The organism is Ruegeria sp. D6, assembly GCF_056534365.1.
In genome coordinates this window covers 793,251-892,490 of record NZ_JBQFPH010000002.1, presented here as the reverse complement: position 1 = coordinate 892,490, position 99,240 = coordinate 793,251, and the positions used below count along the sequence as shown (strand labels likewise).

General features: G+C 56.0%; 111 protein-coding genes, 1 tRNA gene and 1 pseudogene (1 of these 113 cut by a window edge). 67 read left to right on the top strand and 46 right to left on the bottom strand.

What is annotated here, in order from left to right; translation table 11 throughout:
- The 38 genes and pseudogenes from ACR0A1_RS11985 to rplQ all read left to right on the top strand — a co-directional run.
- Positions 1-164, top strand: a 164-nt coding sequence (locus ACR0A1_RS11985) for an EF-Tu C-terminal domain-related protein (protein ID WP_480867648.1), incomplete at its 5' end; no start/stop codon positions are given.
- Between the two features lie 238 nt (positions 165-402).
- Positions 403-2,115, top strand: coding sequence for an amidohydrolase (locus ACR0A1_RS11980; RefSeq protein WP_480503737.1), 1,713 nt, complete (start codon positions 403-405; stop codon positions 2,113-2,115).
- 27 nt (positions 2,116-2,142) lie between these two features.
- Positions 2,143-2,286 (top strand): annotated as a pseudogene (locus tag ACR0A1_RS11975) (EF-Tu C-terminal domain-related protein); the annotation flags it as partial.
- Positions 2,287-2,529: 243 nt separating this feature from the next.
- Positions 2,530-3,147: a hypothetical protein gene (locus tag ACR0A1_RS11970; RefSeq protein WP_170424533.1), complete on the top strand. Its 618-nt coding sequence runs from the start codon at positions 2,530-2,532 to the stop codon at positions 3,145-3,147.
- A 201-nt stretch (positions 3,148-3,348) separates the two neighbouring features.
- Positions 3,349-3,663, top strand: a complete 315-nt coding sequence (rpsJ, locus tag ACR0A1_RS11965) for a 30S ribosomal protein S10 (RefSeq protein WP_008756422.1) — start codon at positions 3,349-3,351, stop codon at positions 3,661-3,663.
- 18 nt (positions 3,664-3,681) lie between these two features.
- Positions 3,682-4,407: a 50S ribosomal protein L3 gene (gene rplC, locus ACR0A1_RS11960; protein WP_039538255.1), complete on the top strand. Its 726-nt coding sequence runs from the start codon at positions 3,682-3,684 to the stop codon at positions 4,405-4,407.
- Positions 4,404-5,021, top strand: coding sequence for a 50S ribosomal protein L4 (gene rplD / locus ACR0A1_RS11955; protein ID WP_010437039.1), 618 nt, complete (start codon positions 4,404-4,406; stop codon positions 5,019-5,021). Before rplC ends, rplD begins: the two co-directional genes overlap by 4 nt.
- On the top strand, positions 5,018-5,314 hold the full coding sequence (locus ACR0A1_RS11950; protein ID WP_008757532.1) for a 50S ribosomal protein L23: 297 nt from the start codon (positions 5,018-5,020) through the stop codon (positions 5,312-5,314). Before rplD ends, ACR0A1_RS11950 begins: the two co-directional genes overlap by 4 nt.
- Positions 5,311-5,943 (top strand): hypothetical protein, encoded by a 633-nt coding sequence (locus ACR0A1_RS11945; protein WP_480751952.1) that lies wholly within the window; start codon positions 5,311-5,313, stop codon positions 5,941-5,943. Before ACR0A1_RS11950 ends, ACR0A1_RS11945 begins: the two co-directional genes overlap by 4 nt.
- Before the next feature lie 251 nt (positions 5,944-6,194).
- The gene (locus tag ACR0A1_RS11940) at positions 6,195-7,229 is read left to right on the top strand and encodes a fatty acid desaturase (RefSeq protein ID WP_170567438.1); all 1,035 of its coding nucleotides are present in this window, start codon (positions 6,195-6,197) and stop codon (positions 7,227-7,229) included.
- A gap of 307 nt (positions 7,230-7,536) precedes the next feature.
- Positions 7,537-8,379 (top strand): 50S ribosomal protein L2, encoded by an 843-nt coding sequence (gene rplB, locus ACR0A1_RS11935; protein WP_008757664.1) that lies wholly within the window; start codon positions 7,537-7,539, stop codon positions 8,377-8,379.
- A 3-nt stretch (positions 8,380-8,382) separates the two neighbouring features.
- Entirely contained in the window at positions 8,383-8,661 is a 279-nt protein-coding gene (rpsS, locus tag ACR0A1_RS11930; protein ID WP_058260876.1) for a 30S ribosomal protein S19, read from the top strand.
- A 3-nt stretch (positions 8,662-8,664) separates the two neighbouring features.
- Positions 8,665-9,045 (top strand): 50S ribosomal protein L22, encoded by a 381-nt coding sequence (rplV, locus tag ACR0A1_RS11925; protein WP_039538267.1) that lies wholly within the window; start codon positions 8,665-8,667, stop codon positions 9,043-9,045.
- Positions 9,045-9,755 carry a 30S ribosomal protein S3 gene (gene rpsC, locus ACR0A1_RS11920; RefSeq protein WP_008758042.1) on the top strand — a complete coding sequence of 237 codons (711 nt, stop codon included), beginning with the start codon at positions 9,045-9,047 and terminating at the stop codon, positions 9,753-9,755. The genes rplV and rpsC overlap by 1 nt, the downstream gene beginning before the upstream one ends.
- Before the next feature lie 12 nt (positions 9,756-9,767).
- The gene (gene rplP, locus ACR0A1_RS11915; RefSeq protein WP_039538270.1) at positions 9,768-10,181 is read left to right on the top strand and encodes a 50S ribosomal protein L16; all 414 of its coding nucleotides are present in this window, start codon (positions 9,768-9,770) and stop codon (positions 10,179-10,181) included.
- A 161-nt stretch (positions 10,182-10,342) separates the two neighbouring features.
- Positions 10,343-10,891, top strand: coding sequence for an amino acid synthesis family protein (locus ACR0A1_RS11910; protein ID WP_170424539.1), 549 nt, complete (start codon positions 10,343-10,345; stop codon positions 10,889-10,891).
- A 40-nt stretch (positions 10,892-10,931) separates the two neighbouring features.
- Positions 10,932-11,552 carry a 2OG-Fe(II) oxygenase family protein gene (locus tag ACR0A1_RS11905; protein ID WP_480867623.1) on the top strand — a complete coding sequence of 207 codons (621 nt, stop codon included), beginning with the start codon at positions 10,932-10,934 and terminating at the stop codon, positions 11,550-11,552.
- A gap of 54 nt (positions 11,553-11,606) precedes the next feature.
- Positions 11,607-12,389, top strand: a complete 783-nt coding sequence (locus ACR0A1_RS11900) for an SDR family NAD(P)-dependent oxidoreductase (RefSeq protein ID WP_480867622.1) — start codon at positions 11,607-11,609, stop codon at positions 12,387-12,389.
- A gap of 272 nt (positions 12,390-12,661) precedes the next feature.
- A complete protein-coding gene (gene rpmC, locus ACR0A1_RS11895) occupies positions 12,662-12,868 on the top strand; it encodes a 50S ribosomal protein L29 (protein WP_010437082.1) in 207 nt (68 codons plus the stop codon).
- A gap of 4 nt (positions 12,869-12,872) precedes the next feature.
- Positions 12,873-13,103: a 30S ribosomal protein S17 gene (gene rpsQ, locus ACR0A1_RS11890; RefSeq protein ID WP_068340771.1), complete on the top strand. Its 231-nt coding sequence runs from the start codon at positions 12,873-12,875 to the stop codon at positions 13,101-13,103.
- A gap of 75 nt (positions 13,104-13,178) precedes the next feature.
- Entirely contained in the window at positions 13,179-13,547 is a 369-nt protein-coding gene (rplN, locus tag ACR0A1_RS11885; RefSeq protein WP_008757934.1) for a 50S ribosomal protein L14, read from the top strand.
- 2 nt (positions 13,548-13,549) lie between these two features.
- Entirely contained in the window at positions 13,550-13,861 is a 312-nt protein-coding gene (gene rplX / locus ACR0A1_RS11880; RefSeq protein ID WP_010437096.1) for a 50S ribosomal protein L24, read from the top strand.
- Complete coding sequence (gene rplE / locus ACR0A1_RS11875) at positions 13,854-14,414, top strand: 50S ribosomal protein L5 (RefSeq protein WP_010437097.1); 561 nt, start codon at positions 13,854-13,856, stop codon at positions 14,412-14,414. Before rplX ends, rplE begins: the two co-directional genes overlap by 8 nt.
- A gap of 19 nt (positions 14,415-14,433) precedes the next feature.
- Positions 14,434-14,739 carry a 30S ribosomal protein S14 gene (gene rpsN, locus ACR0A1_RS11870; protein ID WP_010437098.1) on the top strand — a complete coding sequence of 102 codons (306 nt, stop codon included), beginning with the start codon at positions 14,434-14,436 and terminating at the stop codon, positions 14,737-14,739.
- A gap of 13 nt (positions 14,740-14,752) precedes the next feature.
- Positions 14,753-15,145, top strand: a complete 393-nt coding sequence (gene rpsH, locus ACR0A1_RS11865; protein WP_010437099.1) for a 30S ribosomal protein S8 — start codon at positions 14,753-14,755, stop codon at positions 15,143-15,145.
- Between the two features lie 11 nt (positions 15,146-15,156).
- A complete protein-coding gene (gene rplF, locus ACR0A1_RS11860) occupies positions 15,157-15,690 on the top strand; it encodes a 50S ribosomal protein L6 (RefSeq protein WP_170392896.1) in 534 nt (177 codons plus the stop codon).
- Between the two features lie 11 nt (positions 15,691-15,701).
- Entirely contained in the window at positions 15,702-16,061 is a 360-nt protein-coding gene (rplR, locus tag ACR0A1_RS11855; RefSeq protein ID WP_170392895.1) for a 50S ribosomal protein L18, read from the top strand.
- A 116-nt stretch (positions 16,062-16,177) separates the two neighbouring features.
- Positions 16,178-16,747 (top strand): 30S ribosomal protein S5, encoded by a 570-nt coding sequence (gene rpsE, locus ACR0A1_RS11850; RefSeq protein ID WP_039538294.1) that lies wholly within the window; start codon positions 16,178-16,180, stop codon positions 16,745-16,747.
- Between the two features lie 12 nt (positions 16,748-16,759).
- Positions 16,760-16,948: a 50S ribosomal protein L30 gene (rpmD, locus tag ACR0A1_RS11845; protein WP_039538297.1), complete on the top strand. Its 189-nt coding sequence runs from the start codon at positions 16,760-16,762 to the stop codon at positions 16,946-16,948.
- A gap of 192 nt (positions 16,949-17,140) precedes the next feature.
- Positions 17,141-18,010: a hypothetical protein gene (locus tag ACR0A1_RS11840; RefSeq protein WP_480867618.1), complete on the top strand. Its 870-nt coding sequence runs from the start codon at positions 17,141-17,143 to the stop codon at positions 18,008-18,010.
- 216 nt (positions 18,011-18,226) lie between these two features.
- On the top strand, positions 18,227-18,442 hold the full coding sequence (locus ACR0A1_RS11835; protein WP_480615779.1) for a DUF1127 domain-containing protein: 216 nt from the start codon (positions 18,227-18,229) through the stop codon (positions 18,440-18,442).
- 201 nt (positions 18,443-18,643) lie between these two features.
- Positions 18,644-19,117: a 50S ribosomal protein L15 gene (rplO, locus tag ACR0A1_RS11830; protein ID WP_170567425.1), complete on the top strand. Its 474-nt coding sequence runs from the start codon at positions 18,644-18,646 to the stop codon at positions 19,115-19,117.
- Between the two features lie 109 nt (positions 19,118-19,226).
- Positions 19,227-20,591: a preprotein translocase subunit SecY gene (gene secY, locus ACR0A1_RS11825; RefSeq protein ID WP_170392890.1), complete on the top strand. Its 1,365-nt coding sequence runs from the start codon at positions 19,227-19,229 to the stop codon at positions 20,589-20,591.
- Positions 20,588-21,232, top strand: coding sequence for an adenylate kinase (locus tag ACR0A1_RS11820; protein WP_170424551.1), 645 nt, complete (start codon positions 20,588-20,590; stop codon positions 21,230-21,232). Before secY ends, ACR0A1_RS11820 begins: the two co-directional genes overlap by 4 nt.
- Positions 21,233-21,781: 549 nt before the next feature.
- Positions 21,782-22,150 (top strand): 30S ribosomal protein S13, encoded by a 369-nt coding sequence (rpsM, locus tag ACR0A1_RS11815; RefSeq protein ID WP_008757392.1) that lies wholly within the window; start codon positions 21,782-21,784, stop codon positions 22,148-22,150.
- Between the two features lie 15 nt (positions 22,151-22,165).
- Entirely contained in the window at positions 22,166-22,555 is a 390-nt protein-coding gene (gene rpsK, locus ACR0A1_RS11810) for a 30S ribosomal protein S11 (RefSeq protein WP_008757289.1), read from the top strand.
- Between the two features lie 114 nt (positions 22,556-22,669).
- Positions 22,670-23,686 (top strand): DNA-directed RNA polymerase subunit alpha, encoded by a 1,017-nt coding sequence (locus tag ACR0A1_RS11805; RefSeq protein ID WP_010437127.1) that lies wholly within the window; start codon positions 22,670-22,672, stop codon positions 23,684-23,686.
- 118 nt (positions 23,687-23,804) lie between these two features.
- Positions 23,805-24,227, top strand: a complete 423-nt coding sequence (rplQ, locus tag ACR0A1_RS11800; RefSeq protein WP_170392888.1) for a 50S ribosomal protein L17 — start codon at positions 23,805-23,807, stop codon at positions 24,225-24,227.
- 87 nt (positions 24,228-24,314) lie between these two features.
- Here rplQ and budA read toward each other — a convergent pair whose 3' ends face one another.
- Positions 24,315-25,103: an acetolactate decarboxylase gene (gene budA / locus ACR0A1_RS11795; RefSeq protein WP_170663165.1), complete on the bottom strand. Its 789-nt coding sequence runs from the start codon at positions 25,101-25,103 to the stop codon at positions 24,315-24,317.
- A 228-nt stretch (positions 25,104-25,331) separates the two neighbouring features.
- Here budA and ACR0A1_RS11790 point away from each other — a divergent pair, with 228 nt between their 5' ends.
- From ACR0A1_RS11790 to ACR0A1_RS11750, 9 genes are all read left to right on the top strand, one after another.
- The gene (locus ACR0A1_RS11790; RefSeq protein WP_223117089.1) at positions 25,332-26,717 is read left to right on the top strand and encodes a trypsin-like peptidase domain-containing protein; all 1,386 of its coding nucleotides are present in this window, start codon (positions 25,332-25,334) and stop codon (positions 26,715-26,717) included.
- A gap of 3 nt (positions 26,718-26,720) precedes the next feature.
- Positions 26,721-28,034 (top strand): replication-associated recombination protein A, encoded by a 1,314-nt coding sequence (locus tag ACR0A1_RS11785; protein ID WP_480867615.1) that lies wholly within the window; start codon positions 26,721-26,723, stop codon positions 28,032-28,034.
- A gap of 104 nt (positions 28,035-28,138) precedes the next feature.
- Positions 28,139-29,182 carry an RluA family pseudouridine synthase gene (locus ACR0A1_RS11780; protein ID WP_170465255.1) on the top strand — a complete coding sequence of 348 codons (1,044 nt, stop codon included), beginning with the start codon at positions 28,139-28,141 and terminating at the stop codon, positions 29,180-29,182.
- The gene (locus tag ACR0A1_RS11775; protein WP_170392884.1) at positions 29,179-29,850 is read left to right on the top strand and encodes an HAD-IA family hydrolase; all 672 of its coding nucleotides are present in this window, start codon (positions 29,179-29,181) and stop codon (positions 29,848-29,850) included. Before ACR0A1_RS11780 ends, ACR0A1_RS11775 begins: the two co-directional genes overlap by 4 nt.
- 4 nt (positions 29,851-29,854) lie before the next feature.
- Positions 29,855-30,562 (top strand): ATP12 family chaperone protein, encoded by a 708-nt coding sequence (locus ACR0A1_RS11770; protein ID WP_480867612.1) that lies wholly within the window; start codon positions 29,855-29,857, stop codon positions 30,560-30,562.
- 206 nt (positions 30,563-30,768) lie between these two features.
- Complete coding sequence (locus ACR0A1_RS11765; RefSeq protein ID WP_170392882.1) at positions 30,769-31,788, top strand: amino acid ABC transporter substrate-binding protein; 1,020 nt, start codon at positions 30,769-30,771, stop codon at positions 31,786-31,788.
- Between the two features lie 124 nt (positions 31,789-31,912).
- A complete protein-coding gene (locus ACR0A1_RS11760; protein ID WP_170392881.1) occupies positions 31,913-33,181 on the top strand; it encodes an ABC transporter permease subunit in 1,269 nt (422 codons plus the stop codon).
- Between the two features lies 1 nt (position 33,182).
- A complete protein-coding gene (locus ACR0A1_RS11755; protein WP_170392880.1) occupies positions 33,183-34,538 on the top strand; it encodes an amino acid ABC transporter permease in 1,356 nt (451 codons plus the stop codon).
- A gap of 12 nt (positions 34,539-34,550) precedes the next feature.
- Positions 34,551-35,342 carry an amino acid ABC transporter ATP-binding protein gene (locus ACR0A1_RS11750; protein ID WP_304621965.1) on the top strand — a complete coding sequence of 264 codons (792 nt, stop codon included), beginning with the start codon at positions 34,551-34,553 and terminating at the stop codon, positions 35,340-35,342.
- A 47-nt stretch (positions 35,343-35,389) separates the two neighbouring features.
- On the opposite strand, the gene ACR0A1_RS11745 is transcribed toward ACR0A1_RS11750, so the two are convergent.
- From ACR0A1_RS11745 to rpmH, 12 genes are all read right to left on the bottom strand, one after another.
- A complete protein-coding gene (locus tag ACR0A1_RS11745; RefSeq protein ID WP_480867609.1) occupies positions 35,390-35,887 on the bottom strand; it encodes a SixA phosphatase family protein in 498 nt (165 codons plus the stop codon).
- The gene (locus tag ACR0A1_RS11740; RefSeq protein WP_170597772.1) at positions 35,884-36,537 is read right to left on the bottom strand and encodes a ferredoxin; all 654 of its coding nucleotides are present in this window, start codon (positions 36,535-36,537) and stop codon (positions 35,884-35,886) included. Before ACR0A1_RS11740 ends, ACR0A1_RS11745 begins: the two co-directional genes overlap by 4 nt.
- The gene (locus ACR0A1_RS11735; RefSeq protein WP_170508739.1) at positions 36,537-37,328 is read right to left on the bottom strand and encodes a sterol desaturase family protein; all 792 of its coding nucleotides are present in this window, start codon (positions 37,326-37,328) and stop codon (positions 36,537-36,539) included. Before ACR0A1_RS11735 ends, ACR0A1_RS11740 begins: the two co-directional genes overlap by 1 nt.
- A 57-nt stretch (positions 37,329-37,385) precedes the next feature.
- Complete coding sequence (argB, locus tag ACR0A1_RS11730; RefSeq protein ID WP_170392876.1) at positions 37,386-38,249, bottom strand: acetylglutamate kinase; 864 nt, start codon at positions 38,247-38,249, stop codon at positions 37,386-37,388.
- A gap of 147 nt (positions 38,250-38,396) precedes the next feature.
- Positions 38,397-39,050 (bottom strand): ribosome biogenesis GTP-binding protein YihA/YsxC, encoded by a 654-nt coding sequence (gene yihA / locus ACR0A1_RS11725; protein ID WP_480867607.1) that lies wholly within the window; start codon positions 39,048-39,050, stop codon positions 38,397-38,399.
- A complete protein-coding gene (locus ACR0A1_RS11720) occupies positions 39,047-39,784 on the bottom strand; it encodes an MOSC domain-containing protein (protein WP_480867605.1) in 738 nt (245 codons plus the stop codon). The genes yihA and ACR0A1_RS11720 overlap by 4 nt, the downstream gene beginning before the upstream one ends.
- Positions 39,781-41,604 (bottom strand): membrane protein insertase YidC, encoded by a 1,824-nt coding sequence (gene yidC, locus ACR0A1_RS11715; RefSeq protein ID WP_480867603.1) that lies wholly within the window; start codon positions 41,602-41,604, stop codon positions 39,781-39,783. The genes ACR0A1_RS11720 and yidC overlap by 4 nt, the downstream gene beginning before the upstream one ends.
- A gap of 126 nt (positions 41,605-41,730) precedes the next feature.
- Positions 41,731-43,272, bottom strand: a complete 1,542-nt coding sequence (locus tag ACR0A1_RS11710) for a putative bifunctional diguanylate cyclase/phosphodiesterase (RefSeq protein WP_480867601.1) — start codon at positions 43,270-43,272, stop codon at positions 41,731-41,733.
- 70 nt (positions 43,273-43,342) lie between these two features.
- The gene (gene ttcA / locus ACR0A1_RS11705) at positions 43,343-44,227 is read right to left on the bottom strand and encodes a tRNA 2-thiocytidine(32) synthetase TtcA (RefSeq protein ID WP_480867599.1); all 885 of its coding nucleotides are present in this window, start codon (positions 44,225-44,227) and stop codon (positions 43,343-43,345) included.
- A 38-nt stretch (positions 44,228-44,265) separates the two neighbouring features.
- Positions 44,266-44,499 (bottom strand): membrane protein insertion efficiency factor YidD, encoded by a 234-nt coding sequence (gene yidD, locus ACR0A1_RS11700; protein ID WP_170508727.1) that lies wholly within the window; start codon positions 44,497-44,499, stop codon positions 44,266-44,268.
- A complete protein-coding gene (rnpA, locus tag ACR0A1_RS11695) occupies positions 44,496-44,921 on the bottom strand; it encodes a ribonuclease P protein component (RefSeq protein WP_480867596.1) in 426 nt (141 codons plus the stop codon). Before rnpA ends, yidD begins: the two co-directional genes overlap by 4 nt.
- 26 nt (positions 44,922-44,947) lie before the next feature.
- Positions 44,948-45,082: a 50S ribosomal protein L34 gene (gene rpmH / locus ACR0A1_RS11690; protein ID WP_005980833.1), complete on the bottom strand. Its 135-nt coding sequence runs from the start codon at positions 45,080-45,082 to the stop codon at positions 44,948-44,950.
- A gap of 268 nt (positions 45,083-45,350) precedes the next feature.
- On the opposite strand from rpmH, the gene ACR0A1_RS11685 reads away from it, so the two are divergent.
- The 4 genes from ACR0A1_RS11685 (at position 45,351) to ACR0A1_RS11670 (ending at position 49,073) form a co-directional block, all read left to right on the top strand.
- Entirely contained in the window at positions 45,351-46,109 is a 759-nt protein-coding gene (locus ACR0A1_RS11685) for a TVP38/TMEM64 family protein (RefSeq protein ID WP_480459796.1), read from the top strand.
- 3 nt (positions 46,110-46,112) lie between these two features.
- Positions 46,113-47,531 (top strand): dihydrolipoyl dehydrogenase family protein, encoded by a 1,419-nt coding sequence (locus tag ACR0A1_RS11680; RefSeq protein WP_480867594.1) that lies wholly within the window; start codon positions 46,113-46,115, stop codon positions 47,529-47,531.
- Positions 47,532-47,549: 18 nt separating this feature from the next.
- Positions 47,550-48,932 carry a sensor histidine kinase gene (locus ACR0A1_RS11675; RefSeq protein ID WP_480562667.1) on the top strand — a complete coding sequence of 461 codons (1,383 nt, stop codon included), beginning with the start codon at positions 47,550-47,552 and terminating at the stop codon, positions 48,930-48,932.
- A 64-nt stretch (positions 48,933-48,996) separates the two neighbouring features.
- Positions 48,997-49,073, top strand: a tRNA-Arg gene (locus ACR0A1_RS11670).
- 1,152 nt (positions 49,074-50,225) lie between these two features.
- Here the strand turns inward: ACR0A1_RS11670 and ACR0A1_RS11665 are convergent.
- The 10 genes from ACR0A1_RS11665 to ACR0A1_RS11620 form a co-directional block, all read right to left on the bottom strand.
- On the bottom strand, positions 50,226-50,411 hold the full coding sequence (locus tag ACR0A1_RS11665; protein ID WP_480537081.1) for a transposase: 186 nt from the start codon (positions 50,409-50,411) through the stop codon (positions 50,226-50,228).
- Between the two features lie 342 nt (positions 50,412-50,753).
- Positions 50,754-51,851, bottom strand: coding sequence for a M56 family metallopeptidase (locus ACR0A1_RS11660; protein WP_170567383.1), 1,098 nt, complete (start codon positions 51,849-51,851; stop codon positions 50,754-50,756).
- Complete coding sequence (locus ACR0A1_RS11655) at positions 51,838-52,233, bottom strand: BlaI/MecI/CopY family transcriptional regulator (protein WP_480867591.1); 396 nt, start codon at positions 52,231-52,233, stop codon at positions 51,838-51,840. The genes ACR0A1_RS11660 and ACR0A1_RS11655 overlap by 14 nt, the downstream gene beginning before the upstream one ends.
- Before the next feature lie 66 nt (positions 52,234-52,299).
- Positions 52,300-52,701, bottom strand: coding sequence for a DUF2160 domain-containing protein (locus ACR0A1_RS11650; protein WP_170401966.1), 402 nt, complete (start codon positions 52,699-52,701; stop codon positions 52,300-52,302).
- A gap of 8 nt (positions 52,702-52,709) precedes the next feature.
- Entirely contained in the window at positions 52,710-53,507 is a 798-nt protein-coding gene (locus tag ACR0A1_RS11645; protein WP_480867589.1) for a carbohydrate ABC transporter permease, read from the bottom strand.
- A complete protein-coding gene (locus tag ACR0A1_RS11640; protein WP_170392846.1) occupies positions 53,504-54,367 on the bottom strand; it encodes a carbohydrate ABC transporter permease in 864 nt (287 codons plus the stop codon). Before ACR0A1_RS11640 ends, ACR0A1_RS11645 begins: the two co-directional genes overlap by 4 nt.
- On the bottom strand, positions 54,364-55,440 hold the full coding sequence (locus ACR0A1_RS11635; protein WP_170401961.1) for an ABC transporter ATP-binding protein: 1,077 nt from the start codon (positions 55,438-55,440) through the stop codon (positions 54,364-54,366). The genes ACR0A1_RS11640 and ACR0A1_RS11635 overlap by 4 nt, the downstream gene beginning before the upstream one ends.
- A gap of 1 nt (position 55,441) precedes the next feature.
- Entirely contained in the window at positions 55,442-56,491 is a 1,050-nt protein-coding gene (locus ACR0A1_RS11630) for an ABC transporter ATP-binding protein (protein ID WP_480562598.1), read from the bottom strand.
- Between the two features lie 81 nt (positions 56,492-56,572).
- Positions 56,573-58,312, bottom strand: a complete 1,740-nt coding sequence (locus ACR0A1_RS11625) for an ABC transporter substrate-binding protein (protein ID WP_480562597.1) — start codon at positions 58,310-58,312, stop codon at positions 56,573-56,575.
- A gap of 482 nt (positions 58,313-58,794) precedes the next feature.
- Complete coding sequence (locus ACR0A1_RS11620) at positions 58,795-59,712, bottom strand: LysR family transcriptional regulator (protein ID WP_480867587.1); 918 nt, start codon at positions 59,710-59,712, stop codon at positions 58,795-58,797.
- A 336-nt stretch (positions 59,713-60,048) separates the two neighbouring features.
- On the opposite strand from ACR0A1_RS11620, the gene ACR0A1_RS11615 reads away from it, so the two are divergent.
- Together ACR0A1_RS11615 and ACR0A1_RS11610 are read left to right on the top strand one after the other, a co-directional pair.
- Positions 60,049-60,906 carry an alpha/beta hydrolase gene (locus ACR0A1_RS11615; protein ID WP_480867585.1) on the top strand — a complete coding sequence of 286 codons (858 nt, stop codon included), beginning with the start codon at positions 60,049-60,051 and terminating at the stop codon, positions 60,904-60,906.
- A 98-nt stretch (positions 60,907-61,004) separates the two neighbouring features.
- Positions 61,005-61,883, top strand: coding sequence for a hypothetical protein (locus tag ACR0A1_RS11610; RefSeq protein WP_480867584.1), 879 nt, complete (start codon positions 61,005-61,007; stop codon positions 61,881-61,883).
- A gap of 259 nt (positions 61,884-62,142) precedes the next feature.
- Here the strand turns inward: ACR0A1_RS11610 and ACR0A1_RS11605 are convergent, their stop codons facing one another.
- Positions 62,143-62,736 (bottom strand): TetR family transcriptional regulator C-terminal domain-containing protein, encoded by a 594-nt coding sequence (locus tag ACR0A1_RS11605; RefSeq protein WP_170392839.1) that lies wholly within the window; start codon positions 62,734-62,736, stop codon positions 62,143-62,145.
- 118 nt (positions 62,737-62,854) lie between these two features.
- Between ACR0A1_RS11605 and ACR0A1_RS11600 the strand changes: the two genes are divergently transcribed.
- The 6 genes from ACR0A1_RS11600 to ACR0A1_RS11575 all read left to right on the top strand — a co-directional run bounded on the left by ACR0A1_RS11600 (position 62,855) and on the right by ACR0A1_RS11575 (position 67,692).
- Entirely contained in the window at positions 62,855-63,232 is a 378-nt protein-coding gene (locus ACR0A1_RS11600) for a hypothetical protein (RefSeq protein WP_480763661.1), read from the top strand.
- 9 nt (positions 63,233-63,241) lie between these two features.
- The gene (locus ACR0A1_RS11595) at positions 63,242-63,667 is read left to right on the top strand and encodes a GFA family protein (RefSeq protein WP_480763662.1); all 426 of its coding nucleotides are present in this window, start codon (positions 63,242-63,244) and stop codon (positions 63,665-63,667) included.
- Positions 63,664-64,554, top strand: coding sequence for a haloalkane dehalogenase (locus ACR0A1_RS11590; RefSeq protein ID WP_480867582.1), 891 nt, complete (start codon positions 63,664-63,666; stop codon positions 64,552-64,554). Before ACR0A1_RS11595 ends, ACR0A1_RS11590 begins: the two co-directional genes overlap by 4 nt.
- A 113-nt stretch (positions 64,555-64,667) precedes the next feature.
- On the top strand, positions 64,668-65,627 hold the full coding sequence (locus tag ACR0A1_RS11585; protein WP_480867580.1) for an HlyD family secretion protein: 960 nt from the start codon (positions 64,668-64,670) through the stop codon (positions 65,625-65,627).
- The gene (locus ACR0A1_RS11580) at positions 65,624-66,550 is read left to right on the top strand and encodes an ABC transporter ATP-binding protein (RefSeq protein WP_480867578.1); all 927 of its coding nucleotides are present in this window, start codon (positions 65,624-65,626) and stop codon (positions 66,548-66,550) included. The genes ACR0A1_RS11585 and ACR0A1_RS11580 overlap by 4 nt, the downstream gene beginning before the upstream one ends.
- Entirely contained in the window at positions 66,547-67,692 is a 1,146-nt protein-coding gene (locus tag ACR0A1_RS11575; protein ID WP_480867576.1) for an ABC transporter permease, read from the top strand. The genes ACR0A1_RS11580 and ACR0A1_RS11575 overlap by 4 nt, the downstream gene beginning before the upstream one ends.
- Before the next feature lie 115 nt (positions 67,693-67,807).
- On the opposite strand, the gene ACR0A1_RS11570 is transcribed toward ACR0A1_RS11575, so the two are convergent.
- The 4 genes from ACR0A1_RS11570 to ACR0A1_RS11555 all read right to left on the bottom strand — a co-directional run bounded on the left by ACR0A1_RS11570 (position 67,808) and on the right by ACR0A1_RS11555 (position 70,318).
- Positions 67,808-68,488, bottom strand: coding sequence for an NAD-dependent epimerase/dehydratase family protein (locus ACR0A1_RS11570; RefSeq protein ID WP_480734877.1), 681 nt, complete (start codon positions 68,486-68,488; stop codon positions 67,808-67,810).
- On the bottom strand, positions 68,472-68,951 hold the full coding sequence (locus tag ACR0A1_RS11565; protein WP_480734876.1) for an SRPBCC domain-containing protein: 480 nt from the start codon (positions 68,949-68,951) through the stop codon (positions 68,472-68,474). Before ACR0A1_RS11565 ends, ACR0A1_RS11570 begins: the two co-directional genes overlap by 17 nt.
- Before the next feature lie 21 nt (positions 68,952-68,972).
- Entirely contained in the window at positions 68,973-69,305 is a 333-nt protein-coding gene (locus tag ACR0A1_RS11560) for a hypothetical protein (protein WP_480867574.1), read from the bottom strand.
- 131 nt (positions 69,306-69,436) lie between these two features.
- Positions 69,437-70,318: an oxidoreductase gene (locus ACR0A1_RS11555; protein WP_480867572.1), complete on the bottom strand. Its 882-nt coding sequence runs from the start codon at positions 70,316-70,318 to the stop codon at positions 69,437-69,439.
- A 78-nt stretch (positions 70,319-70,396) separates the two neighbouring features.
- On the opposite strand from ACR0A1_RS11555, the gene ACR0A1_RS11550 reads away from it, so the two are divergent.
- A complete protein-coding gene (locus ACR0A1_RS11550; RefSeq protein WP_480734870.1) occupies positions 70,397-70,969 on the top strand; it encodes a TetR/AcrR family transcriptional regulator in 573 nt (190 codons plus the stop codon).
- Between the two features lie 99 nt (positions 70,970-71,068).
- Here the strand turns inward: ACR0A1_RS11550 and ACR0A1_RS11545 are convergent, their stop codons facing one another.
- Positions 71,069-72,055, bottom strand: coding sequence for an aldo/keto reductase (locus tag ACR0A1_RS11545; RefSeq protein WP_480867570.1), 987 nt, complete (start codon positions 72,053-72,055; stop codon positions 71,069-71,071).
- A gap of 81 nt (positions 72,056-72,136) precedes the next feature.
- Here ACR0A1_RS11545 and ACR0A1_RS11540 point away from each other — a divergent pair, with 81 nt between their 5' ends.
- Positions 72,137-72,964 (top strand): LysR family transcriptional regulator, encoded by an 828-nt coding sequence (locus ACR0A1_RS11540; RefSeq protein WP_480734866.1) that lies wholly within the window; start codon positions 72,137-72,139, stop codon positions 72,962-72,964.
- Between the two features lie 20 nt (positions 72,965-72,984).
- On the opposite strand, the gene ACR0A1_RS11535 is transcribed toward ACR0A1_RS11540, so the two are convergent.
- From ACR0A1_RS11535 to ACR0A1_RS11480, 12 genes are all read right to left on the bottom strand, one after another.
- Positions 72,985-74,352 carry a dipeptidase gene (locus ACR0A1_RS11535; protein ID WP_480867568.1) on the bottom strand — a complete coding sequence of 456 codons (1,368 nt, stop codon included), beginning with the start codon at positions 74,350-74,352 and terminating at the stop codon, positions 72,985-72,987.
- Between the two features lie 108 nt (positions 74,353-74,460).
- Positions 74,461-75,483: a glutathione S-transferase C-terminal domain-containing protein gene (locus ACR0A1_RS11530; protein ID WP_223117037.1), complete on the bottom strand. Its 1,023-nt coding sequence runs from the start codon at positions 75,481-75,483 to the stop codon at positions 74,461-74,463.
- 10 nt (positions 75,484-75,493) lie between these two features.
- Positions 75,494-76,060, bottom strand: coding sequence for a hemerythrin domain-containing protein (locus ACR0A1_RS11525; protein ID WP_170567349.1), 567 nt, complete (start codon positions 76,058-76,060; stop codon positions 75,494-75,496).
- Between the two features lie 912 nt (positions 76,061-76,972).
- The gene (locus ACR0A1_RS11520) at positions 76,973-79,633 is read right to left on the bottom strand and encodes a molybdopterin-dependent oxidoreductase (protein ID WP_480867566.1); all 2,661 of its coding nucleotides are present in this window, start codon (positions 79,631-79,633) and stop codon (positions 76,973-76,975) included.
- Complete coding sequence (nirD, locus tag ACR0A1_RS11515) at positions 79,633-79,965, bottom strand: nitrite reductase small subunit NirD (RefSeq protein WP_170392822.1); 333 nt, start codon at positions 79,963-79,965, stop codon at positions 79,633-79,635. Before nirD ends, ACR0A1_RS11520 begins: the two co-directional genes overlap by 1 nt.
- The gene (gene nirB / locus ACR0A1_RS11510; RefSeq protein WP_480867563.1) at positions 79,962-82,397 is read right to left on the bottom strand and encodes a nitrite reductase large subunit NirB; all 2,436 of its coding nucleotides are present in this window, start codon (positions 82,395-82,397) and stop codon (positions 79,962-79,964) included. Before nirB ends, nirD begins: the two co-directional genes overlap by 4 nt.
- A 4-nt stretch (positions 82,398-82,401) precedes the next feature.
- Positions 82,402-84,081 carry an ABC transporter ATP-binding protein gene (locus tag ACR0A1_RS11505; protein ID WP_170407184.1) on the bottom strand — a complete coding sequence of 560 codons (1,680 nt, stop codon included), beginning with the start codon at positions 84,079-84,081 and terminating at the stop codon, positions 82,402-82,404.
- 5 nt (positions 84,082-84,086) lie between these two features.
- The gene (locus ACR0A1_RS11500) at positions 84,087-85,169 is read right to left on the bottom strand and encodes an ABC transporter permease (protein ID WP_170407182.1); all 1,083 of its coding nucleotides are present in this window, start codon (positions 85,167-85,169) and stop codon (positions 84,087-84,089) included.
- 73 nt (positions 85,170-85,242) lie between these two features.
- Positions 85,243-86,607, bottom strand: a complete 1,365-nt coding sequence (locus ACR0A1_RS11495) for a CmpA/NrtA family ABC transporter substrate-binding protein (protein ID WP_170407179.1) — start codon at positions 86,605-86,607, stop codon at positions 85,243-85,245.
- 271 nt (positions 86,608-86,878) lie between these two features.
- The gene (locus tag ACR0A1_RS11490; protein WP_480867561.1) at positions 86,879-88,048 is read right to left on the bottom strand and encodes an ABC transporter substrate-binding protein; all 1,170 of its coding nucleotides are present in this window, start codon (positions 88,046-88,048) and stop codon (positions 86,879-86,881) included.
- Positions 88,045-88,629: an ANTAR domain-containing protein gene (locus tag ACR0A1_RS11485; RefSeq protein WP_170513598.1), complete on the bottom strand. Its 585-nt coding sequence runs from the start codon at positions 88,627-88,629 to the stop codon at positions 88,045-88,047. Before ACR0A1_RS11485 ends, ACR0A1_RS11490 begins: the two co-directional genes overlap by 4 nt.
- 906 nt (positions 88,630-89,535) lie before the next feature.
- Positions 89,536-90,456, bottom strand: a complete 921-nt coding sequence (locus tag ACR0A1_RS11480) for a LysR family transcriptional regulator (protein ID WP_480615715.1) — start codon at positions 90,454-90,456, stop codon at positions 89,536-89,538.
- 111 nt (positions 90,457-90,567) lie between these two features.
- Between ACR0A1_RS11480 and ACR0A1_RS11475 the strand changes: the two genes are divergently transcribed.
- From ACR0A1_RS11475 to ACR0A1_RS11460, 4 genes are all read left to right on the top strand, one after another.
- Positions 90,568-91,491, top strand: coding sequence for an SDR family NAD(P)-dependent oxidoreductase (locus tag ACR0A1_RS11475; protein WP_170392814.1), 924 nt, complete (start codon positions 90,568-90,570; stop codon positions 91,489-91,491).
- Between the two features lie 17 nt (positions 91,492-91,508).
- Positions 91,509-91,883 (top strand): DUF4345 family protein, encoded by a 375-nt coding sequence (locus ACR0A1_RS11470; protein ID WP_480867559.1) that lies wholly within the window; start codon positions 91,509-91,511, stop codon positions 91,881-91,883.
- A gap of 272 nt (positions 91,884-92,155) precedes the next feature.
- Entirely contained in the window at positions 92,156-92,470 is a 315-nt protein-coding gene (locus tag ACR0A1_RS11465; protein WP_170567335.1) for a winged helix-turn-helix domain-containing protein, read from the top strand.
- On the top strand, positions 92,467-92,856 hold the full coding sequence (locus tag ACR0A1_RS11460) for a VOC family protein (RefSeq protein ID WP_480867557.1): 390 nt from the start codon (positions 92,467-92,469) through the stop codon (positions 92,854-92,856). The genes ACR0A1_RS11465 and ACR0A1_RS11460 overlap by 4 nt, the downstream gene beginning before the upstream one ends.
- A gap of 103 nt (positions 92,857-92,959) precedes the next feature.
- Here ACR0A1_RS11460 and ACR0A1_RS11455 read toward each other — a convergent pair whose 3' ends face one another.
- Complete coding sequence (locus ACR0A1_RS11455) at positions 92,960-93,913, bottom strand: SDR family oxidoreductase (protein ID WP_170625003.1); 954 nt, start codon at positions 93,911-93,913, stop codon at positions 92,960-92,962.
- A 168-nt stretch (positions 93,914-94,081) separates the two neighbouring features.
- Between ACR0A1_RS11455 and ACR0A1_RS11450 the strand changes: the two genes are divergently transcribed.
- Positions 94,082-94,981: an AraC family transcriptional regulator gene (locus ACR0A1_RS11450; protein WP_480615709.1), complete on the top strand. Its 900-nt coding sequence runs from the start codon at positions 94,082-94,084 to the stop codon at positions 94,979-94,981.
- Positions 94,982-95,222: 241 nt separating this feature from the next.
- Here ACR0A1_RS11450 and ACR0A1_RS11445 read toward each other — a convergent pair whose 3' ends face one another.
- From ACR0A1_RS11445 to ACR0A1_RS11430, 4 genes are all read right to left on the bottom strand, one after another.
- On the bottom strand, positions 95,223-96,233 hold the full coding sequence (locus ACR0A1_RS11445; RefSeq protein WP_480867555.1) for a DUF2955 domain-containing protein: 1,011 nt from the start codon (positions 96,231-96,233) through the stop codon (positions 95,223-95,225).
- On the bottom strand, positions 96,223-97,287 hold the full coding sequence (locus ACR0A1_RS11440) for an HlyD family secretion protein (RefSeq protein WP_480867553.1): 1,065 nt from the start codon (positions 97,285-97,287) through the stop codon (positions 96,223-96,225). The genes ACR0A1_RS11445 and ACR0A1_RS11440 overlap by 11 nt, the downstream gene beginning before the upstream one ends.
- On the bottom strand, positions 97,284-98,363 hold the full coding sequence (locus tag ACR0A1_RS11435; RefSeq protein WP_480587853.1) for an AI-2E family transporter: 1,080 nt from the start codon (positions 98,361-98,363) through the stop codon (positions 97,284-97,286). Before ACR0A1_RS11435 ends, ACR0A1_RS11440 begins: the two co-directional genes overlap by 4 nt.
- A gap of 180 nt (positions 98,364-98,543) precedes the next feature.
- Positions 98,544-98,813, bottom strand: coding sequence for a potassium channel family protein (locus tag ACR0A1_RS11430; protein ID WP_480439390.1), 270 nt, complete (start codon positions 98,811-98,813; stop codon positions 98,544-98,546).
- A 423-nt stretch (positions 98,814-99,236) separates the two neighbouring features.
- On the opposite strand from ACR0A1_RS11430, the gene ACR0A1_RS11425 reads away from it, so the two are divergent.
- A protein-coding gene (locus ACR0A1_RS11425) for an AsmA family protein (RefSeq protein WP_480867550.1) crosses the window boundary here: on the top strand, positions 99,237-99,240 show its start. 2,645 nt of this gene lie beyond the right edge of the window; only the first 4 of its 2,649 coding nucleotides appear in the window; it begins with the start codon at positions 99,237-99,239; its stop codon lies off the right edge, out of view.

Below are 99,240 nucleotides of genomic sequence, written 5' to 3'. Positions count from 1 at the left end.
CCGTGACCCTGGCGGCTGGCACCGAGATGGTTATGCCCGGCGACAACGTCGGCTTCACCGTCGAGCTGATCGCCCCGATCGCGATGGAAGACGGCCTGCGTTTCGCCATCCGCGAAGGCGGCCGCACCGTCGGCGCCGGCGTCGTGTCGAAAATCATCGAGTAATTCGCGTAAGCGAATATACAAAGAAAGGGCGTCCCTCGGGGCGCCCTTTTTCGTTTTTGCCTAAGCCAACAGTAATGCTAACTTCTTTCGTATTGAGACATTGCAATTAGAAAGAGGTCATAAGATGCACTTTTGGGCGCGTTCAGTTTGTCTTGTCGCAGCGGTTGCTTTCTCATCTACCTCTGCGTCCTCACAAAAGATTGCGGATCGGATCTATTTGGGCGGACCAATTGTAACGATGAACGATACGGCTCCGTCCGCCGAAGCTGTCGCAGTCAAAGACGGGCGCATTCTTGCGGTCGGGTCGCTATCTGACTTGTCGGTGCATCAGGGTGAGGAAACCGAAACCTATGATCTGGAAGGGCGCGCGATGCTTCCGGGTTTCGTTGATAGCCACGGACATGTCGTCATGGGCGGCCTGCAAGCTCTGTCCGCTAACCTTCTTGCGCCACCGGACGGGGATGTCATTGATATCGCCAGTCTGCAATCCACGCTGACTGACTGGGCCGAGGAGAATGCGCAAGCCGTTGAGCAGGTCAAAATGATCATCGGCTTTGGTTACGATAATGCTCAATTAAAGGAACTCCGTCACCCAACACGACAAGAGTTGGACATTGTGTCTGAGGACTTGCCGGTCGTCATTATTCATCAGTCTGGGCATATAGGTGTCGCAAACTCGAAAGCTTTGGAATTGGCTGGTATAACGGCGGCTTCCGAAGCACCTCCGGGCGGGGTGATCCAACGCGATGAGGCCGGAGAGCCAAACGGTGTTCTGGAGGAGTACGCGTTCTTTTCTGTTCTCGTTCCCTTGCTGGGAAATCTGGGTGAAGAGGGTCTGGCAGCATTTGCCCGAGCTGGAACCGACCTTTGGGCAAAGTTTGGATATACGACCGGGCAGGAAGGCCGATCATCAGGTCAGATTGTCGAGGTTCTCAGGAAAGTTGCTGCGGAAGAAGCTCTTCCAATCGATGTAGTAGCCTTCCCGGATGTTCTTGAGTCGAAAGAGTTTATTGGTGCGAACACTTCGAAAAGCTACGAAAACAGGGTTCGGGTCGGGGGCTGTAAACTTACAATTGATGGCTCGCCGCAAGGTTTCACCGCTTTAAGGGATCGACCCTATTATGATCCGGTTGGGAACTATGCTGCCGGCTACGCAGGATACGCAGCCATCACGATGGAGCAACTCCAGGACGCGGTGAATTGGTGTTACGACAACGATTTCCAAATCCTCGTGCATTCCAACGGTGAAGGGGCATCTGACATGCTGATTGCTGCACTCGAAGAGGCACAGATCAAGTATGGCGATCCCGGCAACCGCCCAGTTCTGATTCACGGTCAGTTTCTTCGCGAGGATCAAGTCGCAAGCCTTAAGCGCCTTGGTGTGTTTCCGTCGCTCTTTCCGATGCATACGTTCTATTGGGGCGATTGGCACCGGGATCATACGGTCGGGCCGATAAACGCAGAAAATATTTCGCCTACAGGATGGCTGCACGAGCGTGGCATGAAGTTCGGCACGCATCACGATGCGCCGGTCGCCTTTCCGAACAGCATGCGTGTTCTCGCCGCGACGGTAACCCGCCGCACACGGTCTGGTGACATTTTGGGTCCCCATCAAAGAGTCGACGTTATGACCGCCTTGAAAGCCATGACAATCTGGCCCGCCTGGCAGCATTTTGAAGAAGACGAGAAGGGGTCTATCGAAGTTGGAAAAGTCGCGGACTTTGTGATTTTGTCGGACGATCCTACTGCCGTCGATCCGGAAACACTGGCGGAGCTTGAAGTGCGTGTAACGATTAAAGGCGACGAGGTGGTCTATGAAGCGGAAGGCGATGTCAGAGAGGGAAATCTGCAATTCTCGCCATTTTCAAATGACCCTGTGATTGCACACCTTTTCATGCACGCGGTCTATCAAGGCATGAAGGTTGAAGCCCCGTGGCTTGTTAGGAACTAGCCTGTGGGTTTTGGGAACTGAGACGTCACCGAATTGGTTTTATCCGGCGACAGCTTTGGCTTCACCGTTGAGCTGATCGCGCCGATCGCGATGGAAGACGGCCTGCGCTTCGCGATCCGCGAAGGCGGTCGCACCGTCGGCGCCGGCGTCGTGTCGAAAATCGTCGAGTAAGTCGCGTAAGCGAATGATCAATCGGAAAGGGCGTCCTTCGGGACGCCCTTTTTGTTTGAGTTCTATGATCTCGAGACGTGCCCTAAAAGTGTGTAGAAATTCATTAAGTAATCGCTAGGCCGGGCTTCAGCCCGGCACATCGCTGAGACAATGAAGGCCGCTCCAAACAATGGGGCGGTCTTTTTTGTCGAGAATTGGTTGAGAAAGATTGAAAATACTCGCAAACTCAAAGAATTTTGAGAAATGACACAAGAGTTTGAAGTTCGTGACGCAGTTGAGCATCTAATTTTGATTAAGGCCCATATGCTGTCGTTGGAAGCTTACTCGACACAACTTGCGAAAACTCCTTTATGCAGTGCTGGTCTAGTTTCCTTACGGCAAGCTCACCTTGACCTCAGAATGATCATCGAAGAATTGATGTTGTTGTCTGTTTCGGCTCATCGGGATGTTGGCGAAGCAATTTCTAAGAATTTGCAGAAGAACTATAGTGCCACTCAAAAAATGAAGCTTTTGGAAAAGATCAACCCAAGGTTTTTCCCGGAAGCCATTAGGGTGGTGCCAAGTAAAGAGACAGGTATCGAAGGCCAATTCGTTTCAGTTGAAGAAGATCACCTTAGCCGAATAAAAGCAGAGGACTTTTACAACAAAAGCGGTAACTTTTTGCATGCCTCTTACAAGACTTTGACCGAGCAAGAGTTCGAGCAAGCCAAAGAAGAGTTAGCTGACTTTTTCATTTTGGCGGCCCGATTAATGCACACATTTGAGGTCGACATCTCTGGGAAGGGGTGGTTGATAGCTGGTCACTTAAACCTAGAAGAAGCGCAATTTCCGGTTGTCTTTAGTGCTCGAGTTGAAAAATAGCTTCCGTTTCTGACTGCGTGTCCCTAAATCGGGGTCGACATGTAATCTCCCCCTTGCCAAACCCCACCAACCCCACTAATACGCGCGAGTTCTCAATAAGAACATCAAGGCGGGGTGATTCCCGCCTTTTGGGTTCGATGAGGGTTGGCGATGCGCGTCTGTCCTCCTCTCAACCTCAACGCCTGATAAAAGGCTGTATCTATGCAAAGCCAAAACATCCGTATTCGGCTGAAGGCATTTGACTATCGCGTTCTGGATGCCAGCACGCAAGAGATCGTCAACACTGCCAAGCGGACCGGCGCGAACGTGCGCGGCCCGATCCCACTGCCGAACAAGATTGAGAAGTTCACGGTTCTCCGTGGCCCTCACGTTGACAAGAAATCCCGCGACCAGTTCGAGATCCGTACGCACAAGCGTCTCTTGGACATCGTTGATCCGACCCCCCAGACCGTTGACGCGCTGATGAAGCTCGACCTCGCTGCTGGTGTGGACGTCGAGATCAAGCTGCAGTCGTAAGATCGGAGGGTATAGATTATGCGCTCTGGTATTATCGCAAAAAAAGTTGGCATGACCCGCCTGTTCATGGAAGACGGCAAGCAGATCCCTGTGACCGTTCTTCACCTGGACAACCTGCAGGTCGTTGCACAGCGCACCGCTGACAAAGACGGCTACACTGCCGTTCAGCTGGGCGCCGGTGCTGCCAAAGCAAAACGCACCTCGAAGGCCATGCGCGGTCACTATGCCGCTGCCAAGGTCGAGCCCAAGCGTAAGCTGGCCGAGTTCCGCGTCTCCGAAGATGGCCTGATCGATGTGGGCGCCGAGATTTCGGCAGAACACTTCCTGGAAGGTCAGAAAGTTGACGTTTCGGGCACCTCGATCGGTAAAGGCTTCGCCGGTGCGATGAAGCGTTGGAACTTTGGTGGTCTGCGCGCCTCGCACGGTGTTTCGATCAGCCACCGTTCGCACGGTTCGACCGGTCAGTGTCAGGACCCGGGCAAGGTGTTCAAAGGCAAGAAGATGGCCGGTCACATGGGGGCTGCCCGTGTCACCACCCAGAACCTGGAAGTCGTCAAAACCGACGCCGACCGGAATCTGGTCTTCATCAAAGGCGCCGTTCCCGGACCGAAATCGGGCTGGGTCACCGTCAAGGACGCCGTCAAGAAGAAAGCACCGGAAGGCCTGCCTTTCCCGGCAGCCGTAAAAGGTGCTGCAACTGAAGCACCTGCGGAAGAAGCTCCCGCGGAAGGTGGTGAAGCATGAAACTTGATGTAATCAAACTGGACGGCGGCAAAGCCGGCAACATCGAGCTGGATGCGGACCTGTTCGGCCTTGAGCCGCGCGCGGACATCCTGCACCGTGTGGTCCGTTGGCAGCGCAACAACGCGCAGGCTGGCACTCACAAGGTCAAGACCCGCTCGGAAACCAGCTACTCGACCAAGAAGATCTATCGCCAGAAGGGCACCGGTGGCGCACGCCATGGTGACCGTAACGCGCCGATCTTCCGTGGTGGTGGTATCTACAAAGGCCCCGTCGTGCGTTCGCACGGTCATGACCTGCCGAAGAAGTTCCGCAAGCTTGGCCTGCGCCACGCTCTGTCGGCGAAAGCCAAGGCCGGTGAACTGGTTGTGATCGAAAACGCCGAAGCCGAAGGCAAGACCGCCGCTCTGGCCAAACAGGTTGCAAACCTGGGCTGGAAACGTGCTCTGGTCATCGACGGCGCGACCGTGAACGAAGGGTTCCTGAAAGCGTCCAAGAACATCGAAGGTCTGGATATCCTGCCGTCGATGGGCGCAAACGTCTATGACATCCTCAAGCGTGACACTCTGGTGCTCACCAAAGCGGCTGTCGAAGCACTGGAGGCTCGTCTGAAATGAGCGCGAAGGCAGAACACTACGACGTGATCCGCAAGCCGATCATCACTGAAAAGTCGACCATGGCGTCCGAAAACGGCGCGGTTGTCTTTGAAGTGGCGATCGATAGCAACAAGCCGCAGATCAAAGAGGCCGTTGAGGCGCTGTTTGGTGTAAAGGTCAAAGCGGTGAACACCACTGTGACCAAAGGCAAGGTCAAGCGGTTCCGCGGCCAGCTGGGCCGTCGGAAAGACGTCAAAAAAGCATATGTGACCCTGGAAGAGGGTAACACAATCGACGTGAGCACCGGTCTTTGATCCGACGCTTACTGCGACTATTCACGGCCCCGGCGGTTCAACCCGCCGGGGCCGATTTCGTTTCAGACCCTGAAACTGCGCGTGCGCAGGTGTTGGAGAAGATGCGGGCTTTCAGCGCCGAGCCCTATTTTCAGATCGCCGATGAAAAGCTGGGGCTGTTGTCGGTTTTCGACGATCTGAGATATGACCGCGCGGATGTGGACATGATCTCTCCGGCGATGCGCAATCATGTGGTCGGTAAGCTTGGTCCGCTGGGGTTTCGCCAGACCTCGGGTACGGTGTTGGAACACGTCGAGGCCGAGATGCGTGTGCACATCCCCAAGTTCCACGCCCTCGGTGCGTCGCCCTTCGACATCACGCGCTATACTGAGAAACGCCCGCAGGATTACTGTCTCCTGACGCCTACACAGGTGGCCTGCCAGTATGTGGATCACTACGTGCTGGACGAAGCGGTGCAGCGGATCGAGACGTTAATTACGAAGCACCCGATCAACCTGCTCAAACTGGCGGATTATCTGGAAGGCAAACCCAAGCACCGCGCATTTCGCAAGGTTTTGGGTCATATCCAACTCAAGCAACGTATCGCGGTAGAGTCTGAGCCGCTCTGCAGAAGGCGGTCGTTGGGGTAAGAGTTTCGTTGACTCATCAGAAACGCGTCAGAAGCACGTGCAACCCTGGAAGAGAGGCCACACATCGATATATCCGGCGGTCCGTGATTGGACGCGTCTTTGGGGAGAGGTAAGTGGCGTGCTCATGGGGGTTGTTCTTACGCGGCGACACAAAATTTTGAGCACTAAACTCTCATATTTTGCACAATTCGCTTGCTATGTCGCGCGGGTAGTCTATCCGGCTTCCAACAAACAAAAGACATGGCAGGCGCATGACCGAAACCTCTCTCTCGACCCGGGAAAACCCGGATAGAACTGCCGCGCGGGATTGGGTTTCGACGCTTGCCAAATACCGCGAACCTAATCAATGGCGCAGTTCCTTTGAGCTGGGTGTCAGCATTATCCCATTCTTTGTGCTTTGGGCGCTGTCCTGGATGGCATTATCCATCAGCTACTGGCTGGCATTTGCCATTGCGGTCCTGAATGCGGCCTTCCTGCTGCGCCTGTTTGCGATCCAACACGATTGCGGGCACGGGGCGTTCTTCAAGAACCGGACAGTCAGCGACTGGGTCGGACGGGTGATCGGGGTGCTGACCCTTACACCTTATGATGTCTGGCGCCGCACTCATTCTTACCATCACAACAGTTCGGGTAACTTGGACAAGCGGGGAATGGGGGATATCCACACGCTGACAGTGGCTGAGTACCAATCCAAGTCTCCCATGAACCGGTTCTGGTATCGCGTTTACCGCAATCCGGTCACACTGTTCGTACTTGGTCCCGGCTATTTGTTCCTGCTCCAAAACCGTCTGCCCTTGGGTTTAACTGGTAGCGCTCGGTTCTGGGTCAGCGCGATGGGCACCAATATAGCTATTCTGACCGCACTTTTTGCTGTCTACTACTATGGCGGCTTGATGCCGGTCCTACTGATTTTTCTGCCCTCAACCCTGATTGCGGCAACTGCAGGAGTATGGCTGTTTTATGTTCAGCACCAATTCGAAGAAACGCATTGGGAATCGGACAAGGATTGGCAGTTGCACGAGGCGGCCCTGCACGGAAGCTCGCATTATGTTCTGCCGCCGGTGCTACAGTGGTTCAGTGCCAATATCGGCATCCACCACGTGCACCATCTGTACAGCCGCATTCCGTTCTACCGCCTGACCGAAGTGCTGCGCGATCACGACGAGTTGGCAAACAGCAACAGGATGACCATTCGTGAGAGCATTGCCAACGCGCGGTTGCACCTGTGGGACGAAAAACACCGCCGCCTGTTGTCCTTCGCCGAGGTTCGCGCATTGTATCAGTGAGTGGCAAGCTACCTGAGTTCTTCCGGCCGGATAAGTAATACCCACTGATCGCGCGACTTGCGAAATTGGAACCTGGGGCAAATGTTGCGGTGCCTTTTTCTTTGGTCTCCATAAGAATCTTGGGCCGCACCCTATAGACACCCATCCTCAACACTGCTACACGCTCCCAATCTTGCGGCCTCGGATTCGTTCCGGGGCCTCTGATATTTGTAACCGGGGACCTTCGGGGCCCTATACCCTTGGCACCTACGGGGGCCTATCACATAGCGGGAAAATCCCCGCACTTGCTAAACGGAAGACAGAAAGCATGGCACTCAAGTCGTACAAGCCGACGACGCCGGGCCAGCGCGGGCTGGTGCTGATCGACCGTTCGGAGCTTTGGAAAGGACGTCCGGTCAAGTCTCTCACTGAGGGTTTGACCAAATCGGGCGGCCGGAACAACACCGGACGGATCACTTCACGCCGCCGCGGCGGTGGCGCAAAGCGTCTCTACCGGATCGTTGACTTCAAACGGAACAAATTTGATGTCGCGGCAACCGTCGAGCGGATCGAATATGACCCGAACCGGACCGCATTCATCGCACTGGTAAAATACGAAGACGGCGAGCAGGCATATATCCTGGCTCCGCAGCGTCTGGCTGTTGGTGACAAAGTCGTGGCATCCGCCAAGGCCGACATCAAGCCGGGCAACGCAATGCCCTTCTCGGGCATGCCCATTGGTACCATCGTCCACAACATCGAGATGAAGCCTGGTAAAGGCGGTCAGATCGCACGTGCGGCCGGTACTTACGCTCAGTTCGTTGGTCGCGATGGCGGCTACGCTCAGATCCGTCTGAGCTCGGGCGAGCTGCGCATGGTCCGTCAGGAATGCATGGCCACCGTTGGTGCCGTGTCCAACCCCGACAACAGCAACCAAAACCTCGGTAAAGCCGGTCGTATGCGCCACAAGGGCGTTCGTCCGTCCGTTCGTGGTGTTGCAATGAACCCGATCGATCACCCGCACGGTGGTGGTGAAGGTCGTACCTCGGGTGGCCGTACGCCGGTTACTCCGTGGGGTAAGGACACCAAGGGTAAGCGTACCCGCAACAAGAACAAAGCGTCCCAGAAGCTGATCATCCGCTCGCGGCACGCCAAGAAGAAGGGACGTTAATCTATGTCTCGCTCTGTTTGGAAGGGTCCTTTCGTCGATGCTTACGTGCTGAAAAAAGCCGAAGCATCGCGCGAGTCGGGCCGCAACGAAGTCATCAAGATTTGGTCGCGTCGTTCCACCATTCTGCCCCAGTTCGTGGGTCTGACCTTTGGTGTGTACAACGGCCATAAGCATATCCCCGTCAACGTCTCGGAAGACATGATCGGTCAGAAGTTCGGTGAATACTCGCCGACTCGTACCTATTACGGTCACGCCGCTGACAAAAAAGCGAAGCGGAAGTAAGTCATGGGCAAGGAAAAGAACCCCCGCCGCGTGGCTGAAAACGAAGCAATGGCGAAAACGCGCATGCTCCGTACTAGCCCGCAGAAACTGAACCTGGTTGCGCAGATGATCCGCGGCAAGAAAGTTGAGAAGGCTCTGACCGACCTGACTTTCTCGAACAAGCGTGTCGCGCAGGACGTCAAGAAGTGCCTGCAGTCTGCAATCGCCAACGCCGAGAACAACCACAACCTGGATGTCGACGAACTGATCGTCGCCGAAGCCTGGGTTGGCAAGAACCTGGTCATGAAGCGCGGTCGTCCGCGTGCCCGTGGCCGTTTCGGCAAGATCATGAAGCCGTTCTCGGAGATCACCATCAAGGTGCGTCAAGTTGAGGAGCAAGCCTAATGGGACATAAAGTCAATCCGATCGGCATGCGCCTTCAGGTCAACCGCACCTGGGACAGCCGCTGGTACGCCGACACCAAGGACTACGGTGATCTTCTGCTGGAAGACCTCAAGATCCGTGAGTTCATCAACAAAGAGTGCAAGCAGGCCGGTGTTGCCCGTGTGATCATCGAACGTCCGCACAAGAAGTGTCGCGTTACGATCCACACTGCACGTCCCGGCGTCATCATCGGCAAGAAAGGTGCAGACATCGAAGTTCTGCGCAAAAAGCTTGCTCGCATGACCGACAGTGAACTGCACCTGAACATCGTCGAAGTGCGCAAGCCCGAGCTTGACGCGCAGCTGGTTGCCGAGTCCATCGCTCAGCAGCTGGAACGTCGTGTTTCGTTCCGTCGCGCCATGAAGCGCTCGGTTCAGAACGCCATGCGCATGGGCGCCCTGGGTATCCGGGTGAACGTCGCTGGTCGTCTGGGCGGCGCCGAAATCGCACGGACCGAGTGGTACCGCGAAGGCCGCGTGCCTCTGCACACCCTGCGTGCCGACATCGATTACGCACATGCCGAAGCGATGACTCCTTACGGGATCATCGGGATCAAGGTCTGGATCTTCAAAGGTGAGATCATGGAGCACGATCCGCAGGCACGTGACCGTAAAGCACAGGAACTCCAGGACGGCCCTGCACCTCGTGGTGCTGGTGGCGGTCGTCGCTAAGGAGGGAAAGATATGCTTCAACCAAAGCGTACTAAATTCCGCAAGATGCACAAAGGCCGGATCAAGGGGCTCGCCAAAGGCGGTTCCGATCTGAACTTTGGCACCTACGGTCTGAAAGCACTGCAGCCCGAGCGCGTCACCGCGCGTCAGATCGAAGCTGCACGTCGTGCCATGACCCGTCACATGAAACGTCAAGGCCGCGTCTGGATCCGGATCTTCCCGGATACCCCCGTGACCTCGAAGCCAACCGAAGTCCGTATGGGTAAAGGTAAAGGCTCCGTTGACTTCTGGGCAGCGAAAGTAAAGCCCGGTCGTGTGATGTTCGAGATCGATGGCGTCAATGACGACATCGCCCGCGAGGCCCTGCGCCTGGCCGCGATGAAGCTGCCGATCAAGACCCGCGTTGTGGTCCGCGAAGACTGGTAAGCGATTGGGGCTATGGCCTCGCTCGTCACAAGATTTACCCTCGTCGGGAAACCGGCGGGGGTTTTCTTTTGGCTCGGCAGCCCGTGATTTCGTGGGTCCTGAAAAACGTCGACCTCCAGCCACCCCGCCTCTAGGCTAACTTGCAGGAATGGGAGGGCCCTATGGTTCAGCTGCGCAAAAAGATGCTCATTAAGGAAGTCATAACCACCGACCAGTTGGGCCAGCCTTGTGATCCGATCAGTCGGGTTGCAGCGCTGGCGGTGATGCAGAACCCTCTGGCCGGGCACTTCTCGGACGATCTTTCAGAGTTGTTCGAGATCGGCGCCATTCTGGGTTCGGAACTCGCCGCTGAGGCAGTTTCTCAGCTTGATGGGCCGCCGGTTTCGTACGGCAAAGCCGCGATTGTCGGCATGAACGGCGATCTTGAGCAGGGCGGGGCGGTGATCCACCCCAAACTCGGTGCGCCCATGCGCGCTGCGGTGGGCGGAGGTGAGGCGGTGATACCGTCCAACGCCAAGCTGGGCGCGCCGGGTTGCGCGATTGATCTTCCGCTGGGGCACAAGGACAATCCGTGGTCGTTCGATCATTTCGACACGATGACGCTGAACATCCCAGATGCGCCGAAACCGGATGAGATCGTGCTGTGCCTCGCCTATGCCGACGGAGGTCGCCCGATACCACGCTGTGGCAAAGGGCCCATCAAGACCTAAGCGGCTGGTCTTGCCGAGAGGGCTGGGGTATGCCCAGCCCATGGCACAGATTGAATCACTCTTCGTCACCCGTCTCTATCGCGCAAACTTGTCCGAATTCGATCCCAGGATCGACATGGAGGAATTGGAGAGTTCATGCCTTGTTATTGCTGAAGATGATGAGGCCGGGCAGGACTGGTGTGAAGCGAACGCGTATCCCGGCTACACCAGTTATGCTTCGCTGACCGATTTGCCTTGGCGATTTCCGATATTTGCCGATCTTGTCAAAGTGCTGGATCAGCACGTCGCGGCTTTCGCCAAGGATTTGGAGTTTGATCTGGACGACCGCGCGTTGAAGCTTGAGGATCTGTGGATCAATATCCTGCCCGAGGGCGGAATGCATGCCAGTCACCTGCACCCTCACAGTGTCATTTCGGGCACGACCTATGTGTCCATGCCGGAAGGGGCCAGTGCACTGAAACTGGAAGACCCACGTTCGGGCCGTATGATGGCCGCCCCGACGAGGCTGAAAGGCGGGCGTCGGGAATTACAGCCTTTCATCTACATGAAGCCACAGGTGGGCGACGTCCTGCTGTGGGAAAGCTGGCTGCGCCACGAGGTGCCGATGAACATGGCCGAGGACGAGCGGATTTCTGTTAGCTTCAACTATAAATGGGAGTGAAGCGTCTTAAAGCGTCAAGGTGAAAGCGCTCCAGCTACTTCGTCGGAGGATACTATGACCAAAACAGCTCTCGTCACAGGCGCATCAGCCGGAATTGGTCGGGAATTGGCACGTTATCATGCGTCGCGAGGCGGCAATCTGATCATCAGTGCGCGACGCGGAGATGCGTTAGATGCCCTCAGATCAGAGCTTGAGGCAGCCCACGATGTTACTGTCACTGCCATTCCGCTTGATCTGGGTGCTGTTGGAGGCGCGGAAAAACTTTATGAGGCCGTCAAGTGCAAAGACCTGACGGTCGACTACCTGTTCAACAATGCTGGATTCGGAGGGCATGGGGCTTTTTTGGATCGCCGCCTTTCGGACGATCTGGATATGATCCGGCTGAACGTCGAAGCCCTTGTCTCTCTGTGTCATCTGTTCGGCAGGGATATGATCAGTGGCGGTGGCGGAAAGATACTGAATGTCAGTTCGACTGCGGCGCATATGCCGGGTCCATTGCAGGCGACCTATTTTGCCACCAAGGCCTATGTTTCGAGTTTCAGTCAGGCGCTCGCGGAGGAGCTGAAAGGTAAGGGCGTCACTGTGACGGCGCTGGAGCCGGGCTATGTCGTGACCGAATTTGCTGCTGCGGCAAATCTTGAGGGCACGAAGCTTGTTGCCCAAAAAGGGGCGACCGCTGAGGCCGTGGCCAAAGTCGGCTATGACGCCATGATCGATGGGAAGCTCACGGTGATCAACGATAAGTCGCTCGCGTTTGTGCTGGGTTGGGTCATGCCGTTGCTGCCGCGACGCGCGCGCCTGAAAATGGTTCGGAAAATGCAGGAGAAAGGTGCCTGAGCACTTGGCCGCGTTTGTCGGGATCCAGAAAGGTCGCAGTAGTGATCTGCTGCCCGGTTTCAGAGGGCGGCGGTAATTTGGAAACAGGTAGTTTCATCTGCCCGAACACGGTTTGAAACTTTCCCTTGCCACCCACCCCCCAAACCCTTATACGGCGGCATCCTGCGATCTCCCGGCGTTGTCGGGCGATTCGTATGTCTATCATTCATCCACCAGGTCAAAGGTGACCCTGTAAGGGGGCCTTCTGGTGTTTTGAGCAAAGGAAAAAGGCGATGAACGCCCAAGAACTGCGTGACAAGACCCCGGACCAGCTCCGCGAGGAACTGGCCAACCTGAAGAAAGAAAGCTTTAACCTGCGCTTTCAACAGGCAACCGGTCAGCTGGAAAACACAGCCGGCATCAAAGCGGCCCGCCGCAATGCTGCCCGTGTCAAAACCATTCTGAACGAAAAGGCCGCTGCTGCGGCATCCGAGGAGTAATCAGATGCCCAAGCGTATCCTGCAAGGCACCGTGACCAGCGACGCCAACGAACAGACCGTAACCGTATCCGTCGAGCGCCGCTTTACGCATCCGGTTCTGAAGAAAACCATCCGTAAGTCCAAGAAATACCGGGCTCACGATGAAAAGAACGCCTTCAAGGTCGGCGACACCGTACGCATCATCGAATGCGCGCCGAAATCGAAGACGAAACGTTGGGAGGTTCTGGAGGCGTAAGCCCCCAGGACTTTTCATTTGTCGAAACCCTGGGGGATTTAACGAGACCAGCCCCCACAGGTCGGGAGAAACCACATGATCCAGATGCAGACCAATCTGGATGTCGCTGACAACTCCGGCGCACGCCGAGTTCAGTGCATCAAGGTCCTGGGTGGTTCCAAGCGTAAATACGCCTCCGTAGGCGACATCATTGTCGTCTCGGTGAAGGAAGCCATCCCGCGCGGCCGCGTGAAGAAAGGGGACGTCCGCAAGGCCGTCGTCGTACGCACCGCCAAGGAAGTCCGTCGTGAAGACGGCACCGCGATCCGTTTCGATCGCAACGCCGCCGTCATCCTGAACAACAACAACGAGCCCGTAGGTACCCGTATCTTTGGCCCCGTTGTTCGTGAACTGCGCGGCAAGAACTTCATGAAAATCATCTCGCTGGCTCCGGAGGTGCTGTAATCATGGCTGCTAAACTCCGCAAAGGCGACAAGGTCGTCGTGCTGGCCGGCAAGGACAAGGGCAAAGAGGGAACTATCACCTCGGTTGACCCGAAAGCCGGTAAAGCCGTTGTCGATGGCATCAACATCGCCATCCGCCACACCCGTCAGTCGCAAACCTCGCAAGGTGGTCGCCTGCCTCAGGCAAACCCGATCGAGCTGTCGAACCTGGCACTGCTGGACAAAAACGGCAAAGCAACCCGCGTTGGCTTCCGTATGGAAGGCGACAAGAAGGTGCGCTTCGCTAAGACCACAGGGGACGTGATCGATGCTTGATACCGCAAACTATACCCCGCGTCTGAAAGCTCAGTACGCCGAAACCATCCGTGCCGCTCTGAAAGAAGAGTTCGGCTACAAGAACGACATGCAGCTGCCCAAGCTGGAAAAAATCGTTCTGAACATCGGTTGTGGTGCTGAGGCTGTCAAAGACTCGAAGAAAGCGAAAGCTGCTGTCGAGGACCTGACTGCGATTGCTGGCCAGAAGGCCGTTGCAACCAAGGCGAAGAAGTCGATCGCGGGTTTCCGCGTCCGTGAAGACATGCCGTTGGGTGCGAAAGTGACCCTGCGCGGTGACCGGATGTACGAATTCCTGGATCGTCTGATCACCATCGCGATGCCTCGCGTTCGTGACTTCCGCGGTGTTAAGCCGTCTTTCGATGGTCGTGGCAACTTTGCCATGGGCATGAAAGAGCACATCGTGTTCCCGGAAATCGACTTCGACAAGGTCGACGAGGTCTGGGGCCTGGATATCGTAATTGCCACCACAGCGAAAACCGACGCTGAAGCAAAGGCATTGTTGAAAGCATTCAACATGCCGTTCAACGCGTAAGCGCCGGGAGGATTGAGACATGGCTAAAAAAGCAATGATCGAACGCGAGAAGAAGCGCGAACGCCTGGTGGCCAAATATGCCGCAAAGCGTGCCGAGCTGAAAGAAATCGCGAATGACGAGAGCAAGCCGATGGAAGAGCGCTTCAAAGCGCGTCTTAAATTGGCGAAACTGCCGCGCAACAGCTCGGCTACCCGTCTGCACAACCGTTGTCAGCTGACCGGTCGTCCCCACGCTTACTACCGTAAGCTGAAGGTCAGCCGTATCGCGCTGCGCGAGCTGGGTTCTGCTGGTCAGATCCCCGGCATGGTGAAATCGAGCTGGTAAGGGAGACATAGATATGAATGATCCTATCGGCGATATGCTCACCCGTATCCGCAACGCGCAAATGCGCGGCAAGTCCACCGTTTCCACCCCGGCTTCCAAGCTGCGCGGCTGGGTTCTGGACGTGCTGGCGGACGAAGGTTACATCCGTGGCTACGAAGCGACGACCGGTGAAAACGGTCATCCGGCCATCGAAATCAGCCTGAAATACTACGAAGGCACCCCTGTTATTCGCGAACTCAAGCGGGTTTCCAAGCCTGGCCGTCGCGTCTACATGGGCGTCAATGACATCCCGCAGGTCCGTCAGGGTCTGGGCGTGTCGATTGTCAGCACTCCGAAAGGTGTGATGTCGGACGCAAACGCTCGCTCCAACAATGTTGGCGGCGAAGTGCTCTGCACCGTCTTCTAAGGAGGTCTGCAATGTCTCGTATTGGTAAAAAACCGGTCGAGCTGCCCAGCGGCGTTACCGCCTCTGTGTCGGGTCAGACCATCGAAGTGAAAGGTCCGAAAGGCACCCGCAGCTTCACCGCCACCGACGACGTTACGTTGTCGGTTGAAGACAACGTGGTCAAGATCGATCCCCGTGGCATGTCCAAGCGTGCGCGACAGCAGTGGGGCATGAGCCGCACCATGGTCGCTAATCTTGTTGAAGGCGTAACAAACGGCTTCAAAAAAGAGCTGGAGATCCAGGGTGTTGGTTACCGGGCTCAGATGCAGGGCAACACCCTGAAGCTGAACCTGGGCTACAGCCACGATGTTGATTTCACTGCTCCGGAAGGTGTCACCATCACCGCGCCGAAGCAGACCGAGATCGTTGTGGAAGGTATCGACCAGCAGCAGGTGGGCGAAGTCGCGGCCAAGATCCGTGAATGGCGCCGTCCCGAGCCGTACAAAGGCAAGGGCATCCGCTACAAGGGTGAGTTCATCTTCCGTAAAGAAGGCAAGAAGAAGTAAGGACGCAAACAATGGCAAACAGCAAAAGAACCCTGTTTCTGAAGCGCCGCCTGCGCGTTCGGAACAAACTTCGCAAGGTCAACGCGGGTCGTCCGCGTCTGTCCGTACACCGTTCGAACAAGAACATCTCTGTTCAGCTGATCGACGACGTACGTGGCGTGACCCTGGCCGCAGCATCGACCCTGGAAAAGGATTTGGGTGTTGTGGGCAAGAACAACGTCGAAGCGGCCACCAAAGTGGGCGCGGCCATCGCCGAGCGTGCCAAGAAGGCAGGCGTCGAAGAGGCCTATTTCGATCGTGGCGGCTTCCTGTTCCACGGCAAAGTGAAGGCTCTGGCCGACGCTGCGCGTGAAGGTGGTCTGAAGATCTAAGACTTGCGGGCGGGTTTCGATCCGCCCCGATGATCCGGGGGCCTCGGCAGCAGTCGGGGCTCACTTGGATTGAACAAACGGCGCCGAGAAGCGCCACATGAGGAAAGGGATGCCAAATGGCAGAACGTGAAAACCGCCGGGGCCGTGGTCGTGACCGCGACGAAGCACCGGAATTCGCAGATCGTCTGGTTGCGATCAACCGTGTGTCGAAAACCGTAAAAGGTGGTAAGCGCTTTGGCTTCGCCGCTCTGGTGGTTGTCGGCGATCAGAAAGGCCGCGTCGGCTTTGGCAAGGGTAAGGCGAAAGAAGTACCTGAGGCCATCCGTAAGGCAACTGAGCAAGCCAAGCGTCAGATGATCCGCGTGCAACTGCGTGAAGGTCGTACTCTGCACCACGACATCGAAGGCCGTCACGGCGCCGGTAAAGTGGTTATGCGCACCGCACCTGAAGGTACCGGTATCATCGCCGGTGGTCCGATGCGTGCTGTGTTCGAAATGCTGGGCGTTAAGGACGTTGTTTCCAAGTCGCTGGGCTCGCAGAACCCGTACAACATGATCCGTGCCACCATCAACGGCCTGCAAAAAGAGCAGAGCCCGCGTTCGGTTGCCGCACGTCGTGGCAAAAAGGTTGCTGACATCCTGCCCAAGCGGGACGAAGCACCGGCTGCTGCTGAAGCAGAAGCATAAGGAGAGCGACCCATGGCAAAAACCATCGTCGTCAAGCAGATCGGCTCCCCGATCCGCCGCCCCGCCGAACAGCGCGCAACCCTGATCGGCCTGGGCCTGAACAAGATGAACCGCACCCGCGAGCTGGAGGACACTCCTTCGGTCCGCGGCATGGTCAACAAGATCCCGCATCTGGTTGAGATCATCGAAGAGCGCGGCTAAGCGCAGTCTCTTTCGCGAATTGAAAGGCCCCCGAAGATTCGGGGGCTTTTTTCGTGTTTGCGATTGTGTTTGTCCGCTTTGAGCCCATAGCGTACCAACCTCCGCATTGGTAATAGGGGTAAACTTATTCGGGATGATATCGCTTTGAATTTTCGAACCCTATTGGTGGCTCTAGGAACAACGTGCTCCACCATGCCCGCGTTTGCGGAATGCTTTGATACGCCAACATGGCATGACGAACCTCTTACACAGTCATTTTTGGACGGTTTGGGCGATGGCACGGAGCAAGACGTTAGGCGGGCCAGCTTGAATATGTTGCTTATGTCTAAAGAACCCGCCCACGAACAGCGGGATGAGTTACAGCGTCTTTTGATGCGTACGGCTTTATTGCAGTTCGATGGCGATAAAGGGGCACTAAGAAAGAAACTACAAGACGGGTCGCTTTACGATGTCATTCAACTCATTGATTTTTCCCGCTCAAACCCCAGAGACCAAAGCAGGATCATCGCAGCTTACTGGCTGAACGGGTGCGTCGAGAAAGCGCTGGAATTACTTGCCGCAACACCTAACTCACTAATAAGCCAATACTATATGCCGATTGCAGTCGGAGATTCCGAACTACTTCGCACCTTCGCACAACGTCTTGAGCCGGACGGATACCAACAAAGAAGACTGCTTACTTTTGCAAAGCTGCTTGAGAGCCCAGAATCCAAAGAGGAAACACTTCAAGAGTTTTTGGAATATCTGATTTCGGAAACGAAAGATGGTGATATCAACGATACGATTGATGGCGTTGGGCTACAGCTTGCTCTGGACGTCGCCCAAGGCCAACCGCCGAACTTGGAATTGTTTCCGATTGAAACGAGCTATGAACCTGACGAGATACAACTCAATGGAATACGGTTCGCTGCCTTTGTTGCATGGATGAATGCATCCGGGTTTTGCGATGCGACTTGGAAGACGGCTTTTGTCCTCTTAGGCACATCTGCCGAAATTATGCCGTTGAATCGCGGACTACTTGAAGCCTCAGTGATTAGGTGCCTAAAAAATCAAGACGTGTGAAATCCGACGGAGTCAAGGACGGTTTTGTCCGCAAAGTGGACATACGTTGCATTCAGAGTAGCCTGCGTACTCCCGCTTGCCATTCCCCCACCGCATATCGGCCAGACCAAAACGCGCGTTGTTAGCGATATCGAACACTCCTATCTGAGCCTTGTCCACAAAGGAACAAATGGAAACGCCCGGGGAATACGCCTCGGAACAGAAAGGAAATTAGATATGGCACATACAGCAACACTGACACATGGCGGATTCAACCTGAGCGCTCGTATTGCGAGCTTTGTTGAGCGCGTAAAAGAAAACCGCGCTCGGGCTGCAGAATACAGCCGCACCTATCGCGAACTGCAAAGCCTGAGCAATCGCGAGCTGGACGATATCGGCGTTCGCCGTTGTGATATCGCAGATATTGCACGCGACCACGCATATTGCGTGTAACACCCCAACCACTCACCGTTGAAGAGGCGCCATTTCGGCGCCTCTTTTGGTTTTTATCGCCAAGACACAACAAACCTTGCAACCAAAGCCGCAACGCTGTAGAGCGCTCCGGTGGATTTCCGTCCACGAGAATCAAAATCAAGAAATGCCGTGTTTGGCCCATCACGCTTCGGGGGTCACATCCGGCTTAGGAGAAGCGAAATGAAACTGAACGAATTGCGCGACAATCCTGGCGCCGCACCTAAACGCACCCGCGTTGGCCGTGGTCCCGGTTCTGGCAAAGGTAAAATGGGTGGCCGTGGTATCAAAGGCCAGAAATCCCGTTCGGGTGTGGCCATCAATGGCTACGAAGGCGGCCAGATGCCGCTGTACCAGCGCCTGCCCAAGCGTGGCTTCAATAAGCCGAACCGCAAGGCATTCGCCGTTATCAATCTGGGCCTGATCCAGAAATTCGTCGACGCCGGCAAGCTGGACGCCAAAGCTGCGATCACCGAGGACGCGCTGGTTGCGTCCGGTCTGGTCCGTCGCAAGCTGGACGGTGTCCGCGTTCTGGCCAAAGGTGAAATCACCGCCAAAGTGAACCTGGAAGTCACCGGTGCTTCGAAATCTGCTGTTGAAGCGGTTGAGAAAGCGGGCGGCTCACTGACGGTCACAAAAGCTGCTGCGGCAGAGTAAGCGCTTGTGAGCGGGCGCAGACCCGCTTACATAGACCTCAGAGTTTTCCAAGACGCCGCCCGAGCCGGAAAACGGTTCCGGGCGGTGTTTTCATAAGAGAGACCGATTTATGGTATCAGCAGCAGAACAAATGGCAGCCAACACAAGCTGGGCTGCTTTGGGCAAAGCCACCGATCTGCGCAACCGCATCCTGTTCACGCTGGGTTTGTTGATCGTCTATCGTCTGGGCACCTTCATTCCGGTCCCAGGTATCGACGGGCAAGCCCTGCGTGAGTTCATGGAGCAAGCGGGGCAGGGCATCGGCGGCATGGTTTCGATGTTCACCGGCGGGGCGCTGGGGCGGATGGGTATCTTTGCCCTCGGCATCATGCCCTATATCTCGGCCTCGATCATCGTGCAGCTGCTGACATCGATGGTTCCCGCGCTCGAACAGCTTAAGAAAGAGGGCGAGCAAGGGCGCAAGAAGATCAACCAATACACCCGTTTCGGTACCGTGGCTCTGGCTACCGTTCAGGCTTATGGTCTGGCGGTTTCGTTGGAATCGGGCGATCTTGCGACCGATCCGGGCATGTTCTTCCGTATGTCGACCATGATCACTTTGGTCGGCGGCACCATGTTCTTGATGTGGCTGGGCGAGCAGATCACCGCACGCGGCATCGGCAACGGTATCTCTCTGATCATCTTCGTCGGCATCATCGCCGAGGTTCCCGCAGCTCTGGCGCAGTTCTTCGCTTCGGGCCGCAGCGGTGCGATCAGCCCCGCCGTGATCGTGGGTGTGATCATCATGGTCATCGCCGTGATCACCTTTGTGGTGTTCATGGAGCGGGCCCTGCGCAAGATCCATATCCAATACCCGCGCCGTCAGGCTGGTATGAAAGTCTACGAAGGCGGCTCCAGCCACCTGCCGGTCAAAGTGAACCCGGCGGGTGTGATCCCTGCGATCTTTGCAAGCTCGCTGCTGTTGCTGCCGGTAACGATCTCGACCTTCTCGTCGGGCGCCACAAATGGCCCGGTGATGTCGTGGCTGCTGGCCAACTTCGGCCCCGGACAGCCGCTTTATCTGCTGTTCTTCGCTTCGATGATCGTGTTCTTCGCCTATTTCTACACGTTCAACGTTTCGTTCAAGCCGGACGATGTGGCGGACAACCTGAAAAAGCAGAACGGTTTTGTGCCGGGTATCCGTCCCGGCAAGAAGACCGCCGAGTATCTGGAATACGTCGTCAACCGCGTGCTGGTTCTGGGTTCGGCCTATCTGGCGGCCGTTTGTCTGCTGCCTGAAATCCTGCGGGGCCAGTTTGCTATCCCGTTCTATTTCGGCGGCACCTCGGTTCTGATTATCGTCTCTGTGACCATGGACACGATCCAACAAGTCCAGAGCCACCTGCTGGCGCATCAATACGAAGGGCTGATTGAAAAGTCCCAGCTGCGCGGCAAAGGCAAGAAACGCGGCAGAAAGGGAGCTGCTCGTCGATGAACATCATTCTTCTCGGCCCCCCGGGCGCAGGCAAAGGAACGCAGGCGCGTCACCTGGTTGAAACCCGCGGTATGGTGCAACTCAGCACCGGAGACATGCTGCGCGAGGCGAAGACCTCGGGCACGGAAATGGGCCAGAAGGTTGCTGCGATCATGGACGCGGGCAAGCTGGTCACCGATGAGATCGTGATCGGCTTGATCGAAGAGAAACTGACCACCGAAAAAGGCGCCGGTTTCATCTTTGACGGCTTCCCCCGGACGCTGGCACAGGCAGACGCGCTGTCGGCTCTGCTAACCAAGCTGGGCCAGTCGCTGCATACGGTGATCGAGATGCGTGTGGACGATGACGCGCTGGTGGACCGGATCACGGCGCGGTCAACCTGCGGCGGATGTGGTGAGGTCTATAACGACAACACCAAGCCGATTCCTGCGGATGGCAAATGCACCAATTGCGGCAAGGAAAATGACTTTGTCCGTCGCGCCGACGACAACGAAGACAGCCTGCGCACGCGGTTGATGGAATACTATAAAAAGACCTCTCCGCTGATTGGTTACTACTACGCCAAAGGCGATCTGCGTCCGGTGAACGGGCTGGCGGATATCAAGGAAGTTACGGCGTCGATTGAAGCTGTTTTGGGGTGATGCAGTCGACGACTGTTCCGGTTCCTGAAGATCTTGAAGAAGCATTCGAAAGATATGGAGAGCTTATAAAGGCGGAAAGCACTACGTTCAGGCAACGAACCTTGCCTGCTATTTGTGTGTTTACGGCTATCTTTATGTTTGGTCCGATACTCGGTTTCTTTCCACCGCTCAAATCGACAATATCGGTTGCCATCTTATTTTCTCTTCCATTCCTTGCTTTTAGATTTTTTGGAGGGAAACTCAGTGCAGAGCGTGAAGAGATACAGTGTAAATTTTCGGATCAAGGCCTCCGGATTTGCCACGATATGTCGCATCGGGTCGATGTGGTGAGGGAATGAAATTCCAACCTCACTTTGTATGGCTTGACGATCCTCTTAAAAGTCTCTACGCACCCCCATCCCTAAAGGGAATCAAGACCGCATGCGGGATTCGTCCCAATTGCCCCGACCACCTCGAATAATACTGGACCCTCTGGCGTCACTGCCACGGTCAAGTGTTGTGAAAAAAGGTTCCGGAGTTACGGAACCGCAACAAAAAGGAAAGTGACACGTGGCACGTATTGCCGGCGTAAACATCCCGACTGCAAAGCGGGTACCAATCGCCCTCACATATATCACCGGTATCGGAAACACCTCGGCCAAAGCGATCTGCGAAGCCGTAGGCATTGAAGCGCACCGTCGCGTCAATGAACTGTCCGACGCCGAAGTTCTGGCCATCCGCGAGCACATCGATGCAAACTTCACCGTCGAAGGTGACCTGCGTCGTGAAGTTCAGATGAACGTCAAGCGCCTGATGGACCTGGGCTGCTATCGCGGTCTGCGTCACCGCCGCAACCTGCCGGTTCGCGGTCAGCGTACCCACACCAATGCTCGTACCCGCAAAGGCCCCGCAAAGGCCATTGCCGGTAAGAAGAAATAAGGGAGGGTCTGACCGATGGCACGTGATAAGACTCGCGTTAAGCGCAAAGAGCGTAAGAACATCGCATCGGGCGTTGCCCATGTGAACTCGACCTTCAACAACACCAAGATCCTGATCTCGGACGTACAGGGCAACGCCATCTCGTGGTCGTCTGCCGGTACCATGGGCTTCAAGGGATCGCGGAAATCGACCCCCTACGCCGCTCAGATGGCTGCAGAAGATGCAGGCAAAAAGGCGCAGGAACATGGCGTCAAGACGCTGGAAGTCGAAGTTCAGGGCCCCGGTTCGGGTCGTGAATCGGCTCTGCGTGCGCTGGCTGCAGTGGGCTTCAACATCACGTCGATCCGCGACGTGACCCCGATCGCTCACAACGGCTGCCGTCCGCCGAAGCGTCGTCGCGTCTAAGCGATTTTGAATTAGGCTGGGGCTGTGTTTTTGCACGGCCCCAGCACGTCATTTTGAACCTCGGGCGTCTGCACCTTGTTGGTCATGGGGCGCGGACAGGAATGGAGGGATTACATGATCCATAAGAATTGGGCAGAATTGATCAAGCCGACCCAGCTTGACGGCAAGCCGGGCAACGATCCCGCACGTCAGGCAACCCTGGTTGCAGAACCGCTGGAACGTGGCTTTGGTCTGACCCTGGGCAACGCGCTGCGCCGTGTTCTGATGAGCTCGCTGCAAGGCGCGGCCATCACCAGCGTTCAGATCGACAACGTCCTGCACGAGTTCAGCTCGGTTGCCGGTGTACGTGAGGACGTCACCGACATCATCCTGAACCTCAAAGGCGTGTCGCTGCGCATGGAAGTCGAAGGCCCCAAGCGCCTGTCGATCAATGCCAAAGGCCCCGCAGTAGTTACCGCTGGCGACATCAGCGAAAGCGCTGGCATCGAGGTTCTGAACCGTGATCACGTCATTTGCCACCTGGATGATGGCGCAGACCTGTTCATGGAACTGACCGTCAACACCGGCAAGGGCTATGTCTCGGCTGAGAAGAACAAGCCCGAAGACGCACCCATCGGCCTGATCCCGATCGACGCGATCTACTCGCCGGTCAAAAAGGTTGCCTATGACGTTCAGCCGACCCGTGAAGGTCAGGTTCTGGACTATGACAAGCTGACCCTGAAAATCGACACCGACGGTTCGATCACGCCCGAGGATGCGCTGGCATTTGCCGCACGCATCCTGCAGGATCAGCTGTCAATCTTCGTCAACTTCGATGAGCCGGAATCGGCTGGCCGCCAGGACGAAGACGATGGTCTGGAGTTCAACCCGCTGCTGCTGAAGAAAGTGGACGAGCTGGAACTGTCGGTCCGTTCGGCAAACTGCCTGAAGAACGACAACATCGTTTACATCGGCGATCTGATCCAGAAGACCGAAGCCGAGATGCTGCGCACTCCGAACTTCGGCCGCAAGTCGCTGAACGAGATCAAGGAAGTGCTGTCCGGTATGGGTCTGCACCTCGGCATGGATGTCGAGGACTGGCCGCCCGACAACATCGAAGATCTGGCCAAAAAATTCGAAGACGCGTTCTAAGCGCGTCTTCACAAATGCCCGGGCTGCCGGGGACCATATGGGCACTTCCGCCCCAAGGAGAGCCGGTGACACGCATCGCCGGCCAGACAAAGCAAAACGCGAAAGAAGGAACTAGAAAATGCGTCACGCACGTGGTTACCGCCGCCTGAACCGTACTCATGAGCACCGCAAAGCTCTGTTTGCAAACATGGCTGGCTCGCTCATCGAGCATGAGCAAATCAAAACAACTCTGCCCAAGGCAAAAGAACTGCGCCCGATCGTTGAAAAACTGATCACTCTGGGCAAGCGCGGCGACCTGCACGCCCGCCGTCAGGCCGCAGCACAGCTGAAAGAAGACAAAGACGTCGCCAAGCTGTTCGAAGTTCTGGGCCCTCGTTACGCCGAGCGTCAGGGCGGTTATGTCCGTATCCTAAAAGCAGGCTTCCGCTATGGTGACATGGCCCCGATGGCGATCATCGAATTCGTTGACCGCGACATCGACGCCAAAGGCGCAGCTGACAAAGCTCGTGTTGCCGCCGAAGAGGCCGCAGACGAAGAATAAGCCTTGGCTATATCTGAGTTTCAGCCCCCGCGTCGCAGACGCGGGGGTTTTCTTTTGCTCCGTGTGAAAATCAAAGGCCATCTAAATTTAATTGCTTTCGGCTTTCAGAATACCATCCGCTGACGCTCCCGCGGACAAATTGGCGTCAGAGAAATCCTCTGTCTCTGGCAGTTCCAGATGAAGAGACGAGGTGTGATCGATTTCGATCTTTCCCCGGGTCAATGTATAATCAAGTACGTGCCCACCGGTGGTCCGGTCGTCAGAGATGAAATGCAAGTGGTAACCCGGCACGCCAATCCCGACTGCGTAGTCAGGGCAGCGGAACCCGAGAATAGTTCCCTCCACGTTTTCCAATTCAAACTCGGCCTGCGTTTTGACCACTTCCAGCAAAGGTTTGTATGGCCGTTCCTGTTTCAAAACGTTTCGATACCTAATGTGTTTGATCAATCCGGTGAAACGAACCGCATAAAACAAGTTCTTTGCATCGGCCATGTCATCCAAACCCTCCTCGAAACCGGATTTGTTAACAGGAGAATCCAACGCAAGCGAAATCGTCGGTTCAAAGTCAATGACGGCTGCGTATGGTGTCAGCGCGCCGTTATCCGCAATTGTCGCTTTGCCTTCCCCATCCAGGCGATAAGCGACACCATCCAGCACCACCATTTCTCCGTCCAGGGCGTTGAAGGTACCGAGACCGAAATCTCCGTGTTCCAGCAGCTGACCGATGGAAACAGTCCCATCATAGACCCCCTGCATGACGGCACTCAGTAGTGAGGCCTGGTAATACTCGTGGGCGTGCTCTTCCCGCACAAAGCTCTTATTTCGATGATGAGAGGCAAGGGCCGTTGCAAAGGTCAATTCCCGGTCTTTGTGCATGGTCGTTCCCTCTGATTGGATTCAGCGCCAAGTCCAACACATAACACAACTCCCTGTGAAACTTTTGCAACGCTTTGCGAAGCCATAATTCTGAAACTGGGTATTTGTACGAATAGCTCAAAAGAAAACGGTAGGTCCTCAGCATTGTCGAAGGCAGCGGGTTATGTAGCTTGCAATCTTTACATCGGCCCCGCATATCCGGTTGGCGATATTGCCGGAGGGCCGATGATGCTAAGACTATTGTGTTCCCTAGTATTGCTGATGGGTGCATTACCGGCAGCCGCAGAGACGCAGGTACCAAAAAGCCAGACCGAAATCAGCCTCGGGTTCGCCCCTGTCGTAAAGCAGGCTGCCCCGGCGGTTGTGAACATCTACGCCAAGATTGTGCGCGAAGGGCGGGCAAATCCGCTATTTTCTGACCCGTTCTTTCAGGACTTCTTTGGCCGTGGATTTGGGACGTCACGCCCCCGTGTGCAGAATTCGCTCGGCTCTGGCGTGATCCTCACTGGTGATGGGTATGTGGTGTCAAACTACCACGTTGTGGGGATGGCATCGGAAATTCAGGTCGTGACTACCGACCGTCGTGAATTCACTGCCGAAGTCGTTCTGGGTGACAAAGAAAGCGACATTGCAATCTTGCGGTTGGAAGAGGCAAACGATCTGCCTTTCCTGCAGATGCGCGATTCCGATCAGGTTGAAGTAGGAGAGCTGACGCTGGCGATTGGCAACCCCTTCGGCGTTGGCCAAACTGTTTCGTCAGGTATTATTTCAGGGCTGGCGCGCACAGGAACCGCAACCGGAAACGCACGAGGGTATTTCATTCAAACCGATGCGGCGATAAACCCGGGCAATTCCGGTGGCGCGCTGATCGATGTGAATGGTGATCTGATTGGTATCAATACTTCAATCCTGACCCGCTCGGGCGGGTCGAACGGTATCGGCTTTGCCATTCCGGCCAATTTGGTAGCCGAATTCCTGCGGCAGGCGCAGTCTGGAAACGAAAGCTTCGTAAGTCCTTGGGCAGGAATGGCCGGTCAACACATGAGCGCGGACATAGCCGAGTCTCTGGGTATGGCCATCCCTCTCGGTGTGGTGATTTCTGACTTGCATGAACTGAGTCCGCTGGCAGAAGCGGGTCTGCGGGTCGGTGACGTTGTCACTCATGTCGACGGAGACGAGGTGAATTCTCCGGCCGAGATGAAATTTCGCATGGCTGTTGCCGGGGTAGGTGGAAAGTCGGTCCTGACTCGGCTGCGGGGCGAAGACCGCTCGGATATTGAAGTGGCGCTGATCAAACCGCCTGAAACGCCTGCGGCGGATGAGACTACGCTGGACGAGGATACGGTCATGCCAGGTCTAATCGTTTCGGGTGTAAATCCGGCGGTGATCGTAAAGCTTGGCTTGTCGCTGTCTCAGACCGGCGTCGTGGTGGTTGATCCGAGCCGCTATGGCGGCCGCGCAGGATTGCGTGTGGGCGATGTCGTAAAAGGTATCAACGGAACCAGAACCGAGACACCGGAGGATATCATTCAGGCCCTGACCGATCCGGGTCGCCGGGTACAGATGGAGATTGAGCGGGGAAGCCGGTTAATCTCATTGCGGTTTCGGTTGTGATCCGTGAGTGATTTGTTCGATACCGGTTCTGCGGAACCAACCGCTTCGCCGCACAGGCCGCTTGCGGATCGCTTGCGCCCACAATCCCTGTCTGAGGTGATCGGGCAAGAGCAGGTTTTGGGACTAAATGCGCCATTGGGGGTGATGCTCGCGTCAGGTAGCCTGTCCAGCCTGATCTTCTGGGGCCCGCCGGGTGTGGGAAAGACAACCATTGCCCGGTTGCTGGCGCAGGAAACCGATCTGCATTTCGTGCAGATCAGCGCGATTTTTACCGGTGTGCCGGATCTGAAGAAGGTATTTGAGGCTGCTAAAATCCGTCGTCAGAACGGGCAGGGCACCTTGTTATTTGTTGACGAAATCCATCGTTTTAACAAAGCGCAACAGGACGGGTTTCTGCCGCATATGGAGGACGGCACGATCCTCCTGGTTGGCGCGACGACCGAAAACCCTTCCTTCGAGTTGAACGCGGCGGTACTCAGCCGGTCTCAGGTGCTGGTTCTGGAACGCCTTAGCCTTGCTGATCTTGAGCGTTTGACACAACGCGCCGAGAATGAGCTTGACCGCGCCTTGCCGCTAACGTCTGCCGCCCGCGAAGCGCTGCAGGAGATGGCAGATGGCGACGGTCGCGCACTACTGAACCTGATTGAACAGGTTGCTGCTTGGAAGGTGGACGCCGATCTGGATCCGGATGCATTGTCGACGCGCCTGATGCGACGGGCCGCAAAATACGACAAATCGGGGGATGAGCATTACAATCTGATCTCGGCCCTGCACAAATCGGTGCGCGGATCGGACCCTGACGCGGCGCTGTATTGGTTTGCGCGGATGCTGACCGGCGGCGAAGACCCGCGCTATCTGGCGCGGAGGATCACGCGGATGGCGGTTGAAGATATCGGTTTGGCCGATCCTCAGGCGCAATCGATCTGCCTGCACAGTTGGGAAACCTATGAACGGCTGGGCTCGCCCGAGGGCGAGTTGGCGCTGGCGCAGGCGTTGGTATATCTGGCACTCGCTCCGAAATCGAACGGGGCCTATGTGGGGTATAAGGCGGCGATGCGGCTGGCCAAGCAATCGGGCAGTGAACCGCCACCCAAACATATCCTGAACGCTCCGACATCGCTGATGAAGGATCAGGGATATGGTGCAGGGTATGCCTATGACCACGATGCCGAAGATGGGTTCTCGGGTCAGAACTATTTCCCGGATGATATGAAGCGCCCGGTTCTCTATCAGCCGGTAGAGCGTGGTTTTGAGCGCGAGCTGAAAAAACGGCTGGAATACTTCGCCAAGCTGAGAACGCAACGCAATCAGGGCTAGACTTGACTCTGCACCCGATGCGCGCGACAGACGCGCATGATTTCTAAGGCACTGAAACAAGCACAATCCGGGCGGATCAGCCGTGCGGAACAAGGGGCAATGGCATGAGCGGCGTACAGGTGATCACCGTAGCAGAGGGCGATGGCGACCAGAGGCTGGATCGTTGGCTGCGCCGCCTGTTTCCTCATGTCAGCCAGGGCCGGATCGAGAAGATGTGCCGCAAGGGTGAATTGCGCGTAGATGGCAGTCGGGTCAAAGCTTCGACGCGGCTAGAGGTCGGGCAGTCCGTGCGCGTGCCGCCGCTGCCAGACGCCGACCATAAGCCCGCTGTCGTAAAGCATCGTGTTTCGGACGCTGACGCAAAGATGATCCAGTCTTGCGTGATTTATGAAGACGATCACGTGCTGGCGCTGAACAAGCCGCATGGCTTGCCAGTTCAGGGTGGCAGCGGTCAAACCCGCCATGTGGACAGCCTGTCCGAAGCGTTGCGCTTTGGGTATGAAGAGAACCCGCGCCTTGTGCATCGTTTGGATAAGGACACATCTGGCGTTCTGCTGATGGCCCGTACGCGCGAGGCCGCCAAAGGGCTGACAGCAGCCTTCCGGCACCGAAACACCCAAAAGATCTATTGGGCGCTGGTAGCTGGTGTACCAACTCCGTACCTGGGCGAAATCAAGACCGGGCTGGTCAAGGCTCCGGGACATGGCAAACAGGGTGAAGGCGAGAAGATGATCGCTGTTCATCCGAGCGAGGTGAACGATACGCCCGGCGCGAAACGTGCGCATACGCTCTATGCAACGCTGTATCGCGTTGCAGGGCGGGCAGCCTGGGTCGCGATGGAGCCGGTGACGGGGCGGACCCATCAGCTGCGCGCACATATGGCGGCGATCGGCCACCCGATCATTGGCGATGGGAAATATGGCGGCTCGGGGCAGGAAAATCTCGGCGATGGCTGGGGCGCGCAGTTGGGAGGTATCATCAGCAAAAAGCTGCATCTCCACGCCCGCAGCCTGTCCTTTGAACACCCGATGACCCGCAAACCCATCTCGCTTACGGCGCCTTTACCGGATCATATGAAACACAGCTGGGATACGCTGGGCTGGACCGAAGACCTCGCTGCAGATGATCCGTTTGAGGAGTTGCGATGAACGCTCCATTGCGGCTGGTCCTGTTTGATGTGGATGGCACTCTGGTCGATAGTCAGGGTGCCATTGTTTCGGCAATGACCGCCTGTTTTCAGGCGCAGTCACTGCCGGTCCCGGATCGTGACGCCATCCTGTCCATCGTCGGTTTATCTCTGCCCCATGCAATGGCGCGTCTGGCAGCAGATCAGTCCGAGCGGATACAAAGCGCATTGGTTGACGGATATAAGCAGGCCTATCACGCGCAAAGGTTGGAGCAGGGCGCCGCAAGCTCGCCGCTTTATCCCGGTGCGCGCCAAGTGATTGAGGCTCTTCACGCTCAACCCGAGGTTCTTTTGGGAGTGGCCACAGGCAAATCTCAGCGCGGGCTTGATGCGCTGCTTGAAGGGCATGGGTTGCAGCAGCATTTCATTACTCGTCAGGTTGCAGATCACCACCCGTCCAAGCCGCACCCGTCGATGATAGAAACAGCTTTGGCTGAAACGGGCGTGCCGGCTGCGCAAGCCGTCATGGTGGGCGACACCAGCTTTGACATGGATATGGCCGCAGCCGCGCAGGTTGCCGGGATCGGTGTCAGCTGGGGTTATCACGATCGTCGGGTACTGACGGCTGCGACACATGTGATCGAAACATTCGAAGAATTGCCAGGCGCACTGGCAAAGATCTGGGGCTAAAGAGATGAGCGACTGGAAACCCAAACGCTTCTGGACGACAAGTACGGTCGTTGAGACCGACGGGGGCTATACGGTTGAACTGGATGGTCGACGGGTCAAAACGCCCGCCAAGGCTGCGCTGGACCTGCCCACGCGTGCCATGGCCGAGGCCGTTGCACGGGAATGGGATGCACAGGAAAAGGAAATCGATCCGACCACGATGCCATTCACCCGTTCGGCCAATGCGGCGATCGACAAGGTGCGGCACCAGCATGGTGAGGTTGCCGATATGCTGGCCGATTACGGCGACTCGGATCTGCTGTGTTATCGGGCGACCCATCCCGAAACGTTGCAGCAGCGGCAGTCCGCGGCCTGGGATCCTGCATTGGATTGGGCTGCGGACGCGCTGGGCGCGCGGTTGATCCCGCGTGCAGGGGTGGTGCATCAACCGCAAGCTGCCGAGGTGCTGCAAGGCCTGCGTGACCGGGTGCATGGACTGAATGTGTTCCAACTGGCGGCGTTTCATGACCTCGTTAGCCTGTCGGGATCATTGATTCTTGGTTTCGCGGCAGCCCAGAATTGGCGCAAACCGGACGAGATATGGCGCATTTCTCGACTGGACGAGCTTTGGCAGATTGAACAATGGGGCCACGACGATGAGGCACATGCCGCCGCCGAAGTGAAACGGGCCGCCTTTCTGCACGCAAAGCAGTTCTTTGACCTCTCGTTCTGAGACGGATTCTCGTCAAATCGTGAATTTGTGTCCGATTCTGCCCAAAAAGACCTATCGTTTTCCCTGATCCAGCCCTTGACGTTTGTTGATGAATACGCCCAAACTCGGGCCACTAAAGGGGAGACACCTTTTGGGTAACCTTTCTGGCGCCTATGCGCCGGATCGAACCGTTCCATTCAGGGATGGAAAATCAGGAAGAGGTAAAAATGAAAAAATCCGTAATTTTGGGCGTGGCAACCATTGCCGGCCTGGCTGCTGGCGCGGCTGCAGCGGGTACCGTTGACGACGTGAAAGCCCGCGGCAAGCTGAACTGCGGCGTTGCAACCGGCGTACCCGGCTTTGCCAGCCCCGATGCCAATGGTGAATGGCAGGGTTTTGACGTGGCCGTATGCCGCGCGGTAGCCGCTGCCGTTCTGGACGACCCAAGCGCTGTTGAGTTCATCCCGACAACCGGTAAAACACGTTTCACCGCGCTGGCTTCGGGCGAGATTGACATGCTGGCCCGTAACACCACGTGGACCTTCAGCCGCGACGTCGACCTGAAGTTCGAATTCGTCGGCATCAACTACTACGATGGTCAGGGTTTCATGGTTCCCAAGGCACTGGGCGTCAGCTCGGCCAAGGAACTGGACGGTGCAACCGTTTGTATCCAGACCGGCACCACCACCGAGCTTAACTTGGCGGATTTCTTCCGCATCAACAACATGAGCTACGAGCCGGTTCCGATCGAAACCAACGCCGAAGCGCAGCAGCAGTATCTGGCTGGTGCCTGTGACGTTTACACCACCGACGCATCGGGTCTGGCTGCTACGCGCGCCACCTTTGAAAACGCAGGCGACCACGTGATCCTGCCCGAAATCATCTCGAAAGAGCCGCTGGGCCCGCTGGTCCGTCACGGCGATCACGAGTGGGGCGATGTGGTCCGCTGGACCCTGAACGCACTGATCGCAGCGGAAGAGCTGGGTGTAACCTCGGCGAACATCGACGAGATGTCCAGCGGTGCCACCGACAACCCAGAGGTAAACCGCCTGTTGGGTACCGAAGGTACGCTGGGTGAGATGCTGGGTCTGGACGCGAACTGGGCACAGCGCGCGATCAAAGTCGGCGGTAACTATGGCGAAGTGTTTGCCAAGAACATCGGCGAGGAAACCCCGATCGGTCTGGCACGCGGCCTGAACGCACAGTGGACCGATGGTGGCCTGCTGTACGCACCGCCTTTCCGCTAAGATCCACGGAAAAGGGCGCGGGGGAACCCGCGCCCTTTTTCCTTCCATAAGAAACACGCCCGGAACGATCTGAGCAGAGGCAAACTCTGCCAACATCCGGGATGCACGGGGATATACATAGGTCATGACGACACTCACTGACCCGCCGAAGGAGCACTTCCGGCTGTCCATGCTCCTTTATGATACGCGGTACCGATCTGCGACCATTCAGGTCATAGCGATGATCGGTTTCATGCTTCTGGCAGCCTGGATTATCAACAATACCATTCAGAACCTTGAAACGCTGGGCAGAACAGTCGGGTTCGACTTTTTTGCCGAACCGGCCAGCTATGATATCAACCAACGCCTGCTGGAATACGACTCGCGCGATACCCATCTGCGCGCGGCGTTTATAGGCCTGCTAAACACTCTGGTTGTTGCAGTTCTGGGCTGTATCACAGCAACGATCATCGGTGTCATGGTCGGTGTTTTGCGCCTGTCGAATAACTGGCTGATCGCGCGGATCATGACGGTCTATGTCGAGATGTTCCGTAACGTTCCAGTGCTGCTTTGGATCGTGTTCGCCATGGCGATCCTGATTGAAAGCCTGCCAGCACCGCGCGCCTTCCGAGGTGAAAACCCAGAAGCCACGATGGATCTTTTTGGCACGGTCGCGGTCACAAATCGCGGTGTCTATATCCCCGAGTTTCTGTTCTCGCGCGGATTGGGCGATATCCACCTTTTCGGTACATCAAGCCTGCGCTTTGATGTTTCGCTTGACCTGATCGCCTTCTTGATCGTGTTTGGCGGCAGCATCTTTGCGATGCGCAAGGTTTCGGCCTGGGCCAATTCAACGCAAGAAAAGACCGGCGATCGCCCGACCATCTGGCACATCCAACTGGGCCTTTTGTTCGTGCCATCAGCCATCCTGCTGGGCGTTCTGGGTTTTCACCTGGGCTACCCTGAGCTGAAAGGCTTCAACTTCAGCGGCGGTACCCACCTTCGTAACTCGCTGATTGCCTTGTGGCTGGCCCTGTCGCTGTACACTGCGGCATTCATCGCCGAGATCGTGCGCGCCGGTATTCTGGCCATTTCCAAGGGTCAGACCGAGGCCGCATCCGCACTGGGCCTGCGCCCGGGCCGGACCATGCGTCTGGTGATCTTGCCGCAGGCGTTGCGGGTGATCATCCCGCCAATGATCTCGAACTATCTGAACCTGACCAAGAACTCGTCGCTGGCGATCGCGGTCGGATATATGGACATCACGGGTACGCTGGGTGGCATCACCATGAACCAAACCGGTCGCGAGCTGGAATGCGTTCTGCTGCTGATGCTGGTCTATCTGTCCATCTCGCTGAGCATTTCGGCGGTGATGAACTGGTACAACAACCGTGTCAAACTGGTGGAGCGGTAATATGAGTGATGTTTCATTTGTCCGCACGGAAATGTTGCCGGAACAGGCACCACCCGCCTCCGAGGTCGGTGTACTGGGCTGGATCAAGCATAACCTGTTTTCAAGCTGGCTGAACGCCATCCTGACGATCGTATCGCTGGTCTTCATCTACTATGTGCTCTCCAACATCCTGTCCTGGACGTTCGAATCTGTTTGGAACGCCAATTCCCTGTCGGAATGTCGTGAGATCATGATGGCTACGTGGGGCGATACGCATGGTCATGCCTGCTGGGGTGTGATCAAGGATCGTTGGCTACAGCTGCTTTATGGGTTCTATCCGCCGTATCCGGCGCATCCGGATGCCACATGGTCGAACCCGCCTGAAACAGGGGCATGGCCGGCCTATTTCCGACCGAACCTGACCTTCATCCTGTTGTTGGTTGCTATTGCGCCGGTGTTGTTCACCAAGGTGCCGCGTAAGCTGTTGATCGTCACGGCGGCATATCCGTTCCTGCTGCCTTGGCTGATGTGGGGTGGATCGATCTGGGGGCCGCTCATGGTCGCCGCCGGATTTGCCATCGGGTATTTCGCGTACAAGTTTGCGCTTCCGGTTGCCGGGTCTCTTGCCGCGATTATCCTTGCGATTGCGCTGCCCATACTATGGTGGCTGTTTGCTGCCGGTTCCGTGGCTGACGCAATCAATGCAATCATTCCGATCGGTATCGCGCCGGTGGAAAGCCGCGACTTTGGTGGCTTTATGCTAGCGATCCTGTTGGGTGTCGTGGCCATTGGTGTTTCGCTGCCTATCGGTATCGTGCTGGCGCTGGGTCGTCAGTCCGATCTGATGATCGTCAAATACCTGTGCGTGGGCTTTATCGAGTTCATTCGGGGCGTGCCGCTGATTACCCTGCTGTTTGTGGCATCGCTGTTGCTGAACCTGTTCCTGCCGCCGGGCACTAATTTTGACATCATCCTGCGGGTGATGATCATGATGACCCTGTTCTCGGCCGCCTATATGGCCGAGGTGATCCGGGGTGGTCTGGCCGCCCTGCCGCGTGGTCAGTACGAAGGCGCAGACAGTCTGGGCCTGAACTACTGGCAGGCGCAGCGGCTGATCATCATGCCACAGGCGCTGAAAATCTCGATCCCGGGCATCGTGAGCACGTTCATCGGTATCTTCAAGGATACGACTTTGGTCTCGATCATCGGTCTGTTCGACGTGATTGGTCTGACCAACGGCATCCGCGCCGATACCGCCTGGAACGGCGTCTACTGGGAACTGTTTGCCTTTATCGGCGTTCTGTTCTTCGTGGTTTGCTTCTCCATGTCCCGTTATTCCATGTACCTGGAGCGCAAGCTTCAGACTGGCCACCGTTAAGGAGTTCAACACATGTCTGAACTTGCAATTGAACGCGAAATCGACCGCTCCAAAATGCAGGTGAGCGACGAAATCGCCATCGAAATCACCAACATGAACAAGTGGTACGGGGCCTTCCACGTGCTGCGCGATATCAATCTGACCGTCAATCAGGGCGAGCGGATCGTGATCGCGGGGCCGTCGGGGTCGGGCAAGTCTACCCTGATCCGCTGCCTGAACGCGCTGGAGGAACACCAGCAGGGCACGATCATTGTGGATGGGACCGAGCTGTCGAATGACCTGAAAAACATCGACAAAATCCGGTCCGAGGTTGGCATGGTGTTCCAGCACTTCAACCTGTTCCCGCACCTGACCATTCTGGAAAACTGCACGCTGGCCCCGATCTGGGTGCGCAAGACGCCCAAGAAAGAGGCCGAAGAGCGCGCGATGCATTTCCTGGAAAAGGTGAAGATCCCTGAGCAGGCCGACAAGTATCCCGGTCAGCTATCGGGTGGTCAGCAGCAGCGTGTGGCGATTGCCCGCTCGCTGTGCATGATGCCGCGGATCATGTTGTTCGATGAACCTACATCGGCGCTGGACCCTGAGATGATCAAAGAGGTGCTCGACACCATGATCGAGCTGGCCGAGGAAGGCATGACCATGCTGTGTGTGACCCACGAGATGGGCTTTGCCCGCCAGGTCGCTAACCGCGTGATCTTTATGGATGCCGGTCAGATTGTGGAGCAGAACGAACCGGAAGAGTTCTTCAACAACCCGCAGAGCGAACGGACCAAGTTGTTCCTCAGCCAGATTCTGGGACACTAAATTCGGATAAGAAAACCAAGAAGGCGGGGTGTCGACCTCGCCTTTTTCTATTCCAGCAGCTCGCGTGGGATCGTGAAGCCCAGAACCTCACCCTGATGCCATTCGAGCGCATTCCAGTCGGGGATATCGAACCGGATTACAGTCGTTGCACAAGTCGGATAGTCGTAGAATCTCGAATGGTCGGGCTGGTTGCGTACCAGCCGATTTGCAAATGCAGCGATGCCGGGATTATGCCCCAGCATTAGTACGGTATTGCCGGTGGCTGTGGCCAATTCGGCGAACATCTCATCGGGGCCTGTCAGATACAAGGCGGGGGTAAAGCGGATTTTCGGGGTGCTCAGCCCCAATCTGTCCCACGTTTCCCGCGTACGCTTGGCGCTTGAGCAGATAACGTCATCCGGTAGCCAGCCATTGCTTTGCAGCCACGCCCCAATCGCGGGGGCCGATTTGCGTCCTCGATTGTTCAACGGGCGGTCGTGATCTTCGGCAAAGGGATCGCCCCAACTGGACTTGGCATGGCGCATTAGGATCAGTGTGCGGGTCATGATCGGTGAAATGCTTTCATGTGATGCGCAGATTGCTCTGGCTGGCGCTCTGCGCCGGCGCTGAGAGGGCAGGCGAGCCGGGCGAGGCAGCCTTTGTTCATGCAGCTGTGTCCCGCCTTGGTATCGAGATGATCATGACAGGCTGCCACGTCATAGAAGCTGTGGGTGTTCAATGCCCCAACCGGACAGGTTGTTGCACAAGGCGCGGGGCATTCTGTGCAGGGTGACGATTGAGACACGGATGGAATTGAGAACTCATCCGCAAAATGCAACGCACCACGGAATGATATCATCATCCCTACCGTATCGTGCACCAGGGCCCCGACTGGACTGCTGAAGGTGCGACCGGACTTAAGTGCCCAGTCAATGAAGGGTGCGTATGGTGGGCCGCCGAACGGATAGTAGGCGGTGCCCCTCATGTCCTGCGCAAGCTGGCCGATCACCCGTCTGGACCAGCGATCAACCGGGTCGGGTTGGCCATCCTGCCACTCAGCCGAGGCCTTCAGAGCAGGCCAGAATGCCCCCGCAGCCCCCAGAAGGATCAGGGTTCCGTCATTAAGTTGCTTTGCTTCACTGGGCCTTGGATGAAGTGCACCCATAACTATCAGCCCAACCTGAGTGGCTGCTCGTTCGACATTGGCGTAGGTCATCAACGGCGGAAGGGCAGAGCCAGGCTCCAGCCCAGTTTTGTTGGTCGATCGTCCTGCCATTCCAATCCCACGCTCATTTGTTCGTGCCCGTCCCGAGGTTGTGCGATGTAAGTCCCCAGCATTCGGTCCCAGATAGACAGTGCAAAGCCATAATTGCTGTCATGCTCTGTTCGAAATACCGAATGATGTACGCGATGCATATCGGGTGTCACAAGAATCCTACGTACCACAGCGTCAACGGCAAGGGGGAGCTTCAAGTTTGAATGATTGAACAACGCTGTGCCATTAAGAAGGATCTCGAACAGGATCACAGCCAGGGCGCTGGCGCCGAGCAGATAGATAAGCCCGATTTTCAGGATCATGGACAACGCGATTTCAACAGGGTGAAAGCGGACTGCAGTAGTGACGTCCATGTCTCGGTCGGCGTGATGCACACGATGTAGCCGCCAAAGGATTGGCACCTTGTGGGTAATCAGATGCTGTAGCCAGATTGCAAAGTCCAGAATCAGCACACATAGAATAAGCTCAACCCACCCTGGCCAGGCGAGCCAATTAAAAACGCCCAATCCATTTTTCCCGGCATCAATGGCAGCGCCAACTGCCAATAAGGGCAACCCAATCGCCATAGTCCTGAGCATCAGTGTGTTCAAAACAGTGATTGATAGATTGGTTAGCCACCGATTTTTTCGCGGACAGGTTCGTAAGCGTTTTGGCGCAATTGTCTCTGCCGCCGCAAACACAACAAACAGGATCAAAAACACGCTTAGGCGAAATAGGGGCTCGTTCTCCATACATTCACAATCGAGCATGTTAATGCCCGGTGCAAGATGTTGAAGATCACTATGGCGTTAATCAGGACGGATCAAGGATCCGGCACCGTGTTCCGTAAACAGTTCGAGCAACACCGCATTTGGCGCGCGCCCGTCCAGAATAACGACCGCCCGAACGCCATTATGCAGCGCGTCCAGCGCAGTTTCGGTTTTTGGAATCATCCCACCCGCAATAGTGCCTTCACGCGTCATCTCACGAATTTGGCCAGCCTTGAGCTCGGTCACGACATCGCCCGCTGCGTTCTTGACGCCCGCTACATCGGTCAGCAGCAGCAGGCGGTCTGCCTTAAGAGCTGAGGCGATCGCCCCGGCTGCAGTGTCGCCATTCACATTGAAGGTTTCGCCATTCCGACCTGCGCCCAGCGGCGCGATCACAGGGATAACATCATGCGCAAACAGGTCATGCAGGATTTTGGGGTTCATCTCGGACGGTGTGCCGACAAACCCGAGCGAGGCGTCGGTCTGTTCGCACATCATCAAATGGGCATCCTTGCCCGACAGACCCACAGCCATGCCACCCTGCGCATTGATCGCCTGCACGATCCGCTTGTTCACAAGGCCCGACAGGACCATTTCGACCACTTCGACTGTGGCTTTGTCCGTCACGCGTTTACCACCCACAAACTCGGACTGGATATCCAGTTTGTCGAGCATCGCATTGATCATTGGGCCACCGCCGTGCACGACGACCGGGTTTACGCCAACCTGACGCATAAGCACCACATCGCGCGCAAAGCTTTCCATGGCTTCGTCGCTGCCCATGGCGTGGCCACCTAGCTTGATGACGACAATCGCACCGTCGTATCGCTGCAGATAGGGCAGGGCGCTGTTCAATGTGGCGGCGGTGGCGATCCAATCCCGGTTCATATCTCGTGTCTTCATGGCTGAGTGTCCCTCTGGGACCCTGTGTTAGGGCGTTTGGAGGATGGTGCCAAGACCGGATCGCGGAAACAGCCAATCTGAACGGGCCGTACCCGATGGGCGCGACCCGGCTTCCTTAGCTCATGACTTGTATATTGCTGAACAGCGTCACTCCAGATGCGCAATGATCGAACGCAGGGTCGGAATGCCGTCGCCCTTCTCGGATGAGGTCAACACGATCTCCGGGAATGCCGCAGGATGTTTTGAAAGCGCGGCGCGTACCTGGTCCAGCACCTTTTCCCGGTCTTTTGCTTTGACCTTGTCGGCCTTTGTCAGAACGCATTGAAAGGTCACTGCGCTGGTATCCAGCAGCTTCATGATCTCGGCGTCCAAAGGTTTCACCCCGTGGCGCGAGTCGATCAGGACGAAGGCACGGCGCAGGGTCTGACGTCCACTCAGATACTGTTTCAGCAGACGTTGCCATTTTTCCACGACCTTCACCGGCGCGTTCGCATAGCCGTACCCTGGCAGGTCGACCAAATAGAGTTCAGGCCCTTGCGTGAAAAAGTTGATCTCTTGTGTACGCCCCGGCGTGTTCGAGGCACGTGCTAACCCCTTGGTGCCCGTTAGCGCGTTGATCAAGCTGGATTTACCGACATTCGAACGCCCGGCGAAACATACCTCCAGCCGATCGGGGGCAGGCAGGCCATCCATGGCAACGACGCCTTTGACGAATTCGGATGGCCCGGCAAACAGCTTTCGACCGGTTTCCGTTGCGAATTCATCTGGAGTTTCAGCTAGTGGAAAGGGAAGTGTGGTCATAGAACCTGAACCTCGTCACCGGTGTGAATGGTGGCGCCTTCCAGAACTTCGGCATAAACGCCAAAATCCTGATGATCCCAGCTGCTCAGCGCACCCAGTGTGTCGGCATCCCGCTCACCCGTTTCAGGGTTGGCGGTTGTCGCCAAACACCGCGTGATGCGTTCGCGCACATGAAAAACGGCCTCGCCGATCCGGATGTCGCGGCCAATCCAGTCGAACTCATTCCACAGCGGCAGGCCATCGAACCAGATATTTCCGCGCCAGCGAGCGATAGAAAGATCCCTGCCTAGCTTCTGTTCGACCGCCCGATGCGACGACATGTTGCACAAACTGATCGAAGGAAAATCGCTGTCCGTCATGCCGCGATTAGCGGCGCGGACAATGCGGGCAGACGCAGCGCGATCTGCAGGCATCAGCGGTTTGACCCAGTCCAGAAAGGTATCCTGTTGCACGTCGGGCTCAAAGCTTAGATCGGGGCGATTGGGATGGCTCAGCGTGACCGAGTCGCCTTGCAGCTGCGCCGAGATTGCCATCAACTGAGGGGCCTTCGCGCCTCGGCTGAAATTGGCGCAGGGTGCCCATTCCGATCCATCCGCTTTCGACGCCTCATGTGCAACCGCCCAAACACGATCCCCGGGCATGGTATGCCTGGGGATCATGGTAATGCGATCAAGGCGTTCACGCCCGTGACTTTTGATCGGGTGCCGCCAAATGCTGGTGACCGAACCGCTCATTTGTCGTCCGTCTTTGGCGTTCGTTTGAAGCCTGATTTGATGTTGCCGAATACATCGGGCGTATAGCCCTGACTCCGCATGATCAGGTATTGCTGGGTAAATGTGATCGTGTTGTTCGCGATCCAGTAGACCACCAAACCGCTGGCAAATCCGCCCAGCATGAACATGAACACCCATGGCATCCAGGCAAAGATCATCGCCTGTGTTGCATCGGTCGGTGCCGGGTTCAGTTTCTGCTGCAGCCACATCGAGATACCCAGCAGCAGTGGTAGGATACCGATAAAGATCAGCGCCATGAAGCTTTCAGGCTGCGGTGCCGCCCAAGGCAGCCAGCCAAAGAAGTTGAAGATTGAGGTCGGATCCGGAGCGCTGAGGTCCTGGAACGGGCCAAACCATGGGGCTTGACGCAGTTCGATGGTGACAAAAATCACCTTGTACAGCGAGAAGAAGATGGGGATCTGCATCAGGATCGGCAAACAGCCTGCGGCCGGGTTAACCTTTTCCTTCTTGTACAGCTCCATCATGCCTTGCTGCATCTTCTGGCGGTCATCCCCTGCGGCCTCTTTCAAGGCCTCCATCTGGGGCTGCAGTTCCTTCATCTTGGCCATCGAAACGTAGGATTTGAACGCCAGCGGGAACAGGATCGCCTTGATGATCAGGGTCAGGCCGATGATGGACCAGCCCATGTTGCCGATCAGCAGATTGATGTTGTGCAGCAGCCAGAAGATCGGCTTGGTCAGGAAGAAGAACCAGCCCCAGTCGATGCTGTCGATGAATTTCTGTACGCCTTCTGCCTGGTATTCCCGAATGGCTTCCCATTCCTTGGCACCAGCGAACAGGCGTGTGGTCACTTCGGCAGTCTCACCCGGCGCTACGGTCAGCGTCGGCAGCACCGTTTCGGTTTGATAGATTTTGCGGCGCGAGTCATATTTTGCGGCTGCTTTGAAGGTCGAGCCCGGCTCTGGGATCAGCGTGGTCATCCAGTAGTGATCCGTGAAGCCGATCCAGCCATCTTCCTTGACCTGATAGACCTCGGCCTGCGCCCGTTCGTTCGGGTCGATGTCAAAATCGCGGACATCACCATAGTCAACTTCGGAAAGCGTGCCGTCCGCCATGCCGATCACACCCTCATGCAGGATGAAGAAGTTTTTCAGGCCCGGAAGGTCGCCATCTTCACCAATACCGTGGCGCGCAAGAATGCCATAGGGTGCCATGCCCACCTCGGTTTGGGTCGCGTTTTCAACCGATTGGATAACTGTGAACATGTAGTCCTGATCGACCGCGATGGTGCGGCGGAAAGTCAGGCCATTGCCATTGTCCCAGGCCAGCGTGATGGGGCTGTCTACGCCAAGCGTCTCACCCTCTTCCAATGTCCAGAGCGTGTTGGGGCCCGGGACATCCGCACCTGCAACTCCTGTACCCGGTGCCCAGCCGTAAAGGGCATAATAAGCCGATTCCGAACCAACCGGAGACAGCAGCTCAACAATAGGCGCGCCTTCTTCGATCGAGACTTTGTAATCTTTCAGAAACAGCTCATCGATCCGCCCGCCGGACAGGGACAGGCTGCCTTTCAGACGGGGGGTGTCGATGTTGACGCGAGGGGCTTGTTCCTTTGGCAGTGTTTCCTCGGCGGTCGCTGTGGCTTCACCCACGGTGCTGGTCGCGCTGGGTGTTTGCACCTCGTCGCCTTCCAGATCTGCAATTTCTGCAGCGTCCTGCGTCGTGGTTGATTCCGGCGGTGGGAACAGCACGAACCAGACAAGGATCACCAGAAAGCTGAGCGCGGTTGCAAGGATGAGATTTTTGTTCTGATCGTCCATCGGGGACAGCCACCTTGAGCAGTGAAACACACCCGGTGGGTTCAACAGAGTGCAGCCCCAAAGGTCAAGCGGAATCGCCCATCAAATCGCTCCGGCGCTGGATTTGGCGCACCGTAATTGCAGATTTCATCCCATTTTGCGACCGATCTTGGATGCACCCCTGATCTTGGCACGATGCGCCGCGATCCAATCCAGGGTCTGCTCAAATGGCATTGGCTTTGCAATTCCGAACCCCTGAACGTGGTTACTGCCCAATTGCGCCATCAACGCGTGTTCGCCGGGCGTTTCCACACCTTCAGCGAGCGTTTCGAGATTCAGGCGTTCAGCCATGGTCAGAATGGCGCTGACCAGTTGCTGCTGGCTGGGATCCTGATCGGATTTGGTGACAAACGTCCGATCAATCTTGATCCTCGAGACGTCAAACCGCTTGATCGAGGCGATCGAGGCATGTCCGGTTCCAAAGTCATCCAGGTCGATACAGCATCCAAGCGCAGCCATGCCGGTTACATTCCGCGTGATCAAGTCATCTGGCCTGCGCGAGAACACGGTTTCCAGAATCTCAACCGCCAGCCGATCCGGTGTCAAATCAAACTGATCCAACTCCCATTTCAGGCGGTCGATCAAGCCGGGATTGCGCAACTCATCGGATGAGAAATTGATACCGATCCGGGGCACAACGCATGCTGCACGATCCCAAGCTTGCATCGCTTCAAAAGCATGGTGACGCATGATTTGGCCTAGCCGCTCCATCAGTTCGGCTTGCTCGGCGAAGGGCAGGAATACCTGCGGGCTGAGAACACCTTTTATTGGATGCTCCCACCTTGCCAAAGCCTCGAACCCTGTGATGTTCCCATTATCCGTTGAAACCTGAGGCTGAAACCAGGGCCGAATCTCTCCATTGTCCAATGCCGCCTCGAACTCTTTTCTCAAATTGGCTCGGACCAGGGATCGCCGACGGGTCGCGGTTGAATAGGCACGTATGGTGGAGGGACCGCTTCTTTGCGCCTCGGATAGTGCAGCGGTGGCGGCGCCAATCCACTCATCAGCCTCGGCCTGTCGCAGGTCTGAATGCAGGCAGAACCCGATTGAGCAGGATTGGTAAACTCCTGTGCCATTCAACAAAAGCGGCTCTTCGACTGCGCTTTGGATGCGGCCAGACATTTGAATGCAGGCTTCCAGATCAAGATGTGGGGAGGGATGCAGGCCAATGAGAAACCGGTTCTGATCGATCTGCGAAAAGATGTCCTGATTTCGGATGATCGACAGGATACGATCACTGAATTGCTGCTTTACATGAGTGGCGGCAGCCTGACCGTGCAGATCCTGAAGCTCGGCATAGCCGTCCAAAGCAATTGCGATACAGGCGGCATTCTCACCTGATTTGCTGACCGATTCACTCAACGCCTCCAACTCTGATTGGAATACGTCATATGGAATCAGGCCGCTGGGGCGCATACCTGAACTGCGGGCTGTATAAGAACGGCTTCCCCAATTTCCGATGACGGCAAAAGCAAGGGGCAAACCCAAAGCCGTGGTAACAAGTGCACGTTCACCGCCCAACCAGAAGGCGGCTAAACACGCCGCGGGAATAAATGCCAGAACCTGCGGTCCGGTGAGAAATATCCGCAGCGTTTCGGAACAACGGTCGACAAAGAGGAATTTCCGCATAGGTTTTACGGCCTTCAGCTTGGGCTAGGATCGCGCAAGCCAACCGTAGGAAATCAATCTGAGTCAGGCGTTAACGTAACTGGGGAATATCGTCTGAATTTTCGTCTTTTTGAATCGGATCGATCGAAAGATTTGCGAAATCAAACAGTTTTGGGTCCAGAAGATGCGAAGGCCGCGCATTGGTCAATGCCCGAAACATCACTTGCCGCCGGCCGGGGCTGTTCTTTTCCCACTGATCGAGGATCTGCTTGACCTGCTGGCGCTGCAGCCCGTCCTGACTGCCGCACAGATCGCAGGGTATGATGGGATAGTTCATCGCCTTGGCGAATTTCTCGCAATCTGCCTCGGCCACATGGGCCAGCGGGCGATAGACGAACAGATCACCTTCTTCATTCACCAGTTTGGGGGGCATGGTTGCAAGACGACCGCCATGGAACAGGTTCATGAAAAAGGTCTCAAGAATGTCATCGCGGTGATGGCCAAGCACGACCGCGGAACAACCTTCCTCGCGCGCGATACGATAGAGGTTGCCCCGACGCAGGCGTGAACACAGCGCACAATAGGTGCGGCCCTGCGGAACTTTGTCCATCACAATGGAATAGGTGTCCTGATACTCAATCCGATGTGGCACCCCCATACGGTCTAGGAATTCTGGCAGGACTGTTGCCGGGAACCCCGGTTGCCCCTGATCCAGATTGCAGGCCAGAAGATCCACGGGCAGCAGACCGCGCCATTTCAGTTCGTAGAGCACCGCCAGAAGGGTATAGCTGTCCTTGCCGCCCGACAGGCAGACCAACCAGCGGGGTGTTTTACCTTCGGCGGTGCGGTCCACCATGCCGTACTGCTCAATGGCCTCGCGCGTCTGGCGCACGATGCGCTTGCGCAGCTTCTTGAACTCGGTAGTTGAAGGCGCACCGGCAAAAAGCGGATGGATATCGTCGGCTTCATCAAACATGGGCGGGGCCTATCGCAGTTGGGTGAACCGGGCAAGGGTCAGGGTCGTTCGTCGTCGGGCACAGGGTCATAGCCATCGCCACCCCACGGATGGCAGCGCCCGATCCGGCGCGCCGCCAGCCATGCGCCCTTGATGGCGCCGTGTTTATCAAGCGCTTCCAGTGCATAGGCGGAACAAGTCGGCTGATAGCGGCAGTTAAATCCAACCCAGGGGCTGAAGATCAACCGGTAGGCCCGGACGGGCAGGGCGAGGAGATGGGCAAAGAGGGTCATTTGCTACCCCCGTGTATTTTGCGCAGCGCATAGCGCAAATCGTCTTTCAGCGCATCAAAGGGCCGTGCAGCGGTAACCTCGGCGCGGCCGATCAACACGTAGTCCCAGCCCGCATGCCCATGAATAGGTAATACGGCTCGCGCGGCTTCACGCAGGCGGCGTTTGGCGCGGTTGCGGGCGACGGCATTGCCGACCTTCTTTGAGCAGGTGAACCCGATGCGAATGCCCGCAGCCTCATCAGCGCCACGTTTACGCGCCTGCACCATCATCGATGCAGTGCCTTGCCGTTTGGCCCGCGCGGCTTTCAGAAAGTCCGAACGATTCTGCAGTACGGTCAATGATTCAGATGCGCAAACGGACGCCGCCGGGGGCATCACCCTCGGCTGGTTGTTACCATCCTCAGGGGCCTCCGGCGGCGTCATGTTCATAACCTGAAAGGTCGAGCGGCTTATGCGCTCAGCGACTTGCGGCCGCGTGCGCGACGTGCGTTCAGGATTTTGCGGCCGGCTTTGGTAGCCATGCGCGCGCGGAAACCGTGGCGGCGTTTGCGAACCAGGTTCGAAGGCTGATAGGTGCGTTTCATCGCTCCGTCTCCAATCTATAGCGGTGGGTGCGGCGCGGATTCGCCTAGCCCTAGTGTTCGAAGCCCGTCCTCTACTGGGTAGCGGGGGGTAAGTCAAACCCCTAGGTGGGGGTTTTGGTGCGTTTTGCAACAAATCTGTAATCTGCCCGGGCAAAAGATTTCAAAAACCGGGTTCAGAGCGCGTATCCCTCACATTAAGTGCCATAAACATCAAGGCCCCGTGAGGCCTCTGTTGCAGCGCGCGCGGGCGGCGCATGTTGTGGGCAAGATGAATGAACAAGAACCTGCTACCCAGATGAACGAAACCACCAAGATCCCGCGCAACGGGCTGGCACGTCATATCCCTTTGGCGGTGATTCTCGCCGTTGCCGCCGTGGGGTTCTTTGCGCTGGGCGACTATCTGACCTTTGAAACCCTGCGCGACAATCGCGAGGCTTTGCTGGCCTGGCGCGATTCAAACTACTGGGCGATGGCTGCGGCTTTCGTGGGGATTTACATCATTATTGTTGCCTTCTCGTTACCCGGTGCTGCGGTTGCTTCGATGACCGGTGGGTTCCTGTTCGGGTTGCTTGCAGGAACGGTTTTTAATGTTTTTGCCGCAACCATAGGCGCTTCGACGATCTTTCTGGCCGCACGCTGGGGTTTGGGTGAATCTCTGACCGCCAAGCTTGAAGCCTCGGAAGGGACGGTCAAGAAACTGAAGGACGGGCTGCGTGAGAATGAAATCTCGGTTTTGTTCCTGCTGCGTCTTGTACCTGTGGTGCCCTTCTTCGTTGCCAATCTGGTGCCCGCATTGGTTGGGGTAAAGTTCCGAAACTTCCTGATCACGACGGCGCTGGGCATCATCCCTGGTGGGATTGTCTATACCTGGATCGGTGTTGGGCTGGGTGGTGTCTTTGATCGCGGCGAAACCCCGGATGTCTCGCTGTTATGGGAACCCTTCGTGATCGGGCCAATTATTGGCTTGTGCGCGCTGGCAGCGCTGCCGATTGTCATCAAATCCCTCCGTGGTCGAAAGGGCTCCTGATCCATGCAAGAGTTGAAAACCGATATCCTGGTGATCGGGGCCGGGTCAGGCGGGTTGTCTGTAGCCGCCGGGGCCAGCCAGATGGGTGCGGATGTCATCCTGCTGGAAGGCCACAAGATGGGTGGGGATTGCCTAAACTTCGGCTGTGTCCCATCCAAAGCTCTGATCGCCAGCGGCAAGGCTGCATATGCTCAGGCCCACGCGTCGGCTTTTGGCGTCGCGGATGCGATGCCACAAGTGGATTACGCAGCTGCCAAGGATCATGTGCAGAGTGTTATCGCCCAGATCGAACCCATGGATAGTCAGGAGCGTTTTGAAGGCTTTGGCGTCAAGGTAATCCGGGAGTACGGTCGCTTCATCTCACCCACGCAGGTACAGGCCGGAGATCACCTGATCACCGCCCGTCGCGTCGTGGTGGCCACAGGTTCATCGCCCTTGGTGCCGCCGCTGCCCGGGCTGGATCAAGTGCCGTATTACACCAACGAGACCATATTCGACCTGCGCGATAAGCCCGAGCACCTGCTGATCATCGGCGGAGGTCCCATCGGCATGGAAATGGCGCAGGCGCATATCCGGCTGGGCTGCAAAGTGACCGTGATCGAGGGCCTTAGTGCGCTGGGCAAAGACGACCCTGAAGCTGCAGCCGTCGTGCTGGACAGCCTTCGGACTGAAGGTGTCGAAATCCATGAAAACGCCATGGTGTCCCAGATCCGAGAAAATGCAGGCACCATTGAGGTGGTCACTGAGAATGATGAGGTCTACGCGGGCTCTCATCTGTTGCTGGCCGTCGGACGCAAGGCCAATATCGACCGTCTGAACCTCGGCGCTGCCGGGATCGACAGCACGCGGGCAGGCATCAAGGTGGACGACTCTTTACGCACGAGCAATCGCAAGGTCTATGCCATTGGTGATGTTGCAGGTGGGCTGCAATTTACCCATGTCGCCGGATATCATGCGGGGATCATCATCCGCTCTGCCTTATTTGGGCTTCCGTCGAAAGCGAAGACCGCTCATATCCCATGGGCCACCTATACAGATCCCGAACTGGCACAGGTCGGCCTGACCGAGACACAAGCCCGTGAACAGCATGGCGACGCGGTGGAGGTTGCCCGGTTCGACTATCACCACAATGACCGCGCAGTTTCCGAGCGCAAGACCAAGGGGTTCATCAAGGTGATGGTCGTAAAGGGCCGACCTGTGGGCGCGACAATCGTCGGATATCAGGCCGGAGAATTGATCAACTTGTGGTCGCTGGCGCTGGTCAATAATCTCAAGATGGGTCAGATCGCAACGATGGTTTCGCCTTACCCAACGGTCGGAGAGCTTAACAAACGTGTGGCAGGAGCCTATTTCTCTCCAAGGCTGTTTGAGAATCAAATGGTTAAACGAGTGGTCAGGTTCGTCCAGCGCTGGATTCCCTGACCCAAGGAGGAGCGCAAAGTGAACTCGCTGTCGGGCCGATTTCTGATCCTGACGACGGTCTTCGTCATGTTGGCCGAAGTACTGATCTTTGTGCCATCGATCGCGCGTTTCCGTGAAGATTTTCTGCTGAACCGGCTGGAACGCGCCCAGATCGCCTCGCTTGCTTTGTTGGCCGACGATATGCTGGCTGATGAGCTTGAAGCGGAATTGCTGTCAAATGCGGGGGTCTATAACGTCGTATTGCGCCGCGACGAGGTGCGTCAGCTCATGCTGTCTTCGCCGATCCCGACCCAGATCACCAAGACCTTTGATTTGCGTAATGCCAGCGCTTGGGTGCTAATCCGTGATGCTGTCTCGAGGCTGTTTACCCCCGAAAACGAGGTCATTCGTGTGATTGGCGCGCCGGTCAAAGACGCAGGACTGTTGATCGAGGTGACAATGGACAGTGAGCCCTTGCGCATGGCCATGACGGATTATGGGCTCCGCATCCTTGGGCTGTCCTTTGTGATCTCAATCATAACGGCCTCGTTCCTGTTTCTGGCTGTGCGCGTGGTACTGGTGCGTCCGATCAAAAGCGTTGTTGGCTACATGCAGCGCTATGCCAGCGCACCTGAGGATGCGCGCGGCATCATCTCCCCCAATTCAAAGGTGACCGAACTGCGCGAGGCCGAAGAGGCCCTGCAGATGCTTCAAACCGATCTGACCCAGGCCCTGAAACAACGTGAACGTCTGGCCCAGTTGGGCGGGGCGGTGGCCAAGGTCAGCCACGATCTGCGCAACATTCTGACCTCTGCTCAGCTGTTTACCGATCGAATTGAAGCAAGCAATGACCCCCTGGTGGCGCGAATGGCACCCAAACTTGTCAATTCGATCACGCGGGCGGTTTCTTTGTGCGAAAGCACCTTGGCGTTCGGACGCGCCGAAGAACCAGCCCCAACCCTGACCATGGTTCGCTTGCGGGACGTTACCGCAGATGTTGTCGCCAGCGAGCAACTCGCCATTGCCGATGCCTGCGTTGAGATTGTGAACGACGTACCCGAAGATCTTGTTATCCGTGCCGACCCGGAACAGATTTTCAGGGTTGTCATGAATCTTGTGCGCAATGCCCGGCAAGCACTTCTGGTCTCGGGTAAGGCGGGGCGCGTAACGGTGTCTGCATCTGAGCTTGAAGCCGACTGGTGCATCGAAATCAGCGATACGGGTCCAGGCCTGCCTCCTAAGGCCCGAGAGAATCTGTTTACACCATTTCAGGGTGGTGTTCGCAAAGGCGGTTCGGGACTTGGGCTTGCGATTTCGCAAGAATTGGTGCGGGGTCACGGCGGAGACCTGTTTCTGAAAGACACAGGGCCTGATGGAACCACCTTTGAAATAAGGCTTCCACGCGGTGATATGACTTTTTGAAGCTTTTTTGAAGAATCGACTTGCGCGCCCTCGGCCTCAGGTCTAAATACCGCCTCACCAACGCGGACCGATAGCTCAGCTGGATAGAGTACTTGACTACGAATCAAGGGGTCGGGGGTTCGAATCCTCCTCGGTCCGCCACTGGTTTCCTGTTGAACGTCACATGAACCTGACCCAACCGTCATAGTTGGACCAGAAAAGCAGTGAACGTTTGACATCAGAAGGCGACCCCAATTTTGGACATCAGTTGAATTTGACCTTTGCGTCATCAGCTAACACGCCGCTGCCATTTCATACTCCTGCAGATAGTTTGGTTTGTTCTGACTTTCCTTTCGGAAAATCAGAGCTGATTTGCAGATCAGACGGCGAAGCCGCCTGTTCCTGCTGCTCTGCCACGTGGCGAACGCGGGGGGGGGGCGAGGCAATGCTATTCGACAGGGGTGGTGCGGCCCGCAGGCGCAGCCGAGGACACGGCCCTGTCTAAAAGGGTTGCCCGAGGGGGAGGGCCGGGCCCTCACCCTGACGGCTAGGGGAGTTTGGCTTGTCCAAATCCCGCTGGCCCACGAAAGGACAGTGATGGGAAAGACGGCTTGCTGCTGTTTGCTATTGAACCCGTCTGTCAAACTTCAAAAAATAATTGTGGCAACACAGCGGACTTTCGCTGCGCTTGAAAAACCTGGCTAGGCTCTGGGCGGTGCCTTCACAGCGGTGCAGCTCCGCAATGCTGTCCTCGCGCTTCAGGCCGTCCAGCACGATCTTGATTTGCTCTTCTGCTGAAAATTGCTATCGGGTCACACGGCGAGTGTCCTTTACACCTTCTCACCGTGGCTATGCTTGGTTCCGGGTTTCTTTCTCCTCGCTACTCCTTGGCGGTTATGGTGAGTCCGAAACCCTTCTGTAATCGGGCCCGGTATTGCAAGGATATTGCGCCCGAAAGTGCTTGCTTCTGTCCGTGATCTGCGTAGTGCACTCAAATGATGCGGTTGGCTCTGACGGGGAAAGCTTATTTCCCTTGCGGCATATATTTTTATCAGGGTTTCTGTCGGCATTTCCCGCGCTGCGTCCTTTCAGGGGCGCCTTCCTCGCGGAAGAGTTGGTACTCGTTGTCTTTCAGACGGTTCTGAATTCCGTGCCGTCTATCCACATCCGATGCATGATGACTGCCAGTTTCCTCGCGAGGGCAATTTTGGCGCGCTTTGCACCACATCGGGCGGCAACACGCATCGGCCATGCCTTCAACGGAGTCCATCAGGTGGTTCTCACAAGCATCACATGCGCTGCTTCGTAAAGCGTCTATCCCACACTGGCATCGCCGGCCTTGGTATTTGATGTGACTCGATCCGTTTGTCTGGATTGGTTTCGCCATGGCGTCAGGCAAAAGCAGGCTCCCACCGAATTAGATGAACGGAGACGTTTGGGTCCCTCAATGGCAACACGGAAGGTCATTGCAACTATGGCGCCGACACCGGGAGTTGTCATGAGGCGGCGACAGACATTATCTTTGCGAGACTGATCTCGAACCTGCTTGTCCAATTCAACAAATTCTTCTGCCATCGCATCACGCGCTGACGGGAGCGGGAAGATTGCCGCCACCAGGACCGGGTTACCTGCGATCACGCAAATTGCCGCGCTCTTGACTGAAACATCAAGACCCACGAAATAAGTCTTGGTCCTCTCCTTTGAGCTTCAAATCACTACCACAATTATGGTGAATCGGCCCGATGACCGCATCTCCCTTATCAAATCAACCTAAACTAATCCATTGGCGCCGACGTCAGACACGTCTGCATGCCTGATCCGAGACGGCACATTGTTAACCCGTCAGTTCCCTCGATTGCGAGCCTCCAGCCGTTCCAGATTGATGACTGTAGACAGCATCAGTCGATCGTGGCTCCAGTCCTGTGTTTGGCGAACTGATGCTGATCCGATGGCGAGAACTAATGCAAATGAAAGTATCAGTCCAAGAAATACCGCAGGTAGTCGGGTGTCTGCCATCGGCGCTTCGGTCAACGCTAACACGCGCTGCCGCAGTACGTGCTTTGCCTTTGTTCCGTAAACCAGTGCCACATTAAGAACACGTGGATTGTTCAACGTAATCGATCGCGCGCAGAATTCCAGCAAACAGGTCGTATACTCCTTTGAATCTATGCCCTTACGAGACACGACGGATTGGTCACAGGCCAATTCGCGTAGCCGGTCGAATTGGTGTTTGAGCACCAGATAGGCCGGGTTCCAGAACAGCAAAGGTCGCAAAAGCTCGAACCCAAGCTCCCATTCCACGTCATTGGCTCGGATGTGCTGAAACTCGTGCGCCAGGGCAAATCGCAACTCATTTGGTGTGTTCAACAGATGACTGGGCAGCACGACGTGCCGGCGGCGGAGGCCACGCACAGCGAACGGTACGGTAATCCGATCTGACAGGCGAATGTCCACCTTGGCGGATTGCCGCCACAGAAAACTGGTCGTGATCGCGCTGCGGATGGCCCATGCATCGCGCATCACACGAACTGTCAGCACCGCTGCAATAAGAGCAAATGCGATCAAGGCGCAGTTTGCGGCCATGCTTGCGCCTGCCAGTACGTGGTCCAGCCACCGCTCGCGCGTGTTCAGTAGGGTTTCAAACTGTGCTGCTGGCATGGCAATGTCGCCGCGCAGATAAGCGGCCACGGCAATATCCCCCAGTGCAACAGGTTGCCCCGGCCAGACCAGTCCTGCAAGGCTCGAGACCCCTGTAGCCAAAATGGGGCTGACAAGAACGCAGATACAAAGTGCCTTGAGCAAGCGAAGCTGAGCCACAAATCCATATCGCATCGATGTCCTATCCAGCGCCGCGCGCACTGCCAACCAGATAAAGGCCGACAATCCAAGCACGACATTCAGATCAAGAAACGTGTCGAGAACCGGTTTAACCGCTGTCATTTTGCAGTCTCCTCTCTACCAGTGCTCGAATTTCCTCCAAATCATCTTCTGTCAGCCCCTCATCGTCGACCAGCCTTGCAACCAGCGTTGCGGGTGTGTCGTCAAACAGGGTCCGAGAAAGATTCTGCAGCGACCGCGACTGGTACCTGTCCTTTTCCAGCAGGGGTCTGTAGATCAGCGACTTGCCGTTCTTCTCGCTTTCGACGAACCCTTTTTCATCAAGGATACGCAGAATGGTCGCGCCGGATGTATAGGCCAAATTACGATCAGTAGGCAGGCGATCGAGGACATCACGGACCGAACCCTGACCCAGCGCCCAGAGCTCATTCATAAACTCAAGCTCCACTTCGGTCAGTAGATTTGTTGTCTTTTTTTTTCGCATCGATCTCGGTGTCGCCATTTTTTAGTATGCCTGACAGACAAGCATCCTTTCGCTGTTTCTCAAAGCTTAAACTTTCCAGAAGACGAAGACGCCCCAACCGATGGACAGGAAAAGAGGCGTCCATACAGGTTGGCCTACCAGCCCAAGCCAGGCAAGGAAGATATAGGTCGAGCCGAGCAGTGTTATGAACAGCCGATCGCCCAACGTGGTTGTCAGACCAAGTACACCGCGACGTTCAAGGCCGTCGCGGAACTTGAACCCTTCCAATAGTCCAATTAGTGCGATGGCCGCGAAGATACCCACGAACACCGCCAACGTCGCCGGGGTCCAGGCCATCCAGAAATCGGGCCAAAGAGGGGCGGTCCAAGAGAATCCCTTTTCCTCTTGCTGGCCAACATTGCCCCATCCGGCTTGCTGGGCGAATGCCATCGAAGGCAGGAAGGGGAGGGTGAGAAGAAGTCTACGCATATCGAACCTCACACACGGCCCATCGCGAAACCGCGCGCGATGTAGTTGCGGACAAACCAGATGACAATGGCACCAGGGATAATGGTCAGTGTTCCGGCGGCTGCCAGCAGACCCAACTCATACCCCGCGCTGGAGGCGGTGCGGGTCATCACGGCGGCGATCGGCTTGGCCTCGACCGCGGTGAGGGTCTTGGCCAGCAGCATCTCGACCCATGAAAACATGAAGCAGAAGAAGGCCGCGACGCCGACACCCGCTTTGATGTTGGGCAGGAAGATCGTCACGAAAAAGCGCGGGAAAGAATAGCCGTCGACATAGGCTGTCTCATCCAATTCTTTCGGGATGCCGCGCATGAAGCCTTCGAGAATCCAGACCGCCAGCGGCACATTGAACAGCGTGTGTGCCAGCGCCACGGCCAGATAGGTGTCGAACAGGTGGATTGACGAATAGAGCTGGAAGAAGGGCAGCGCGAACACCGCCGCTGGCGCCATCCGGTTGGTCAGCAGCCAGAAGAATAACTGCTTGTCGCCCAGAAACCGATAGCGCGAGAACGCATAGGCCGCTGGCAGCGCTACACAGACCGACAGCACCGTGTTGATCGTCACGTAGATTATCGAGTTGATATAGCCCCAATACCACGTCGGATCGGTGAAGATGGTAATGTAGTTCTCCAGCGTGAAGGTCTGGGGGAACAGGGAAAAGCCCGACAGGATCTCGTTCGTGGTCTTGAAGGACATCGCCACCAGCCAATAGATCGGCAGCATCAGGAACGCGATATAGAGGATCGGGATAAGGGACTGCTTCTTCATTGCGCGTCATCCTTTGTCATCAGAGTGTAGAAGACCCAGCTGACCAGCAGCGTGATGGCGAAGTAGATCAGGCTCATCGCGGCCGCAGGGCCAAGGTCGAACTGTCCCAGTGCGATCTTCACAAGGTCGATCGACAGTAAAGTGGTTGAGTTGCCGGGGCCACCGCCGGTCAGAACGAAAGGCTCGGTATAGATGTTGAAACTGTCCATAAAGCGCAGCAGAACGGCGATGGTCAGGACGGTTTTCATCTTGGGCAGCTGGATATAGCGGAATACTGACCAGGGGCTCGCGCCGTCGATCTTAGCAGCCTGATAATAGGCATCCGGGATCGACACGAGGCCGGCATAGCACAGCAGCACGACCAATGAGGTCCAGTGCCAGACATCCATCACAATGACCGTGATCCAGGCCGACAAAGGTTGCTGCGTCATGTCATAGTTGATGCCCAGGACGTCATTCAGGAAGTAGCCCAGCAGGCCGATCTTGGGCAGAGTAAAGATATTCCACATCGAGCCGACCACATTCCACGGGATCAGCATCGGCAGGGCCATCAGGACCAGACAGACCGGCACCCAGAACCCTTTGCGCGGCATGGAAAGCGCCACGATAATACCAAGCGGCACCTCGATCAGCAGGATCAGAAAGGTGAACAGGAACTGCCGTCCCAGAGCTGCCTGAAACCGGTCGGAACGCAGGATCTGTTCGAACCAGCCCAGTCCTTCCCAGAAGAACTGGTTGTTACCGAAGGTCTCCTGCACCGAATAGTTGACCACCGTCATCATCGGCACCAGCGCATTAAACGCGACCAGCGCCAGCACCGGCAGGACAAAGAACCATGCTTTTTGGTTTTCCGTTCTCATTGCGTCCGCTCCTCGGTTGCGATCCAGCCGTCGCGGTAGACGCGAGATTGTTCGGGTTTGAATTGCAGGTACACATGTGAGCCAGGGTTGGGCGCATTGTGTTCTGCTACGGCTTTCACCGGCGTATCACCGACCATGGCACTGACCACATAGTGTCGTCCGATATCTGCGACCTTGGTGACATGGGCAGGGATGCCGGTTTCGCCAAAGCTTATATATTCAGGCCGGATACCCAGATCGGTGCGGCCTCCGTCACCGTGGGTCTGGCCTTCCAGCATCACTTCATGGCCTTCGAACAGGGCCCGATCGCCCTTTGCTTCGCACGGCAGCACATTCATGCCAGGAGAGCCGATGAAATGGCCGACAAATGTGTGCTGAGGGCGTTCGAACAGTTCCACAGGGGTGCCGATCTGCACGACTTCGCCTTCCTGCATCACGACTACTTCGTCCGCGAAGGTCAGCGCCTCGGTCTGGTCGTGCGTGACGTAGATCATCGTGGCTTTGACGCGCTGGTGCAGCTCTTTCAGCTTGGACCGCAGTTTCCATTTCAGATGTGGGTCGATAACAGTCAGCGGCTCATCGAACATCACCGCGTTCACGTCGTCGCGCACCAACCCGCGACCCATCGAGATTTTCTGTTTGTTGTCCGGGCTCAGACCTGAGGCCCGGGTATTCAGCATATCCGTAACGTCCAGCATCTCTGCAATCTCATCGACGCGACGTTTGATCGTTGCAGGGTCGACTCCCCGGTTTTTCAACGGGAAGGCCAGATTTTCGCCCACAGTCATCGTGTCGTAGATCACCGGGAATTGGAACACCTGCGCAATGTTGCGTTGATCTGGGGGCAAGGCAGTAACGTTCTGACCATCGAACAGAATCTGTCCCTCGGAAGGCGTCAGCAACCCCGAGATGATGTTCAGCAGCGTTGACTTGCCGCATCCTGATGGTCCCAGCAGCGCATAGGCCCCGCCGTCGCGCCAGGTGACGTCGATTTCCTTCAGGGCGTAATCCTGTGGCCCCTTGGGATTGGGGAAATAGCTGTGTCGCAGGTTTGCAAGCTTGATTTGTGCCATGTCAGGCTATCCTTTTGCCGTCTTGGCCGAAATACCGGCAATGGGCCGGGTTCATGTAGAAGCTGTGGTCTTCACCCACCTGATAGGGATGGACACCCGAGGCCAGGGATACCCACGCCTCATCCCCATGCTGGAAGTGCGCGCTGGAATCCGAGCCCGAAAGCTCGGTCACGATGACACGCCCGGTCAGCTCCACGTCGGCGTCGGAAGAGCGGAACGGGGTCACCCGGTGCGGACGCACGGCGACCAAGTAGTCACCATCGGCTATATCGGTGACTTTCCAGCCACCACCGCCGACCAATTGCGCCTGCGCTTCAGACACAGTGATGCGCGCCACATTGATGGGCGGGTCAGAGAACACACGAGCTGCAGAGATGTTCTCGGGGTTGCGATAGATATCTGAGGTGGGGCCAAATTGGGTGACGCGCCCGTCCTCCATCAAGGCGGTGTAGCCGCCAAGCATCAACGCCTCTTCCGGTTCCGACGTGGCATAGACGACCACTGCCCCGCGCCCAGCGAACAGGTCGGGCAATTGTTCACGCAGTTCTTCACGCAGCTTGTAATCGAGGTTGGCCAGTGGTTCGTCAAGAAACACCGCGCGGCTTTCCTTTGCAATCGCGCGGGCCAGTGCTGTACGCTGCTGTTGGCCGCCTGACAACTCATGCGGACGGCGCTGCAGCATTGGGCGTAACTGCAGCAAGTCGGCGGCCTCTTCGACACGGCCTTCGATTTCGGATTTTGCCATCCCCGCCACGCGTAAGGGCGAGGCGATGTTGTCGAAAACGGTCATATGCGGGTAGTTCACGAAGAACTGGTGTACCAAACTGATCTGCCGCTTTTGCGTGTTCAGCTTGGTGACGTCCTGCCCGTCCATCAGAACTTTGCCTGAGGCGATCGGGTCCAGCCCGGCCATCATCTTGATCAGCGAGGTTTTGCCCGACCCCGTAGCGCCCAACAGCACATTGAAATGGCCAGTCTTGAGCGTCAGGTTCGTAGGCTTGATATGGATGACATTGCCAACCCGTTTGGTGGCGTCTCTAAGTTCGATCATGTCCGTGGGTTCCGGTCCTTCAGTGCGTCGCACTGGCCTTGGGGTGGGGATGCCGCACACGGCACCCCCGGTTTCGTTTGCTTACTGAGACTGCCAGCGCTGAACCAATTCGTCATAGTTGACGGTCTGGCCCTGCGGCTTTTCGTTCTCAAGCTTGGCCTTGGGCGAGCCCGGCTTTTCCAACCAGAAGGCGGCATCCTGTGGCTCGTTCAGACGCGGACCACAGCCACCGTAGACACCGGCGCTTTCGTCAGCGGCCTGCATTCGGGCCATAGTGATGTCCATCTCTTCTGCCAGACGGTCCATCGCCTCTTGCGGGGTGAAGGCGCCCGAGTTCACGTCACCGATCTGCTGCCACCAGATCTGGGCCAGCTTCGGATAGTCCGGCACGTTGATGCCGGTCGGTGACCATGCCACACGGTCGGGTGAGCGATAGAACTCGACCAGACCACCCAGCTTGGGTGCGCGCTCGGTGAACGACTCGTGGTTGACCGAGCTGTCGCGGATGAAGGTTAGGCCCACATGGGATTTCTTCACGTCGACAGTCTTGGACGTCACGAATTGGGCATAGAGCCAAGCCGCCTGAGCACGATCCGCAGGCGTCGACTTCAGGAAGGTCCACGACCCCACGTCCTGATAACCAACCTTCTGGCCTTCTTCCCAATAGGGGCCGTGCGGACTGGGCGCCATCCGCCACAGCGGCGTGCCTTCGTCATCCACGGTGTTGTTGCCTTCGGACTTCGGCTTCACCATGTCCGCGGTGAAGGCGGTGTACCAGAAGATCTGCTGGGCCACGTTGCCTTGGCTGAGCGCCGGCAGCGACTGGTAGAAGTCGTAAGACGCCGCACCCGGAGGCGCATAAGCCCGCAGCCATTCATCCCACTTGCGGATCGCATAGACCGCAGCCGGGCCGTTCGCTGCACCACCACGCGAAACGGACGCGCCAACAGGGTTACAGGTGCCCGCTTCCATGCGGATGCCCCATTCGTCGACGGGAACGCCGTTCGGTTCACCCACATCACCGGCGCCGGCCATCGACAGCCAGGCGTCAGTCATGCGCCAGCCGAGGTCAGGCGCGCGCTTACCATAATCCATGTGGCCATAGATCGTGGTGCCATCAACTTCTTTCACGTCATTGGTGAAGAACTCGGCGATGTCTTCGTAGGCCGACCAATTGACCGGAACGCCTAGATCATAGCCGTATTTCTCTTTGAACGCGGCCTTGTTGGCTTCGTCATCGAACCAGTCCTTGCGGAACCAATATAGGTTCGCAAACTGCTGGTCAGGCAATTGATACAGCTTGCCATCAGGGCCGGTGGTGAACTGAATGCCCATGAAGTCATCCAGATCCAGCGTTGGCGAGGTTGTCGTCGCCCAATCACCTTCCATCATATCGGTCAGCGGATAGGCCAACTGCAGGCGCGAATGTGTCCCGATCAGGTCGCTGTCGTTGACATAGCCATCATACAGATTCCGTCCGGTTTGTAGCTGAGTCTGTACGGCCTGAACCACTTCGCCTTCGCCGAGAATCTGATGATTGACCTTGATCCCGGTTATTTCCTCGAACGCCTTGGTCAGAACCTCGGATTCATAGGAATGCGTCGGGATACCCTCGGACAGGACATTGATTTCCATTCCCGAGTACGGTTGTGCAGCATCGATGAACCACTTCATTTCGGACAACTGTTCGTCCTTCGACAAGGTCGATGGCTGGAATTCGTCGTCGATCCAACGTTGTGCTGCGGCTTCGTCGGCCCAAGCAGGACCATGCCCCGCAATGACGGCCGCTGCCGCCACGGCGGAAAGTAGATGTCTCCGCATCTGTCTCCTCCCAAAGATTATGTGATCCGGTGCAGACCGGATGGCAAACAGCATCGATGATATTCGGCGCTGCTGTCAAACTAATTTTTTAGTAGAAAGGAAGAAGTAGATCAACCCATTGTTTTACATCTATTATTACCGTTTACGTTGGAGGGTGAACTTCATGGATCACGCCAATTAGCATCAAATACGTGCGCTGCAAACGGCCCATTCCTTCCGTTCGACCCTGGTCACCTTCTCGCGGTGCTGACCGTCAAAGCTGTCGTTCGCTGCAATCGCGAAGCTGGAAAGTAGACGATGGTCTGGGGAACGGCTCTGAGCGGAGATGTAACTTTAACGGACGATGTTGCAGCTTAACCCAACAGACCTGCCATCTATGGATTGTGGTTTCGTCAGGACCCAAGGGCGGGTGCTGATTTGGATGGCCTTTGTGTACTTCGAAGATCTCACGTGCAAACTATCATCCCAGCTCGAACATCTGATCAGTCGGACTTGGCGATCTCCAATGCTTGTTCCCTTAGCCAATTGATCGCTGGATTGAAGCGGCTGCGCTCGTGGCGGACAAGAAAATAAGGGAAGCCACAACTCGGCCGAAACGGAGCTGAACAAAGAGAGGTCAATTTCTGGACTTGCTTTGCCAGCCGCTTGGGGACAGCTGCAACTGCATCCGTCTGTCCTACCAAAAAAGGTAATGTGGTGAAGTAAGGCTGCTGGAACACAGCATTCGAACCATCTCCCTTTTCCCTCATGATCGTATCGGGTTTCAGACCCGAAGTGCCCGGAAAACTGAACTCGATTAACCGGTAAGCCGAAACGTCTTGCGGAGTAAGTGCCCGTTTTGATGACGCATGTTCTTCAAGCGGATGGCCTTGTCGGAACAGGATTTTGTAGGTTTCATCAAATAGCTTCTGAACAAGCAAATCGTTCCTGGCATCCAAATCCGCGTATAGCAGCAGATCAATTGCTCCTTTTTCCAAATCGGTAAAGCTTTGCGGCACCAGTGGCGAGACATCGAACCTTATTGCTGGTGCGGTAACGGCAAAGACCTCCATCATGGGTCCCAGGACAGCCGCGACGCCGTAATCTGTCGAAGCGATGCGGTAGCGATAGTTGGACTGTGCTGGATCAAAGGCGGAAGGCTGGAAGACGTCAGCTATCGCTGACAGGGCAGTATCGACCGGTTCATTCATGCCCAGAGCATGATCCGTTAATTGGTATCCGGACTGCGTTCGGATCAGCACCGGATCTCCAATAAGGTCGCGTACCCGGGCGAGGATTCGACTGGCGGCGGGCTGGCTGATCCCCAGATGTATTGCCGTGCGTGTCACGCTGCTTGTGCGAAGCAGGAGCTGCAGGAACCGTAGAGTCCTAACATCCAGAGAAGTTAAAATGTCATTCATTTTTTGCATGCTCATCATGCTATTTGCGTCATCCCAATTATGCCCGTCGCGAGTTAACTGACAAGTGAAGCTTAACCGGGCGCCCCCCAGATCGGGGCGCTCGATCCAAGATCGTTTGGTTGTCGAGACCATCAAACTGTATACGAAAGGGCAGCAGCTGTGATTACACGACGCATGTTCAACTCAATCGCGATTGCAACATCCATGAGCGGAGCTTTCACCTCCCGCGCTAGCACAGCGGAGGCATCCGGTGACCCAGATCAATCGGCATTTGGCTCTTATGATGTTGAAACAGTGTCCTTTGACAGCTCTGGGGAAACCCTTGTTGGAAAGTTGTTGAGACCTGCTTCGGAAGGACTTCACCCGGCAGTTGTGATCATCGGCCCTGTTGCATTCGTCAAGGAACAGTCACCGGTGCAATATGCAACCCGCCTGGCATCGCGCGGGCTGGCAGTTCTGATATTCGATCCACGCTATCACGGAGAAAGCTCGGGCTCACCCCGACGCTACGAGTCTGGTGAAGCCAAGGTTGAAGACTGCCAAGCCGCCCTCGGTTTTCTCGCAAACCAAGAAGGCATCGACGCAAACCGGCTTCATCTTCTCGGGATCTGTCAGGGTGTCAACTGGGCGATTGAAACAGCGGTGACAGACGGTCGCGTGGCCTCTCTCGGGGTTGTCGCGGGCCACTATCTAACTGAGGAAACCGCCAGAATGTACCTTGGCAGTGATGCCGAGGTTGAAGCACGCATAGATCGCGCGGCCAAAGCAGCCACCGAATTCGGAAAAACGGGGGAAGTAAGCTACATCCCGATCGTCGGCTCTGAGGATGCCCTTCTGACCGCAACTGCCATCGCAGACTGGTACCTACCATGGGATAACAGGGCCCCTTGGCTGACTTTCAAAGGGGGTTGGGAAAACCGCATCACCGCGATGAGCGAAGCTGGCATTTGGGGCTGGCGGATCGACGAAACAGCCCCTCAACTGAACCTGCCTGTATTGATGATCCATGGCGACAGAGCTGCAAGCGGTCAGGTCATTCCCCGCCGCATTTTTGAAGAAATTGCGTCAGAAAAGAAGACGCTGTATTGGATCGACGGCGCCAACCAGCTTCAGTTTTACGAAGACCCGTTGATCATTGATGCCGCCGTCAATGCTCTGGCTCCGCACTTTCTTGCCTCCAATCGAACCCTTTGATGCAAACCGCTCGGTTCATTGACGCCGCCCCGGAACAATCATTGCCGGAAAAACGGGCGGCAACATCAAGGCACAGATACACCGGAGAAATATTTGAGATGAGAGTTCTTTCGCTATTGTTCACTTGCACCACGGCCTTACCTGTTGTCGCCGAACAGGAGCTGCCGCCCTTTACCGAAGCCGTTTTGCCGATGGGAAATGATGTCTATACCGTATCGATTGGACCGGGTGGGCCAGATGAAGAGTTCAGCTCAGACGCCACTAACGGCGGGCTCTACAAGCTCACTCCTGATGGCGCGACCGAAGAAATCAAACTCTCGGATGGGCAAGGTCTGCGCAACCCAACAGGGATGGTGCGTTCCGGCAACCAGATTGTCATTGTGGATGGCATTGAGGTCATTTCTACCGCTTCGGATGGCACGGTAAACTGGCGTCAGGCTCTCGATGACGATGGTGTTTTTCTCTACGATATCGAAGCCCTCGACGACGACACCCTTCTTGTGAGTGATTTTGGGCGCGGCGCATTCCTATCGGTCGCAGCCCAAACCGGACAAATTCAACCCCACCTCGGCGATTTGCGCATCAGTGGTCTCGCCCGCTTTGCAATCGCAGAGACAGGTATTTACGCTGTGTCCTGGGGCAGCGACGACGCCTGGGACAGCGCTTTGTATTGGGTTCCGCATTCAGGCAACGGAGATACTGCTGTAGCTGTTTCAACCGGCTTTGGTAACTTGGAATCCGTTGAAGTCGTGAACGGCACAATTGTTGTCGGGGGTTACCGGGGTCACGAGAAGTACCCGAATGCGAGGCTCTTGCGCGTTGAAACTGATGGGTCCGTAGATCCGCTGAGCGTCGGGTCTCATTCGCGTGGGATTTCCGATATACTCTTCGATGGGTGGTCGATTTGGCTGACCTATTTCTATGACGCATCCTATGCGGAGTTGCCGTCTCAGACGGTGAAAAGTCTCGACCAATAGACGCACGCACTCCGGTTTTCATAGCGCCAGGCTTCCGCAGTAGCATATGGTCGGGGAGCTAACTAGCGGTCCAAAGCGGCCACTGGACATGCTGCAATGGCAGCGCACTTCCAGACATTCGCTACAGACGCGTAATGCTCGCGCTGCAGGTGGTCACGTTAATTGTTTCCCATTGCGTGCTTTAGATATCACGTTCGTTCGAGTGTTAGTCTTTTGATGTCAGATTATGGCAGCCGATCACGCCTGCATATTTCATCGCTTACAAATTTCTCCACCCATTGATCAACCCAACCGCCGCGTCTGCATAGCTCCTTGGGAACTGGTCGGATGTCCGGGCTTTCATGATCGTATGAAGTCCCAGCAACAGGCCGATCAGCAGCTTTGCCGCCTCATCCGGGTCAACATCGATGTGCACGGTCCCTTCAATTTTGGCGCGGCTGAGGATCGCAGCAAACCGTCTTTCCAAGGCGGTGAGGTATCTCTCGATTCGGGCATTCACCTCGGGGTCAGTGCGGTGAAACGAACTGATCGAATTGAAGGCAAGGCACCCCGCATCCTCGATCTTCGGCATACGTTCTGCCGAGGCGATACCCTGGAACCAATCGCTGAGGTCATTCAGCGAATAGGTGTCGGGGTCGGGGAAGTGCCGAGCCTCGGCATTGTCCAGATAAGTATCAAGTGTCTTTAGGAAGAACTTCTCTTTTCCGCCATAGGTGGTTTGCAGTGTGAACCGAGTTAGCCCGGTCTCCTGCTCCAGTTCCCGCGTGCTGGCACCATGGTATCCCCGCCGCCAAAACAGGTCCAAAGCGCCTGCCACAGCACTGTCGTGATCCGTCTTGCGTTTGCGCGCCACAGATTTCTCCTTGCTTTTTCTATCCGCATGGATAGTAATAAATTCCTATCCACTTGGATAGCATTGCGGGCGCGCGGCTGCAAATGCCGCGTGGCCCCACGTCAAACGGAGACCTGACATGACCGCCATCGACCCGACAACCGGGGCCTCAAAGCCCGTAACACTGCGCGCCATCTTCATTCTGAACGCGCTGAAAATCCTACTGGCCCTTGGCTTCTTCGCCGCGTTCAAATTCTACGGTCTACAGGTCGGAGAACTGGCAGGCCTCCAAGCCGCCAACCTGATGCTCTATACGATGCTGGGATATATGGTGACTTTGGCCTGCATCATCGCATCCATCCTCAGGCGCAGCCTGGTCGGTATCCGCGCAGCGATTGCCGTTGATTTTCTGGTCTCGATCCCGGCAACGGCGGTCATCGGCTTTATCATCGCGATCATCAGCATGGGCCTGACGTTTACGGCCTCTGTCCGCTCCTATTTCGCCTATCGCGGCTGAGGTGTTCAGATGAGTCACCCAAACACGATCGACGGCCAATGTATCTGTGGCGCGGTGCGCTATCGCGTGCGGGACAACATGGCCGCCTTCAAACTCTGCTATTGCAGCTTCTGCCAAAAGGCCTCGGGCTCGGCCCATGTTGCGAATGCGTTCACCACGCCCGATCAGATCGAATGGCTGGAAGGCAAAAACATGCTGACCACCTTCGACGTGCCCAATTCCCAAGTACGCCGGGTGTTCTGCCGGAACTGCGGGACGACGCTGCCATTCGAGACTCAAAACGGCAAGATTCTGATTGTCCCCGTTGGCAGCTTGTCCTGCCCGCCGTCCCAACCCGTCAAAGCGATCGTTGGCTGGTCGTCCCGACCTGCGTGGTATGGTGAGGCGCTGGGCCTGATCGAAGAGACTTGCAATGCAGAAAGAGTGGCTCAATGAATACCGAACAAGAGATCTCACCAGACTTCCCGTTTGACTCGAAATATGTCGAGGTGAATGGGCAGCGCATTCACTATGTCGAGGAAGGAGACGGCTCGCCGGTTCTGTTTCTGCACGGCAATCCCACCTCGTCTTATCTGTGGCGCAACATCATTCCCTATGCCGCCGGGCAGGGCCGCGCTATCGCGATGGATCTGATCGGTATGGGCAAATCGGATAAGCCGGATATTCCCTACCGCTTTGTCGACCATGTTCCCTACGTTGACGGATTCATCGAGGCGCTGGGGTTAAAGGACCTAACGCTCGTCATTCATGACTGGGGCTCGGCATTGGGGTTTCACTATGCGCACCGACATCCCGAGAACATCCGCGGCATCGTGTTCATGGAGGGCGTGGTCCGCCCGATGAGTTGGGCGGGATTTCCGCCCGATTTCCGCACCGGGTTTCGCTTGATGCGGACGCCGGGTCTGGGATGGATGATGATCTCGGGCCTGAATATGTTCGTCGAGAAAATCCTGCCAAGCGCCATAGTACGTGATCTGGCACCGCAAGAAATGTCGCAGTACCGTGCGCCCTTTCCCACAGCACGAAGTCGCAAGCCGGTTCGTGTGTGGCCTTGCGAGATTCCGATCGATGGCACGCCTTCTGACGTTCATGAGATCGTCAGCGCCTACAGCCGTTGGTTGGGAGAAACGCAAACCCCGATGCTGATGTTCCACGCCACGCCCGGAGGCACCATCGGGACAAAAGAGGTCGCCTGGTGCCATCAGACCATCCAGAACCTCGAAGCGGTGGATATCGGCAAAGGCATTCATTTCCTACAGGAAGATAACCCCCATCTGATCGGAGAAAAGCTGGAGGAGTGGTTGGCGCGATTGCCCGCATGACCCCGTGCTGCCACGTGTAGCGGCTGAGCCGTATACATAAATCAGATTTCCAGATTTTATGCTTTAACTATCACCCAATACGTTCAAAGGCCAAACACCGGAGGGAAACCCTGTTGAATCTGACGACCCCCATCCCTTTGATTCTGGCGGCTGTACTGCCCGCCTTTCTGGACCGGTGCTCCGGGTCTGATACCAGCGTCGCTTTGGGCGTATTGGCGCGCGACCGGGTGGCCTTGACCGCGACAGCCAGTGAAATCGTCGTCGATTTGCCTATTGCCGAAGGTGCCGTGGTCAAGGCAGGCGACACGCTGGTTCAGCTTGATCCAACATTGCAAAGCTCAAAACTGGCACTGGCGCAGGCTGAACTGGAAAAGGCGCAGGCCACGCTTCTGAAGCTGCAGGTGGGGCCGCGAGAGGAGGAGATTGCGATAGCCGAGGCCAAAGTCGCGGGCGCTGTTGCACGCCTTGCCGATGCCGAAGCCATCTATGACCGAAACGCCAGACTGGTCGAAAACTCGGTCGTGACCGAAGCGCAGGTAGCAAATGATCTGGCCCTGCGCGATTCCGCGCGAGCTGAACTGGCCAGCGCTCAGGAATCGCTTAAAGAGTTGCAGAACGGGACCAGAACCGAAGACCTGGCTGTTGCCGAAGCCAACGTACGGGCCGCCGAAGCGTTGGTTTCCACCGAGCAAACAGTTCTGGACGACTTGACGGTTACGGCCACCCGCGACGGCGTGCTGGATTCCCTGCCGTGGAATTTGGGCGAGCGGGTAACATCCGGCAGCCCGGTTGCCGTGATGGTCACGGGCCAGACGCCTTACGCGCGCGTCTATGTGCCCGAGCCGCATCGCGTCAATCTGAAACCCGGCGACACGCTGGAAGTACGCATTGACGGGCTGGCCGATCCGCTGGACGGCGTGATCCGCTGGATCAGCGACGACGCGTCCTTCACCCCCTATTACGGATTGAACAAGGACGACCGCACGCGCCTTGTCTATTTGGCCGAGATTGACTTGCCCACTGCAACACCCGACCTGCCCGCCGGAGTGCCAGTGCAGGTCCCCATGCCATGAGTGATATCGTCGTCTCGACGCAGGGTCTGACCCGTCGGTTTGGGGAAAACACCGCAGTCAACAATCTGGACCTCGAAATCCGAACGGGCCAGATATACGGGTTTCTCGGCCCCAACGGCTGCGGCAAGACAACCACCATGCGCATGCTGACCGGCCTACTGACCCCCAGCAGCGGGGCAATTTCGGTTTTGGGCCGATCAATGCCCGAAGCGGCTGAGCCGTTAAAAAATGAGATCGGGTACATGACCCAGATCTTCTCGTATTACCGCGACCTGACAGTGCTGGAGAACCTTCGGTTCGCGGCAGAAATTTATGGCATTCCAGTGAAGTCGGCCAAGGACCGGATTGAAGAACTGCTGCACACCTATGACCTGACAACCAACATTGATCAGCTCAGCGGCAGCATGAGCGGCGGGCAAAGACAAAAACTCGCCCTTGCAGCGACCGTCATGCACCGACCAAAACTGTTGTTTCTGGATGAACCGACCTCGGCCGTTGACCCCGAAACCCGACGCACTTTCTGGGAACAGCTGTTCGATCTGGTCGATCAGGGCGCGACGATGATCGTCTCGACCCATTTCATGGACGAGGCCGAACGCTGCCACCGGTTGGCGATCTTGCAACACGGGGTGAAGAAGGCGGACGGCTCTCCGCGTGAGTTGATGGATGATCTGCAGGCCGATGTTGTCGAAGTTGAAGGCCCGGACCTGCGCAAGGTCAAACACGCGTTGGACGTCCAGCCCATGATCCTGTCGACCGCGCAGGTCGGATCGCGGCTGCGTGTGCTGGTGGATAAATCCGAACCTCAGCCGGTGGACATGTTGCGCGGCCAACTTGCTGCGTTTCCCGACCTGTCCCTGACCCCGCAGCGACCAAATCTGGAAGACGTGTTCGTCAGCGCCACACGGGGGCCAAAACAGTGATCTCGCCACGCCGCATCGCTGCTGTACTGAAGAAAGAACTGTTACAACTGCGGCGGGATCGGATGACCTTTGCCATGGTGATCATGATCCCCCTGATCCAACTGCTGCTGTTTGGCTATGCGATCAACACCAACCTGCGCCATGTGCCTGTCGCACTGGTGGACAGGTCCGGAACCGAGTTGTCCCGAACATTGGCGCAGATCGTTCAGGCCACGCAGGTCGTAACCATCACCGAACATCTAACAACCCCGCAAGAAGCCGAGCGCGCGATCACTGAATCCCGCGTGCGCGCCGCGCTTATCATCCCATCAGACGTCAGCCAACGCCTTGCCCGAAGCCCGTCTGTCGGGCTGGGCCTGCCCAACGCAACGGACAAGACCAGCAGCCGACCGGTTGCCCATTGGATCGTCGATGGCTCGGACACGATGGTGGCCAGCGCAATCAAATCCCTGCGCACGATGCCTTTGACAGAACTGCTGAAACAACCACCAAACCGGCAGGTGCCTACCTTCGAGGTGACGCTTTACTTCAACCCTGAACAGCGATCAGCAGTCAATATCGTGCCAGGTCTTGTCGGCGTGATCCTGACCATGACGATGATCCTGTTCACTTCAGCCGCCATCGTCCGCGAACGCGAACGGGGCAATATGGAGATGCTGATCAACACCCCGATCAAATCGATCGAACTGATGATCGGGAAGATCATCCCCTATATCTTTCTGGGCCTGATACAGGTCGCAATCATCCTCGGCCTCGGGCATGTCCTTTTCGATGTCCCGATAAACGGCGGATTGGGCACTTTGCTTGTGGTGACCTTGTTGTTCATCATCGCCAGCCTGTCGCTTGGGCTGGTGATTTCCACGCTTGCGCAGAACCAATTGCAATCAATGCAGATGACTATCTTTGTTCTGCTGCCATCAATCCTGATGTCGGGCTTTATGTTCCCCTTCGACGGCATGCCGCAACCAGTCCAGATGATTGCTCAGGTTCTGCCCGCCACTCATTTTATGGACATGATCCGCGGCGTGGTCCTGCGTGACGCGTCGCTATACGAGTTGCGCTGGGGAATTCTCTGGATGATTGGATTTGCGGCATTCGGATTGTTGGCGGCCACTCTAAGGTTCAAGAAACGGTTGGGTTGAAGGCGGCCCAGAGCTGCCGTCCGTGCGGGAATTGAATGCTGCATTGAGGCTTCCCAGAATCGGGAATTGAAAGACCTCTGTTGAAAACTAAACAACTCGAGGCGCAACCGCAGCCTCATCCGAGCAACGTACGCATCTCACCGTTTTCAAGAACAGCAGTACGACGAGGATCGTGCATCGCAGTTTGAAGCATGGCATGAGCCAATTCATCGGAAGTTACACCGATGGACGGCATCAGCCTTTGGAGCGGTTTGAAAAGGTAGTCAGCCAACTTCCATGTGTTTCTCGGGCCTGACGGCGCAATATAGCCTGGACGAAAGGCGAACCTCCGTTCGAGGTCAGATGCAAACAGTTTGCTCTCCGCTTCGCCCTTAATCTTCAATGCAAAGGACATACCGCCGCCATCTGGCCGAGCACCTTGTGCGGAAAACAAGCAGAACGTCGCGCGGGGCGCAGACCTCTCGCAAGCCGCCAGCAAAGCGCACATCCATTCTACTGTGATTTCCTCGTATTCTGTTCGACTGACGCGCGCGGAATAAGTGGCAAGGCAATGGAAGACGGTGTCGATGCCATCAAGATAGGTTTCGATGGCTTGGGTATCGCCGAATGCTGCAAAGCTCACATCGTTCAGCTTTTGGTGATCTATATGGCACGGCCTGCGCCCAAGTGACACTATTTCGCGCGCAGTTTTTTCGTTCAGCAATGCCGCAAGTACCGAGGAACCCACCATTCCCGTCGCACCCGTCAGCAGGACGCGCCCAAGTGGTCGTATTGTCTTGTCAGGCGGATTGAGCACGGCGCTCTGCCTCTGCTTTCAAGCCGCGATTGAAAGCTTGGTAACCTTCCACATACATTTTTGCCAAACGCCCTCCCATCAGGAACGTGATGCCTCCTATGATTTCATCGGATTGTATGAAGCGAGTTTTGCCACTCTCCAGCGGCTCGACACAAAAGTGATGGTTATCGCGAATACCGCCCGGTCCTTTCTCTGCCCAATAGAACTCTGCCCCGTCCACGACCGAGATTGCGTGATCCAGCGTGGTCAACTTCTCTTTTGATGAATCAAGCTGAAAGTCGACGGTGATCGTCGATTCATCCGTAATCTCTCCCTTGATACCCACAAGGAACACAGCCCAGTCCTTGTAGTTTGCCGTGTCGGTCAACACCGACCAGACCACGTCCGGCGGCGCATCGATCACAATGTCGGTGTGGATTTTGTGATGTGAGAGGCTCACTTTTTCCGATGATCCGGTTTCCATGACAATCCTTCCTTTGAGGTCTCAGGCGTTCTGTGGTGATACGCGATCCCCGCCCTGATTTGTGATCTGCCCAAAACGATCCCGCATGCGCTTGGATCGAAAAAGGTAGATCGAGATGATGATGTAATTGACCCATTCCTGGGCGAAGTTCCGGTAGCGATCCGGATTTTCCAACATGTCTAAGGTTTGCACAGCACACATCGTGGCAAGCGCGGTGAACATGACCAGCATGGCAATCGGAGTGACGCTCCAGCGCTGGACGTATCCGGCCAGATAGGTGGCACCCGAAGCGGTGATCAATATCCAATGGAGAGTTTGCATGCCCGGCGGAAAGGTCGCGTTTTGCAAAGGCATAAGCGGCGCCAGCCCGGTGAAGTATTCAAGAAACCCGAGAAGCCCCCAGCCCAACATGTAGCTGAGGCGAGCACGATCAGATACTCGAAACCCCGCGAGAGTCGCTGCATGTACCTGTTCATCCCCGTCCCTCAGATCACGAATGTCTGGTCGGTCATCTCTTCCGAGAGACGCCACAAACGTTCGGTCAAACCGTGGTCTTCGCAAATTGGATTGCGGATCGCGATTCCGGTCTTGCCACTCATTTCTTCGGGGCCTGTAGGGCCGTAGTACTCGCCGCCTTTGACCTGATCAGACAAAGCGGCGAACAGAGATGGCCTCGCAGCGTCTTCATTGGAGTGCAGAAGTTGTTCGACTTGTGCCTTCATGTTAGCGCGCGTTTCTTCGTCCAAATCGTTGAACAGACCGGAGTCCGACCCGCCCGGATGCACAGTTAGCGACTTCAGCAACTTGCCCGAAGCCTTGAGTTGACGGTCCAGTTCGTCGCCGAACAGAAGGCAGGCGAGCTTTGATTGACCGTAAGCGACACCACCGTCCCGGTCGCATGTAAGATCGTCAAAGTGAATGTTCGCGTTCTTGTGGGCGATACTGGAAAGCGAGACGATCCGTGATGCGGGGTCGTCCAGGAACATGTCGATCAGCAGTGCGGTCAGCAGAAAATGTCCCAGGTGGTTGGTTGCGAATTGCAACTCGACACCATCAGCATTTGTTTGAGCTGAGTAAAGCAGAATACCCGCGTTGTTTATCAGCACATCCAGCTTGGAGTACCGGGCGCGGAAAGCCTCAGCGAACGCGCGAACCGAAGTCAAATCACTTAAGTCCAGCACGAGGATGTCGATTGATGCGGAAGGAATCCGCGCGAGAACGTTTGCTTTGGCGGCTGCGGCCTTTTCAAGGCTGCGGCACGCCATGACGACGTGAAAACCTGCTTCGGCCATACCGACTGTCGTTTCAAACCCGATTCCATTGTTTGCACCGGTGACGATCGCGACTTTTCCAGATTGTTTAGACATCTCGCATCCTGACAAATTGACATATCGTATGTGATTGTCAATGTTGACATTAAGCGCTCATTTGTCAATATGTAAATCATGAAAGATCGCTACGACTACATCCTCGAAGCCGCGAAGCAGCTTTTTCTTCGCTACGGCGTGAAGCGAACGGGCATGAACGACATCGCCCATGAAGCGGGCATCTCGCGGCAAACACTATACAAAGCATTCGCAAACAAGGATGAGGTGCTGCAGGCCACGATCCGATCGCTGGCAGACAGAGTCGTTCTGGATATCGAGGCCGGTCTTAAAAAAGCTGACGGACTTGGAGCACAACTTGATATCGTCTTCAAATATGCCGTCATTGAGCACTATGATTTCTTGCAGTCTTCGCCCAATGCCGAGGACATCATCGCTGGCGTAACTTCGACAAGTCAGAATGAGCTGGAGGCCGGCGCAAAGCGAAACACCGAGATCATCGCGCGTGTCCTGGAGCCGTATTCGAGTGCGATTGAAAGCTGTGACCTGACTGTTGATCAGTACGCGGATTTTATCCAGCGCTCTTCAACAGCGGCCAAGTACAGCGCAAAGAACAAGAAACACTTGATCGGATTGCTGTCCGCTTTGCGAATGTCGGCGTTGAAAGTCACCAGCAGCGTTCAGACGGGCTAGGCCCATAGCAGACCTTGAACAGAAAATTGAAATGCTGCGTTGGCAGCCCGCGTTGCCGACATTGGCGGCAAGCGCACAGTATCGATACAGTTCTGAAAGCTACCTAGGGCGGTCTGGGGCGTGGGGGTTACGCGCAATCAAGCTTTCTATTTCGTTTATTGCTGCAACCGGCAAGGCACCGAAGGTCAATGCCGCTGAAATACCCTCAATTTGTTCTTCTGTCCGAGCGCCTGGAATCGGTATGTATGTTTCAGATTGGCCCCAAATCCACCCGAGAGCCCCCTGCACAAGCGTTCGGCCATTTGTGGTCAGTAAATCGCGAACCGCATCGAGTTGTCGCATGAAATCTGGATTTGCCCTGCCATCCGTATAGTACTCCATCCAGCTTTCGCCGGATGCGCGCACATCATCCGATGCGATAACGGTATTCTGATGGTACTTCCCTGAAAGCAGCCCCATCGCAAGTGGTGAGCGGATAAGGGACAACAGCCCTTCCTCTTGGACAACCTGTTGCATGCGAGGCGCATCAAAAAAGACGTTCATCACGTATTCGACCGCCTTGAAGTCATCCCTGGACGAGGCCGCCCTGGCGTTTTGGGAATAGTCAGTGCTCCAACCATAGGCGCGCAACTTCCCGGCCTCTTTTAAACGGTCCAGTTCGTCAAACACGGCCTCGGCCTGGTCTATTGGCATATCGTTCACATGCAACAGCAAGAGATCAATCCGATCCCGTTCCAGCCGCGACAGACACCCATCTAGGGCAGGGCCAACCTGAGCTGGGGTGAAGGGGTCAAATGAAATCTGCCTGCTCGCTTCATCGATCCCAACCCCAATCTTTGTGACAATCAGGGTGTCGGGTCGATGCTTGAGCGCTTTGCCTAACAAACGTTCCGAATGCCCCGCGCCATAGGCGGCAGCGGTGTCAAAAAGTGTGATTCCACCATCCAATGCGGCGTGGATTGTACGAATGGAGACACCGTCGTCCGATCGGGTGTAACCCAACGACTGCTCGCCACAATACATTTTGCCACCAATCGGCCAGCACCCCATGCCAAGGGGTGAGATTTCGGTTTCGAGAAAGTTCATGTGTGAGTCTCCTGACTGATACTTCAGAAGAAACGCCATCACAGTCTTTTCATCAACAATATAAAATGTAAGTTTCATTTCATGTATGAAAGCTACTTTGACTGGGACAACCTGCGGCTTTTTCTTGCGGTTGCCAGAGCGGGCGGGCTTGGGCCAGCAGCTGAACAGACCGGCAAGAGCGCACCCACACTGGGTCGGCGCATGATCGAGTTGGAACGCAATCTGGGAACTGAGTTGTTTCACCGTAAACCGCGTGGGTATGATCTGACTGAGGACGGACAAGCGCTGTTGAAAAAAGTCGAACGCATCGAAGCGCGTGTCTTACCTGTCACGGAAAGCGGCCTTGCCACCTCACCACCGTTGGTTAAAATTTCGGCCGGGACCTGGGTGACAAGGATTTTGATCAGCGCTGTCGGAAGACTTACGGGATCAATGTCAGTTCGGCTGCGTTTCATCTCGTCAGAAGACCTACTGAACATCGGGCACAGGGAAGCCGCGATTGGTATTCGAAATCACCGGCCAGAAGAGATAGGCTTGGCCGGTCGCAAGATCGGGCGAGTTCGGTTTGGAGTCTATGCTGCGGATGAAAGCATTTCGACCTGGGTTCGCGTGATGTCCAACACACCCTCGGCCAGATGGGTGAGAGAGCATTCGCAAGAGGACGACGCCATCGAAGTTACGGCGCCACAAAATGCGCTTGAGCTTGCAAATGCAGGTCTTGCCCGAGCGGTTCTGCCAACTTTCATTGGAAACACGCAGCCGGGCCTGATACCAGTGTCACCTTTGATTGACGATCTGGAACATGATCAATGGCTCGTCACGCATCATGAAGATCGGTTTCTTGCTGAGGTGCGGCATGTCATAGATCGCGCTCATGCAGTGATGTCGGAAGCTTGTGAAAACGGTTGAACCGATGTTGGCTGTTAGCACTATTCGCCCAACAGTTCCATCAACCGCGCGTAAGCTGTTTGGCCGCGCCTGAAGGTTGGCAGACGGAAAAACTCGTCCGGTGCATGTTGGTTTTCCTCCTCATGTCCAAAGGCAAACATGACAGCGTGCAAACCCAGCTCGTCCAGTAAGGTCGACATCACAGGGATCGAGCCACCAACGCGGGTTTTATAAGCGGGTTTGCCGTAAACCTCTTCGAGAACCTGACCCGCGATGGCAGTTGCGTTGTGGCCAGCAGGTACAAGAAATGGGTCCGCGCGCCCAGGGTTGCGCGATACCTGAGCGGTGACACCCGGCGGGCATTCGGCCTCGACATGGGCGGAGATCAGATCAAAGATCTTTTCAGGACTCTGATTGGCGACCAAGCGACACGTGATCTTAGCCGAAGCAACCGCGGGCAAAACGGTCTTTGTGCCTTCCCCTTGCCAACCGCTGGTCAGCCCATTGACCTCAAGCGTCGGACGTGCCCACAGATTTTCACGTGTGGAATATCCTGGCTCGCCCAAGGTCTCTGGTGCTCCAGTCTGGGCAAGATAGGCCGCTTCATCCCAAGGCACCCGCGCAATTGCCGTGCGATCTTCATCGGTCAGCTCGATGACATCGTCGTAGAAGCCATTCACCGTGATCCGACCATTGGTCGATTTCATACTGGCCAGCAACTGGGCAAGCGCCATCGCGGGATTTGCGACGCCGCCGCCATGCATGCCAGAATGCAGATCGGATTTCGCGCTCTGAACCGAGATCTCAAGTGAGGTGAGCCCTTTCAGACCCAGAACCAGTTGCGGCGTCTCGGTATCCCACTGACTTCCATCGGCTGAAAAGATCATATCGGCCTGAAGTCGGTCGAGATTCGCCTCGATAAAGGGCGGAAGGTCGGGCGATCCGATCTCTTCTTGGCCCTCAAAGAAAAACCGCACGTTCACAGGCAGCTTCCCAGTCTTCGCCAGCAATGCCTCAGCCGCGAGGATCGGTATTAACATTGCACCCTTGTCGTCGGTCGCCCCACGCCCGTAAATCCGATCGCCGCGGATCGTCGGCTCGAACGGAGGCGAGGACCAGAGCTCAAATGGTTCGGCTGGCTGCACGTCAAAATGGCCATAGATCAGGATTGTAGGCGCATCCGGCCCGGCATGCAGCCAATCGGCACAGACCACCGGATGACCTGCTGTCTCCATCATCTGAACGTTTTCCATTCCCGCCATAACCAACCGATCAACCACCCACTGCCCGGCCTTTCGAACATCGCCCGCGTTTTCGGGTTTGGCTGATACCGATGGTATACGAATGAAGTCGCACAGCTCTTCAACAAAGCGCGATTGGTGTGTGTCGAGATATTCGGTCCAGCTCATTCCATGCCCTCTCTGATGCTGGCGCCTAACTTACGAAACTGGACGTGGCCCGCAAGCCTACGGAAATCAGTGCATCCTGACCCCAATGTAAAGCCAAACTGACGACGCCTACAGAACTGCGAGATCAGGGCGTAAATAGGCCTCAGGGTAAGACATTGGTTTAGATGGCCCTCGGGGAACAACGCCATTCCAACTGCGCCCGAAATATCCCTGGCGGCAATGCACAAGGGATCCGGAGTTTGCAACGCCGGGCAGTGCATACACACGGCATAGCCAACGCCATAAGTATGGATAGTCCAATATCCGCGCTCCGTTAAGCTTCATCCGCACATAGTAGACGGGATCATGGCGATAAAGCGTAGGGAACAGGCGCAGATCGGCCTCTGTGAAGTGAATGCCGGTTAAAAAAGGCCTGCCATCAGAAAGGAGCTGCTCCAATTGTTCAAGTGCCTCGAAATAGGCGTCAAATGCTGCCGTATAGATCGTTTGATCGGACGAAAATCCGGCCTTGTAGGCGCCGTTGTTGATCGCGGTGTAGATCAAGTCATTCAAGTTATGGATGTGTTGGCGCAGTGCTTCGTCGTCCGGGTAAAGCCTCACGCGCCTCTTTGCTGGGATGGTGCCGCCAAGGGACTCTGCAGAGGCATCCAACATGCGGATAATTTCGGCGCTTTCGTTGCTCACGATTTGGCCTGATTTCTTATCATAAAGGATCGGCAGGGATTGCTCTTCGGAGCCTTCGGCACGGTAAATATCTTTGGCAAGGCGCAGTCCTCTGCCAGTTCCGGTCTCTCCGGTGCACTCTGGCAAGGTCTCGCTTGTGAGCGAAGCAATGCGGTTGGGTGCGAACTCCCACAGGTTCGGTCCTTCTGGATCGTCTTTGCCAGTGCGGTTGGGAAATGCCACATCCATCGTGACGCCGTCCTGCAACCCCAGAACACTGCGCGCCAAGGTCACGCGATGACACCACGGGCAATTCAGCGCCACAAACAGGTGATATCGGTTGGGTTCTGCAGGAAAATCCGGATCGCCAACGGCGTGGCGAAAGCCGCTGACGCCGCGCACAAATTCACCCCGTGCGCGGCGCTCAGTGATGGCAGTCTGGTCTTCTTCAATAGATGTGTCGATCATGACGTCAGCATCATCCTCTGAGTCTGTGATGCAAGATAATTGGTACGGCCAATTCTTCTTCATCACTCAAGTGGCGTTCCAGAAACGCTTTGATCGCTTTGCTTGTCGCATGGAGCTGCCCGGTCTCATCATAGGCCTGGGCCTCATCCAGAGCAGACAGTTTGATCACACGGTTCGCTGCGCGGGTGAAATCATCCAACACCTTGTTCAGATCGGCGTGATCCTGTTCCAGAAGCTCAAGCCCCGCATCAAATCGCGGGTCTGCAGTCGACAATTCAGGGAAATAGCTACGATCTTCCCAGCCGTGATGACCATGCAGGCTCCCGACCAGGTTGCCGCCATAGTGGGACAGCCGCCCAGCATAATCGTCCAACCCCAAATCGTTGTTCAACACATTTTCCGTGTCCAATCGAATACGTTCCGCCAAGTGGTGGAACATCAGGTGTGCGCCGAGCCAATGCTTGGTTTTTTCTTTGAACCCAGGGTGCGCATCCCAGCTGTCGCGCGGGTATTTTTCCAAGAGAAACCGCATTTCTTTCGGCATATCGTCTTGGCGGATAGTGTATTTATCGAGCATCGGTCGTCTCCTTTCGTGACATAGGTGGGAAATCGGATCAGCCTCACCAGTAGCGCAAAACGCACAGTGACTATGCGTCAGCGAACCCCCGCAAAGTGCATGCCGCCTTGATTAGCGATCGCGTATTTAAGTTGGTGATGTCACGTTGCGTGAAGTCAGACAGGCTGTCTTCGCCGCAAACGCCAGCGTAGACCTGCATAAATTGAGCGGTTATACCAGAGTTTCGCGCGAACCGTTACGCACCGACCTTCAATTCAAACACTGGGTTGTAATGCACGCTCTAGTGCGCGCTTCTCCGTTGGCCATTCAGATTAGAAGTGCGGGGCAAAAAAAACGCACCCCGCACCAGCTTCTAACGACCGCCCGCTTTCCCGGGCATGTTCATCCGCTTGGCCGTTCGTCGTGGCATTTTCATGCGCAGGTCACGCGGCGGTTTGGCTTTGGTCTTCACACGATTCGCAGATTTCGATGTGTCCTCCGCAGCAGGAAGGGTTCGCACAAGGGCGATTTTTGGTGGCTTAAAGGGCATATTGCACCTCATGACAAAAAGAAGGTTAAGTCGCGCAGATGCACGACTACGAATGCCCACAAGGGGCTAGCGTCGTGTGTCCATTGTCAGAGTCCTCTGCAGGAGTGTTTCGGTGCGCATTCTGCCATTTAGGTCAGCGCGCGGCGGGATCAGAAAGTATGCTGGTCCATTGTCAGAATATCCTTTGCGAGTGTTGGGAGCGTCTCAGACAACCGAGTATCTGTCAAACCTGTTCAACGAACAGCGACATTTGTCGCCTCGCTTCCGAGCGCGGCCCTGAACTGCGGTTGGTCGATCGGTATCATTGCAATTGCGCGTGGCGTCAGAGAAGAAATTTCTGCTCAACCAAAACAGACTGCAGTCCTGCATCAAGAACCTTGAGACTACCCCAATTGTTCATGCGGGCATTTCTTAGGCTTATTGCTGATCAATTTCGAATGCTCGGCGATCAAGTCAGCTAACTCTGGCCGGCATGAACCGCAGTTCGTTCCCGCATTAAGGGCGTCTCCGATATCGTCCATATTGATCAAACGCTTGTCGTGAATGGCGCGGATAAGGGTTTTTAGCCCGACTTCGAAACACGAACAGACGATTGGGCCGCAGTCCTCAGAATCAACAGATGACTGGCCAGACAGAATCTGCTGAGGCGTTACCTCAGGCAAAGTTGCCAAATAGTCTCGCATCAGGGTGATAGGTCGGCGCGAGACGAAGAGCACTGCCAGAATGCGCTGACCGTCTGACAGCGCAATTCTATAAGAGCCGCGTTTGGGATCTTCTACTGAAGTCACCGTTGCATCCGGTAAACTAAACCAAACGCGAGCGGTCTTTTCCCAGTTTTCAATAATCTGGTTCCCTGCCAACTCCATCCTGTAGCCGTTGGTTGTTCTGGCTGTCGCCGAATACTCTGCTTCAGGGAACGCTGCATCGGCTGAAACGGCGAAACCGTACCATGCTGCTCTCATACGTCGAACAGATACCGCTGTTGATTTGCTTTCCGGCTGACCAGAAATCGGGTCAGTTACACTGGGAATTATCTCGTTTACACGGGCCGACGGTGCCGTTTCTCCGGTCCAGTGAATGGGCGCAAACACATTGCCACGCGCAATAGATTCCGTAATGCGAAGCCGAAATATGCCGCTGCCGACTGAACTGCTAACTTCGACCAAATCGGCAGGACCAAGCCCCATTTGATCAACGTCCTTCGGGTTCATTTCCAAATAGGGCTCGGCAAGGTGGGCCGATAAGCGAGGCGATAATCCGGATCGGGTCATGGTGTGCCACTGATCCCGATTTCTCCCTGTGTTCAACAGGAAAGGGTAGCGTTCTGATGGCTCTGCCTTGGGCGTTCGATGGGTGACCGGCACAAACCGCGCCTTGCCATCAGGATGAAAAAACTGCCCGTCTCCGAAGAAACGACCGTCAGTTTTCCGCGATGCCGTGGGCCATCGTGTCGGGCACATCGCATCATAATCTTCGTCGTTGATGTCCGAAAAGCCAGCAATCTCAAAGTCTTTGCCAAATGAGACGGCGAGCGAGGACATGTTCGCATATTCCCTAAAAATCTGCGCCGCAGACTCATAGCTGAAGGCCTCGGCCCAACCCATGCGGCGGCCAACCTCGGCCAAGATATCCCAATCCGCTCGTGCCTGTCCCGGAGGGGTCAGAACGGCGCGTTGCCTGCTGATCATGCGGTCGGAATTGGTTGCTGTGCCGCTTTTTTCGCCCCATCCTGCTGCTGGAAGCAATACGTCTGCGAGACGCGCGGTGTCTGTTTGGGCAGTCAGGTCGCTTACAACGGTGAATGGGCAGTTATTGATCGCCGCCTTGACACGATCGGCGTCCGGCATCGTGGCCGCTGGATTGGTGTGGATGATCCAAAGTGCTTTGATCTGTCCATCTTTAACGTCGCGAAACATGTCGACAGCTTTGAGCCCTTGCTTTTCTGGCAGGATGGGCGCTTTCCAAAAGTCCCGGACGGCTGCTCTGTGGGCCTCGTTTTCGATATCCAGGTGACACGCAAGCATGTTGGCCAGACCGCCGACCTCTCGACCACCCATGGCGTTTGGTTGACCGGTAACCGAGAACGGGCCCATCCCTGCGCGTCCGATGCGTCCCGTAGCCAGATGGCAGTTCAGGATCGCGTTGACTTTGTCTGTTCCGCTGGAGGATTGGTTTACGCCTTGACTGAAAATCGTAACAACCCGCTCGGTTCCAATCCACAGATCGCAAAACGCTTCGATTTCACCTGGGGTAAGTCCGGTCTCATCCGGATCATCAAGCTGTGCGAGTTCGAGGGCTTCAGTGTACCCTACGCTGCGATCCAGAAAATCCGGTGCCACATGCCCCGATTGGTGAATTCTGGTCAGCAGACGATTGAACAACGCCACGTCGCTGCCGGGTTGCAACGCCAGATGGAGATCGGCCTGATCGCAGCTGGCTGTTCGGCGCGGGTCGACAACCACAATCTTCGTACCGCGCGCCTGACGCGCAGCTATGACGCGTTGATAGAGAACGGGATGGCACCATGCGAGGTTTGAGCCAACCAAGACAACCAAATCAGCCTCATCCAGATCCTCATAAGTCCCGGGCACGGTATCTGTGCCAAAGGCGCGTTTGTGTCCGGCCACAGTTGACGCCATACACAGTCGAGAATTGGTGTCGATGTTGGCCGACCCCATAAAACCCTTCATCAGCTTGTTGGCGACGTAATAATCCTCTGTCAGCAACTGCCCCGAGACGTAAAATGCCACGCTGTCCGGTCCATGGTTCTTGATTGCGGCAGAAAACCGATCTGCGACCAGTTGCAACGCGTTGTCCCAGTTTGTGTCTCGGCCGAAGGCGCGAGGAGCCAGCAACCGATGTTCCAGCCCAACTGTTTCGCCCAAAGCCAATCCTTTCGAGCACAAACGCCCAAAATTCGCTGGATGATCCGGATCGCCGCGAACGGTCAAGCCTCCGGCCCCATCGGGCCGCAAAAGCACACCGCAGCCGACCCCGCAATAGGCGCAAGTCGAGCGAACTTCAGGCAGACCACTTCCGTCCATCAGGCGGCGCTCCGCCGGGTAACTGCGCTGTCGTCTAACAGGATACGGTCGTCTTCAATGCGCACGGGATAGATGGTGATGCGGCCATCATCCGCGCCTTGCGCCTCGCCCGTATTCAGGTCAAATACCCAATTGTGCAAAGGACAGGTCACCGACTGCCCGTGCACGATACCCTCAGACAAAGGACCGCCCTTGTGCGGACAGCTGTTGGTCGCGGCATAGACCTCCACCTCGGCAGTACGGAAGACAGCGATGCAGCCGATATGCGTCTTGACCAGACGCGCCCCACGCAAGGGAACCTCGTCGATATGTCCGATGTCGATCCAGCTCATTCCGCGGCCTCCAATGTGAAATCTGCAATTGGCGCGTAGGTTTGCGCTTTTTCTTTGACGTGTTCGGCCCACGGGTCTTTGCGGTAGATGTTTTGCGACAATTCGAACCGCGCGACGAGGGCCGCGCGATTTTCAAGGTCGTCCACGACCTGCACCTTGACCCAGTCCATGCCCACCTTACCCAGCCATTTATACAGGCGATCCAGATATTTACCGCCTTCTCGATAGGCCTGCGTGACGGCCATCACGATCTCGATCGCTTCTTCTTCGGCAGGAATCTGACAGAGTAGCTCGGTCTCTTTGACATCCAACCCTGCGGCCCCGCCGATGCTGATCTGATAGCCAGATTCGACGCAGACTACGCCGATATCCTTGCAGGTCGCCTCGGCACAGTTTCGAGGGCAGCCAGATACGGCCAGCTTCAGCTTGTGCGGCGTCCACGACCCCCACAGGATTCTTTCAAGCTTTATGCCAAGCCCGGTGCTGTCCTGAGTACCAAACCGGCAATGATCGGTGCCGACGCAGGTTTTGACCGTGCGCAAACCTTTGGAATAGGCATGGCCAGAGACCAGCCCGGCTTTGTTCAGGTCTGACCACATGGCGGGCAGATCTTCGCCTTTGACGCCCAGCAGATCGATCCGCTGACCCCCCGTGACCTTGACGGTGGGAACATCGTATTTATCCGCCGCATCTGCAATGGCGCGCAGTTCATCGGGCGTGGTGATCCCGCCCCACATACGCGGTACAACGCTGAACGTGCCATCCTTCTGGATGTTGGCGTGTTTGCGTTCATTGACGAAACGGCTTTGTGGGTCGTCTTGGTATTCCAGCGGCCAGTCGGCCAGCAGGTAGTAGTTGATCGCGGGCCGACACACATGGCAGCCATTGGGCGTCGTCCAACCCAGTTCCTGCCAGACGGCAGCCTGACTTTTTAACTCCTGCCCTTTGATCAGGCGTCGCACATCCTCATGAGTCAGGTCGGTGCATCCGCAGACCGGCTGCGCGGCAGGCATCTGGAACGCGTCGCCCAGAGTGACCTGCAACAATTGCTCAACCAATCCTGTGCAAGTTCCGCAGGATGCGCTAGCCTTTGTGGTCGTGCGCACCGCGCCCAGATCACCCGCCCCCGCATTGATCGCCTCGACGATGTCACCTTTGCATACGCCGTTGCAGCCGCAAATCTCCGCCTCATGCGGCAATGCTGCAACGGCTGAGAGAGGGTCCGCAGTGTCGCCCCCCTGATATGCGGGTCCGAAGATCAGCGTCTCGCGCATTTCTTCTACGCTGGTGCCGTCTTTGATGAGGCCAAAGAACCAGCTGCCATCAGTGGTGTCACCATACATGACCGCGCCGACCAGCCGATCCTCTTCAATCACAAGCCGTTTGTAGACCCCGCGCGAGGGGTCGCGGAACACGATATCCTCGCGCCCCGGCCCATCCGCAAAATCCCCCGCACTGAACAGATCGCAGCCGGTGACCTTCAACTTGGTCGAGAGGGTTTTCTGAGCAAACGCAGCCTCTTCACCCAACAAAGCCTGCGCAGCCACTTTCGCCTGATCGTAAAGCGGCGCGACAAGACCGAAGACCGCCCCGTCATGTTCGACGCATTCACCTACCGCAAAGACATCCGGATCCGAAGTCAGCATCTGGTCATCCACATGGATACCGCGCCCGGTGGCCAGCCCAGCCTCTTGCGCCAGAGCTGTGTTGGGGCGGATACCCACGGCCATGACAAGCAGATCACAGGGCAATTCGGTCCCGTCGTCCAGAAGCAGCGCGCGGACCTTTCCGTCCTGTCCGAGGATTTCTTTAGAGTTCGCCTGCAGGCAAATCCTGATGCCTTTGTCTTCTAGCGATTTCTTCAGCAGGTAGCCTGCGGCCTCGTCCAGCTGTCGCTCCATCAGGTGACCCATGATATGCACCACCGTCACGTCAACGCCATGGGCAGCCATACCCGCGGCGGCCTCGAGCCCCAGCAAGCCGCCGCCGATCACGACCACCTTGTTGTCAGGGCCCATGCCCATCATTTGCTTGGTGTCTTCCAGATCGCGGTAGGCAATCACACCCTCCAGATCATGCCCTGGCAGAGGGATCATGAACGGGTTAGACCCGGTCGCAATCACCAGCTTGTCATAGGGAACGTGGCCGTTCTGACCTTCGACCACCTTCATCTCGCGGTCGATCTTCGCGACCTTTTCACCAAAGCGGCAGGCAATGCCCCGCGCGGCATACCACGCGTCGTCATGGGTGACGATCTCTTCATAGGTTTTCTCGCCCGAGAGTACCGGGCTGAGCATGATGCGGTTGTAGTTCCCGCGCGGCTCGGCGTTGAACAGGGTGATGTCGAACGTATCCGGCGCGGCGTCGGTCAGGTGTTCCAACACCCGGCCTGAGGCCATACCCGCGCCTATGACAACAAGTCTTTGCTTCATGATTTCACTCCGCTGCAATCGCCTTGGGGGCGGGTGTTTTTGGCTTGGCGCCATGTTCATATTCTTCGAGGAAATCGAGGACTTCCTGCCGGTAAGCATAGTAATCCGGATGCTCCAGAAGGGCTTTGCGCGTGCGCGGACGCGGCAGCTCAACCTTGGTGATCTTGCCGATCGTTGCCTGCGGACCGTTGGTCATCATCACCACGCGATCGGCCAGTAAGATGGCCTCATCCACGTCGTGGGTAACGCAGATCGCAGTGACCTTGGTGCGGGACCAGACCTCCATCAGGACTTCCTGTAATTCCCACCGGGTCAGGCTGTCGAGCATCCCAAAGGGCTCATCCAGCAACAGCAGCTTGGGGGACAGGGCAAAGGCGCGGGCGATGCCGACGCGTTGCTTCATGCCGTTCGACAAGTCGGAGGCGGATTTGTCCATCGCGTCAGCCAAACCGACCCGTTCCAGATAGTATTCGACCACATCCTGACGCTCGGCCATGCTGGCCTTTGGATAGACCTTGTCCACCCCAATCGCGACGTTCTCCTTGGCGGTTAACCATGGGAACAGGTTGGGGGATTGGAACACCACCGCGCGTTCGGGATCGGCCCCTTCGACGTGACGGCCATCCAGCTTGATCGCACCCTTCGAGATGTCGTTCAGCCCCGCCGCCATGGTCAAAACCGTGGACTTGCCACAACCCGAATGGCCGATCAGCGAGATGAACTCGCCCTTGTCGATCTTCAGTTCGAAATCCTCGACCACGGTCAGAGGGCCTTTGGGCGTCGGATACACCTTGTGAAGCTGCGAGAAGTCGAGGAAGCGGTTCTCGATCAGCCCCTTTTGCGCCTCGGCCACCGCCGTTGGAACACCGTGGATTGGAGTGACATCCGGGAGGATACGCGAGCCTTCGACCTTGGCCTCGATCCCCACATCCATCAGGTATTTGGTGACGTCCGCGCGCAGGCGTTTGAAAGTCTCGTCATTGTTCATCGCAGCGCGTTCGCGCGGACGCGGGATTGAGACAGGGAATTCCTGCCCCAGTGTGCCATCCGGGTTCAGGGCAATGATGCGGTCGGCCAGAATGATTGCCTCGTCCACATCATTGGTGATCAGTACGCAGGTTTTTTTGTCGGCTTCCCAAATGTGTTCGATCTCATCAGCCAGATTGGCGCGGGTCAGCGCGTCGAGCGCCGACAGAGGCTCATCCAGCAACAAAACTTCGGGGTTCATCGACAACGCACGCGCCACGTTGACCCGCTGGCGCATGCCACCCGACAGCTCGGCCGGACGGCGTGTGGCGGCATGGCTGAGGCCAACCATCTGTACATAATGCGCGACTTTCTCGGCTTTCTCGGTCTTGCTGAGACCCGGGAAGACCGTATCAACCGCCAGACCCACATTGCCGCTGACCGTCAGCCACGGCATCAGCGAGTAGTTCTGGAAGATCACGCCCCGCTCCGGGCCCGGCCCTTTGATCGGGGTACCTTTGAACGTGACCTCTCCGCTGGTTGGGCTATCCAGCCCGGCCATCAGATTGATCAGGGTCGTCTTGCCAGTGCCCGAGAAGCCAAGGATCACCAGAAACTCACCCTCTTGCACGTTCAGATCGATGCCTTTCAGCACATCCGTGCGAGCGGTGCCTTCACCGAAGGATTTCGAGGCGTTCTTGAAACTTAGGATGCTCATCGCACTCACCGGTTGTTTGTGAAGGTAAACAGGGATTGCAGCGCGTACATCACCCGGTCCAGCAGGAAGCCGATGATACCGATGGTGAAGACCGCAACCATGATCTTGGCGAGCGAACTGGAGGAACCGTTCTGGAACTCATCCCAGACGAATTTGCCCAGACCGGGGTTCTGCGCCAGCATTTCCGCCGCAATCAGAACCATCCAGCCGACGCCCAGTGACAGGCGCAGGCCGGTGAAGATCAGAGGCAGGGCAGAGGGCAGCACCAGTTTGGTGATCTTGGTATAGGTGTTCATTTTCAGGACTTTGGAGACATTCACCAGGTCCTTATCGATGGAGGCTACACCCAAAGATGTATTGATCAATGTGGGCCATAGCGAACACAGAGTCACGGTAATGGCCGAGATCAGGAAGGATTTCGCGAACCAGCCGTCATTGGTGACGTAAACGGCCGAGACGATCATCGTGACGATCGGCAACCAGGCCAGAGGCGAGACCGGTTTGAAGATCTGGATTAGCGGGTTTAGGGCTGCATTTGCAGTCGGAGACAGGCCGGCCGCGATACCAAGTGGGACCGCGATGACGGTGGCGATCAGAAACCCAAAAAACACTGTTTTGATCGAAGTCCAGATTTGCTGGTAATAGGTCGGAGCACCCGTGAAGGCGACCTCTTTCACTTTCTCCGGCTGGCCAGCGTCAATGAATTTCTGATTGCGCTTCTCGACCATGGCCTCGAACTTCGCGCGTTTGGCCGCTTTGGCCTTGGCATCCTGGTTCAGGCTGACCATCTCTTCCCAAACCTGCGCCGGCCCCGGAACCGCGCCGAGAGAGGTCTGCACCTTGGGGGCCAGCGTTCCCCACAGCAACAAGAAGGCGCAGATCGACAACAGAGGCACGATCAGCAACCGCCATATCTCGGTCATCTGAGCGCGGGGATTGTCTCCGGCAGCAGCTTTCAGGATGGGTGTGGCCCAGCTGAGTCCCAGCACCTGGAACCATTTGTCGGCTGCATTGATGCGGGTGAAAAGGCGGGCGCGACGTTCCTCTCGGGCGGCGTCTGCGTTGAATTCGGGATCGACCGTTGTCATCTGATGTGTCCTTGCGATGGCGGGGCACTTTGGGGGCTGCGCCCGGCGCGGGCCGGGCGCGGGTTTTGGGGAATTAGCCTTGCACGTCCGAGCCGATGATCTTCTGCTCGCCCTTCAGGCCTATGGACAGGCTTTCGAGATAGGCGTTGGGTGTGCGTCCGTCGTAAGCGATGCCGTCAATGATATCCTCGGCCGGGGTCGGCGCTTTGTAACCATCGCTGTCCCAGGGGAAGTCGGCTTCATTCGCCAGACCTTCGTCGACCAGCAAGCGGGCGGCTTCCAAATAGATCTCGGGTTTGTAGACGGACTTGGCGACCTCGTCATACCAGCTGTCGGGCTTGGACTCGGCAATCTGCCCCCAGCGGCGCATCTGCGTCAGGTACCAAACGGCGTCCGAGTAGAACGGATAGGTCGCGTTGTAGCGGAAAAACACGTTGAAATCGGGGACCTCACGCTTGTCGCCCTTCTCATACTCAAACGTGCCGGTCATCGAGTTGGCGATAACCTCATAATCCGCGCCCACATATTCAGCCCGGCTCAGAATCTCGACTGCTTCAGGGCGGTTGGCATTTTCGTTCTCGTCCAGCCACATCGCCGCACGTATCAGGGCCTTGGTCACGGCCAGAGTGGTGTTGGGGTACTGTTCTGCGAACTCGGCATTGAGACCAAAGACCTTTTCGGGGTTGTTCTTCCACAGCTCGTAGTCGGTAATAACCGGAACGCCGATACCCTTGAACACAGCCTGCTGATTCCACGGCTCGCCCACGCAATAGCCATAGATCGTGCCGGCCTCCAACGTGGCAGGCATCTGCGGTGGAGGGGTCACCGACAGGAACACATCCGCACCAATCTGACCGGTCACGTTTTCAGGGCTGTAGTAACCCGGATGCAGACCACCGGCGGCCAGCCAATAGCGCAGCTCGTAGTTATGGGTCGAAACCGGGAAGACCATGCCCATGTTAAAGGGCTTGCCTTCTGATTTGTACTTCTCGACGACCGGGGCCAGAGCCTCGGCGCTGATCGGATGCTGGGGACGGCCGTCGTCCATCACCGGGATGTTCGGCTTCATCTCTTCCCAAATCTCATTGGACACGGTGATGCCGTTGCCGTTCAGGTCCATTGAGAATGGCGTGATGATATGGGCTTCGGTCCCATACCCGATGGTTGCGGCCAATGGTTGTCCAGCCAGCATATGTGCGCCGTCAAGCTGTCCGTCAATCACGCCATCCAACAGCACCTTCCAGTTTGCTTGTGCTTCCAGCGTCACGAACAGGCCTTCGTCCAGAAAGTACCCATTCTCATAGGCGACAGCCAGCGGCGCCATGTCGGTCAGTTTGATAAAGCCAAAGGTCAGCTCGTCTTTTTCCAGTTCCAATTCGGCCAGTGCTGGAGACACAAGCGCCGTCGTCGCGGCGAGGCCTAAAAGAAGCTTTTTCATCTCGATCCCTTTCGGTTCAGCCCAACCCCATGGGCAAACAAAAAAAGCCGCCGACACAGTCCGCCGGGAGGAGGTGGCGGATGGTCGAGCGGCTTTGCTCTTCTAAGGTGCCCTGGATTGTGGGCGAATTCCGTCGGTGGGCGTCGTTGCCTTCCGATGTCCCGATTAAGTCAGACGCGCAGTGCGACGTCATCATTTTTTGACATCTTCACTTCGAGAATTCTGCAGCGCAGCAAAAAGAGATGCTGCGCTGCAAAAATTTTGTGCAATCTTACCCTGCGGGCTCGAAAATGCGCCGGTCGAAGAAGACGTTCCGAGACAGAATCAGGCTGCCATTGGCCGAGGCAACTGCCGTCGACTCAGACAAAGCTCCTTCAAGTTTCTCGGATGCGCCGGGTGTCTCCACACCAAGCCCTTGCAACTCGCGACGATAGAGATCACTTCGAAAGACTTTAGCTGCTTGTCGTTCCGATGTCCCGACGTCCAGCCCGTTTCTTAGCGCCAATTGATGCGCGACCCATTTGGCCTGACTACGCCACGGGAAGGTGGCAGCACCGTCAAAAAACTCGACAAACCCTTCCACACTGCGTTGCTCGCCGCGTGCAGATATGGCGAACTCACCCATTAACGCTCGGTCAATCAGCTCGGGTGAGACATTGAGGTAGGTTTTGCGTGACAGCATCTCGGACGCGGTTGTTCGGCTGTCAGTGTTTGACAGCCAGCGTCCCGCACGCCATACGGTCCGCATGAGACTTCCCAGCAAATGCGGTTCCGTCTCGGCCCAGTCGTTTCTGACTGCCAACACCTTTTCAGGTGCACAAGTCCAGATCGCCTTTCCGGGCAACAGCAGTGCGCCAACACTGTCGTCCACTGCGAAGGAGCCCCAAGGCTCGCCCACGCAAAAGGCATCGATCTCGCCTCCCGCAAGCGCCTGCGCCATGAGTGGCGGCGGGACGGTGCGGATTTCGACCTGTTTTGAGGCCAGTTTGGTTCCCGCAATCCAATAGCGCAGTAGCTCGACATGCATTGAAAATGGGAAAGGCACGCCAAACACCAAGACTTCATCGGCAGCTTTTGCCAGTGCAGCCCCAGCCACAGCGGCATCGGTGAAATCAAAACCATAGCCCTGGTCGATCAGTCGCTCGGCCAATTGCGTTCCAACACCTATAACATTGCCGTTCAAAGACAGGACAGATACCGCAGATAGCGGTGTCGCGATTCCACCAAGACCCAAAGCCATCGCAACGGGGACAGGCGATAGTAGATGCGCCGCGTCCACATGCCCAAAGGCCAGCATATCGCGCAAAGAGGACCACGATGGCGCCGGACGCAGGTCCAGCGAGATGCCTTCAGCATGGTCGAACCCCATTTCGCGCGCAACGATCAACGGGGCCGCGTCGACAAGCGGCATATACGCGACGGGCAGTGTTACGGTTCTCATGACAACAACCCCGAAGCAGTGACCAAGGCTTCGGCCACCTCGGCGACGCGGCGGTTTTGGTTCATCGCGGTTTTTCGGAGTAGCGCATAGGCTTCGTCTTCCGAAATGCCCTTGGCTTTCATCAGCAAACCTTTTGCGCGGTCGATCACTTTACGCTCTTCAAGCGCACGGCGGGTTTCTGCAAGTTCAGTCCGCATCTGGCGCAACACCTGAAACCGAGCGATGGCGGTATCGATAACAGGTTTAATTCGCTCAGCTTGCAATCCATCGACAACATAGGCCGATACACCGGCCTCAACAGCAGCTTTTGCCAATCCGCCTGCGGCGCCTGAGACGAACATAGCCACGGGTCGTTCCAATGGGCCCGAAGCAACGGTAAGTTCTTCCAACATATCTCGAGAGGGGTTGTCGATATCAATCAGGACAATATCTGGGCTATGAGTAGCAATTTTCCTTGCCAGCCCGGAGACATTGCCGATTACAGAAACGTCTACGTCTCCGGCCTCTTTAAGAGCATCTACAATCGCAAAGGCTCGTTCTTGGTTCTGCTCGACCACAACGACAGTTAGATGTTGGTTCATAGGGTCACAAGTGAGGCCAAGGCGCATTGGTAGCAATTCCAGCGCCATTTAATGCTTCATCAGGCTGCCGTTCGCCCAATTTTTCAGCTTGATTTCACACTTAGCGGAATAGCTGCACAGTTTTTCTACATGCCATCAAAGAAATCCGTAATAGCACATCGCATCATTTTTTGGTTTTTCAGTTGCGCTACCAGTTTGCTTGAGGCCCAGATTCCACTTCCATTTGCAGATCAAAACCGAATGTCCGCTTTGACAACTAATACAATGTGTTCCCGCGCCTGCAGCAAATGACCGCTTTCCGCCGATTCTTTAGAAAAGCAACGTGTTCTGGAGCAGAAGTAACGGCACAGCCAACTCAGCCGCACTTGTTTTTGGGGCTAGTAGGATTTGGACAAGCCAAACGCCTCTGGCGATCAGGGGTAAGACGCTGCCTTCCCCCTCGGGCAACCCTATTAGACAAATCCGTGTCTTCGGCTGCGCTTGCGGGCCGCACCACTATTGTCGAATAACATTGCGTCGCCCCCAAGCGCGTTCGCCACGTGGCAGAGCAGCAGGAACAGGCGCCTCCGGCGTCTGATCTGCAAATCAGCCCTGGTTTTCTCGAAAGGAAGTCAGGATCAACAAATCGGTCCGGGTTCTGGATGAAGGAAGGGACGCGAAAACGGCAAGGCTCTGTCGCTGCTGGCAGAACTATGTGTCGCCTTACAACAAGGAAATGTGGAACTTCACTGATCGTGGACTCAATCGACAACCAAAACCTCAACAAAGCGGTCGATCACGTCATTCAATTCTGACCCAAACGTCAAGCATTTCTGACCTAATACGAGTAACCGCCATTCAACGACGCTGCTGTTAGTGTCTCAAAAGAGTACAGTTTACCGTCCATCTTTCCGAATAGAATAACCGCTACTCCCGCTTTGAGGTTCCCGAAACCCAGAACTCGTTTCGCCTAGACCTGACCCGCTCGGACATAAAATCGACGAAGAGCCGGACGCGCGTGGTGTTTCTAAGATCACGATGCAGCAATAGCCAAATGTTTCGGTACGGTATCGGCTTTTGGAAGGGCGCACGGATCAGATCGGGATGGCGGTCGCCAAGATTGCACGCAAGATAGGCCATGCCAAGACCGGACGCCGCCAATGTGATCAAAGGCACAAGTTCTGAAACACGATGCTTGAGCCGGGCTTTCGGATAGTAACTGTCTTTGATCCATTTGGCTGTAATGGCCTCTTCTGGCTCATGCCAACCGATGAAATGCAACCCCTCGCCGCCATTGTCGCAGACCCGTTCGGCGTAGTCTCGCGTGCAATAGGCTGCTTGAGACATCTGGACCAACTTTCGCCCGACCACATCGTCCGTCACCTCATCCGCGATACGCAGGGAGATGTCAGCCTCTCGTCGCATCAGGTCTCGGATGTCGTTGGTGAAGTTCAAGCTCAGGATGATGTCTGGGTAAAAATCTGCGAAGGCGGCAAAATCATCCATCAACGATGTCATTGCCAATCCATGGGGAAGAGTAACGTAGACCGTGCCCGAGGGTTGCGCATCTCTGCCAACAATGACGCGAGACGCAGCGGTCATTTCAGCTTCTACCCGTTCGGCGTGAGGCATCAGATCTTCGCCGAGCTGAGTCAGGGCGAGGCCGGTTTTTGAGCGATCAAACAACCGGCTGCCGACGCGTTCTTCCATGACTGAAATCCTGCGCGTCAGCGTGGTGTGGTTCACCTGAATACTGTCAGCTGCCCCCCGAAGAGTTCCGGTTCGGGCAACCGCCAGAAAGTACTTCAGATCGTCCCAGTTCAGGGAATGGCTTTCCTTGATCGACATACATCTTGTGTTTCATTTTTGAAGCACTGTGTCCAGAAATACCTATCTACAGATCATTTATTGGCCATCCTACCTTGGGCGCATCAATCGCAAACCCAAGGACCATACCCCATGAACCAAATACAATCTGTATTGATCACAGGCGCAAATGCCGGACTGGGCCGCGAGGCGGCCCGACAGCTTGCACTGCAAAAGGGCATATCCAAAGTTTATCTGGCTTGCCGCAACCCAACGAAGGCGGAAGCCGCAATTGCAGCGTTGGAACGTGAGACCAGGCGCAAAATCTTTGAAATCGTCCTGATGGACGTGACCGATCCGGCTTCGGTTCGCGCCGCTGTAGCCGAACTTTCCACCCCAATCGACGCCGTAATCCTGAATGCAGGCGGTACGGGTGGACGGCATCCGAACAGCCTCACCAGCGATGGCGTGACCAACATCTTCGCCACCAATGTTCTCGGCCACGTGGTGTTGGTAGACGCATTATTGGAGCGTCAGTTGGTAACGTCCACAATTCTGTATGCCGGATCCGAAGCCGCACGCGGCATTCCCAAAATGGGTATGCGCCGCCCGGACTTGTCCGATAGAACAGTCGACGAATTCAAATCAATCGCTGATGGCAGCAAGTTCGGCCCCGAGGGCGATCCGATGCAGACCTACGGCTACGCCAAGCTCACCGCGACCCTGTGGATGGGAGCGATGGCACGTCAGCACCCCCATATTCGCTTTGTCACAATGAGCCCGGGTGGTACCGCAGGTACCGCTGGCTTTGACGACCTGCCGTTTATAAAACGTATTGTCTTCAAACATATTGGCGGCGTTCTGATGCCCATATTCGGGATGATGCACGGCGTTGAGGCTGGGGCAAAACGGTATCTGGACGGTTTGCTGAACCCGGAATTCAAGACTGGCCACTTCTACGCCAGTCAAACCGGCTATCCCACCGGAGCAGTCGTGGATCAAGCTAGCATCGACGGGGCTCTGTCAGACGTCACCACTCAGGATAACGCGAACCAGGCACTACGTCAGTTCGCCTGAAGCAAAGGAGAAATGAAATGGAAACCATACTGAACATCTTGGTCATCCTTGCAACTCTTATGCTGTCTAGTCTCGGCCTCATGTCAATGTTTGCACCCCGGCGCATGATTGCCAACTTTGCTATCGAGCCGGTCGGCACCACTGGACTCAGCACGATCCGTTCGGTGATCGGCGGGCTGTTTCTGGCCTCAGTGGCTTTGCTGGTGATCGGTCTGACCACTGGGCAGACACTGGGATATGTGGCTGGTGCAATCCTGATGGCGGTTGTTGCTGTCGGACGTATTGTGGGAATTCTTGCGGATGGGTTTGACAAGGCAGTTCTGCCACCGTTGGTCGTTGAACTTGTGATCATCGCGGTTTTGCTGTCAGCCTACTACCAGCTCTCCTACTAATCGCCTTCGAAATAGATGGATGGTGGCGAGAGTGAAGTGGCCGCCGTCCAATCAGCCCATCATTATTCGCACCAGCTAGCATTCGAACAGTTTCCGCTTTGTCCCGTATAGCGACCGGATCAGATCACGGGACCGAACATTCCGGATATCCAAATCTGTCATTCGTGAGGGGCACAAAGAATGTCAGCGACGAGCGCTAAGAAATGAATGCCGTGAACTGCTCGAACTGATAGTTCGATTTGACATGCAACATTATTGTTGCATGATGAAGCATGAGCGTTCATTTTGATCCGCAACTAAGCATTCTTTTCAACGCCCTTGGCGACACCACGCGGTTGTTGATCCTTGAAGAGCTGAGAAAGCGTCACGACCAGACGCTTTTCGAACTTTGTGCTCGTTTGTTGGAAGAGCATTCAGTCACAATTTCCAGACAAGGCATAACTCGACATCTGAATACGCTTGAGCAGGCAGGTCTGATCACCACGACTTGGCGGGGGCGCACAAAAATTCACACCCTGGTGGCCGCGCCGATCGCGGGTGCGATCAATCCCTGGGTGGACCTATATTCCCAAGGAGACGCACTATGAAAATGTACATGACGAGTATTTCTGTGGACGATCAATCTAAGGCTCTGGATTTTTACACCAACAAACTTGGGTTTGTTGTGAAGCACGATATTCCACCCGGCCAGCACCGCTGGTTGACACTGGTATCAGCGGAGGAAGCCGAAGGAGTGGAGTTAGGCTTAGAGCCGAATGTGCATCCGGCGAGCCGTGCCTATCAGGAAGCACTTGTGGCTGATGGCATTCCCGTTTCGGCATTCAGTGTTGACGACATTGACGCAGAGGTTGCCAAGCTCGAGGCGGCAGGGGTGGAATTTATTCAACCCCCAGTGAAGGCAGGTGGCGCGACAATGGCAGTGTTCGACGACACCTGTGGAAACCTTATTCAGCTAGTTGAGTTGCATGTCTGACCGTCAAGAATAGCAATCCCGTCAGTTAGACGACGTGGGTATGCAAGACATCGATGTCAGCTTTAGTGATGGAACACTGGGGCACGTCACACAACCCATCAACTCAGACCTCCCAGCTGAAACCAGTCGCCTTTTCGGATACGTTCCATAGCTGAACCATCACATCCTTCTCATATGCATGCGGGTTCAATGTACCCTTGCCGACCGGGCCAACAGCTTCTAAGCGGCCTGTTGGTCCGTAGAGTGCGCGTTGTTCGGTCAAAGTCTCTTCGATGGCACACATGACTTCGGGATAGGACCCTTGCTCGGCTGTTTGAACCATAGGTGTCTTGGTCATCAGCCACCAGATGAACCGCATCGTCCGGCTGCCACTTGTGCTGATCAGTGACGTTGCCGAAGAGCCGGGATGGCAAACATAGACTTCGACCTCGGTGCGCCCTGCGGCGGCAAGCCTGTCCTGTAATTCATAAGCGAACATCATTTGCGCCAGCTTGCTTTGCGAGTAGGCGGTATTCGGCCCGTAACCCTCTTCCCAGTTCATGTCGTCGAACTTGATCGTCTTCAGGCCCATGTTGTAGCCAAGACTGGCAACAACAACGATCCGACCTTTCGAGGCTTCGATCCGCTCAAACAGTAGACCACAGAGCAGGAAGTGACCGTAATGGTTGGTACCGAGCTGACTCTCGAACCCATCCTCTGTCAGCTTGCGGGTTGGCACCTGCGCGATGGCAGCATTGCAGATGAGCGCATCAATCCGGGGAACAGAATTCAGAACTTCTTCCGCAGCTTCGCGTACGCTTGTCAGCGAGGCCAGATCCATGCGAATGAAGCTCACTTCCGCCTCGCTGCCGAACTCAGTTTTCAGGTCCTCAACAGCTGCCTGAGACTTCTCAACCGAGCGGTTCAACATTACGACCTTGGCGTTCTTTTTTAGGAGCGTCCGCGCGGCCTGGAACCCGGCACCGGCGTTGGCACCCGTGATGAGGTAGGTCTTGCCGGAGAGGTCGCCGAGGCGCTCAGGCATCCAGCCTTTGGGTCCAAAGGTGGTATCGGGCATCTTTTGTCTCCTAACTGCGTCAGCGCAGGGATCGAGTGAAGAGTGTGTTAACTTGGAAATGCATATAACTCTCACCAAAGCACAGAAACAGGCGAGATCATCGCGAATACTTGCCCGATTACATCAAGGTAGTTGCCAGCATCGATCTGGAGCCATTACATCTCTGTTATGAGCAAGGATCAGATTAAACAAATCATCGCTAACCGAACCGAAACAGACGGCCTGACCGAGACAGGCATCAAGGGCGTGCGGCTATTTCGCGCCACGCAATCAATCCCCTGTGTTCCAGCCGTTTACGAGCCCTGCATCGTGGCCATTGTGAGTGGTGTGAAGGAAGCCGTTCTGGGTGGCCGAAGATACGAATATGACAACAGTCAATACCTCTGCTGCCCAATGTCGATGCCGGTCAAGGCGGGGACGCCTTTGGCCTCGCATGACAACCCTCTCTACGGGGTTATGATCTCTCTTGAGCAACGCGCCATGGCCGAGTTGGCAATGGAGATGGAAAATGCCGGGGGCGTTCTGCCTTCGGTCAAAGGAGATCTGCGGGAGCCAGGAATTAGGTTTGCACGATGGGACGATGGATTCACTGAAGCTCTGCTGCGGCTACTGCAGCTCGGAAACAGCGAGACGGATACAGCAGTTCTTGGCGAGGCGCGATTACGTGAGGTGCTCTATGCGATCCTGAGGGGAGAAGCTGGCACCTTCGCCCGGCAGGCATTCGGTGCTGGCAACGCCATCGCACGTTCAATTGCGCATGTGTCGTCACACTTGGATGCGCCGGTCTCGATTGACGATATGGCAAGCCGAGCGGGCATGAGCCGGGCCGTCTTCCATCGTAAATTCAAGCAAGTCACGACGATGGCACCAATCCAATTCGTTAAGTCGATGCGCCTCAACAACGCCGCCATGAAGATCGCGGGCGGGATGCCTGTGAACGAAGCCGCAATGGACGTTGGTTACGTCAGCCCGTCCCAGTTCAGTCGCGAGTTCAGGCGCATGTATGGGCAATCGCCGAGGCAATGGGGTAACGCACAGAAACTTCCGGTCAGTGTTGCTCAACGCTGACTTTCGAAGGGAAGGCAGACGTTGGCGCAGCTTCGGCGAAAGCTTCATTCGTCCCGCGAGGAGGCAGCCTTTCGAACTTGTTCCACAGAACGGCCATCACTCAACCAGAGATCGCTTGACATAAAACCGCTTCAGCGATGTTCGCGGTTTGCTATGGCGCTGCAATTCGAGCGATGGTTGCAAAAATCGGTCAAACTGGGAACTCTGCTGGTTTCAGCGCCAAGCTTTGTCGCAATTAACTTCATTGACTCGCCTGGCGCTCTTTTTCTGGCCAGAATTCATCCACCACGACATATGCGATGATTACAAAAAAAGCGGCGCTGGCAACTTGCAATACGCGAGTGATGCTCTTGACGTCAGCCTCGTCTGAAAACGGCGCAACCGAACCGCCATATACAATCAGAGCTGTTGTGATAGCGGAACCGGCGGCGGCGGCGAGCGGGACTTTTGACTTTCCAAGTGCTCCGAGTGTTAGGCAAAAGAAATAACACAGCAGAATGGGGGTTAGAATAACCGGAGCTATTACGTTTATTTCATAGCATATGATGGAGACTGCCGCCCCAAGTAGATTTGCCGTCAGCATTGCTTTTGCAACTGCTTTGCCTGCAGCAGGCATTGCCGCAAGTTGCTGGCTCAGCAGGGCGACAAAAAACAGAACCAACAAAGCAGAAGCGCCGGAAATAAAGAACGCCATAGCAAAGGGCACTGTGACAAGAGACATCCTGACTATTCGGCGATGTGGGTCGAAGTCCGGCGAAGTTGCAGCCTTCTTTTGAGCGGGCGTTTGAGGTTCAGCGGGTATCAACACGAACATCAGCGTCGATACGAAACCTGCGAACAGCAGGTTCAGCGGGATCCAATACACGAGCACCAAAGCCAAATCCTGAGATTGCAGAACTAGGTTCGGAATCATTAATGCCCCCATGAGGGCAATGACACCCGGCAATACTCCGGCGCCAGAGACTGACCACATGAAAGACAGGATTATTCCAATGGCCACGAGGATGAGGAACACAAGAGGATATGGTGAGAAGATTGACGACACCAGGAACGAAATGAACATCAATCCAATTGAGAAGACAAATAGCTTACCAAATGCTGCCAAAGGTAGTGCCGCAGGTGCTTGAAGAAAAAGGGCCGTGAACACCGCCCCGACAACGGCGAGGGGCCACCCAAGAAATAGGCCCAATGCAAAGACACCGGTAACACCCAGCGCAAGCCGGGTGACAGAGCTTTGATCCTCAGTACGCATAGGACAGAATTGAAACCACGCGGATGTAGGCGCGGCCCACGAGGTTCAGCAACGAGTTGTCGCTTAGATACATGATCACATCGGCCTGCCCGTTCAGTTGAAAGCGAAGATCGTCTTCGGCACTTCCAGCTTCATAGCCGGGTAAAACAATCCTGACCGGAAACCTTTCAGGCTCCCGCAAAAATCCCTTGGTGCTTGGCGGGCTCGCCAATTGCCCCGGCTCATCACCGCCACTCAAAGAAACAGCAGCACTAAAGCTCTCAATTACGCCCGGAACGATCTTACCTGGATGCATATCCAACACCACATCAACCGGAGACCCTATTGAAGCTCTTCCCAGATTGTTTTCGGTAAAATACGCCTCGATCCAGACGTCGGTTGCATCCAGAAACGTCAAAAGATCCTGGCCGGATCGCGCATACGTTCCGGGGGCAATCAGCAGATTAGAAATGACACCTGTCGCCGGAGCACGCAGTTCGGTCCATTCAAGGTTCAGTTCCGCATCCGCCAAGGCCGCCAGTGCGCGCTGGATTTTCGGGTTTTCAATCCCATCGTCACCAAGCCTTTGCTTCGCTTTTTCCAGATCAGCTTTTGCGTTCTCAAAGTTTGCCTCAGATTCTGCCAGTTGTCCTCGTGCATCATCGGCCTTTGAGACGGCAATCAACCCTTTCTTTTCAAGCGCAAATACACGTTCCGTCTGGATGCGCATCGTATCCAGATCGCTCTGCGCCCTTGCGAGTTTGGCTTGTGCCGCACTTACCTCTGCCGAAGACGCACCCACCTCTTGGGTTGCCGCTTCAAGATCAGCTTCCGCCTTTGAACGCTCGATTTCGTAGGGTCTGGAATCTATTCGAACCAGAACATCACCTGCCGAAACGACTTGGCCGTTTTCTACCAAAACTTCCGTTACCGTTCCGGTTACCTGAGGCACGATTTGGGTGGCCACAGCTTTTACTCTGGCGTTCCCGGTAAATGGCGTTTTTCGATCAGCGACCAGATACCAGACAAGAAAAATCAGAATGACAGCCAGGGTTGTCCATATCGTTTTCCTCATTTCGCCGCACCTTCAACAGTGCCCTCGGCTTCAGGTGAGGTATCAATCCAAACCTTGAACAGCTCATAGAAGACAGCAAAGAGTACCGGCCCCATAAAAACGCCGATCAACCCGTACGCCATCATACCTCCGAGAACACCGATGAGGATGACCAGCATGGGAGTCTCAAGGCCTTTTGAGATGAACACGGGTCTTAGGAAACTGTCCATTATCATGACGGGAACGGCCAATATGGTGAAGATCAAAGCAGTTCCGCCGGACATGGAACTCCAAGCGTAGATAATAACGGGTATCAGAACCAGTCCGGGCCCGATTTGGATAATCGAGAGTATGAGGCAGACAAATGCCAGTGTGGCGGCCGAAGAAATCCCAAACAAAGCCAGCAGTATCCAAACGAAAACAGCCTGAATGGCTGCTACGCCAATCACGCCTTTTGTAACGTTCCGGATCGTTGCACCTGCCAGTGTCACGAATTCACCGCCGCGTGGTGCAAAGACACGATTGGCAAAGCGCTGAAGACCCTGGACCAAATTTGGCCCCGGGCTGAACAATGCCCCCATAATCAATACGGACAGAGCTAAGCCAAGAAGCCCGATACCAATGCCCAGCACCTTTCCGAAGAGCGATTTGGTTATCTCAAGGATTTGCGCGCCGTATTTTGCAAGCGCGCCGTCAAGATTGCGCTCAAACATTCCCCAGACATCGGAGATTTTATTTCCAACCAACGGCAATTCCTTGAGGCCCTCGGGCGCAGGGGGGATTTTCAATTCACCCTTGTCTGCTTGTTCCGCGAATTCAGACCCAAGTTCTGCGGCTCCAGATACCGCAGTTGCGACTGGCCCGAGGGTCAGAACAAGGCCCAACAAAACCAAGATCGTTGTGGCAAGCTTTTTCCGCCCTCCTAGCTTGGATTGTAGCCAATCAAATGCCGGGTAAAGCGCAACGCAGAGGATCGTCGCCCAGATGACTATGCTTGCAAGCGGAGCCACCATTACCAGGGCGCTGTAAAGGAACAATCCGAGAAAGAGCAATCGTATCGCGAGGTCGACAATCTTCGCGTCCTGGGTCTTTTCCATTCCATCCCTCCACTATCTGTTTTCCAAACAATACACTCAAAAAACGTAATATGTATATTTTTTGAGTTTTCGGCGCTCATCTATCAGTTTGAAGGTACGAGTGAATCCGAGGCACGGCTTCAGATGCGCGGTCGCACTGATACCTGCGCATGAACTCAAATTGCCTTAATTTGGGATAATCTATTTGTCCGTTTTTTCGTCGTCTTGGGACAAGATTGTATCTGCCACTGTGGTCGCCGCAGTCACGAAAACACCCAAGCCTACAATGATATATACCATTGTGAAGATTTTCCCCGCCGCAGTTTCAGGTGAGAAGTCACCGAACCCTACGGTCGAAATTGTCACTACGGAAAAGTAGATCGAGTCTAGCCAACTCCAACCTTCGACAAAGTGGTAGAAGACTGAGGCCCATAAAATCATTCCGACTGTGAAGGCAAGAAGGCCTTTCACTCTACCGTCCTTGAAAGCGACGCCTATCCCACGTGTTATTCTAGTTAGCGAATTCATTGTGTCCCCGTCGTTTGAAGAATTCACATATAACAGTAATTAGATGGATGTGGGTAATTGAAGCATTTTAACCGCGTCTAGTTTAATTGGGGTGTCCAGGCGCAGTAGTCAAAGCTAATGCAATGTGCTCGTTTATGAAACGTTAAACGCGTTTCAAGCCAGCTATTTTGAAACTGGGTCAGCAGCACATCCTAAATTTGGTCCTTTAACCGTTTCTTGGTCGCCCGACCAATTCCGCAAGAGAAGTCGGCTAAATGGTCAAGGTCATTTAGGGTTCAGCAAAATAAGAAGCCACATATTCCATTAACATGATGCTTTAATGGTCTAGTCTGCCCAAGAAAGGAATCAGAACCTTAGGAGAAAAGCGTGC

Excerpts from the sequence above, each read along its gene's own strand:
- ACR0A1_RS11590 (WP_480867582.1), top strand. The coding sequence starts at position 63,664 with ATGAATACCGAACAAGAGATCTCACCAGACTTCCCGTTTGACTCGAAA.
- rpmD (WP_039538297.1), top strand. The coding sequence starts at position 16,760 with ATGGCAAAAACCATCGTCGTCAAGCAGATCGGCTCCCCGATCCGCCGC.
- rplF (WP_170392896.1), top strand. The coding sequence starts at position 15,157 with ATGTCTCGTATTGGTAAAAAACCGGTCGAGCTGCCCAGCGGCGTTACC.
- ACR0A1_RS11835 (WP_480615779.1), top strand. The coding sequence starts at position 18,227 with ATGGCACATACAGCAACACTGACACATGGCGGATTCAACCTGAGCGCT.
- rpsJ (WP_008756422.1), top strand. The coding sequence starts at position 3,349 with ATGCAAAGCCAAAACATCCGTATTCGGCTGAAGGCATTTGACTATCGC.
- rpsE (WP_039538294.1), top strand. The coding sequence starts at position 16,178 with ATGGCAGAACGTGAAAACCGCCGGGGCCGTGGTCGTGACCGCGACGAA.
- ACR0A1_RS11820 (WP_170424551.1), top strand. The coding sequence starts at position 20,588 with ATGAACATCATTCTTCTCGGCCCCCCGGGCGCAGGCAAAGGAACGCAG.
- ACR0A1_RS11445 (WP_480867555.1), bottom strand. The coding sequence starts at position 96,233 with ATGCGTACTGAGGATCAAAGCTCTGTCACCCGGCTTGCGCTGGGTGTT.
- ACR0A1_RS11500 (WP_170407182.1), bottom strand. The coding sequence starts at position 85,169 with ATGACAACGGTCGATCCCGAATTCAACGCAGACGCCGCCCGAGAGGAA.
- rplN (WP_008757934.1), top strand. The coding sequence starts at position 13,179 with ATGATCCAGATGCAGACCAATCTGGATGTCGCTGACAACTCCGGCGCA.
- ACR0A1_RS11950 (WP_008757532.1), top strand. The coding sequence starts at position 5,018 with ATGAGCGCGAAGGCAGAACACTACGACGTGATCCGCAAGCCGATCATC.
- ACR0A1_RS11495 (WP_170407179.1), bottom strand. The coding sequence starts at position 86,607 with ATGAAAAAGCTTCTTTTAGGCCTCGCCGCGACGACGGCGCTTGTGTCT.
- ACR0A1_RS11760 (WP_170392881.1), top strand. The coding sequence starts at position 31,913 with ATGACGACACTCACTGACCCGCCGAAGGAGCACTTCCGGCTGTCCATG.
- ACR0A1_RS11565 (WP_480734876.1), bottom strand. The coding sequence starts at position 68,951 with ATGGAAACCGGATCATCGGAAAAAGTGAGCCTCTCACATCACAAAATC.
- ACR0A1_RS11745 (WP_480867609.1), bottom strand. The coding sequence starts at position 35,887 with ATGACCCGCACACTGATCCTAATGCGCCATGCCAAGTCCAGTTGGGGC.
- ACR0A1_RS11805 (WP_010437127.1), top strand. The coding sequence starts at position 22,670 with ATGATCCATAAGAATTGGGCAGAATTGATCAAGCCGACCCAGCTTGAC.
- ACR0A1_RS11750 (WP_304621965.1), top strand. The coding sequence starts at position 34,551 with ATGTCTGAACTTGCAATTGAACGCGAAATCGACCGCTCCAAAATGCAG.
- yidD (WP_170508727.1), bottom strand. The coding sequence starts at position 44,499 with ATGACCCTCTTTGCCCATCTCCTCGCCCTGCCCGTCCGGGCCTACCGG.
- ACR0A1_RS11710 (WP_480867601.1), bottom strand. The coding sequence starts at position 43,272 with ATGCGGAAATTCCTCTTTGTCGACCGTTGTTCCGAAACGCTGCGGATA.
- ACR0A1_RS11475 (WP_170392814.1), top strand. The coding sequence starts at position 90,568 with ATGAACCAAATACAATCTGTATTGATCACAGGCGCAAATGCCGGACTG.
- rpmC (WP_010437082.1), top strand. The coding sequence starts at position 12,662 with ATGAACGCCCAAGAACTGCGTGACAAGACCCCGGACCAGCTCCGCGAG.
- rpsN (WP_010437098.1), top strand. The coding sequence starts at position 14,434 with ATGGCTAAAAAAGCAATGATCGAACGCGAGAAGAAGCGCGAACGCCTG.
- ACR0A1_RS11610 (WP_480867584.1), top strand. The coding sequence starts at position 61,005 with ATGAGAGTTCTTTCGCTATTGTTCACTTGCACCACGGCCTTACCTGTT.
- rnpA (WP_480867596.1), bottom strand. The coding sequence starts at position 44,921 with ATGACGCCGCCGGAGGCCCCTGAGGATGGTAACAACCAGCCGAGGGTG.
- rpsS (WP_058260876.1), top strand. The coding sequence starts at position 8,383 with ATGTCTCGCTCTGTTTGGAAGGGTCCTTTCGTCGATGCTTACGTGCTG.
- ACR0A1_RS11780 (WP_170465255.1), top strand. The coding sequence starts at position 28,139 with ATGAGCGGCGTACAGGTGATCACCGTAGCAGAGGGCGATGGCGACCAG.
- rplD (WP_010437039.1), top strand. The coding sequence starts at position 4,404 with ATGAAACTTGATGTAATCAAACTGGACGGCGGCAAAGCCGGCAACATC.
- ACR0A1_RS11940 (WP_170567438.1), top strand. The coding sequence starts at position 6,195 with ATGACCGAAACCTCTCTCTCGACCCGGGAAAACCCGGATAGAACTGCC.
- ACR0A1_RS11980 (WP_480503737.1), top strand. The coding sequence starts at position 403 with ATGAACGATACGGCTCCGTCCGCCGAAGCTGTCGCAGTCAAAGACGGG.
- ACR0A1_RS11460 (WP_480867557.1), top strand. The coding sequence starts at position 92,467 with ATGAAAATGTACATGACGAGTATTTCTGTGGACGATCAATCTAAGGCT.
- secY (WP_170392890.1), top strand. The coding sequence starts at position 19,227 with ATGGTATCAGCAGCAGAACAAATGGCAGCCAACACAAGCTGGGCTGCT.
- ACR0A1_RS11555 (WP_480867572.1), bottom strand. The coding sequence starts at position 70,318 with ATGTCTAAACAATCTGGAAAAGTCGCGATCGTCACCGGTGCAAACAAT.
- ACR0A1_RS11580 (WP_480867578.1), top strand. The coding sequence starts at position 65,624 with ATGAGTGATATCGTCGTCTCGACGCAGGGTCTGACCCGTCGGTTTGGG.
- ACR0A1_RS11630 (WP_480562598.1), bottom strand. The coding sequence starts at position 56,491 with ATGATCGAACTTAGAGACGCCACCAAACGGGTTGGCAATGTCATCCAT.
- rpsC (WP_008758042.1), top strand. The coding sequence starts at position 9,045 with ATGGGACATAAAGTCAATCCGATCGGCATGCGCCTTCAGGTCAACCGC.
- ACR0A1_RS11595 (WP_480763662.1), top strand. The coding sequence starts at position 63,242 with ATGAGTCACCCAAACACGATCGACGGCCAATGTATCTGTGGCGCGGTG.
- ACR0A1_RS11640 (WP_170392846.1), bottom strand. The coding sequence starts at position 54,367 with ATGAGAACGGAAAACCAAAAAGCATGGTTCTTTGTCCTGCCGGTGCTG.
- ACR0A1_RS11655 (WP_480867591.1), bottom strand. The coding sequence starts at position 52,233 with ATGCGAAAAAAAAAGACAACAAATCTACTGACCGAAGTGGAGCTTGAG.
- ACR0A1_RS11905 (WP_480867623.1), top strand. The coding sequence starts at position 10,932 with ATGGCACAGATTGAATCACTCTTCGTCACCCGTCTCTATCGCGCAAAC.
- ACR0A1_RS11465 (WP_170567335.1), top strand. The coding sequence starts at position 92,156 with ATGAGCGTTCATTTTGATCCGCAACTAAGCATTCTTTTCAACGCCCTT.
- ACR0A1_RS11435 (WP_480587853.1), bottom strand. The coding sequence starts at position 98,363 with ATGGAAAAGACCCAGGACGCGAAGATTGTCGACCTCGCGATACGATTG.
- ACR0A1_RS11525 (WP_170567349.1), bottom strand. The coding sequence starts at position 76,060 with ATGCTCGATAAATACACTATCCGCCAAGACGATATGCCGAAAGAAATG.
- ACR0A1_RS11505 (WP_170407184.1), bottom strand. The coding sequence starts at position 84,081 with ATGAGCATCCTAAGTTTCAAGAACGCCTCGAAATCCTTCGGTGAAGGC.
- ACR0A1_RS11755 (WP_170392880.1), top strand. The coding sequence starts at position 33,183 with ATGAGTGATGTTTCATTTGTCCGCACGGAAATGTTGCCGGAACAGGCA.
- ACR0A1_RS11680 (WP_480867594.1), top strand. The coding sequence starts at position 46,113 with ATGCAAGAGTTGAAAACCGATATCCTGGTGATCGGGGCCGGGTCAGGC.
- rpsH (WP_010437099.1), top strand. The coding sequence starts at position 14,753 with ATGAATGATCCTATCGGCGATATGCTCACCCGTATCCGCAACGCGCAA.
- ACR0A1_RS11645 (WP_480867589.1), bottom strand. The coding sequence starts at position 53,507 with ATGAAGAAGCAGTCCCTTATCCCGATCCTCTATATCGCGTTCCTGATG.
- ACR0A1_RS11720 (WP_480867605.1), bottom strand. The coding sequence starts at position 39,784 with ATGAGCGGTTCGGTCACCAGCATTTGGCGGCACCCGATCAAAAGTCAC.
- ACR0A1_RS11540 (WP_480734866.1), top strand. The coding sequence starts at position 72,137 with ATGTATGAAAGCTACTTTGACTGGGACAACCTGCGGCTTTTTCTTGCG.
- ACR0A1_RS11685 (WP_480459796.1), top strand. The coding sequence starts at position 45,351 with ATGAATGAACAAGAACCTGCTACCCAGATGAACGAAACCACCAAGATC.
- ACR0A1_RS11910 (WP_170424539.1), top strand. The coding sequence starts at position 10,343 with ATGGTTCAGCTGCGCAAAAAGATGCTCATTAAGGAAGTCATAACCACC.
- ACR0A1_RS11520 (WP_480867566.1), bottom strand. The coding sequence starts at position 79,633 with ATGGACGGAAGTGGTCTGCCTGAAGTTCGCTCGACTTGCGCCTATTGC.
- rpsQ (WP_068340771.1), top strand. The coding sequence starts at position 12,873 with ATGCCCAAGCGTATCCTGCAAGGCACCGTGACCAGCGACGCCAACGAA.
- nirB (WP_480867563.1), bottom strand. The coding sequence starts at position 82,397 with ATGAAGCAAAGACTTGTTGTCATAGGCGCGGGTATGGCCTCAGGCCGG.
- ACR0A1_RS11600 (WP_480763661.1), top strand. The coding sequence starts at position 62,855 with ATGACCGCCATCGACCCGACAACCGGGGCCTCAAAGCCCGTAACACTG.
- rplR (WP_170392895.1), top strand. The coding sequence starts at position 15,702 with ATGGCAAACAGCAAAAGAACCCTGTTTCTGAAGCGCCGCCTGCGCGTT.
- yidC (WP_480867603.1), bottom strand. The coding sequence starts at position 41,604 with ATGGACGATCAGAACAAAAATCTCATCCTTGCAACCGCGCTCAGCTTT.
- nirD (WP_170392822.1), bottom strand. The coding sequence starts at position 79,965 with ATGAGCTGGATCGACATCGGACATATCGACGAGGTTCCCTTGCGTGGG.
- ACR0A1_RS11665 (WP_480537081.1), bottom strand. The coding sequence starts at position 50,411 with ATGACAACTCCCGGTGTCGGCGCCATAGTTGCAATGACCTTCCGTGTT.
- ACR0A1_RS11470 (WP_480867559.1), top strand. The coding sequence starts at position 91,509 with ATGGAAACCATACTGAACATCTTGGTCATCCTTGCAACTCTTATGCTG.
- ACR0A1_RS11840 (WP_480867618.1), top strand. The coding sequence starts at position 17,141 with ATGCCCGCGTTTGCGGAATGCTTTGATACGCCAACATGGCATGACGAA.
- ACR0A1_RS11620 (WP_480867587.1), bottom strand. The coding sequence starts at position 59,712 with ATGAATGACATTTTAACTTCTCTGGATGTTAGGACTCTACGGTTCCTG.
- ACR0A1_RS11765 (WP_170392882.1), top strand. The coding sequence starts at position 30,769 with ATGAAAAAATCCGTAATTTTGGGCGTGGCAACCATTGCCGGCCTGGCT.
- ACR0A1_RS11485 (WP_170513598.1), bottom strand. The coding sequence starts at position 88,629 with ATGAACCAACATCTAACTGTCGTTGTGGTCGAGCAGAACCAAGAACGA.
- ACR0A1_RS11440 (WP_480867553.1), bottom strand. The coding sequence starts at position 97,287 with ATGAGGAAAACGATATGGACAACCCTGGCTGTCATTCTGATTTTTCTT.
- rplP (WP_039538270.1), top strand. The coding sequence starts at position 9,768 with ATGCTTCAACCAAAGCGTACTAAATTCCGCAAGATGCACAAAGGCCGG.
- rplO (WP_170567425.1), top strand. The coding sequence starts at position 18,644 with ATGAAACTGAACGAATTGCGCGACAATCCTGGCGCCGCACCTAAACGC.
- ACR0A1_RS11970 (WP_170424533.1), top strand. The coding sequence starts at position 2,530 with ATGACACAAGAGTTTGAAGTTCGTGACGCAGTTGAGCATCTAATTTTG.
- ACR0A1_RS11550 (WP_480734870.1), top strand. The coding sequence starts at position 70,397 with ATGAAAGATCGCTACGACTACATCCTCGAAGCCGCGAAGCAGCTTTTT.
- ACR0A1_RS11635 (WP_170401961.1), bottom strand. The coding sequence starts at position 55,440 with ATGGCACAAATCAAGCTTGCAAACCTGCGACACAGCTATTTCCCCAAT.
- yihA (WP_480867607.1), bottom strand. The coding sequence starts at position 39,050 with ATGACCACACTTCCCTTTCCACTAGCTGAAACTCCAGATGAATTCGCA.
- rplC (WP_039538255.1), top strand. The coding sequence starts at position 3,682 with ATGCGCTCTGGTATTATCGCAAAAAAAGTTGGCATGACCCGCCTGTTC.
- rplB (WP_008757664.1), top strand. The coding sequence starts at position 7,537 with ATGGCACTCAAGTCGTACAAGCCGACGACGCCGGGCCAGCGCGGGCTG.
- rpsK (WP_008757289.1), top strand. The coding sequence starts at position 22,166 with ATGGCACGTGATAAGACTCGCGTTAAGCGCAAAGAGCGTAAGAACATC.
- ACR0A1_RS11560 (WP_480867574.1), bottom strand. The coding sequence starts at position 69,305 with ATGCCTTTGCAAAACGCGACCTTTCCGCCGGGCATGCAAACTCTCCAT.
- ACR0A1_RS11660 (WP_170567383.1), bottom strand. The coding sequence starts at position 51,851 with ATGACAGCGGTTAAACCGGTTCTCGACACGTTTCTTGATCTGAATGTC.
- ACR0A1_RS11535 (WP_480867568.1), bottom strand. The coding sequence starts at position 74,352 with ATGAGCTGGACCGAATATCTCGACACACACCAATCGCGCTTTGTTGAA.
- ACR0A1_RS11775 (WP_170392884.1), top strand. The coding sequence starts at position 29,179 with ATGAACGCTCCATTGCGGCTGGTCCTGTTTGATGTGGATGGCACTCTG.
- budA (WP_170663165.1), bottom strand. The coding sequence starts at position 25,103 with ATGCACAAAGACCGGGAATTGACCTTTGCAACGGCCCTTGCCTCTCAT.
- ACR0A1_RS11740 (WP_170597772.1), bottom strand. The coding sequence starts at position 36,537 with ATGACCTACGCCAATGTCGAACGAGCAGCCACTCAGGTTGGGCTGATA.
- ACR0A1_RS11790 (WP_223117089.1), top strand. The coding sequence starts at position 25,332 with ATGCTAAGACTATTGTGTTCCCTAGTATTGCTGATGGGTGCATTACCG.
- rplX (WP_010437096.1), top strand. The coding sequence starts at position 13,550 with ATGGCTGCTAAACTCCGCAAAGGCGACAAGGTCGTCGTGCTGGCCGGC.
- rplV (WP_039538267.1), top strand. The coding sequence starts at position 8,665 with ATGGGCAAGGAAAAGAACCCCCGCCGCGTGGCTGAAAACGAAGCAATG.
- ACR0A1_RS11545 (WP_480867570.1), bottom strand. The coding sequence starts at position 72,055 with ATGAACTTTCTCGAAACCGAAATCTCACCCCTTGGCATGGGGTGCTGG.
- ACR0A1_RS11455 (WP_170625003.1), bottom strand. The coding sequence starts at position 93,913 with ATGCCCGATACCACCTTTGGACCCAAAGGCTGGATGCCTGAGCGCCTC.
- ttcA (WP_480867599.1), bottom strand. The coding sequence starts at position 44,227 with ATGTTTGATGAAGCCGACGATATCCATCCGCTTTTTGCCGGTGCGCCT.
- ACR0A1_RS11480 (WP_480615715.1), bottom strand. The coding sequence starts at position 90,456 with ATGTCGATCAAGGAAAGCCATTCCCTGAACTGGGACGATCTGAAGTAC.
- ACR0A1_RS11735 (WP_170508739.1), bottom strand. The coding sequence starts at position 37,328 with ATGGAGAACGAGCCCCTATTTCGCCTAAGCGTGTTTTTGATCCTGTTT.
- rpmH (WP_005980833.1), bottom strand. The coding sequence starts at position 45,082 with ATGAAACGCACCTATCAGCCTTCGAACCTGGTTCGCAAACGCCGCCAC.
- ACR0A1_RS11490 (WP_480867561.1), bottom strand. The coding sequence starts at position 88,048 with ATGAGAACCGTAACACTGCCCGTCGCGTATATGCCGCTTGTCGACGCG.
- rplE (WP_010437097.1), top strand. The coding sequence starts at position 13,854 with ATGCTTGATACCGCAAACTATACCCCGCGTCTGAAAGCTCAGTACGCC.
- ACR0A1_RS11650 (WP_170401966.1), bottom strand. The coding sequence starts at position 52,701 with ATGCGTAGACTTCTTCTCACCCTCCCCTTCCTGCCTTCGATGGCATTC.
- rplQ (WP_170392888.1), top strand. The coding sequence starts at position 23,805 with ATGCGTCACGCACGTGGTTACCGCCGCCTGAACCGTACTCATGAGCAC.
- ACR0A1_RS11450 (WP_480615709.1), top strand. The coding sequence starts at position 94,082 with ATGAGCAAGGATCAGATTAAACAAATCATCGCTAACCGAACCGAAACA.
- ACR0A1_RS11770 (WP_480867612.1), top strand. The coding sequence starts at position 29,855 with ATGAGCGACTGGAAACCCAAACGCTTCTGGACGACAAGTACGGTCGTT.
- argB (WP_170392876.1), bottom strand. The coding sequence starts at position 38,249 with ATGAAGACACGAGATATGAACCGGGATTGGATCGCCACCGCCGCCACA.
- ACR0A1_RS11900 (WP_480867622.1), top strand. The coding sequence starts at position 11,607 with ATGACCAAAACAGCTCTCGTCACAGGCGCATCAGCCGGAATTGGTCGG.
- ACR0A1_RS11625 (WP_480562597.1), bottom strand. The coding sequence starts at position 58,312 with ATGCGGAGACATCTACTTTCCGCCGTGGCGGCAGCGGCCGTCATTGCG.
- ACR0A1_RS11530 (WP_223117037.1), bottom strand. The coding sequence starts at position 75,483 with ATGATCGACACATCTATTGAAGAAGACCAGACTGCCATCACTGAGCGC.